This is a genomic window from Dyadobacter sp. 676, assembly GCF_040448675.1.
Taxonomy (GTDB): domain Bacteria; phylum Bacteroidota; class Bacteroidia; order Cytophagales; family Spirosomataceae; genus Dyadobacter.
In genome coordinates this window covers 804704-920046 of sequence record NZ_CP159289.1, presented here as the reverse complement: position 1 = coordinate 920046, position 115343 = coordinate 804704, and the positions used below count along the sequence as shown (strand labels likewise).

Here is a 115343-nt window from a genome sequence, read left to right as displayed (position 1 = left end):
CCGAGTGCCCAGGACAGGGAAGTCATTTCGGCAATGACGCCGATTAACGCCGGCCCCGCAAGCTGGCCTGAATAGCCGAGAATGGTTACGGCCGATAGCGCAATGGAAGGGGGGATGTTCGGAATGCGCCCGGCGGCGGTGAAAAATATGGGCACAACATTGGCGGCGCCCAGTCCGACCATCACAAAGCCTGCCAGCGCGGCAATGGCCGAGGGAATCAGCACCGCTATGAGGAAGCCGGCCCCGGCGAGCAATGTGCCGTAAAAAACCACTTTGGCAGGACCCAGCCGGTGAATGATATTATCGCCGGTTAATCGCATCACAGCCATTGCCACCGAGAACGCCGCATAGCCGAGTCCCGAAAACGATGGATCAAAACCGCGGGAAAATTGGAGGAAAACCGCACTCCAGTCCAGCAAGGAGCCTTCCGCGAGGAAAAGGATAAAACACATAATGCCCAGAAGCGCTACGGGGCCCTTGGGTAAAACAAAGCTGGTGCCGTCCATTTTCGTTTCCTCCGAATGCGGCAGCAGGTAGCGTGACTGGGTTACGGTTATCAAAACCAATAATGCTGAAATAGCGACCGCCGCATAAGTCGGGGAAAGTCCGGTTTTGATCAGAAAGCCAAGCCCGATGGAGCCTATCAGGCCTCCGAGACTGAACATTCCATGAAAGGACGACATGATATGGCTCCCGTGCCGCTCCTGCACTACCACCGCCTGCGCATTCATCGAAACATCTATCGAACCAATGCCCGCGCCGAAAACAAACAATGCCGCTGCCAGCTGGTAGGGCGAGCCCGCCAGCAATAAAAGGGGAAGAAGCGACGCAATCACAAGCGCCGAAACGATCGCTACCGTGCGGCTGCCATATTTGTTGATCAGCAAACCGGTTACAGGCATTGTGAGAATAGCGCCCGCTCCCAGCGCCAGTAATACCACTCCCAGGTCGGCTTCGTTCAACCCCAGTCTGATTTTAGCAAACGGTACCATCGGAGCCCAGCTCGACAAGCCGATCCCACATACGAGAAATATTAACAGAGTGGCTTTCCGTGCGGCGCTGATCCTTAGTTTTTCTTCCATAACGATAAATGTTGTGCTTGCAAATTAATGCAATAATTCTCATGATATTGCAAAATATCGCAAAATATTGCAGCGAAACACATGTGTTTTGTTCTGTCGGCTGCATCAAAAAAGAAGGCCAGGTTACGACCTGGCCCCTTTTACTGATCCATCAGATGTTTTTCTTTTTCGATTCCTTGACCGCAAAGTCCACGGCCCGCGCGGTGAGCGCCATGTAGGTGAGCGACGGGTTCACGCACGATGCGGACGTCATACAAGCGCCATCCGTCACAAACACGTTTTTAACGGCGTGGATCTGGTTGTTTCCATTCAACACCGATGTTTTAGGGTCGCGACCCATGCGGGCGGTACCCATTTCGTGGATCGCCATACCCAGGTAAGAGCCATTGTCGTAAGTGCGGACGTTTTTGACGCCGGATTTTTCGAGCATTTCGGCCGCGTCGTTCATCATGTCCTTGCGCATTTTCTTCTCGTTTTCGCGGAGGTCGGCGTCGAATACAACCGCCGGAATTCCGAATTTGTCTTTTTTATCCTTATTCAGGTACATGCGGTTTTCGTGGTAGGGCAATGTTTCGCCGAAACCTCCGAAACCCATGGTCCAGTTGCCAGGGGTGGTCAGTTCTTCCTTGAAATCGGCACCGAACGCAAGTTCGGCGACGTTACGCTGCCATCCCTGACGACCGCCACCACCCTGGTAGCCGAAGCCGCGCAGGTAGTCGCGTTTGTCGGATCCTATATTGCGGTAGCGGGGGATATAAATACCGTTTGCGCGGCGACCGAAGTAATATTTATCGAGATCACCTTCCCAGGTACCGCTTGCGCCGGTGCGGAAGTGGTGGTCCATCAAATTGTGGCCCAGCTCGCCGGAGTCGTTACCCATTCCGTTCGGGAAGCGGTCGGAGGTGGAGTTGAGCAGCAATGCGGTGGACGCGATTGCGCTCGCACACACGAAGATGATATTGGCAAAAAACTCGCGCTCCTGCAATGTAACCGTGTCTACTACGCGCACGCCCGTCGCGCGGCCGCCCTGTTTTTTACCGTCGTAAATAATCTCGCGCACCACCGAGTCGGGGCGGAGCGTCAGCCGCCCGGTTTTCATCGCCGGCGGCAAGGTCGATGACTGGGTGCTGAAATACGCGCCGTAAGGACAGCCATACGAGCAGCGGTTGCGGTATTGGCAGGGCCCGCGACCACCGTCCAGCTGGATTTTCGTGGGCTGCGAAAGGTTGGCCACACGTCCGATGGTCATCACCCGGCCCGGAAATTCTTTTTCGAGACGTTTGCGTACTTCCTTTTCAACATGGTACATATCCATCGGCGCAATGAAGTCGCTGTCCGGCAACTGCGGCAAGCCAAGCTTTTCGCCCGAGATACCCACGTGTTTTTCAACATAGGAATACCACGGGGCAATGTCTTTGTAGCGGATCGGCCAGTCGACCGCAATGCCGTCTTTCAGGTTTGCTTCAAAATCCAGGTCGCTCCAGCGGTACGACTGCCGGCCCCACATAATGGATTTCCCGCCGACAATGTTCGGGCGGAACCAGTCAAAACGTTTCTTTTCCTCATAAGGCTGGTCCATATCGTTCATCCAGTACTTTTCGGTCATTTCGTTGTACGGATAATCGCGCGAGAGGAACGGGTGTGTTTCCTTTTGTTTGACCGTCAGGCGGCCATTATATTGGGTCTCCCACGGAGCTTTCAATGCATTTTCGTAACCCGTAACGTGTTCGAGGTTCTTGCCCTTTTCGAGCATGAGTACTTTCAGGCCTTTTTCGGTCAGTTCTTTCGCCGCCCAGCCGCCGGAAACTCCGGAGCCAATTACGATGGCGTCGTAGGTGATGTCTTTTTTTGCGTCGATATTAAGATTCGCCATTTTTCTTACAAGAGTTTGGGATTGTCAGGGAATAGCCAGGAGGTCATGCATTACCAGCCGCTACTGCCCCGATTGAATGTTTTCCAGTTAAAGTGCCCAGCTTTTTTTGTCCTTTCGGCATGGGCCAGCTGCCTTCGAACCGGCCGGGGATCGGCAGGTAATCAAGCGCTTGCGTGGCGCCGATTTCGGAAGTGAAATAGCCGGTTACGGTCAGTCCCTTCATTTGCAGGAAAAAAGGCTTGTCGGAAACGGTGGTCTTTTTGATGATGTCGTTCTTTTGCGCGGAGTCCAGCGCGGTAAACTCTTTCGAATAGGTTTCTTTGGCCAACGCATTCACCTTGGCCAGGCCATCGTAAAACTTTTTCTGCTCATCCATGGGATAGCAATCGCGCATGACGCGTACAATAAACTTCTCGGCACCGGCGGCTTTGGCGCCCGGCGTGCCGGTGGTAGGGATGATCACATCGGCGACTTCCGCAAGCAGCGCTTCCTGCTGATCGGATATTTCGAGGGAGGGGCCGAAATTCAGGCGTTCGCCATTGATGCCGGCCAAAAGCGGGGCGGAAATCGCACCGCCGAGCAGGAAGGTTATTCTTTGAACAGCTTCTCTACGGTTCATGGTCAGGTTATTAAGTCAGGAAATCCAAATAGGTAAAAAATATCTTTTAAAGATAATAAGAATGCAGATTCGGGCATCATTTAGGGGCGTTTTTCCCGATTGTTAACCGAAAAATACCAGTTGCTCATCAGATTTCCGGTGGACCGGTTCCATCCATGATATTTGAAACATATTATTGAACTCGGCTGGGAAAACAGATTAAGTGCTGTTGAACGGTTTAAAGGTTAAGTAATAGAGGAACGTTGAGTAAATAATGCGGATATCTTCCCTGAGGTTCAGGGAAGATATTTTTTGGACATAGCTGAAACCCCATTTGTCGAAGCATAATAACCTGACTAAACGAATCGCCGAGATTGCCTGCAATGCGAGAGCCTGGCGGATTCCTTGTTGGTGATCGAAGCGAGAGAGGCCGGAGACTTCCGGCCTTTTTTCATTGGGTATTTGGAGATTTTATCCTATAATTCGGGCCGGTGGCGGCCGCTCCGGGGGGCGGTTTCGCGGTTTTATTCATTTAAAAGTAATATCAATGGAATACAGACAACTGGGAGGATCGGGCCTGAAAGTCCCTGTACTGAGTTTTGGTACCGGCACATTTGGTGGTACCGGCGATTTCTTTAAAGCGTGGGGCAATACGCAGGTCGATGAAGCCAAAAAGCTCGTAAAGCTTTGTATGGATGCTGACCTCAATTTTTTCGATACGGCCAATGTGTACTCGCAGGGATTGTCCGAAGAAATTCTCGGCAAGGCGATCATGGGGCTGCGCGACAGGATCATTCTCTCTACAAAGGCCACTTTCAGAATGGGCGACAAACCCAACCAGTGGGGTTCGGGCCGTTTTCACCTGATCAGGGCCTGTGAGGACAGTTTGCGCAGGTTGCAGACAGACTATATCGATATTTACCACATGCATGGTTTCGACGGCACCACACCCGTGGAAGAAACCCTCAGTGCGCTGAACGACCTCATTCGAGAAGGAAAAGTACGCTACATCGCATGTTCCAACTTTTCCGGCTGGCATCTGATGAAATCGCTTTCGGTTTCGGAGCGCTATGGCTGGGCCAAATACATCGCGCATCAGGCACATTACTCGTTGCTGAGCAGGGAATTTGAATGGGAGCTTATGCCGCTGGGGCTCGATCAGAAGGTGGGGACGATCGTGTGGAGCCCGCTGTCGGCGGGGCGATTGAGTGGGAAATACCGAAGGGGGCAGCCCATTCCGGCCGACGGCCGCATTGCCCAGGGCGGGGGCGAAGGTCCGGAAATTCCCGAAGCGTTTTTCTTTAACCTGATTGACGTGCTCGATGCCGTTGCGGCGGAAACCGGTAAAACCGTTGCGCAGGTAGCCCTGAACTGGCTTTTGCAGCGCCCTACGGTGAGCAACGTCGTTATCGGGGCCCGGAACGAAGAGCAACTGAAGCAAAATCTCGGCGCGGTGGGCTGGAATCTCACACTCGACCAGGTGAAGCGGCTCGACGAAGCGAGTGAAAAACCGCCGATCTATCCTTATTGGCACCAGCGGAAAAATACGAAACTGAACCCGCTGCCTGATTTTTATGGTCCGCTTGCCTGCCGGGAATAAAGCGCTCCGGAGGCCACGTGTTTTACCTGGCCTCCGGAATGTACAGGCCATGCTGCATGGCATATACGATGAGGTCGGTCGTGCGGCGGACTTTCAGTTTGTCCATCACGCTCCGGTGGTAATATTGCACGGTATGCGCGCTGAGTTTCAGTTCGTAGGCGATTTCTTTGATCGTGTGGCCACCGCAAACTTTTTGAAGTACTTCTTTTTCGCGGGGAGAAAGGTGCATGATCACTTCTTCCTCTGTAAAAACACTGTTGATCAGGCTGTCGCGAATTGCCTTGCCGATATATTGCTTGCCCGAACTGACCTGGAAAATCGATTCCTTGAATTCTTCGAATGGCGTTGATTTGGAAAGGAAGCTGTTGGCACCGCGGCGGATGGTGTGCTTGATCGTCTGCACGTCGGTAATCGTCGAAAGAACAATGACCTTCATTTCTTTTGGAAGCGTGGAACGGCAAATGTCCAGCAGTTCCAGGCCGTTCGACCCATTCAGGCCCAGGTCCATTACAAGGATATCGGGAGGAGCTGCGCTTCTTTCGGAAAGAAATTCTTTGCCATCGGTATAGGCATCCACCTTGGTTACTTCGGGTTGCAACCTTAAAAGGTTCTGCAGGGCATCGGCTAAAAGGAGGTGTTCGTCTACTAAAACTATATTCATAGAATAACTTTAATTTGAGCGATATATTTTGACTCGCCTGCTTTGTACGATCACGTCATTTCGCTATGAAAGATGATGAGGTTTGGAATAAAAGGCATGCCAGGGCAATCCGGTAACAGCCGGATCGGACACTCTAAGTACTCGAAAAACACGTAAACTAGCCATCCGACAGTAGGAGATACTTATTTAGCGAATTTTGCCGCTGGAATTTACAATAATTGTGTGGATAAAATTAATTCTATCCCCCTAAATTTTGGGGGGGTGATACCATACTGAAAATATGTGGGTTTATTTTGATCCATTTATAGATACATTTGCAAATAAGTACTATTTAGTTTAGTGCATATAGTATAACTAAGTTTACTTATTTGCTTTGAGCCCACTACATGAGAAATCATCAACATATAAACCAGTTCGAAATAATGCTGATGCGAAAGATATCGACTCATCTCTCTTGACCGGCCGTCCGGTTATTCGTTAGGCGACACCTTCACGTAAAAAGAATCTGGCCGTGCCCGCGTATATAGTGAGGCGCGCATGTTTTGCCAGGTGCCCAGGAAATTTCAACCGAAGTGGAAACGCTGCCGGATGTGCTGGTTTTTGCTTAACAATTTGATTTACATGCATTTATTTATGTTCCTTTTTATCACATAACGGTTTATCTCTATTCTAAAATTTCTATCACTATGAAAAGTTCTATCGGCCATTTAATCAGGAAATTGGTTGGCAAAAAAATCAGCGGGGTCATGTCTGCCGTAATCCTGGCTGGCGTATCGCCTGATCTTGCCAATGCACAGCAATATGTTGCTTCCACCAGTACTACAGTCCATTCCGAGACACTGGCAACTTCCGACGTTTTGAATCCGAATAATGCAGTGGGTGCACCCGACGGTCAATCGGCCACGATTACCGCTTCTGGTCTGGTCGTAAACATCGCCATCGGTTCGATCACCTATTCCAGCGATGCGGCACTGCATCTGAATTTCAGTCCGGCCCTTCCTGCGGGCAAAACAACCTATGTTCGTATCAGCGAATTGACTCAAACCGGTTTGAACCTGGATCTGAGCTCGTTGCTGAACGTTCTGGGACTTTTGCAGAACAACACGATCCGTGCTACTTCCAATGGCGGTGCCACCACTCAGGAACTGGTTCGCGACCCTGCCGGCAACCTGTACATCGCCGTAACGCCCACCAACACTTACTCGCAGGTTACGGTGACTTTGAACTTCGACAATGCGACCGCTTCACTGATCGGTCTCGCATTGGGTCGCATTACGCTGAGCGTGGAGCATGCGACCAATTACGAGAACACGGTATTTACACCTTGCGAACAGGCGGCGTTTGCATTTACGGCCATAGACCCTCATGCAACGGGTATTTCGCTGACTTTGACGGACGCACTGCAAAATCCTCAAAATGCCATCGACGGCGTTGTGGATGCAAACAACTTCTCGCTTTTGCAAAACGGCGCGATTACTGCGGCATCGAACGTTTCCCAAACCGTCTATCTCGGCAAAACCATTCCGGGCACCAACCAGATTTTTGCGGTCGTTTCAAAACCCGCTGCCCTGGCAAATCTAGCCGTGTTGGATAACGTAACCATCCAGGCATACCTGGGTGCAACACCGGTCGGCTCGGCACAGTCGGTAAGAAACCTGCTTTTGGATCTCGACCTGCTTACATTGTTCGGTAACGACGGCCTTGCCAAGATCGTTTTCACTCCTGGCGGAGGCGAATTCGACAGAATTGTGATCAGGTCGGCTACCATTTTGAACGCGAACCTTTTTACCGGTATCCGCATTCATGAAATCGGCGCACGTCCTGCGGTATCTTTCACGGGTGGGGCGCTGGCCCCGGGGCGCGTAGGCCAGGCGATGACTTCCAGCCTGTTTGGGGCGCAAAATTTCAGCATCCAGTGCGGTCAGCCGGGCGATTACACTTATGAATTGTATCAGGTAACGGCACCGGGCGGACGTACCATGGCAGGAACTTTGCCAAGCTCGGTTACCCTGAACCCGGACGGCACTTTCTCGGGAACGCCTGTAACCGGCGAAGACGGTATTTTCACGTTCGACGTGCGGGCTACAAACCAGTTCGGTCAGACAGGAATTACTTCATTTACAATGGAGATAGAAAGAGCATTGCCGGTGACCCTGGTTAGCTTCAAAGCGATGGCAGAAGGACAAACCGCCTCTTTGGCCTGGACGACTTCGGAAGAGACAAACAGCGACCGTTTCGAAATCGAGCGTAGCCAGAATGGCAAGAACTGGACTAAAATCGGTTCGGTAGCTTCACACAAGGAGAGCAGCGTCACCAGACACTATTCGTTCGTCGACCCGACTCCGCTGAACGGAGACAATCTGTACCGCCTGAAAATGGTGGATCTCGACGAGACTTTCTCTTACAGCCGCATCGAAAACCTGCGTTTCAAGGGGATCGCGCTGGTTTATCCTAACCCTGTCGGCGGTTCCGAAAACCTGACTGTCAATGTAGGCGATTGGAGCAAAGTAAAAGCCGTAAAAGTTGTAAACGCAGCCGGCAAGGTCGTTTTCGAAGCTTCAAATGCGTTACTTTCCGGTATCCAGGCACGAAACCTGGTTGCGGGGGCGTACGTCATCCAGGTTACCAATATCGACGGAAGCGTAAGCTCACAAAGATTTGTGAGGCAGTAGCCCTGTCCCACACGATACACGTGCAAACCGCTGGTCATAAGTCAGCGGTTTGTTTTTATGTACGTGTTATTCAAAAAGGGCGCTCAACTACTTTTTTTAAATGGGCAGAACGGTATATTTGAAACAGAAAGTACCCCGATTTTACCAACGTATCTGATATGCCAAGGAGAAGTAAAAAGAGCAGGTTTAAAAAGGTCCTTATCCCGGTACTGAAATGGGCCGCTGCCATTGTTCCGGTTTGTGTCTTCATTTACATTCTTTATTACTACAAGCAACTCGATTTCCTGCATGCCCGGAAAGACCTGAGGTCGCAAACCGAAGTCCTGACGACGGCCGACTCTTTACCGGGGCGGCCGGCGGATGAACTGGCGGCGAAAATCCATGTCGTAAAAAATGAATGGCATCCCGTAGGTGGGATAGCGGTCCACAATATGGTGATCGAGAATACTTCGGCCAACCCGGTTAAGACCACGGAAGTAGAATTCAAATACCTCAATGATGTGCAGGCCGTGGTGGCTTCCAAGATCGTTACGATCAAAACATCGCTGCCGGCGGGAAAATCAACGAAAATTTCCGGATTGAGCGTCGGGTATGTCAATAACTCCGTGGTGGGCTGTGATGTAAAAGTGTTGAGTGTGAGAATGTAGGGAAGGGGAAGGAAAGCTGCTGGTATGATTATTTGGTTGGATTAATCAAACCTGACTAACACGGATATCATGGCACAGTTACTTCAAAATCTCTACAATATCGCACCGATCCTCGTAATGATTGCGCTCGTCGGTGCGGCAATCGGTGGGTTCTGGCTTGTTATCCAGCTGAAAAAGGACCATTCTTACCGCCGCTATTCCGTGAGCGATCGTTTGTTTCTCAAACGAAACGCTGACAGGCTTCGCAAAGTGCAGCTACGCTAACGCAGTTGGTATAAAAAAACATCCCAGTTACAAGGTAACCGGGATGTTTGATTTTACTCAACGTTATTGAAAACCCTTTTAGGGGTTCTCGCTACAAACTTAATGATTTCTTTATTCAAAACATTCATTTTTGTTTAGGAAATAATATTTTTTGTAGCTGCTGGGTAGCGGGAATTTACTATCCGGTGATAGCTGCCGAATTACTGCTGATTGTCAGCGGCTAACGATTTGACTTCGTCGATAAATTTTTGCAAATCCGGAGAAGAATATTGCAGCTTTTTAGCCTTTTCGTACTCAAAATACACGGAAAGCATGCGGTTGTATTTGATAAGCGAATTGTTTTTGTGGGACTTTAATTCGCGTCCCTTATATTCCGCATGTTCGTCCATCCGGTCCACCAGATACGACATCATATAATAGTGCATCCCATTATCCTGATCGAATCCTTCAAATTCCAGAGATGCGAGGTCGAGTAACTCCCTGTCCGCGTCGGGCAGCAACCTTATGGACTCGTTGATGCGGCTATACATTTTCATAATATCGGAAATCTCGCTGTAAACGCTCATGGGCACTTCTTCATAGAGGTTGCTGAATACCTTGGGGTAGAGACCGGTGTAGCCTTTTTCCAGGATTTCAATCCGTTTTTCACAGAGGTCTCGTTCTTTTTCGTCGGCGATAACCGACAGGATTCTGCATTGGTTGATCAGCAGTTGTCTTTCGACAAGGGAAATACTTTGAGGGATCATATGAGGCTGGTTCGACATTTTTAGCAATTTAGTGGTATTCGATACATTTTATGCGGGCTTTGCTTGCAATGTTCGGGAAAGTTTGCTCCTTTACAACCGCATTGCCTGTCAGGCCTCGGTCATACAGGCATCCGAGACCCACTCACGACTCAACTTATGGAACAATTACACACGGACCCGACAGATCCCGAACGGGATAGCCAGTCAGAGGAGGAGCCGCTTTCCGATTATGTGAAGCGGATGGAAACCGAAGAAAACCTGCGAAGGCTTGCTGACAGGCTGGAACAGGAATGGAAAAAAGCGACTCCGGCTGCAAAACCGGAAGTGCCCGATTTGTCCTTCGAAAAGTTTGAAGAAAAGAGAAAAGGCGACGGGGGTCAGTAGCCGTACCAGTCGCTCCACCAGTTTTGCAGCTTTTTCCTGATTTCTTCTTCGCGCGCATTTCTCCCCGGCTCGAAGAATTTGGTACCTTTTAATTCTTCCGGCAGAAAATCCTGTTTTGCGAAATTTCCCTCGAAGTCGTGCGCATATTTGTAATCCTTGCCATAGCCGATCTGTTTCATCAGTTTGGTGGGCGCATTGCGCAAGTGCAAGGGTACAGGCAGGTGAGCGGTACGGGTGGCGGCCTCGATAGCGGCCCCGATAGCCATATAGCTTGCGTTGCTTTTGGGCGATGTGGCGAGGTAAATGGCCGTTTGGGATAGTATGATACGGCATTCGGGATAGCCGATCACATTCACGGCCTGCATGCACGCGTTGGCCATGATCATCGCTGTCGGGTTCGCATTGCCGATGTCCTCCGATGCCATGATCAGCATTCGCCGGGCGATGAACGACGGATCTTCACCGGCTACGATCATCCGTGCCATCCAGTAAACAGCCCCGTTGGGATCGCTGCCGCGGAGCGATTTGATAAATGCCGAAATAATGTCATAATGCTGCTCGCCCGACTTGTCGTACCGGGCTATGTTTTGTTGTGCCACTTCGGTTACCCATTCGTCGGTAATTTCGATCTTTTTGGCCTCGCCCTTACCCAAAACCACGAGTTCGAGCAGATTGAGCAGCTTCCGTCCGTCCCCGCCGGAGAGGCGCATCAGGGCATCGTAGGACGCGAACTTGATATTTTTCCCTTTCAGCCAGGGATCTTTTTCAAGCGCGCGTGCGATGAGCGCTTTCAGTTCCTTTTCGCCGAATGCCTCCAGGATATAAACCTGGCAGCGCGACAATAATGCCGAATTGATCTCGAAAGAGGGGTTTTCAGTGGTCGCTCCGATGAGCGTCACCTGTCCCTTTTCCACCGCTCCGAGCAATGCGTCCTGCTGGCTTTTGTTGTAGCGGTGAATCTCGTCTATAAACAGAATGGGCGGGAACAGCCCCGAAGGCCGCGCGAGCACTTCGCGCAATTCCTTCACCCCTGAACTAATTGCGCTGAGATTATAGAATTGCCGCTTGGTGGCTTCCGAGATGAGCAGCGCGAGCGTCGTCTTACCGACGCCCGGCGGGCCCCAGAAAATCATCGATGGAATGGCATTTTGCATAATGGCCCGCCGTAAAGGTCCTTTCGGGCCGAGCAACTTTTCCTGCCCCACAAAATCGTCGAGCGTACGCGGGCGGAGACGTTCGGCCAGGGGCGTGGTAATCATGGTCATGGGTGAAGTGTCGGAATTAGCTTGTTAATGTAAGGTAAATTTAACACAAAAAAAGCGCGGCATAGTTCGCCGCGCTTTCGTGGAATGTATTTAAACGTTTAAACAGGCCGCTATCAAAAAGTCAGCCTGTCGAGCGTCATCTGCTTTTTCAGGTTACCCAACGCACCGAAAACCAGGTTATACACCGATTGTATATTGATTTTCATCAAATCCGCGATCTCGTGGTTGTTGAGGTTCATGTAAAATTTGAGGAAGATTGCCTCGCGCTGGCGGCGGGGCAGGCCGTTGATGGCTACATTCAGGTGCTGATTGGTGGATTCGAACTCTTCTTCCGATATCAGCTGGTTCTCATGCGAAGGGGTGTTGATATGCCAGTATTCAACCGGGATATCTTCGTTGCTGGTATGCTTTTGTTGTGCATTCAAGTGGCGGACCAATTTGCGTTTGATGGAGGCCATCAGGTAAAAGCGGACCGAAGTGGTGTCGCCGAGAGTCATGCGGTTTCTCCATAATTCTACAAACAAATCGTGGATACAATCCTTAATCAAAGGCTTGTCGATCGTGAATTGCGAACAGTACTGGTAAAGAATGTGAACGTAAGAGCGGTAGAGGCACGCGTAGGCATTTTCATCGCCTTTTCTGAACTGATCCCAAAAACAGAGTTCTTCTTCTTGCTTGTAGCGTAGGTGAGCCATTGTTTGGACAGGATTTGGAATTGGGGTTAGGAATGATTGTGAATAATGTCATTATTACACTTGTAAATATATTTATAAAAAAACATAATTTAAAAATATTTTCATCATAAAATTATACTTCAAAGGTTAATGATACTATTTCCTGAAAATCACTGCCTTCTATAAACTTGCCGCGGTAAACTTGAAGTTTTCCCCGTCGAAAAGGCCCTTATCGCTCAGTTTCAATGAGGGAATCACCAGTAACGCCATGAACGACAAGGACATAAACGGCGATTTGAGTGTCGATCCGAGTGCTTCCTTCACAAAACGATCGACCTTGGTATAGCTTTCGGCTACTTCGTAACCGTCCCGATCGGTCATTAACCCGGCAATCGGGAGGCCGATCACGTGCTCCATACCGGCGCCCACTGCCGACAAGCCACCCCGCGCACCGATCACCAGGTTCACCGCCCGGGCAATACTCTCGTCATCGCATCCTATACATATAATATTATGTGAATCGTGCGCGACCGACGACGCCAGCGCGCCCCGTTTCAGTCCAAAATTGCGGATAAATGCGACGGCGGGCCGGGCCGGCGAATAGCGGTTCACGACGGTCACTTTCAATACGTCTTTTTCGGGGTCGGGTACTATTGAGCCTTCCACAATTTTCGCCTCCGTTATACACTCATTTGTAACCAATTGACCGTCCAGCGCCTCGATTACCCTGATGCGGGTTTCGGGATTTTTTGCAGAAAAAATAAAATCGGAAGCAGATTTGAGCGTGCATTCGAAATGGTTGGGATGTTCGCTACGCAGGTCGGGGATCAGTGACTGGCCATTTTTGGCGACCAAAGCACCGTCGATCCAGGTTTCCAGGATGTTGAATGCATTCAAATTATCAACTAATATAAAATCAGCCGCGTCACCTTCGCGGAGCAGGCCCACATTCAAACTGTAATGCATTACCGGGTTAATGCAAGCCGCTTGCAGCACATTCCAAAAGTCGTAACCTAATGCCAGAGCACGCTTTACCAACAGATTAATATGCCCCTCCACGAGATTATCGGGGTGTTTGTCGTCGGAGCAGAACATAATGTGGTCGGGAAACTCGTCGATCAGAGGGATCAGTGCGTTGAAGTTCCGGGCTGCGCTGCCTTCGCGAATCAGGATTTTTACGCCATAACCAATCTTCTCGCGGGCTTCCTCGTACGTAAAGCATTCATGGTCGGTAGTAATGCCGTAGCCGGCATATTGCCTGGCTTCCTCGCCACGCAGACCCGGCGCGTGGCCGTCTATCGCCTTGTTGTAATGCCTTGCCCAATGGATTTTTGCCATCATATCCGGGTCTTCGTTCAAAACCCCCGGGACATTCATTACCTCCGCCAGATAGCCGATATCGTCGCTGGCCAGCAGTTCGCCGACTTGCTCGGCGTCTACGATAGCGCCGGTGGTTTCAAAAACGGTCGCGGGCACGCACGACGGTGCTCCGAAGCAGAATTTGAATGGAACGCGTTTACCATCCGCAATCATGAAATGCACGCCTTCCACGCCCAGCACGTTCGCGATTTCGTGCGGGTCGGATACCGTCGCGATCGTCCCATGTACGACCGCCAGGCGTGCGAACTGCGCGGGCGTGAGCATGGAGCTTTCCACATGCACGTGGGCGTCGGTGAAGCCGGGCAATATGTAAGGTAATGCCGGGTTCTCCGGACCTATAATTTGGATTTTTGAAATGTGCTTGCCGGCGACATGGATTTCGGTTTCGCGAATGGTCTTTTCGAAGATGTTGATCAGGTTGGCTTTCATATGGCGGTGTTAAATGCGGGCAAATGTCCTGAAATAGGGATTTTTCGGAACTCCTTCTGGTACTGCATCGGGCTTTTGCCCGTGTGGAGCTTGAAGTACTTGTTGAAGTTGGCAAAATTGTTGAAACCGCTTTCGAAGCACACCTGTGCGACCGGAATGCGGCTTTCGGAAAGCAGCTTGCAGGCGTGGCCGATGCGGAGTTCCAGTAAAAATTGCGAGTAGGTTTTGCGGCTGCGGCTTTTGAAATACCGGCAAAACGAATGCGGACTGATATTGGCTACTTCCGCGATTTCCCCGATCGAGATCTTTTTCTGGAAGTTGGAGATCGAGTATTGGTAAATGTGGTTGATCCGGTCGGTGTCGTACTGGTCGTACTCGTTCTGGTACTGCGTGTTCGACAGTACATTGATTTCCCCGCAATGGGCCAGCGTTTCGAGGATTTGCAGTAATGCGATGATGGAATTGCCGTTGGTCTGGTTGAGCAGTTCGTGCAGGAGCGTTTTTACTTTATCGGTGCCTTCTCCGAGTATCTTCAACCCGAGCCGGGCTTTCAGCAGCAAATCGTGGATCGACTTGTTTTCGGGCAATACCAGGAAGTTTTTGCCAAAAATATCCTCCGAAAAATGGACCACAGTAGCCTGTGCATAAAGCTGGCTGCCGCGTTGGAAGTACTTTTCGTCGCAACGCCAGTAATGCGGTAGGTTAGGGCCTATCAGCAGGAGATCGCCGCTCCGGAAGCTGCGGATATTGTCGCCCACGAACTGCGTGCCGGAGCCCTGCTCGATGTGAATAAGCTCTAACTCAGGATGGTAATGCCAGCGGTTGTAAAAATAGAGTACCACATCGCGGCGGATGCTGAAAGACTTTTGTAAGCCTTTCGGGACTTTGAGTAGCTGCGGTTTCACAAATAATTACATGATTAAAACCGTAAAAGAGAAATATATGCCAATATAGTTGAAAAATTTGCTAATGTCTGAGTTCATTGTATTCAAATAATTCTGTTGTTTTGCTGATATATTCTATTTGGCGGATTGAAAACCAGTAGGATATACCAGATTACCATTCACCAGAACATTAATATGGCGTCCCAATTTCTGAAAGTTCACCCTTCCGATAATGTTATAGTGGCCTTGCGCGACCAGCCCGCCGGCGCGGACGTGACATACGAAGGAAATCATTATCATCTTCAATACGGCGTTTCGGCCAAGCACAAATTCGTTACGGAGGATATCGATACCGGCGGCGCCATCATTATGTACGGCGTGCTCGTCGGGCGGGCCACCCAGCCGATCAAAAAAGGCGAGCCGATCACCACATTTAACCTGAAACACGACGCCCACGATTACAGCACAGCGAACCGCCAACCCTATACTTACGTGCAGCCCGACGTTACGAAGTGGCAGAACCGCACATTCAGGGGCTACCACCGTGAAGACGGCCGCGTAGGGACGTATAACTACTGGCTCGTGGTGCCGCTCGTATTCTGCGAGAACCGCAATGTGCTGATTATGAAGGACGCATTCGAGCGCGAGCTCGGTTATGCGCAAACCGATATTTACCGCGACCAGGTGCGGGAATTCCTGCATTTGTACCAACAGGGCGATCTGCGTACGATCAGAAATCTTGAAACTTTCGTGGACGCGCCTGTACAGGCGAAGAAGAAACCGGAACGACCGTTCAAAAATGTGGATGGTGTTAAATTTCTCACGCACGAGGGCGGCTGCGGTGGCACGCGCCTGGATGCCAATACTTTATGTTCGTTGTTTGCGGCGTATGCGGTGCATCCGAATGTGGCCGGTATCACGGTGCTCAGTCTGGGTTGTCAGAATTCGGAGCTGAAAACGCTGGAAGACGAAATCCGCAAGCGCGATCCGCATTTCAACAAGCCATTCTTTGCATTCGAGCATCAGAAAGGCACCGAATACTCGCTGATGTCGGGCGCGATCAAGGAAACTTTCATGGGGCTGACCAAAATCAACGAATTCGAACGCTCGGAGGCACCTCTGTCGAAGCTGTCGGTGGGCCTCAAATGCGGCGGTTCCGATGGTTTTTCGGGGATTTCGGCGAACCCGGTTCTCGGACACCTTTCCGACCTCGTTGTAGGCCTGGGCGGCCAAACGCTTCTCGCCGAATTCCCGGAACTGAACGGGGTGGAGCAGGAGCTGCTCAACCGCTGTGTGACCGAAGAAAAGGCCGCGAAATTCGAAAAACTCATGCGCGACTACGCCGGCAAAGCCGAAGCCGTAGGATCGGCATTCGCATTCAACCCGTCGCCGGGCAATATCAAGGACGGCCTGATTACCGACGCGATCAAATCCGCCGGAGCGGCGAAAAAAGGGGGAAATGCCTATGTTTCCGACGTTTTGAACTATACCGAACGTGCGACTGAATCGGGTTTGCACCTCGTATGCACACCGGGCAACGACGTGGAAGCCACCACCGGCCAAACCGCTGCGGGTGCCAATATCATCCTTTTCACCACCGGCCTCGGCACTCCTACGGGTAACCCGATCTGTCCGGTAGCGAAAGTTGCGACCAACTCGGCTCTTGCCCAACGCATGCCCGACGTAATCGATTTCGATTGCGGCCCCGTTGTGGACGGCACGCAAACCATCGAGCAGAATGCCGAAGCATTGCTGGAATATGTGATCAAGGTAGCCAGCGGCGAGCTCACCAAAGCGCAACAATTGGGACAAGACGACTTTATTCCATGGAAACGCGGCGTTTCTCTATAAATTTCGGATTCATTTCCGTCAGTTAAAACTGATGGGACTAGATTAAGAATTTTCAGAAGCAGCAAAATCCATTGCCGGGGTTTCAATCCTCGGATCCAAAGTAAAAGGAGATTGTAGGCAAGTTGCGAAGCAAAAAAACAGTCCCAAGTTGCTGAAAAGCAAAATGCCAAATCTATTGCCGGGGGCTTTATCCCCCGGATCCAGAGTAAAAGGAGATTGTAGGCAATTTGCGAAGCAAAAAAGCAGTCCCAAGTTGCTGAAAAGCAAGATGCCAAATCTATTGCCGGGGGCTTTATCCCCCGGATCCAGAGTAAAAGGAGATTGTAGACAATTTGCGAAGCAAAAAAGCAGTCCCAAGTTGCTGAAAAGCAAGATGCCAAATCTATTGCCGGGGGCTTTATCCCCCGGATCCAGAGTAAAAGAATAGCAATGCAATAATAACAAAGCAAGAGCAACAGCTTTTGTTGAACATTAAAAGCACAGCTATTATCAAAAGAAGCTAATTTTAAGAAGCAACTATCTATGTTTGATCTAACAGGAAAAACAGCACTGGTAACCGGCGGGGCGAGCGGGATCGGTTTGGCGATCTCCAAAACTTTCGCGAAGCAGGGTGCCTATGTGCACATTTTGGAACTCAATATCGACCTGGCCAACCAGGTGGTAAGCGAAATCGCGGCGGAGGGAGGACAGGCCGAGGCACACGCACTGGATATCTCCAAACAGGCCGATGTGGTTAACATCATCAATGCCATCGCGGCGAACCACCAGATCGATATCCTGGTCAACAATGCCGGTATTGCGCACATCGGCAAAGCGGATACTACTTCCGAAATCGATTTCGACCGTGTAATTAATATCAACGTCAAAGGTGTTTATAACTGCCTGATGGCCACCATCCCGCATTTGAAAGCCAATGGCGGAGGCGTGATTTTGAACATGGCATCCATCGCGGCAACAGTAGGAATACCCGACCGCTTTGCTTATTCTACTGCGAAAGGCGCGGTTTACTCGATGACATTATCGGTTGCCCGCGATTACCTGGCCGACGGTATCCGCTGCAACAGCATCTCGCCGGCGCGCGTACATACCCCGTTTGTAGATGGTTTCATCGCCAAAAACTACCCGGGCAAGGAGCAGGAAATGTTCGAAAAGCTGTCCAAAACGCAGCCCATCGGCCGCATGGCGAAGCCAGAGGAAATCGGCGCACTGGCATTATACCTCTGCTCCGACGAGGCCGGTTTTATCACAGGATGTGATTATCTGATTGACGGCGGGTTTGAGAAGTTGAATAATTGAACGGCTGTCAGCTTTGGGCCATAAGCCGTAAGCAATAAGCTTTAAGCTCAAAGTTATTTGGTACTGAGTTTTGGTAAAATTAAATACATTAACCATACGACGGTAGAACATTTAGTCGCGTAAAGCTAATGGCTTAAAGCTAATAGCTTACAGCTTTCCCCCGTCGCAAATATCCGCATTCATGAAACTCTTTCGATTTGGTGCATTTGAAAATGAAAAACCGGGCGTAGAATTGGCCGACGGTACGAAGCTGGATGTTTCGGCATTCGGTGAAGATTACAATGAGAAATTTTTTGCGACCGACGGTGTTGCCCGTTTGGCGAGTTGGCTGGAAACCAACACGGCTTCCGCGCCGAAAGTGGAAGACGGCTTCCGTTATGGTTCCTGCATCGCCCGGCCTTCGAAAATCGTCTGCATCGGTATGAACTATGCGAAGCATGCCTATGAGTCGGGTGCGACGGAGCTGCCGAAGGAACCGATTATTTTCTTTAAGTCAACTTCTGCATTGTGCGGGCCGTTCGATCAGGTAATTATCCCGCGAAATTCCGAGAAAACCGACTGGGAAGTGGAACTGGCTGTGATCATCGGCAAGAAAGCAAGCTACGTGGAAGAAGCGAATGCATTGGATTACGTGGCCGGTTACGCGGTCCACAACGACTATTCGGAACGGGCGTTCCAAATGGAGCGTGGCGGACAATGGGTAAAGGGTAAAAGCAACGACACCTTCGCGCCGCTGGGGCCTTACCTGGTTACTTCCGACGAAGTAGGCAATGCGAACGACCTCGATCTGTGGCTAAGCCTTAACGGCAAGAAAATCCAGGATAGCAACACATCCGACATGATTTTCCAGATCCCTTTCCTGGTAAGCTACCTGAGCCAGTTTATGACATTGCTTCCGGGCGACGTGATTACCACAGGTACACCGGCCGGGGTAGGGTTGGGCATGAAACCACCGGTTTATCTGAAACCGGGCGACGTGGTAGAACTGGGTATTGAAAAGTTAGGTTCACAAAAACAGGAGGCAATTGCCTGGAAGGCGGCGGTGTAAGGGGGGGCTGCGACGTTCCTGGTCGTTGATGGTCAGGTGTAGTCGGGTATTGTCAGGTGTAGTCAATTATAGTCAGGTGTGGTCAGGTAATGTGATATTGGAAAATCAAATGTATTGGACAAAGATTACAAACCTGACAACGAATGACCACGAATGACAACACCTGGCAACGCATGACCACACCTGACCACATCTGACAAACCGAACCAAGTTATCAGCACAGTAAAAAAGTATATGACAATAGACAGCCATCAGCATTTCTGGATTTACAACGAAGAACGCGATTCGTGGATTACGCCCGAAATGCAGGTTATCAGGCGGAATTTCCTGCCGGAGGACCTGTGGCCCGTCCTGAAGGCGAACAAGGTCGACGGCTGTGTGGCGGTGCAGGCGGATCAATCGGATTCGGAGACGGAATTTTTGCTGCAACTCGCGGAGGCGAACGATTTTGTGATGGGCGTTGTGGGATGGGTAGACCTGCGGGCTGGCGACCTGTACCAGAAGCTGGAAAGGTATTCGCAATTCGAGAAACTGAAAGGCTTCCGGCACGTGGCGCAAGGGCAGCCCGAAGGATTTTTGCTGCAACCGGAGTTTATAAGAGGGGTGGGGCAGCTCGTTGCATTCGATTTTACCTACGATATCCTGATTTACCAGAACCAGCTGAAAGAAGCATTCAATTTTGCGGTGAAATTGCCGAATGTACATTTTGTGCTCGACCACATTGCCAAGCCGCTCATCAAAGCGCAAGAATTGCAACCGTGGGCCGATGATATTCGCCGGCTCGCCGAGCTGCCGAATGTGCATTGCAAAGTATCCGGTATGGTGACCGAAGCCAACTGGCAGCATTGGGAAAAAGCCGATTTCCGACCTTATCTGGATGTGGTTTTCGAAGCGTTCGGTACGGAAAGAATCATGTTCGGTTCCGATTGGCCGGTGTGCCTGGTGGCAGGCGAGTACGAAGGCGCCAGGGGTATCCTTACAGATTACCTGGGCATGTTCTCCGACGACGAAGTGCGCGATGTGATGGGGAACAATGCAAAAAGGTTTTACAAGCTCGATATTTAAACAGAAAATGAAAAGATATTGTCTTGCGGTGGATCTGGTCGACGACCCGCAAATGATCGCGGAATACGAGGCCTATCATAAGAAGATCCAACCGGAAATCCACAAGAGCATCACCGATGCCGGCATTACAGTTATGGACATTTACCGTGTCGGCAACCGCTTGTTCATGATCATGGAAACGGAAGACGATTTTAGTTTTGAAACCAAAGCCCAAATGGACGCCGCCAACCCGAAAGTGCAGGAATGGGAAGCGCTCATGTGGAAATACCAACAAGCATTACCCACCGCCAAACCCGGTGAAAAATGGGTATTGATGGAAAAGATATTTGCCCTCTGAGAAGAAAGGTTGTAGTATGAACTAGCATTCGAACAGGTTGAGCAGACTATTTTACGCATTATCCATCCTTTTTTTATCATTTGCATTGCTTTCGTCGCAGCCCCGCCAGGCTGTGGAAGTGAAGTTGATGAGTTTCAACATCCGGCATGGGCTGAATAACCAGGAGGAGTCGAATCTCAGGGATATTTTGAGGATAATTAAGGAAAATGACCCGGATCTTGTGGCTTTGCAGGCGGTCGACAGCCTCATAGACAAGGGAAAGGTCCAGTTCCAGCTCAGGCAGATCGCCGCGCAAACGGGCATGTACTACGCGTACGCCGTAGCCGACACCAATGAAAACGGGACGCAGGGCGTGGGCATTCTTTCAAACTGGCCGTTTGAGAAAACGCAGGTGATCAATTTGCCCAGAACGCCCGGCTCGGACCCGAAAGTGCTGCAATGCGGATTGATCAGACTGTCGCGGTCGGTTACCTTCCGGTTCTGCAACTCGCGGCTCGAATATGCGTCCGTCATGGACCGTGCCTTGCAGGCCGCTTATATCAATCAAATGCTGGTCAACAGCGTCCAACCCGTGCTTTTGGGGATGGATATGGGCGCGAGACCGAACGAACAGCCTTATTTTTCGTTCCGTAAAAACTGGCAGGACGCTGCCCGCGGGTCGCAGTTGCAGACCTGGAACGAGGGTTTACCGGGCGACCGGCTCGATTACATTTTTGCCTTGCTCAACAACAAGGTCCGCGTCAAAAACTACAAGGTCATCAGGAATTATCCGGACGTTTCTGATCACTACCCCATTCAGGCCACCATTGAATTTTGGTAGAAAATGAATTACTCAAATTGGAAGATCGGATTATTTATCCCCTGTTATGTCGATCAGTTTTACCCGCAGGTAGGGATCGCAACGCTCGAATTGCTTGAAAAGCTCGGCTGCACCGTCACATTCCCGTTGAACCAGACCTGCTGCGGCCAGCCGATGGCGAACTCCGGGTTCGAGCATTTGTCACGCTCTTGCGACAATCTTTTTTTTGATCTGTTCGAAGACTGCGATTACGTGGTCTCGCCGTCGGGGAGCTGTGTGCTGCACATTAAGGACCATTTGAAGGCCGACGGAAAGGCCGACGAATCGAAAGTACTCAGAAAGAAGGTGTACGAGCTGGTCGAATTCCTGACCGACGTTTTGAAAATAGAATCGATCGAAGCCGAGTTCCCGCATCGCGTGGGCCTGCACCAGGGTTGCCATGGGCAACGCGGGCTGCATTTGTCGCAGATGTCGGAGCTGAACGCGGCGCCGTTCTCGAAACCGGTTTCTTTATTGAAGCAGGTAAAAGGATTGGAACTGATCGACCTCGACCGTACCGACGAATGCTGCGGCTTTGGCGGGACTTTCTGCGTGAGCGAAGAGGCGGTATCGGTAAAAATGGGTAAGGACCGCGTGGCCGACCACATCCGCCATAATGCGGAATACATTACGGGCTCGGATATGAGCTGTCTGATGCATTTGGGAGGCATTCTGAAACGTAACAACTCCAATGTGCAGGTGAAGCACATCGCCGAAATCCTGAACGCCGGAATGCCTGAACGCCGGGATGCGGAATTCAAAAACAAAAAGCCGGAACCCTTACATTGAGCCCCGGCGTATACAAAGTTTGCCGCCGTCTGGAATCTGGGAAGCGCCCCGTTATTAGTTGATGGAAGAAACAACGCGGCTGGTTGTAGTCAAAATATCAAACGATTGTGAAGCCTTCTCTTTACCATCCGTGATTTCGAACGTGTAAGTACCGTCCATCAGGGTCGATAAGTCGAAGTATTTCAGATAATTGTTTTCAACTTTACGATTTTCTGAGAAAAGCACATTCTTGTCATTGTCCAGAATACGTACGATTACATTTTTAGAAATTGGATTATTATAAGAAACGCGGAATTGCAATGGTTTAACCTGCAGAACGGTCAGCTTGGTGGAAGCGTTTTCAGTTTTGTCTGCGGTAGCGAATTTGTCCTGGGCATTTGCTGCAAATGCCGGTCCTGATAGCAGCAGGCCTGTCAAGGCTGCGATAATAAGAGTGTTTTTGGTTTTCATAGGAGTTAATATTTAATGTCTAAAAAAAGTTAAACTGAACTTAGTTCAGACTCCGATGCCCCGATCGAAAAACTTTGTTGATTCAAAAGTATAAGATATTGCAATACAAGAAAATAGCATTTTTTCGATTTGTAAAAAGTTGTTTATTAAACAAACAGCAAACTTGAAATAGTGCAATGAATGTGAAAAGTACAAATCTTATTCTTCTTTAAATACCATTATCAAATTGTTAAGGCAGCTATGTCCAAAACAGTAATGGAGCACGCGGAAGCTTCCGAGGTGTTCAACAGAGACGAACCTTACGTAAACTGGCACGACGAAACGCTATGGTTCGTGCGCCAGAAACGTGACAAATCATCCAGGCAACTCCCCGAATGGGAGCAGCTCCGCGAGGCCGCGTCGGGTATCAAGCATTATGTGCTCTCGCACCTCGACGAGCTTCTGATTTCTTTTGAACAAAAAGCGAAGGAAAATGGCGTGCAGGTGCATTGGGCAGCCAATGCGGCCGAGCATAACGAAATTGTACTGGGCCTTTTGAAGAAGCACCGGATCGATAAAATGGTCAAAAGCAAGTCGATGCTGACGGAGGAATGCCATATGAACGAATTCCTGCACAAAAACGGCATCGAGGTGATCGATACCGACCTCGGCGAACGCATTGTGCAGCTCCGCAACGAGCCGCCGAGCCACATTGTGCTTCCCGCTATCCATTTGAAAAAGAAGGATATCGGCGATCTTTTTCACGAGCACCTCGGCACCGAGGCCGGCGCCACGGACCCGCAATACCTCACCGAAGCCGCCCGCCAGCATTTGCGAGATAAATTCCTGACCCGCAGGGCCGCATTGACGGGCGTCAATTTCGCCGTTGCGGAAACAGGCGGCTTTGTAGTGTCGACCAACGAAGGGAATGCCGATATGGGCGCACATCTGGCCGACATCCACATTGCCTGTATGGGTTTCGAAAAGATTATTCCAAAACAGGAGCATTTGGGCGTATTCCTCCGCCTGCTTGCGAGAAGTGCCACCGGCCAGCCGATCACCACTTACAGCAGCCATTTCAAAAAGCCCCGCGAAGGGCAGGAAATGCATATTATTATAGTGGACAACGGGCGGAGTACCCAGCTCGGACGGAAGGATTTCAGAAACTCGTTGAAATGCATTCGTTGCGGGGCTTGTATGAATACGTGCCCGGTTTACCGAAGAAGCGGCGGGCATAGCTACCATAATGCGGTCGCCGGGCCGATCGGCTCGATACTTGCGCCGAATCTGGATATGACCAAAAATGCCGATTTGCCGTTTGCGAGCACATTATGCGGCAGTTGCTCCAATGTATGCCCGGTGAAAATCGATATTCACGACCAGCTTTATAAATGGCGGCAGGTGTTGGCGAAGGAAGGACATGTACATAAAAGTAAGGAAATAGGTATCCGTGCGATGTCGGCCGTTCTCGCGCAACCGCGGTTTTACCAATGGTCGGGCAGACTGGGGCGGACGGTAATGCGGGCTATGCCGTTTGTCGTAAACAACGCATTGAACCCGTGGTACAAGCAGCGCGATATGCCCGAGCCACCGAAGGAAAGCTTCCGCGACTGGTATGTTCGTAACCGAAAAAATTAGACGATGAGCTCACGAGACAGAATATTAGCGCAGATCCGGCAGAATAAACCCGAAGCGGTGCCTTTGCCTGCGGTGACAACTTTCAAAAGCGATTTTGCCGATACCGAAGAGAAATTCCGGGAAACGCTGGCGGCGATTTATACGGAAGTAATTGCAGTTAAAAATCTCGAAGAGCTCACTCAGAAGGCGGAGGAGCTTTATAAAGGTGTTGTTAACCGCGCAACCACTATTCCTGCATTAAGCGCCTGGGCGGATTTCAGCCTCAACGTTTCCGACCCGCATGAACTGGAAACCGTGGAAATCGCGATTGTGCAGGCTGAATTTGGTGTAGCGGAAAATGGGGCGGTGTGGATTTCGGATCGGTATTTACCGCATCGGGTATTGCCTTTTATTACGCAAAATCTCGCGATTGTGATCCCGCGTAACGCACTCGTAGACAATATGCATGAGGCGTACGCGCGCTTACAGGACACGCTCGGATGGGGCTGTTTTATTGCAGGTCCGTCAAAAACTGCTGATATTGAGCAATCGCTGGTCATCGGCGCGCACGGGGCGCGCAGTATGGTAATCTTCCTGCTCGAAGACGATTAGTAATGTATTATGGCCCACCACGTAACACTCAGACCGTTCACCAGAAATATTGCCGGAAGGCTGGCGCAACTGGCCAACAATAGGAATGTGGTGGCGCAGGTGAGGGACAATTTTCCTTCACCTTACACACTGTCGGACGCGCATTACTGGATCGATTTCTGCAACGGCCGCCACAATGGAGAGAGTTTTCACCGCGCCATTTATTATAACGAAGAGTTTGTCGGCGGCATAGGCGTGCTACGGCAGGAGGACATTCACCGCAACAATGCCGAAATAGGTTACTGGCTCGGCGAACCTTACTGGGGGCTCAATATCACCACCGCGGCGGTTATGCAAATGACCGACTGGATTTTTGCAAATACCACTATTACCCGCCTGTATGCCGGCGTATTCGAAACCAATCCCGCCTCGATGCGCGTCCTGGAAAAAGCCGGTTACAAGCTCGAAGCCATTCACCGAAAGGCCATTATCAAAAACAACCAGGTTTTAGACGAACATTTGTTTGTGAAGCTGGCCGGGGAATGAGGTTTAAAGATGTATTTTTACGCTTTGTAAAATTACAAATTCCGATATGCCCAAGATTATCGTTGCGATCGACGGTTATTCGAGTTGCGGTAAATCCACGACTGCGAAACTGGTTGCCAAGCAATTGAATTACCCTTACATCGACACCGGTGCGATGTACAGGGCTGTTACGCTGTATTTTATTCAAAATCATATAAGTCTTACCAACCCGAAGGAGATAGAAAGCGCGTTGTCCAAAGTGCATATATCCTTTCGCCGCCATCCCGAACTCGGGCGCAACGATACTTACCTGAACGGTTTGAATGTAGAGGACGAGATCCGGAAAATGTATGTTTCCGAAAAGGTGAGCGAAGTGAGTGCCATCGCCGAAGTGCGGCATGCATTGGTGGCGCAGCAACAGCGGATGGGCAAAACGAAAGGCATTGTAATGGACGGTCGCGACATTGGTACCGTCGTTTTTCCGCAGGCCGAGCTCAAAATTTTCATGACTGCCGATCCGCTGATCCGGGCGCACCGCCGCCAGCTCGAACTGATGGAAAAGGGCGAAATCGTGGACCTGGCCGACATTCTTGAAAACCTCAAAATGCGCGACCATATCGATACGCATCGCGCTGAAAGCCCTCTGGTACAGGCGGAGGATGCTATTTATATCGACAATTCTTTCATGACTCTCGACGAGCAAGTCGAGCTGGTGGTGCGCCTCGCCGACGAGCAGATCGGGTTATCACTCAGACGTCGTGCTGCCGACAAAGCCTGATATGCAGCAGTTAGACTACGATTATCTCATTATCGGGCAGGGAATAGCCGGTACCTCCGTGGCCTGGCATTTGCACGACTCCGGAAAAAGTTTCCGGATCGTCGGCGACTCTTCCATGCCTTCGTCATCGCATGTGGCGGCCGGCATCTTCAACCCGCTGACGGGCAAAAAACTCGTGAAAACGTGGATGGCCGATGATCTCTTTCCCTATGCCCGGACATTCTATGGAAATCTGGAAGAAAAGCTGGGTCGTAAATTAATGCATCTCCTGCCGATTTACCGGCCCTTCCGTTCTATCGAGGAGCAAAATACCTATCTTGCCCAAACGGCCGATCCCGGAATAAGTCGTTATATCGCGACTACGCCCGACCCGGGGACGGAAATGCCTTACCTTAATGCGGATTTCGGGGGGCTGGAAGTGGTACAGTCGGGATGGATCGATTTGCCGGCATTGCTGGACGCAAGTCGGGCATATTTTCAGGAACGGAATTTATACGTTGAGGCCACCTTCCGCGCGGCCGACCTTTTGCGGACGGAGGAGGAAGTAGTGTGGCAGGGCAAACGGTTCGGAGCCGTCATTTTTTGCCAGGGTTTTTTCGCACTGGAAAACAGTTGGTTCAACTGGCTGCCGTTTACCCCGGTAAAAGGACAAATTCTCGAAATTGCTACGGACGCGCGACTGAAACCGTATATCATTAACCAGGGGATATTCGCATTGCCGGTGGCTGAAAACAGGATGAAAGTAGGAGCAACCTACTCGTGGGACCCGCTGGATTGGGAGGTCGCCGGAGGGGCGACGCAGGAGCTGGAATCGAAATTGCAGGGATTGCTGAGTACCGGTTACACATTAACAGGCGCCCGGGCGGGCATACGTCCGTCGGTGCGCGACCGTCGTCCGCTGATCGGCATTCATCCCGAATTTTCTAACGTGTCTATTTTCAACGGGTTAGGTACCAAGGGCGTAACGCTCGCGCCTTTTTTTGCGAAAGAGTTTTGTAACCACCTGATTTACGGGAAAGAATTGAACCCGCTAGTGAATATAAAAAGGTATTTTTCGTTATATTTCCGTTGACGTCAGCCTAAGCAATATGAGCAGAAGATATATTTACACATTAACCTTTTCGATCGGTCTTTTAGCGGTTTTAGGATTATTCACAGAATCAATAGCACAGCGCTATCCCTCACAGGAGACGTTCGGGAAAAACCGGGTCCAGTACAAGAAATTCAACTGGAAGATATTCCGGACCACCAACTTCGAGATATACCACTATCAGGGCGGGACTTCACTCGCCAGGCTGACGGCGCAATATGCGGAAAGCGAATTCGATAAAATCACCGATATTCTCGGCTGGACGCCCTATAACCGGGTCAAAATATTCCTGTACAATTCGCCTTCGGAGCTCGAACAAAGCAATATGGGGCTTTCGGTGCTGGATAACCTCAGCGACCAGAAACTGAACCTCTCGCAATCACGCGTGGAGGTGGCGTACACGGGCGATCAGATCGGTTTTCGTAAAAAACTCGTCAGGGACATCAGCCTTCTGTTTGTGTATGACATGCTTTACGGCGGTAACATGAAAGAGGCATTGCAAAGCTCGTTGCTCCTTACACTGCCCGAGTGGTTCATGACCGGAACGGCCGCTTACATTGCCGAAGGCTGGTCGCCGGAACTGAACGATTATATGCGGGATTTCTTCAAAAACCGCAACGTACGCAAACCGACGCTTATGACGGGCGACGACGCTACGTTGATCGGCCATTCGATCTGGAACTATATCGCAGAGCGTTACGGAAAGGACAAAATTTCCGACATTCTCAACCTCACCCGCATTATCCGCACCGAGCAAACCAGCATTACCAGCACGCTGGGGGTACAATCCTACAACCGCTTCCTGCGCGACTGGCGGGCCTATTACCTGAACCAGACCAAGAACGCGGAGCAATTCTATACCGACCCGAACCCGACCTGGAAATACAAGCTCAACGAGTTCAATGTCACCGACGCCAGCGCGGTGATCAAAATTTCGCCGGACAAAAAATATGTTGCCGTCAGCGAGATTAAAAACGGTCGTTACAGGGTGTATTTGTTTGACAGTGAAAGCGGTTCAAAAAAGGTGATCCGCCAGGGTAAGCTCGATATCATCGGGGGGGCGGATGAAAACGCAGCCACCGCTTTTGGGCTGGTCGAGAAACAATGAGCTGACGATTCTGGCCAACGAAAACGATAAGAAGAACCTGTACCGGTACGAAAATGTAGGTACGAAGAAGATGAAGGTCAAAACGAAGCGGAATATCCGTGGGCTTGACCAGATAGTGGATATGGACGTGTCGCATGACGGTTCGATGCTCGCCGTAAGTGCGGATAAGGCGGGGCAGAACGACCTGTTCCTGATCAGCGTTGCCCGGGCCTCGGCATTGCCATTGACCAACGACCTTTATGACGACCTTTCGCCGAGATTCGTTCAAGGCTCTTCGCGACGCGTGGTATTCTCTTCCAACCGACCCGTGGATTCGCTCGGCCGGGGAGATAAGGGCAACTTCAAGTCGATTGCGCCTTCTTACACGCTGTTTGAACACGACGGCGCCCCGAGATCGGAGAATATCGTGACACTGGTTGAAACAGAAGGCAAAACGAAAGTAACGCCGGTTTACGCGGACGAGAACGATATTATCTACCTGTCGAACGACAAAGGTGTCAACAACCTCTATAAATACAACCGGGCGTCGAAAACCAATGCGCAACTGACCAACTACATTCAGAATATCCGCAATGCGGACGTAAACCTGAAAGCGGCGGGCGGGGCATTGGCCTATACCTACCTGAATGACGGCTATTATACCGCGGCTTTCAAAAATGGTTTCGACCTGAACGCAACCGTTAATCCGCCGGCGCTGAACGTAGCGAGTGCCGGCAATACCGGTGCGGCCAATCCCGCGGTGAAAGTGGATTCCGTGGCCAAGGCGGCTCAAACTGAACAGACTTCGAAGCTGGCCCTTAAAGAAGGTGAGGTGGATACCGATAACTACGAGTTCGACGAGGATGTCCTGAAGTCGTTCGAATCGAGACGTAATCGTGGCACGTTCCCGACGACTCCGGGGATTGCCTCCCGCACAAAGGCGGTTCGTGAAAACATCGCGATCAAAGGGCCTTACAATTACAAAGGCCTATTCATTACCAACGACGCGAGCTCCGACTGGCGGATCGATCCTATCCGGGGATTTGGTTATGCCCAATCCATTTCAATGAACGACCTGCTCGAAAACCACGTCATCAAGGCCGGACTTTTTATCTCTTCCAATTTCAGAAACAGCGATTTGTTCGCGGAATACAACAACAATACCTATCGCGTCGACTTCGGGCTGCGCGTAGACAGAAAGACGCTTTACAACGACTCCGAAGGGCTGATCCAGAAATATCGTTTCAACCAGCTCATGTTTACAGCTTCATATCCCTTCTCGACGACCAGCCGTTTCTCGGTATCACCGATGTTTACGTCGACCAGGATGATCGATGTATTGCTTTCGAACCCCGATCTCGCATCCAACTACGGCGGCGTCCGGACGGAATTCGTATTCGACAATACCCGCGTGAACGGCATGAATATGATGGAAGGAACGCGTTTCAAGCTGCGGTACGATGCTTATCAGGGATTGAGTAATGGAAATGAAAGCTTCAACCGCGTAAGCCTCGATTTCCGTCATTACCAGAAAATCCACCGCGACCTGATCCTCGCCGTACGTGCGGCGGCCAGCCACTCCGGCGGGAAGGCCCCGAAGCAAAATATTCTGGGTGGTATGGAAAACTGGCTCGGTAACCGCAAAGAAACCCGTACCGGTGACAATCCGCTGAACTTCCAGCGCGATAACCGCGACATTTTCTTCGCGGATTTTGCCACTAATCTCCGCGGTTTCAAACTCAACCGGCTGTCGGGAACAAGTTATATGTTGCTGAATGCGGAATTGCGGATTCCGCTGGTAAAATACCTTTACCGCGGCGCAATCACATCGAGCTTCCTCCGGAATTTCCAGATCGTCGGATTTGGCGATATAGGTACGGCATGGACGGGCAAAGGGCCTTTCAGCGAAAACAATAGCCTCAATACCCAGATCATCGGGGACGAAAACGAGCCATTCCGCGCCACGGTTACCAACTATAAAAACCCTTACCTGATAGGCTACGGGGCCGGCGTGCGGACGACTGTATTCGGGTTCTACGCCAAATTTGATTATGCCTGGGGCGTCGACAACGGCTATACCAACAAGCCAATCCCTTACGTAACACTGGGTTACGATTTTTGATCAAACCGGGCAGTATAAAAGCATCATCCGAGAGTTATAAAGATGGCAAGAGATTGAACTCTCCTGCCATTTTTGTTTACAATAACCCAATTTCAGTGACCTATGTTTTTAAGAAACACACATTACCTTTTTAAGAGAATTTCGCTTGGAGGCGCATTGCTCATGGGCTGCCTCGGCAATGCAACGGCGCAGCGGGAAGTGCTGTACGAACAATACGTCCAGAACCCGATGGCGATTAACCCGGGATTCACTGGCGTACGCGAGGACTTCAATATGACCGCCATTTTTCGCAGGAAGTGGTTCAATATCCCCAATTCGCCCACGAGCCAGAGCTTTGCCGCCGACGGGACCGTCGCAAACGGCAAGTTTGGAATCGGTTTCCAGGCATTGAACGATCAGACGAGCTATTTCACGACGACCGGGTTCATAGGTTCTTTCGCGTTTCACCTCGGCTTGTCCGATACCTGGAAACTGGGTCTCGGTGCGCAGGGAGGCATTAATGTCCTGCCGGTTTCGGACGGGACTTTTGTGAGCAACAATCGTGCGCTGGGCAGCTTTGGCCTCGGTGCGTGGCTGCGCTCGGAGCAATGGTACGTTGGGGTTTCGAAGCCGGAGTTGCTGTCGCAGAAGTTCGGCGATCAGCTGGTTGGGACGCTTTACCGCCGGCCATTGTACATAACTGCGGGCGGCAGCCACGATCTGAGCGACGGCGTCATGATGTTGCCGCATATTTTGTTCATCCAGGAAAAAGACCATAAGCTCAGGTTCGATTTTGGTTCGCGGTTCTGGTTCAGGGAGAAAGTGGGCCTGGGGGGCGTCTTACCGTGTAGGCGGTGGTTACAGTTCCGTATCGGCTAATGTGGATTATTTACAGCTCACCGCCGAAGTTCAGGTGGGAAGGAACGTCCGTCTGGGGTATTTTTACAGCACGCGACAAGCGGAGCAGATTTATGCAAGTTACTCAGGTCCAAAGGGGATTCACGAGCTCATGCTCAAATTTATTCCGAATCCCAAAGGCTTTCAGAAATTCTGATGCCGGGAACCGCTCCAAATCGTGTTTTTGGTTAAGTTAAAAGGATATTTTTATTCGTAATCTTTACATAAGTCTCGTACCTTTGTGCCGTAAATGAAATACTCACTTTTGTGATGGATAAATACACTTATATAGCAAATTCCGACGCCGCTTATATCGAAGAATTGTACAATTCCTATAAGCAAGATGCAGCTTCCGTGGACGAAGGCTGGCAAAAGTTTTTTGAAGGTTATGATTTTTATCAAAAATACCCTGTTGCCGGCAACGGACACGCCAATGGCTCGGCTAACGGCAAGGAAGCTGCGGTAGCGGGAAAAACGGACGCTACGCGTATCCGCAAGGAGATGGAGGTAGTGCATTTGATCCGTGGATACAGGTCGAGGGGGGCACCTTCTGGCGACTACGAACCCGATCCAGAAAAGGAAAGACCGTCGCCCGCAATTGGACATTGCTGATTTTAATCTGGGACCCGAAGACCTCGATACCGTTTTTGAAGCCGGTGTTGAGGTCTTTGACCGTCCGGCCACCCTGCGCGAGATCGTGGACGCTTTGAAGACGATCTATGCCAGAAATATCGGTTTCGAATATCTTTACATACGCGACCGTGAGCAGAAAAGCTGGTTGCGCAAAAAAATCGAGAAAGAAGCATTGACGATGTCTTTCTCGATCGACGAGAAAAAACATATTCTTTCCAAACTGAACGAGGCGGTTGTTTTCGAGAACTTCCTGCACACCAAATACCTCGGCCAGAAGCGCTTCTCGCTCGAAGGCGGCGAAACGACCATCCCCGCGCTCGACGCGATGATCAACAAAGCCGCCGAAATGGGCGTGGTGGAAGTGATGATCGGTATGGCCCACCGCGGCCGCCTGAACGTACTGGCGAACATCATGCAGAAAACCTACGGACAAATTTTCAATGAGTTCGAAGGTAACCTGCCCGACCAGGTGTGGGGTGACGGCGACGTGAAATACCACATGGGCTTTGCGAGCCAGATCACCACCAAAGACGGTAACAAAGTGCATCTGAAACTCGCCCCTAACCCATCGCACCTCGAAGCGGTGAACCCGGTGGTGGAAGGTTATGTCCGCGCCCGCGCCGATGGCATGTACGACAGCGACTACGATCGCGTACTGCCGGTATTGATCCACGGTGACGCCGCGGTGGCAGGCCAGGGGATCGTTTATGAGGTAACACAGATGTCGGCACTGAATGGCTATTACACCGGTGGCACCATCCATTTCGTGATCAATAACCAGGTAGGCTTTACAACCGACTTTACCGACGCGCGCTCCGCTATTTATTGTACCGATATTGCCAAGATCGTAGACGCCCCTGTGCTGCACGTGAATGGCGACGATCCGGAAGCGGTTGTATTCTGTATGCGCCTCGCGGTGGAATACCGTCAGAAATTCAACAAGGATATTTTCATCGATATGGTTTGCTACCGCCGTCACGGACATAACGAGGCGGACGAACCGAAGTTTACCCAGCCGGTACTTTACAAATCGATCGAAAACCATCAGAATCCCCGTGAAATCTACCAGAAAACATTGGCGGACCGGGGCGATGTGGACGCGCAGCTTGCCGCAAGCATGGACAAGGAGTTCAAACAGTTGCTGCAAGAGCGCCTCGACATGGTGAAACAGAAGGCATTGCCTTACACGATGCCGAAGCTCGAACAGGAATGGCACAGTCTGCGTAAATCGAAACCGGAGGATTTCGATAAATCGCCGGAAACCGGCGTACCGCTGGAAGTCCTCGAAAAAATCGGCAAGGCGCTGATCAAGACCCCGGAGAATTTTAACCGGTTAAAACAGATCGACAAACTGCTCAAAGATCGTGAGCAGATGATATTCGATAAGAAAGAGGTAAACTGGGCTACTGCCGAGTTGCTCGCCTACGGATCGATCCTCGTGGAGGGTAATATCGTCCGTCTTAGCGGGCAGGACGTACAACGCGGTACATTCTCGCACCGCCACGCGGTATTGCGGGATGTTGAAACCAATGCGCCTTACAACAGCTTGCAGCACATTCAGGAAGGGCAGGGCCAATTCATGATCTATAACTCGCTGCTTTCCGAGTACGGGGTACTGGGTTTTGAATTCGGTTACTCGATGGCCAACCCGAATGCACTGGTGATCTGGGAAGCACAGTTCGGTGATTTTGCCAACGGTGCGCAGGTAACTATCGACCAGTTTGTGACTTCCAGCGAAACCAAATGGGACCGTTGGACAGGTTTGGTAATGCTGTTGCCGCACGGCTACGAGGGACAGGGCCCCGAGCATTCGAATGCGCGTCCGGAGCGCTATTTGCAGCTTTCGGCCAACTATAACATTATCGTCGCGAATGTGACAACGCCTGCGAACTTCTTCCATTTGCTGCGTCGGCAGTTGAAGTTCCCGTTCCGGAAGCCGTTGATCGTCATGTCGCCCAAATCGATGCTGCGTCACCCGCTTTGCGTTTCGTCGTTGGATAGCCTTGTGAGCGGCTCGTTCCAGGAGACGATCGGCGATACTTACGCGGATCCGAAGAAAGTGAAGAAAGTGTTGCTTTGTACCGGCAAGTTGTATTACGAACTATATGAAAAACAGCAAGCCGACAAACGCGACGACGTGGCGATTATCCGTCTGGAACAAATGCACCCGTTCCCGCAGGCGCAGATCGACGCGCACCTGAGCCAGTACGAAAACGCAAGTGTTTATTGGGTACAGGAAGAACCTTTCAATATGGGTGGGTGGACCTTCATGCTGCGCATGTACAAGGGAGCGAAGCCATTGCAGGTAATCGCCCGCGAACCAAGTGCGTCGCCTTCGACCGGCTTCTCGAAAATCCATACCAATGAGCAGGCCGAGATCATCAACAGAGCTTTTGAATGATTGTTCCTATAATTTTTGACTTAATTCGATAACAAGATTGCACATAAAATGGCTGAAATTGAAATAAAAGTACCGCCCGTTGGCGAGTCGATTACCGAGGTTACGATAGGAAACTGGTTCAAAAATGATGGGGATTTCGTGAAGATGGACGAGGTGATCTGCGGGCTGGATTCGGACAAGGCGACATTTGAACTCACGGCGGAAGCAGAAGGTATATTGCATATTAAAGCACAGGAAGGCGATACGTTGAATATCGGCGATCTGATAGCGACCATCGAAGCGGCTAACGGCGCTGCTCCGAAAGAAACGGCTCCGGCGGCTGCGGCCCCTGCCGCTTCGCCAGCTCCGGCAGCCGAACCTGCGAAAGCGGAAGCCCCTGCTCCGGCAGCGGCCCCTGCTGCAACCGGCCAGGTTTATGAAATGAAAGTTCCTGCGGTGGGAGAATCTATCAGCGAGGTAACCATCGCTTCTTGGAGCAAAAAGGACGGTGATTATGTAGCTGTGGACGAAATCCTGTGTGAACTGGAATCCGATAAAGCAACATTCGAGCTTCCGGCGGAAGCTGCGGGGATATTGAAAATTGTAGGAAAAGAAGGAGACACGCTGCCGATCGGTGCGGTGATCTGCACCATTGCGCAAACTGCCGGAGCTCCTGCCGCTGCACCTGCTGCTCCGCAAGCCGGCGTCCCTGCGGCAGCCGCCCCCGCCGAGAAAGCTTACAGCGAGAAGCATGCTTCGCCCGTTGCTGCAAAAATACTCGCCGAAAAGGGAATCGATCCGAAGGATGTGAATGGCTCCGGCTCAGGTGGCAAAATAATGAAAGACGACGCGTTGAAAGCGGAAAAACCGGCTGCACAACCTGCTGCTGCTCCGGCGAAATCTGCGGCTCCGGCCGCCGCACCGGTGGGCGGGCGCGCATCCCGTCGCGAGAAAATGTCGTCGCTGCGTAAAACCATCGCACGTCGTCTGGTCGCGGTTAAAAATGAAACGGCTATGCTCACCACTTTCAACGAAGTGGATATGAAGCCGATCATGGATCTTCGCGCAAAATTCAAGGATAAATTCAAAGAAAAACACGAAGTAGGGCTGGGTTTCATGTCGTTCTTCGTGAAAGCGGTAACCGTTGCGTTGAAAGACTTCCCGGTTATCAATGCCTATATCGATGGCGAAGAGCTGGTTTACAACGATTTTGCCGATATTTCGGTGGCAGTTTCTACACCTCGCGGATTAGTAGTGCCCGTGATCCGCAATGCGGAGAACCTCTCGTTTGCGGGAATCGAGAAGGAAATCGTTCGTCTGGCCGTTCGTGCGCGTGACGGCAAACTGGGACTCGACGAAATGTCTGGCGGTACCTTCACGATCACCAACGGCGGTATTTTCGGCTCGATGCTTTCGACCCCGATCATTAATGCACCGCAATCGGCGATCCTCGGTATGCATAATATCGTGGAGCGTGCGGTAGTGGTTGACGGCCAGATCGTCGTGCGCCCGATTATGTATGTGGCGCTGTCGTATGATCACCGTATCATCGACGGAAAGGACTCGGTAAGCTTCCTTGTTCGCGTGAAGCAATTGCTCGAAGATCCGACCCGTTTGCTATTGGATATCTAATATTATCATTTCGGAAATAAGTAACAGAACAGGCCCGGATTTCCGGGCCTGTTCTGTTGTTGCAGGCTATTGCAGTTTCCTATTCTGCTTGTGACGGTCCTTATCGCGTTCCGTTTTCTTGGCCAGGTTCTTTTCGAATGCTTCGGTAAGGTTAATGCCGGTTTGATTGGCGAGGCAGATCAGTACCCAAAGTACGTCGGCCATTTCATCGCCGAGATCCTTGCCCAAATCCGATTTCTTGAACGACTGGTCTCCGTACGTGCGGGCCATGATGCGGGCGAGCTCACCAACTTCCTCAGTAAGGATTGCCATGTTGGTCAGTTCGGAGAAATATCTGACACCATAAGTTTTGATCCATTGATCGACCTGTTCCTGTGCTTCCTGGATGGACATTTTAATTTTGAATGATTGAATGATTGAATGATTGAATGGGACTCATATTCTGTTTTTTGAATCGATTACGATCGTAACGGGGCCGTCGTTGAGAAGGGAAACCTTCATATCTGCGCCAAATTCGCCTGTTTGAACGGGTTTGCCTAGTTCGTCGGCCAGGAAACTGATCATTTTTTCATAGAGCGGGATGGCAATATCCGGCTTTGCAGCTTCGATGAACGATGGGCGGTTACCTTTTTTTGTACTCGCATGTAGTGTAAATTGGCTGATTAGCAGGATGTCGCCATCGACTGCTCCGAGGTCCAGGTTCATTTTGCCTTCCTCGTCATTGAATACCCGTAGCCCGACGATCTTCTTTCCCAGCCATTCAATATCGTCTTGTGTATCCGAATGGGTAATGCCGAGCAACACCATAAATCCCGTCTTGATTTCTCCCTTTACTTTTCCCTCAATGGTTACCGAAGCGCTGCTCACGCGCTGGATTACTGCGATCATATATTCATGTATTGGTTATTCGAATCGGGCAAAAATACTGCGCAATCTGCTAAGATGCCTTGAATAGCGAGTGAAAGCCGTTAGTTCAACGAATGTGACCGGTCGTATTTTTGTGGAGTCGGCACCATTATTAAGGACTTACATAACTTAATATGAGTTTTGGCACTCCCGCCGCGTGCACCCATTCGGAAAAAATGTGAATTACGAAGCATTTCTCATATCGAAATTGTTATAGTTTTATGAAAATCTTGAAGATTATGAAAAGCATACTCACAGAAACAGAGACTTCCAATAAATCACTGGGTACCTACAATCCGGAACTCGATAAATACGAGAATACCGTTATATTCCCCGAAAGGTGGCCAAAGCAAGAGAGATGCTAAAAAATATGCCCCTTCCCCCCGAGCTTCAAAATCGACAGGTCAAGAAGTAGTTCCTTTTCGATTAAATCCATTCATGACATCCGAACGCATTTCTGTTTTTGACATTTTCAAGATAGGCATTGGCCCATCGAGTTCCCACACGCTTGGCCCCTGGCGAGCTGCCCAGCAATTTCTCGGCGCTGTGAAACAGAGAGGCTTGCTGAATATCGTCGAAAAAGTGACGGTACATCTCTATGGCTCGCTGGCAAAAACCGGCAAGGGGCATGGGACCGATATTGCCGTAATCCTGGGTTTGAGTGGTTATGATCCTGTAACGATCGAGACGAGTTCGATCGACCGTATCCTGGCCGATATAGCGGCACGTGAGACGATCCGCCTGCATGGCGAAATGCAAATTCATTTCAATCCAAAAGCAGATGTGGTATTTCACAAAACGGAGTCGCTTCCGTTTCATCCGAACGGAGTGGCTTTCACGGCTGTTTGTTCGGACGGGCAGCTGGTGGAAGAAACTTACTATTCCATAGGCGGCGGGTTTGTGATCCAGGAGGGCAGGGAGGCAACCGCTAGTTCCGGGCCTTCGGTAATTCCGTATCCTGTGGATCGCGCCTCCGATTTGCTGAAGTGGCATCGTATTACCGGCAAGGCGATCTGGGAACTGGTATTGGAGAACGAGCGTGTGTGGCGTGATGATGTGACTATCCGCAAGGATTTGCTCAATATCTGGCATGTTATGCAGGAAAGTATTTTCCTCGGCTGCCAGCATAAAGGCGTGCTGCCGGGAGGGCTGAATGTGCAGCGAAGAGCCGCCGAGCTGAACCGGAAACTGTTGAAAGGGCAGGCTTGCACGGGTAGTGACGAATGGGTGCAACTCATCCGAAGTGGTGGTGCAGGTTTTAATTATACGCTCGATTGGGTCAGTTGCTTCGCATTAGCCGTAAATGAACAGAATGCTTCTTACAGCCGCGTGGTTACTGCGCCTACCAACGGTGCCGCTGGCGTAATACCGGCAGTATTGCAATTTCATGTAACATTCTGCGGCGGTACCGAAGAAGACATTTTCCGGTTCCTGCTCACGGCGGGCGAAATCGGAAGCATTTTCAAGAAGGGTGCGACGATTTCAGCCGCGATGGGAGGCTGTCAGGCCGAAATCGGCGTTTCTTCTGCGATGGCGGCTGCAGGGCTCGCGCAGGTTTCGGGCGGGTCGGTCGAGCAATGCCTGATGGCGGCGGAAATCGCGATGGAGCACCACCTAGGGCTGACTTGCGATCCGGTGGCCGGGCTGGTCCAAATTCCTTGCATCGAACGTAACACAATGGGGGCGATCAAGGCAATCACCGCTTCCCAGCTCGCATTGCAAAGTAACCCGGAGAATGCGAAAGTTTCACTCGATAATGTGGTCAAAACCATGTGGCAGACCGCCCTGGATATGAACAATCGCTACAAGGAAACCTCCGAGGGCGGGCTGGCCGTCAATATCCCGATCAGTTTGAGTGAATGCTGACGCTGCCCCGCGTCATAGTTTGAGCAGCAAATGAGCGAGCCCGAAGTACACGCCGTAGCCAATCAGGTCGTTGGCGGTCGTAATAAAAGGCCCCGAGGCCACGGCGGGGTTAATACCGATCTTTTCCAGTAAAATGGGGGTAAGCGTACCCATAAAGGACGCCAAGAAAACAACGGACATCAATGCGGTCGAAACGACGAGTGCGAGCTGCATTTCATTGCCGATCAGCATGTTGAACCCGAATACAATGGCGCTGATGATCAAGCCATTGATAAATGCTACCGCAAACATTCTGATCAGCCTTTGTCCCAATGTCGTGTCGAGACCGGTTTTGTCGGCCAGGCCCTGCAAAATGATGGACGACGTCTGAATGCCCACGTTCCCGCCTGTGGAGCCGATAATCGGGATAAATGCGGCCATTGCAGGGATGATTTTCAGATCGCCCTCAAAAAAGCTGATAAACTTCGCTGCCAGAATCCCTCCCATCATGCCCACCAACAGCCACGGCAAGCGGGCGCGGGTTTGTTGCCAGATACTATCGTCTTCCTCCACATCCCCCGTGATACCGGCCATAGCGAGTGTATCGGAACTGGCCTGATCGGTGATTACGTCCACAATATCGTCGATCGTAATGCGGCCCAGCAGTTTGCCCTGGACATTTACGACAGGCAGGGCATCGAGGTCGTAGCGGCGCATCAGCTCGGCAACTTCTTCGGCCGGGCGGTAGGTTTCCACAAAAATGACGTCCTTGTCGTACAGGCTTTCGATTTTGGAGTTTTTATGGGCCAGAACGATCTTTTTCAGCGAAAGTATGCCCAGCAGCTTGCCAAAGTCGTCGACCACGTACACAGCATACACTTTTTCGACGTCTTCCGCCTGCTGGCGTAGCTCCTCGATACACTGGTTTACATTCCAGTTCACGTTAGCTTTTACCAACTCTTTCTGCATCAGACCGCCGGCGACATCCTCGTCGTAATGCAGCAAATCGAGGATAAAGCGGGCCTGTTCGCGGTCTTCCAGCAATGCGATCACCTCCTCCCGTACGCGAATGGGCTGCTCGTTGAGCAAGTCAACCGCGTCGTCGGAATCGAAAAGGTTTACGAACTTCGAAATTTCCTCCGAGGTGAAAGCCTTCAAAAATTCCCGGCGCTCCCCACGGTCCATATCGGCCAGGATAGCCGCACCGGTTTCCAGGTTCAACTGACTGATGAGGAACTTGGCACTTTCCGTTTCCAGTTCGTAAAGCAAGCTGGTAATGTCTGCCGGAAAGAGGTTCTCCATTTCCGATCGGATAGCCGCGGAGTCCTCTTTTTCAATCAGTTCCTGGATATGGTCTACGTATAGCTGGGTTAATTCGAACGTCATCGTAAATGAGCTTTTAGCGATTGGCGAAATGCTTTTAGCTTACTTAATATACTGTTTCGGGGAGGGATTAGTTTGATCCGTGCGAATTTTGCGCCAATAACGTCAACGTAACGAAGTCCTGAACGCCCAATTGTTCAGCTCGCTTGTCGAGGAGCGGGTGGTCCGGCATTTCGCCCATCGGTTTCAAGGCATTCCGCAGAGTTTTGCGCCGCTGGTTGAATGCCGTTTTAACCACCCTGAAAAACAGTTTTTCATCGCATTCCAGCGCGGTTACCGCATTCCGGCGTAACCTGATCACCCCCGATTGCACTTTCGGGGGAGGGTCAAACGCGCCCGGAGGCACCGATACGAGGTAATCGATGTCGTAAAACGCCTGCAAAAGTACGCTCAGGATGCCGTAATCCTTATTGCCTGGCGGCGATGCAATGCGCTGCGCCACTTCTTTTTGCAGCATACAAACGATTTCGGGAATGCGGTCGCGTATTTCGAGTGCGCGAAAAAATATCTGCGAAGAAATGTTGTAAGGAAAATTCCCGATGATTGCGAATGCCCCCGGAAACCAGTTGTCGGCATCGAATTTCAGGAAGTCGCCGGCGATAATGCGTGGTGCGAGTTCCGGATAATGCTTTTGCAGGTAGGCCACCGATTCCGTGTCGATTTCGATGACATACGTGCTGAAATTGTTTTTGGGTAAAAGAAACTGCGTAAGCACGCCCATTCCCGGCCCTATTTCAAGGACGCGGTCGTAACCGCCGTGGCCCGAAAGGCCGTCGACGATGCGTTGGGCAATGTTCAAATCTTTCAAAAAATGCTGGCCCAGGTGCTTTTTGGCCCGCACCCTGGAATTATCCGGTTTTTTATAATTCATTTTCACAAGCCAAAATTACGTCTTAATTCGTAGATTTATCGAATAAAGAATTGGAAGGAAACTTAAAAGTGCGATTGTACCGGGACCCATGGAACTGATTTTATCCCAAACCGACTGGCAGACTATTCACCACACACTTCGGCATCTAAATCTGATCGGAATAACCTTTTCTCCTGATTTCATCATACGCAGCGTAAGCCCGCATGCGCTCCTGAAAACGGGCTGGCACGAGTCGGAACTGCTGGGGTTCAGTATATTCGACAAGCTGATACCGAAGGAGGAGGAGCACGAGGTGCGGCAAATGCTGGAAGAAGGTATCCAGGGAAAGCGGAAGCTCGAACAACGGGAAGTGCCGTTTTTGGCCCAGAAAGGTACAATACGCACGTTCTCGATCAACTCCGTGCTCGTCCATCGGGAAAATGACGAGGTCGAGTGCATCACGCTCGTGGGCGACGATATTACGCGTCGCCGGCGGATGGAATCGGCCATCGCGAAATCGAATTCGCAATTGCAGGACCTTGTGGACAATACGAGCGATTTGATACAGCTCGTCGCGATCGACGGGAAATTCATTTTTGTCAACAAAGCCTGGCGTGAAGTACTGGGCTATGGTCTGGATGAAATCGCTTCCATGCGGATGGAGGACATTTTGCATCCGCAGCACAAGGAAGAGGCGCTCGCGCAGCTCAAACTGATCGAGCAAGGCGCGGCCAATCCCGGTTTCGAAGCGGTTTTTTTGAGCAGGGAAGGCAAAAAGATATTCGTCTCAGGGAGCGTCAACTGTCGGTACGACAATGGCAAGCCGACGGCCTTCCGGTGCATTCTGAACGATTTTACGGAAAAAATCAGGGCTGAAAAGGCACAGAACCTCTATTACAGCATTGCCAACTGGACGGTCAACACACAGAACCTTGACGAATTTTACCACGGAATCCACGAGGAGTTGGGCAAGATCATCGATGTGCGAAACTTTTTCATCGCGCTTTACGACCCCAGCAAGAGCTACATCTATTTTCCATATTACGTGGACCAGTATTTCAAAGGCAATGTGCGGTTCACGAAACGGAAATTGGGCAACGGCTTGACGGAATATGCGATCGCGTCGAATAAGCCACTTTTCCTTTCCGGCGAGGACATCGAAAAGCTTGCCAAAACGAACAGCCTGTACCTCTACGGCGTAACGCCGAAGCTGCTTTTGTGCGTCCCCTTGCGTATAGGTGACCGCGTGACGGGCATTATCGGTGTGAAATCTTACGACGATCCCAATATGTTCGATACCCGTGACCTTGAATTGCTGGAATTTATTTCCGGCCAGGTAGCGATGGCGATCGCCCGCAAGCAGAGCGAGGAAGAACTGAACAAATACCTGGCCCGCCTGAATGCGATCTTTGACAGCAGCTCCCATTTGATATGGTCGGTAAATAAATCGCTGCAATTGACGTCGTTTAACCGAAACTATGCGGATCTGATCCATAACCAGCTCGGAGTACGGCCATCGCTGCAATCCAGCGCGGAGAAGTTCGGCTGGCGCATGGTGGGTAACAGCAACCGCCGAACGCTCGAAACCAAATACCGCCAGGCGCTGCGCGGCGAACCACAGTATTTCGAATTCAGGATCGACCGCAAGGACGGCGGTGAAATGTGGCTGGAATTTTACCTGAACCCTATTCACTATGCCGACGGCGTGATCGAGGAAGTGTCGGGTATCGCACGCGACATTACGCGCCGGAAGGAGGCCGAGCTTTCCCTGAGGCATAGCGAAGAGCTTTTCAGGGGGATTTTTGAAAACTTGCAGGATATTTATTGCCGTATCAACCGTCTCGGAGAGATCACGATGATCAGTCAGTCGGTGCTGAAACGGCTCGGCTATCTGCCGGAAGAAGTGATCGGGCACAAAATAACCGAGTTTTTTCCGGACAAAAAACGCATTCATTCTGCGTTGATAAGGCTTCGCAAGACGAAAAGTCTGCGCAACTTCGAAATTACCATGTACCGGAAGGATGGTACGGAGCGCCAGTTCATGATCAATATGCTGATGTTTACCAACGACAAGGGCAAGCCGACCGAAGTGGCCGTTCTGGCAAGGGATATTACCGAGTTGAAACGCAACGAACAGGAATTGCTGAAAGCCAAGGAACACGCCGAACGCTCGTTGAAGGTGAAAGAAGGATTTCTGGCTAATATGAGCCATGAAATCCGGACGCCCATGAACGGGGTAATCGGGATGATCGACCTGCTGGGGGAAACGCCGCTGAATGCCGAGCAGAAAGATTATGTGTTGACGATCAAGCGGTCGTCGGAGACGCTCCTGAATATCCTGAACGACATTCTCGATCTCTCGAAAATCGAGGCGGGGAAAATGGAGCTGCACGAAGCGCCGATAGCCGTGGAGGATCTGCTGCTCAAACTGGTCTCTCTTTTCGGCCAGACTGCGAAAAGCAAGGGCAATACGCTCACCTACCACATCGCGCCCGACATTCCGAAATTCATTATCGCCGATCAGACGCGTTTGCTGCAAATTATGTCCAACCTGACATCCAACGCATTGAAATTCACAGAGAACGGTTCGGTGAAGGTGTTCCTGACTTTGGTCAAAAAGGACGGTTTGTTCCATAAAATCAAAGTGGAGGTGCAGGACTCGGGTATCGGTATCAGCGCTACCGACAAGCAGATTCTGTTTACCTCGTTTACCCAGCTGGACAATTCTTCGCGGAAGTCGTTTGGCGGTACAGGCCTTGGTTTGGCCATTTCCAAACAGCTTTGCGAACTGATGAACGGCGAAATCGGGGTCGAATCGACGTTGGGCGAAGGCAGTACATTCTGGTTTACATTTGAAACGAAGGAGACTTCCATTGCGCAGGTCAGCACGATTATCCAGCAGGAAGATACACCTATCGAGGATGTATTCACCGATTATCATCCGTCGATCCTGCTCGTGGACGACAATGCGGTGAACCGGAAAGTAGCGAACGAAATCCTTAAAAAATCGGGTTGCGAAACAGACCTGGCTGAAAGTGGTTTTAAAGCCATTGAAATGGTCGAGAAAAGGTACCATTCCGATGTGAAGGGTTACGACATCATTTTTATGGATATTCAGATGCCCGACATGGACGGTGTCGAAACGACCCAGGAACTTAAAAAGCGTTTCGCGAAGGGCCTCCCGCCGATCGTTGCCATGACCGCCTACTCGATGAAAGAAGACCGCGACCGCTTTATGAGCCAGGGAATGGACGATTACATCGCCAAGCCTATTCGTGCGCAGACGCTCGTCCAGAAGGTAAAGGAACTGATGGGCAACATCGAAAACCGGAAACTTGAACAAAAGCAGAAGGAAATCGCGCAGGAAGCGATGGCACCTGTGCTCGACAAGGAAATTATCGACCAGCTCAATGGCATCGGCGGGGCAGACCTGGTGTGGTCGGTCTTCGACGATTTTGTGACCGAATCCAATGAGCTGGTTGCCGGCGCATTGGAGGCTTATAAAAATGGGGATATCAAAACCGTGAAAAGTAATTTGCACACGCTGAAAGGAAGCGGGGGCACGGTAGGGGTGCATCAGGTAGCGGAAATAGCCAGGGATGCCGAATGGCGGCTCAAATCGGACGATACCAGCACGCTGGCGGAAGCTTTACCGCAGCTGGAAAAAGCCTACGAACGTTTCCTGGCGAGCTACAAGGGCTTGCTGGGGGAATGGCTTAAATAAAAGCGGTGTTTTTTCGTCGGGGAATTCCGGCTTTTCATCTATAAATATCTCCGGAACTGTCGATTGTAAAGGTTTGCTGCCGGCGGGCATTAAACTTTGAATGGAAAGGCTGCTCTAACCAGCAATAAACCTTTACAAGTCATGAACAGATTTACATTCTTCGTCCTCCTGCTCGCCGGCTTCGCCGTTCCGGCTTTCACCTTCGCGCAAAACGCGCAGATTACCGGCGCCGTTATCGATAGTGTAAGCCGGGAGGCGGTGGTAGGAGCGTACGTGTCGGTTACCCGCAACGTACCCGACGCCAAGCCCGAGTATGTGACGACGGATGTGAACGGGAAATTCACTTTCACTGGCCTGACCAGGCAGGTTTCCTATCTTGTTAAGGTTTCCTACCTCAGCTACAAGGATTTCAGCCGGACAATTACGATCACAAGGGATGTCGAGAATCTCGGAACTATCACACTTACCGAGGCTGTCTCCAATTTGAAGGAGGTAAAAGTAGTGGGCCAGGTTACTGCGATGGAGCAGAAAGGCGATACCACGCAATTCAACGCGGCCGCATTCAAGACCAACCCCGATGCGACTACCGAGGACCTGATCCAGAAAATGCCGGGCATTACCGTCACAAACGGCACGGTAACCGCTCACGGTGAAACCGTTAATAAAGTGTTGGTCGATGGCAAGCCGTTTTTCGGCGACGATGCGGCATTGACGTTGAAATCGCTTCCTGCGGAAGTGGTGGACAAAATCGAAGTGTTCGATAAACTGAGCGATCAGGCACAATTTACCGGTTTCGACGACGGCAACGCGCAGAAAACCATCAATATCGTTACCAAAGCCGATAAACGAATGGGGCAATTCGGCAAGGTATTCGCCGGCTACGGCCTCGACGACCGCTATCAGGCCGGGGGCAATGTAAGTTTTTTCAAAGGCAACCAGCGCATTTCGGTTATCGGTTTGAGCAACAATATCAATAACCAGAATTTTTCCAGTCAGGATTTGCTGGGAGTTTCGGGTGGCGGGGGAGGAGGTAACCGCGGCGGTTCGGCAGGGAATTTCCTGGTAGGCAACCAGAGCGGCATTACCGGTACCAATTCATTCGGTTTGAATTATTCCAATAAAATCGGCAAGAAAGTCGATGTTACGGGGAGCTATTTCTTTAACAGGACCAGCAATACCAACGTGCAAAGTACTTCACAGGAGTATTTTCTGCAAAGTACAGCCGGAAATCAGTTCTATAATGAAAACAGCCGTACTAATACAACCAATTCCAATCACAGGCTGAACTTTCGCATCGAATACAATATCGACCCTAAAAACTCGCTCATCATTACACCGCGGTTGAGTTTTCAGGACAATCATTCGGGTAGTGTAAAAGCCGGGCTGACCACATTGGGTGCCGACGGCAGTAAGGTCAACAGCTCGGATAATAGCCAGGGGAATGCGAACAAGGGTTATAACTTCTCGAACGATATCCTTTTCCGTCACGCCTTCGAGAAGAAAGGCCGCACGATTTCGTTTAACTTCAATACACAAGTGAACGATAAAAACGGCCGCCGCGATCTTTATTCGAGAAATACCTATTTCGACAACATTGCATTAGGTGACACCGCCATGCGGGGCGACACGATCGACCAGCGAAGCTTTACCCACGCCGACGGGATCACACTGGGAGGTAATCTGGTGTACACCGAGCCGATCAGCACCACCGGTCAGTTGCAGTTCAACTACGGGCTGACGGTCCAGAACAGCAATTCGAATAAGGATACTTATAATATGAGCTACGACGACGGGACCTATTCCGACCTGGATTCGCTTTTGACCAATAATTTCGATAACCGTTACATTACCAACCGCGCAGGTTTGGGCTATCGTTACCGGAAAAACAGCTGGTCGGCCAATATCGGGCTCGATTTCCAGAATACCGGTCTGTACAGCCAGCAGCTAGTCCCGATCAACAACAAAGTGGATCAGTCGTTTACCAATATCCTGCCTAATGCGATGATCAACTACCGGTCGAAAACCGGTGCCCAGTTCCGGGCGTTTTTCCGCAGTTCCACCAACCAGCCGTCGATTTCCCAATTGCAGAATGTGGTGGACAACAGTAATCCATTATCGCTGACCGCCGGTAACCCGGATTTGAAGCAGGAATACCGCAATATGTTCAACGTCCGCTACTCGCTGGCCGGCGCCAAAAGGCCTTACAGCCTGAATGCCATGATTTTTCTGACGCAAACCAACAATGCGATCGTAAACTCGACTTACATTGCGCAGGAGCCGACGACTTTGCCTAACGGCCTGTTTCTGGAAAGAGGCGCCAAGTTTACAGCGCCGATCAACGTGGATGGCAGCTGGAACGCGCGTTCGTTTTTTGCTTTCGGGAAACCCATCGCCCCTTTGAGATTGAATTTGAACCTCACAGCCGGCTTCAATTATGTAAGATCGCCGGGTATGATCAACTACGTGCCGAATTATTCGAATACCTACGCGATTTCGCAGGGGCTGGTGATAAGCAGCAACATCAGCGATAAGCTGGATTTCACAGTTTCCTATTCGGGTAATTACAATGTGGTCCGCAACAGCATCCAGCCCAATCTGAACAACAATTATTACACACAAGGCATTACGGGCCGTGTGAACTGGATATTCGGTAAAGGGTTTGTGCTGCAAAGCGATATCAACAACCAGTCATACCGCGGCCTGGGCGAAGGTTATAACCGGAATTTTACCCTCTGGAATGCCAGTATCGGCAAGAAATTCCTGAAAAACAATGCGGGGGAACTGAAACTGACCGTTTTTGATATCCTGAAACAAAACAACAGCATTTCCCGCAACGTGACCGAAACCTATGTGCAGGACGTTACCAACCGCGTGCTGACGCAATATGCCATGCTCACATTTACTTACACGCTGAGAAACTTCGGAAAAATGCCGACCAACAACGGCAACAATTACAGAAGACGCGATTTCGACGGCGGAATGGGGTTCCCCGGCGGTGGTGAGCGCGGACCGGGCGGTGGAGGCCGGGGTTTCAATAATTAAGCTATTCTCATTAAACCCTTCATCAGTGCAAAAAGAAAATCCCGGGGCTTTCGGCTCCGGGATTCTTCATGTGAAACGACACAAAATGCTATTTCTTGTCGGGGAACGGGATGATCAGCTTTTCGCCTCTTTCGGAAAAGTCGCGGGTTTTGCCGTTCGCTTTCATCAATGCTTCTTTGGTAATACCGTATTTCCCGGCAACCACCCGAAGCACATCGCCCGGACCTACCGTGTGGACAGCCTTAACCTGTACTTTCAGTTTCGTAACCCCCGCTTTGATGTCCGACACCGAAGGGTTCAGACTCTTTAAAGTTTCCGTTTTAAGGTTGTAGCGCGAGGCAATGCTCGAAAACGTTTCACCGCTCTGAACGGTATGGGTTATTTGCTCACCACCGATCGACGAAGCCGAAACAACGGGCTTTTCCGCCTCTTTCGGTTCCTCTGTCTTTTCTTTTGCCGGTTCCGGCCCGGTTTCTTCAACTGGCTCGCCTGAAGGGGCCGGTTCATCGGTAATTGGCTCGGTCGCGGTTTCTTCGACTGTCGAATCGACGACCACCGAGGTTAATTCCTCCGAGCTGGACGAGCTGTCGGAAATATATTCGTAACCGACATAAAGCATCGCCAGCACGAGTAATACCAGCACCAGCAATGTGACGATCGGCAGATTCGACTTTTCAGTGGGACGGATATTTCTTTTCTTCGGGAATTCGTCTTCCATAACCTGGCCGGATTCTATTTTTTTAGTGGAGTTAATTTTCTACGAAAATAATAAAGACAACCTAGTTTCCAAGTTGATTTTTCAATTCCTCATTCATCGCCGCCACTTTCTCTTTCAGGCTTTCTTTGAACGCATCGAGCCTTTTTGCCACGTCTGCATTGCTGGCCCCGATGATCTGGGCGGCCAGAATCCCCGCATTTCTCGCGCCATCGAGTGCGACGGTCGCAACCGGAACGCCCGCGGGCATTTGCAGGATCGAGAGTACTGAGTCCCAGCCGTCGATCGAGTTGCTCGACAGGACAGGCACCCCGATTACCGGCAGGGAGGTTAGCGACGCTACCATGCCCGGCAAATGAGCCGCTCCGCCCGCGCCCGCTATGATCACCTGCAGTCCGCGGCTACGCGCGGACGCCGCGTATTCGAGCATGCGCTCGGGTGTGCGGTGTGCGGATACGATCTCCATTTCATATGAAACGCCGAGCTCCGTCAATGCGTCTGCGGCCAGCTGCATTACCTTCCTGTCGGAAAGGCTGCCCATGATAATCCCTACCATCGGTATGTGTTACTTTGTTTTGTGACTGATTACTTTAATGTTTTTCCTGACAAAATCGGCCTTGGCTTTCAGCGAGGCGATATCCGAGTCCATGATTGTGATATGGCCCATTTTGCGGAAAGGTTTGGTAACTGCTTTCCAGTAAAGGAATGGGAACACTTCCGGCGTCGCGAGTAATTTTTCCATGCCTTCGTAAACCGCGGGACCTTCATAGCCGTCCTCGCCGAGCAGATTCACCATCGCCGAGGGCCCGTAAGCTTGCGTGCTGCCGAGCGGGAGGTTCAAAATTGCTCTCCAATGCTGTTCGTATTGCGAAGTCGCATTGGCGCGAATCGTATGGTGGCCGCTATTGTGCGGTCTTGGCGCCACTTCGTTGATCAGCACTTCTCCATCGGGAGTAAGGAACAATTCCACCGCCAGCAAACCGACGATCTGGAACGCTTCGGCCGTTTTTCGCGCAATTTCCTGCGCTTTCGCATTCACTTCTTCGCTGATTTCCGCTGGTGAAAACAGGTACTCGACCAGATTATGTTCGGGATGGAACACCATTTCCACAGTTGGAAAAGTCTCCGTTTCGCCATTCGTGTTCCGTGCCACGATCACCGCGAGTTCTTTTTCGAATGGTACCGCCTTTTCGAGCAGTCCCGGTTTATCGAATGCCTTGCCGAGATCGTCCGCGGAGCTCAGGCGCTGCACGCCGCGACCGTCATAACCATCTTTGCCGAGCTTATGGAATGCCGGCAGGAACGAAATGTAGTTTGAGACATCCTGCCGGTTTTCGGTCAATATAAATTCCGCGGTAGGAAGCTGCTTGTCAGCGTAAAATTGCTTTTGAATGCGCTTGTCCTGTATCTGCCGGATCACCGAAGGTTGCGGGTAAACCTTTTTTCCCTCTTTTTCAAGCGCTTCGAGCGCCTCTACGTTTACCTTTTCGATTTCGATGGTAATGACGTCGAGATTTTTACCAAAATTGTAGACGGTGTCGAAGTCTTGCAGCGAGCCCTGGGTAAAGTGGGGCGCTATTTTCCGACACGGCGCTTCGGCGTCGGGATCGAGTACGTGGATATCTAGGTTCCAGTCGACGGCCGCTTGCAGGAGCATCAGCCCCAGTTGCCCGCCGCCCAGAATTCCAATTCGGGATGAAAGCATTTATTGAATGATATTTTCCCGCAAAATTGGTTTAAAAACAGGTTAGAAAAAAGGAATGTTTGGCAAATGTCGGTTATGGGGTTCGGATGTCAGGTGTGGTCATGAGTTGTCAGGTATGGCAAGTGTTAAACGGAGTTGTGAGGGCTAGTCACAGAAAAGGGGAATCTCCAATAGTCTAATAAATAAATAGCCATCCTGACAATTCCCAACTATTCCTGACTACACCTGACAGCACTTGACTACACCTGACAACCCTTGACTACACTTGACTACGCCTGCCCCCTGACTAAACTTGACAATTAACCACCTCGCCTGACAGCCGCTATTTCATAAATCTGATCAACCCGATCTCGGCCAGTAGGAAGAACAGCGCCCCGTACAAAAAGAATTTCCAGAGGTTAGTCCCCATATTTTGCTGCTGGAACGCGGTGGAGAAGGCGTCGTCGTCGATGCGGTCGAAAACCTGCACGTTCTTTTTGCCGGAAAATGCCGCGCGCAGTTCATCGGGGGAGTAGTATTGAAGTCTGGATTCGGCGTGATTGTGATTGAGGGCCACGATTTGCTCGGTTTTATTATCGAGCACAAGTTCGAAATAGCCTGCTGTGAGGTTGTCGCCAGCCTGGTCGCCCTGCGGGATTTCCAGCAGGAGCTGGTTACCGGCGATCCGCTGCACGGGAATGATCTCCGTTTTGTTGCGCCGAAGTTTGTAAACTGAATTCGGTTTCGGCTTATCGACCGTGAGACTGATCGGGTTTTCGTCGAAAGTATAGGAAGTGCGTTGCTGGCGGACACTCGATGCCGCGATTTTGTACATCACCGGCACAAAAATGGCGTGTTGCGCCACATTGCCATGTTCCTGATCCAATGGGGCGGCGAATAAATATGTTTTGCCCGAACCCGACAATGCCTGGTTCAGGTAGGTTTGTCCGTTACGAAGCGCCAGCAGCGACTGCCCCGCATTGGCCCAGCTCCATACCGGTGATGCGCCCGGCAGGTTCAGGTTCATTTCCTGCCGCATCGATTCTTCGAAAACATCGCTGAAAAAGGGGTTGTTACGGTCGGGGACAGCCAGCGGTAATGGCGACTGGGCTTTTTCGGACGTCAAGCCGTTGATCCCCAACCCGCTCAAAAAGCGGGCATAGCTGTCGACAGGCGGTACGCCGGGTGGTATCACGGCCAGGCTGCCGCCCTGCCGGACAAAATCCTGCAAATCCTGGGGTAATGTGCCCGAAAGCTGCGTAACGCCTTCCAGGACGACCAGGTCCGAATTTTTGATCAGGCCGGGGTCCACATTCTGGGCGCTGTAACTCTGGAGTGTAAAAAGACTGTCGTTGGCATAAACATTCCCGATATAATTGCCTTCCGGCTTTTGCCCGTACACGTGCAGCACACGTATGAGCGGCGAGGCATTGAGCACGAAGTAGTAATCGTTATCGAATGTGACCGGAAAGTCGTCGAAGGTGATCTGGCCTTTTTTGTAGCCCTTTCCTTTCAGGTTGAAGTTGAATTTCGCGGTTGCGCTGCCATTCGCTGGAACTGTGACGGACGCCGTCGAGGCCTGCGTATTGTCGAGACTCAGCCGCAGCACTACATTCCGTGCTTCACGGTTGCCGGAGTTGCTGACTTTTACAAAGAGGATATTGTTCTGGAAGCTCGCGGATAAATGGCGTATTAAGCCAGGCGGAATCCACAAATACATTCTTCTCGGCTTCGGCCTGCACCGGTACCAGAAAGATCTGGTTGGTGGAATCGGGTTGAATCGCGGAAAGGTCGCCGGCGGTGCTTTTCTGGAAGTCGGAAAACCAGAAAAGTTGATTTTTCCCCGATTGCGAATGCCGGGCTATGAGGTTCTCCTGGCGTTTATAAACCTGTTCGAGTGTGCGGGGCGTGCCGGAGAGCCCGATGGTGGTCAGCCGGTCACGGAGCTTTTCGGCGGGGTAGAGGCCCTGTTCCTGAGCGGAAAAATCGTTGGTGACGAGTTGAAGCGACGTCGCATTTTTGAACAGCCCTAGCAAATCGCCGAGCCGGCCCGTGGCGATATCGAGGTAACGTTTATTATTCAGCTCGCTCTCCATGCTCAGCGAATTGTCGAGATAAAGGCTGGTAATGCCCCGCCTGTCGACGGCTACGTTGCTTTCTGCGGGAATGAACGGTTGCGAGAAGGCGAATGCCAGGCAGGCAATCGCGAGGATCCTGGCGGCCATCACGAGCCAATGCTTGATTTGCCGGATGGATTTCGTTTGCGTTTCGACGGCCTTCAAGAAGGCGACATTGGTAAAGTAGACCCTTTTCGTCCGCCTGAAATTGAAAATGTGTACGGCAATAGGAACCGATATTGCCAGCAAACCCCACAGGAAGGACGGAAAAAGAAAACTCATGTAGCTCTGGTAAGTCTTGTGTCAGTGATCAGTTGCCGAATATGGCCTCAAAAAGGCACTTTTCAAATGATCAACGCAGTTAGTAAAGACAAATTACACCAATTTCTCCTAACTGTTTTTTATTTACAGACCTTTCTCATATCTCGGATGCTTTTTTCTAACTTTGCACTTCGTTTTGCGACGGCCCTGTTCAGGCAGGGCGTGGCGGGACGGAAAGATCGTTAATTTAAAGAGAGTTATGGCCAAAGTTTCGGTAAACAAGCACCAGCCCGTCTATCAAATGCCTACGAACCCGGCTGCGGTTCGCACCAAGAAGTACGCCTTACCTACCCAAAAATACATTTCGTTGGCCATGCGTTATTTTTTCAAAACGCAGCTCAAATGGGGGCTTATCCCACTGGCCATTATCCTGATTAACGCGGTGATCAACCTCACCGGCGTTTATCCCAACCTCTGGATTTACATTACTGTTTTAGTGGGCGTTGTCCTGTACATTTTGTTCTGGCTGATCCAGTTTACAGGCATCACGCAACTTGCCCAGTACAAGCCGATGTTCGAGAAGTTCTCTTACGAGATCGACAACCGCCAGATCATCATGAAGCTTAACCAGAAGGAAGGAAGCGTAATGAAGTGGGAGCAGATCCTGGAAGGTTACAAGGACAAGGACGCTTATGTGCTCGTTATTTCGAAAGGGCAATTTCTGCATTTGCCGTTCTCCATCTTTACGTCCGAGCACGATATTAAGGTTTTCGAACGGATTTTGAAGCAAAAGGAAATATTGAAAGGTTAATTTCAAATGCATTTGCAGAAACGCCCGGCTGTGCAACACGGCCGGGCGTTTCTGTTGGCAGGTACTCTCGTTATTTAATGCTGGCCTCGTGCTGGTGTTTGGTAAAATTCTTTTCCCCGGCGGCTATCGCAATAGCCAGGTGGTTGTCAATCGGCGGGATCGGACAGTTGTAGCCGGTGCTGTATGCGCAATAAGGATTATAGGCCTTGTTGAAGTCGAGCAGGCAGGTACCATCTTTCAGGTCGGTCGTTTTAAGATCGAGATAACGGCCGCCACCGTAGGTTTCCGAGCCGTTGGTTTTATCTTTAAAAGGGACAAACAGATAGTCCTTGTACTTGGCCAGTTGTTGCAGGCTAAGGCTCCGGTAAACCGTCAGTTTCTGCCTGCGCCCGTTGACCTTGAATTTCAAAACCCCGTATTTGACGTAAGTTTTATTCATTCCGCTGTAAGTGGGCATTTCAAAAGATTTCCCTTTCACCTTCTCAAAACGTGCTTCGACGCGGTAGCTGGAATCGGGTTCGTAGAACTGCAGGTAGGGTAGATCGGCCGCTTTGAGAGGGGAATTCTCGGAATGCAGGAATTCTTCCTTGTATTTGTTTCGGTACTGATTCGTCTCTTCGGTAAAAGTTTGTGCTTGTGATCCAAACGCCGCGACCAGAAGGGTAAAGAGTGTGCTGCAAACAATTTTCATACGTCAGGGAAAAAAAGAAATCCGGTAATTTTTACCGGATTTTATAAAAAATATTCCAGAAACCCAAGCTGTCGGGAACTTTTTGATTACCTGGCCGAAATTTTCTTCACTTTCGACTCGTCGATATTGAATGCCTTCACAACGGATTCGTAGCTGTTCAGGTCCACTTCTGCGTTGGTGCGCTGCAGGAAATCGGACGGAATGACCACCACGCGGAATTCGAAGCCGTGGGTCCAGTCGGTAGCTACATTGGCCAGGTTCACATTGCCGTCCATGAAAATCATCATATCATCGTCGGTTCTGTCGAAATTGTAGGTGACTATACCGTTGGGATTGGTGAGAAATGCAGTCTGAGGCAACGGGCGGTATGCTTTCAAGCCTCCCGCGTCGTTCCAGTACACGTAAACGAGCACGGCGTCGGACGGCAGGACTTCGATCTTTTGCTGGTCGAAATTGAGTGTATAGGAATATTTGTTGCCGGCGGTGAAATCCACGTTGATGATATCGAAGGTTTGTCCCACATATGAATCTCCCGGATCTCCTTTGGGGCCCGGGTCCCCTTTCGGGCCTTCGCAACCTTGAAATATTGCGGCAATAGCGAGTAACAGCAGGGGCAAGAGTTTTCTGTTCATGACTTGCGAGTAATTAAAATGAGAAATCTGTTAAAAATTTGTGATTAGATAATGATGCAATTATAAAGTTTAAATCCGGATCGGGCGTTAACCTTTATTAACTAAAAAATGCCGTTCCACGCATTCGGGCGGGCATACACTGGAACTGAGACCGCTAACACATTATTGTACGATTAATCGTAAAATCATTTGCGTAGATAGCAAAGGCATGCTACTTTTCCCGAAACAACGCTTTTAAGAATCAACTAACATTAAAAGGAACAACGATGATTAACCGTAAAGCAACAGCCATCTGGAAAGGTACCGGCAAAGAAGGTACAGGTACGATCAGCACGCAGAGCACAGTTCTGGAAAACACCCAGTACTCTTTCAATACCCGCTTTGCGGAAGGCAAAGGCACCAACCCCGAAGAGTTGATTGCCGCCGCACACGCCGGATGTTTCGCCATGAAACTGAGCTTTGAACTGAATGCGGCCGGGTTCACCGCCGACGAGCTGAATGCCACCGCTACCGTTTCCCTCGATCCGGCCAAAGGCCAGGTTGTAAAAAGCGCGATCGACCTGAAAGCACAGGTGCCCGGTATCAGCGCGGAGCAATTTGCCCAGGTTGCCGACAAAGCGAAGAAGGAATGCCCGATTTCCCAGCTGCTGAACGCGGAAATCACGCTGAACGCCGAGCTGGTGTAATCCGATAAACCGGTTTGCCCGGCGAGAGTCCGGCGAACCGGTTTTAGTCGATAAAGAGATCGCTTGCGATGCGGTCGGCGAAGAGCTTGCCGGCTTCGGTAAGCAGCAATATCCCCGAATCCTCCCTGATCCAGCCTTTCCGGGTCATCCTGGCCAGTTCATCGGCCGCTTGGAGCGCGAATGCACCGGCGGAGAGCCTTTCCAGTTTTTGTAATTCAACTCCCCATTTGGTTCGCAGGCCGGTTAGCAGGTATTCGTTGGTTTGGTCTGCACGGGTAAGTGTTTCTACGGTTGCCGGAACGATGCCCTTTTGGATCGCTTCCAAGTATCTGGCATTGCTGGAAACATTGTATTCGCGGCTCGCGCCGTTGTACGAGTGCGCGCTCGGGCCCGCGCCCAGGTAGGGATGTTGCTTCCAGTAAGAGCTGTTATGGCGGCTGTAACGGCCGTCGCGCGCGAAATTCGAGATTTCGTATTGTTCATAACCATTTGCCGCCAGGGATTTCACGAGTATTTCAAATTGCTGCGCCGCATACTCTTCCTCGATCGGCTGGATTTTCTTCTTTTTCAACCAGCTTCCAAATGCAGTCTGCGGCTCGATCGTGAGGCAATAGGCCGAAATATGGGCAATATTCAGCGTAAAAGCCTTCGCCAGATCATTAAAAAGAATGTCATGGCTTTCCGAGGGAATGGCGTAAATCAGGTCAATGGAAATATTATCGACACCGGCCTGTCGGGCGAGTTTCACACATTGTTCGGCTTCCGATGCGGAATGCGCCCGGTTCATGAAGCGCAAATGCGGCTCGTGGAACGATTGGATGCCGATGCTCAGCCTGTTGATACCCGCCTCGGCAAACATCCGGAGAGAAGCCGCATTCAGGTCGTCGGGGTTGGCTTCCAGGGTGATTTCAGCATCGGGCGCTACGTCGAAATGCGCATGGATGGTGTCGAGCAGCAAATGCAGTTCCTGCTCGTCGAGCATCGAGGGCGTGCCGCCGCCGAAGTAGATGGTTTCCAAGTCCCCCGTTGGCAAATAGGCCTTCCGTAGCACGATTTCCCGCGCAATTGCCTCTACGATAGCGCGTTTTTGAGCTGTATTGGTGCTGAAATGGAAATCGCAATAATGGCAAGCCTGTTTGCAAAAGGGGATATGGATGTATAAATGCATTATTTCGAGTTTTTCTGCCACTCCCAGCCGATCTTCACGCCGGCCCAGAGGTTGTTTTTCGGAGCGCCGTTGTAATAGCGGTTGCCGAATGCATTCAGGTCATAACCCAGGCTATAAATCCCGGCGTTGACCTTCTCGGCCGATGCCGACACTTCGCTGTAAAAATGTTGCCCCCAGCTTTTCTTCCAGCTTACACGCGCCGTCCATTGGTTGTAGGCAGTGTTTTTGGCGGTATTTACATCGTTAAGATAAAATGAATCGCCATGCTGATAAGTCAGGAATGCGGAAATGCCGTATTTGAGCAGCACATCGAGGCCCGTCGATTGAGAGAAACGCGGAATGCCGGGTATGAGTTTCCCGCTCAGGTCCGCATCGGCCTGCCGGAATTCTTCGTAGCTATATTTGGTATAGGTGCCGGTATTCCAGAGTTTCAGCATCACCGGCAGCTGCGGATTCGAAAGAATGTCCCAGGCGATGTTCCATTCGACGCCACGTTGTCTGGTCTTGCCGGCATTCACAAAATATTCCGCGCCCGCTTCGTCGAGCCTGCGCACAATGGCGTCGCGAAGGCCGAAATGATACAGGCTGATTTCCCCGGAAATAACCTTCCCGGCTTTGCGGATTCCGATTTCGGTATTATTACCTTTTTCCGCTTCCAGGTCTTTCCGGAAGCCGCCCGCCGACGGCCGCACTTCCTGCAAGGTAGGCGGCGAAAAACCGCCGCTGAACGAGGCCGTAACCGACCAGTTGCCGGCGATCACCTTATTAGCGGCAAAACGGGGAACGAATATGCCGTCGAAGGTCTTTTGGTCCTCATTGTACGGCAGGGGGAAATAGCGTTCGTATTTGTATTTCGAACTGTTGTAGCTTAAACCCGCGCTTAAAGTCAGATCTGTGAGCAAAGTTGCTTCCAGCTGGCTGAAAACGGAGAGATTGGTTGTGCGGATGTCTTCGACGGTTTGCTGCTTGTCGGCCACTCCACCTTTGTTATCGTAATTCCGTTGCGCCGATTTTCCGTATTGCCATTCGAAACCGCTGGTCCAGTTGGTTTTGACGTTGCCCCAATCCGCCTTGTTTTGCCAGATATTCCGGCCTCCGATACCGTTTTCGTCGCGTTTCTCGAAATTGGAAATAAACGGGTTGGCGAAATCAGTGAATGTGAGGTACAATGCGGTGGATTGGGTCCAGCTTTCGGATAATGGCAGCACGTAATTGCCGCCCAGCAATGCCATTTTGGTATAAATAGCCGCTCGTTGCGCCTCGCTGCCGGGAACGGTTGGCGTCGACTGGCGGGCCAATCTGGGATTATTCTGATATTGGGCCAATGTAATCCCGCCCGGTGTCTGATAGTATAAATCCGAATACATCCCCAGCAGGGACAATGCACCTTTTTCGCCTATGCCCGAGGTTGAAGTAAAGCGGATCGCGTCCCGGGCCATGGCGCTGTGGTCGCGGTAGCCGTCCTGCTCGCTATGGCCGTATTGAATGGATATCCCGCCGATCTGCAAGGTTGAATTCCGGCTTTGGAAGCCATATTTGCCAAAACTCACACTCTGTTCGGCCCTGTTCTGGTAAACATTGTCCGGACGGCTCTGCATGAGCACTACACCGCCGGTACCCGCCCCATAAATGCTGCTGCCCGGTCCCTTGATTACTTCCATGCTTTGAATAGCCCCGTAATCGAGCGAGTTCAGCGGCGTATTGCCGCTTGCGTCGGTAAACGGAATGCCGTTCCAGTAGAATTTTACATTTCGTACCCCGAAAGGCGACCTGATCAAACTTCCGCGGACCGAAAACCGGTAGCTTCCCGGGGAACGTTCTTCCATCCGCACGCCCGGAATGGTATTGACGGCATTGGCCCAGGTGTAATTGGAAAAGCGGCCCAACGAACGCGGACTGAGCATTCCGACGGTGGCGGTCGTGGTAAGCGGGTCTTTTTCGGATTCGAATGCGTGCACGGTGACTTCATGCAACTCACGCGTGCCAAGCGAGTCGTTTTGGGCAAACGCGGGCTTCGTATGATTGAGAATAACGAAAGCGGCAAAAAGACCGGTGATAGAGATTTTGAGCATAAGGTTCAGGAAGTATAGCAATAAAATACAAAGCTGGTCATAAAAGCGAAGAGTTTCAACACGCCCCACCCGGTTAAACCGGGTAGTCTGATGCGAAGTTCAACGACTTCGGCCGTCGTGAGAAGAATTTTCTACAAAAAACAGGCCCGGACGCCCCTGGAACACTGGTAAGATTTTTGCTCTGTAACAGACAATAACTGAAACAAACCTTAATACCCGGAAACATGAAAAAGATCACCTGGATTGTTGCTTCGATATTGCTGGCCGGCACACTTTCGCTGACCAGCTGTTCAGACAAAACCAAAGACTCCGCAAAGGAGACGGTAGAGGAAGCCAAAAACGATATGGACGAAAATGTGGCCGATGCCAAAGCCGATATCAAGGAAGCAGGGGAGGATTTTCAAGCCAAAGTGAAGGCCGATAAGGACGAATTGAAGAAAGATATCGACGACGCGATCGGAAAGCTCGACCGCAAAATCGAGGAAGTCGACGCCAAAATGGAAAAGGCTACCGAAAAGGAGAAAGCCAAATGGCGCGAACGTAAAAAAAGAGCTGAACGCCGAAAAAGAAGAACTGCAGGCTTCCTGGAAGAGAGCCCAGAATGAAACCGCAGATAAGTGGGACGAGTTTAAGGCCAATACCAAAGAAAAAATCGCCAAAGCAAAAGCCGATCTCAACGACTAATAATTTAATGAGGGTTATGGAATAAGAAAAATGCTCCGGGTTTCGGAGCATTTTTTTGTTACCTGACGGGTAAATGAAGTTCCGTCATCATGCATCGGGCCGAACCGCCACCGTTGCCTTCGATCACCGAAAGGTCGGTATGGAGCAGACGGGCGTAGTCGTCGAGCCGGTCTTTTTGCCGGGGAGTCAGCGATTCGTAGGCCTGGGTGGACATCACGAGGAATTTGTCGGCTTTCTTGTTTCTTACCATCAGCATATTGCCTGCGAAATGCCGCATTTGTTCGAGCGATATTTCGATTACGTCTTTGTGGGTCTCTTCCAGGACCGACCTCACCATGAGGCGCTCGTCGGGATCTTTGATGGCTTCCAGGCAAACCACCGCGAAGATATCGCCGACGCACATCAGCACATTGGTATGGTAAATAGGCTTTCCGTGCTCGTCGGAGGCCGAAAATGCGATTATTTCGTAGCCCAATGCATCCGCAAACGCATCGAGGACCTCCCGGTGCGTACGCGGGGAGAGGCAGGCATAGGCGATCTTGTAGCGCCGGTCGAAAACCATGCTGCCGGTGCCTTCCAGGAATTTGCCTTGTTGTTCGAAATGGGTCAGGTCAATGATTTCCTCCACCTTGAAATCCCTGGCCAGCGCATCGATAATGTCACGACGGCGTTCGAGCCTGCGGTTTTCGGCCATCATCGGATACAAAACCACTTTCCCGCTCTGATGGAAAGAAACCCAGTTGTTGGAAAAGACGGCGTCGGGACGGTCCACTTCGTCGGTATCGTCGAAAATATGCAATTCCACACCGGCTTTTTGGAGCTGGTCGATCATCAGGTCGAACTCTTCCCGGGCTGCCTGCTGGGCGGTGTCGCGGGTTTGCTGCGCGAACGACTCCTGCTGAAACTCGTTGCTTCCGGCGGTTTCCTCATTGAAACCGAACCGAACCGGCCTGATCATCATGATCCGTGAGGTGGATTGCGGCTGGATTTGAGCGGATGAAGTGATGACGCGCATAGGAGTAATGGTAAAAGGTATTATCGGATCTTTTCAAAAACTGAGGATGGTTGTCCCTAGTGCAATTTACGATTCAAACGGATCGATTACAATATTAAAATTAACCTGGCCGCTCGCGAGCCAAGGCCCGGAAAACGGCTATCCGCGAAGCAGGGGCATGCTCATACAATGCGAGCCGCCGCGTGCGCGGGAAAGCTCGGCGGACGGCAGCGTGATAAAGGTATCGGTGACGTCTTCAGGTGCCAGCATGTTATGTTCGAACTTTTCCAACAGCCTTTTTGCGCTGATTACCCGGAACCCTTCCTTTTTGAACGCTTCGAGCGTTTTGTCGTTACGATCATAGCCGATCACCACACCGTCGCGTAATGCGAGCAGATTGCAGGAGTCGGTCCATTGTTCACGTTCGCCGTACGGAAACTCGTTTCCCCCCGAATAAATGAAGCGGACAGGCCCGGTGACGCCCAGGTCGTTTCTGCTGATTTCGGTCAGGAGATCTTCCAGGTTTTCGATTTCCCTTGGCTGCTGTTCCCTGCCTTTTTCGAACTGCAGAATCCGGAACTCCTTGTTTACGTCTACCGGTGCGAAGAAATGCAGCACATCCTTTTTCCTGGCCTCGTCGCCTACGCGGGCAAGCGCGCCCAGCAGCACCCACACATCTTTTTTAACCTGTGTAAAAATCGTGTCGATATGCATGTAATCCCGCCTTTTAGGGATTTTGATGATCGTGATTTTCCCAACTACATTTTTATCGAACAAAATCTTCATCACCTGCTGCGCCGCGTAAATGGACGTCCGTTCGCTGCACCCGATCAGTAAATGCCCCGGCGCGACCATCATTACATCGCCGCCTTCCAGTGTGCAGCGGTGGTAATCGCTGGCTTTCTCGTCGTCGGGAAGCAGGAAATGGCGTTCGTTTTCGGGTATTTCAATGACGTTTTGCCTGACATGGGCAAACATCGGGTGGTAAAAGAAAACAAACTGAGCCAGTATCGATTCGCGTGTGCGGGCCGTTTTGGCCGGTTTGTTGAGCAGGATATGGTCGTTGATCACAATGCCGATGTCCCGGGTGAAAATCAGATTGGGCAGGGGAGCGAAGAGCATCCGTTTGTCGGAGCAGGAGCCTGAAATGAATATGCGGGCCAGTTCGTGCGGGTCGAAAGTGCCCAATTCCTCCTGGATCTGGTAGGAGCACCGTTCGATACCGCAAATGGCCGAGGTTAGCTTAATGCGTGTGCTTTCGTCTTCCAGTATTTCGCCCAGCAATCTTTGGATATCCACCACGCAGTCGGAAGCGAAGTAGTTTTCGGTGCCCGGAATAAAGAACGAGCGGGTAGGGTCGTCGTCGATCTCGGAGAGCCTGCCCTTGATCTTGTGGGGGTCGAGAAAGTATAAAAGGAGTTTTACATAAAAATCATATTCCTTCCTGCGCATCGTGTCCAGGTGCACGATATCCTCGAAAAGCCAGTCCTGCGCTTTGCTGGGAACAACTTTGCCCAGGCCGCGGTCGGGACTATGGATGAGTAGCCGTTTGAGGGTGCCGGTTTCAGACGATACATGGATCGAATGCCCGTGGGCTTGATTGATAGCCATAAATGAAGTGTTTGGAACGTAGGGCGCAAAGTAAATGTTTCCCGGCGAATTAAAAACCGGGTCTTCTTCAACCCGTTTATTCTCTGACCGTTTAAGGTATAAATATCTGCGTTGCGGGAACATCCTGCCACGTAAAAAGGTTGTACAAAATGGATGGCCCGCTATTTAAGACTCTGACGCTCATTTTCATTTACGCCGTTTGCGTATTACTTTTGCGGGAAATTACCACGAACTATCTTTTAAGTATAAATCAGTTATGCTCTCTATTAATGACTTGCGTGCCTCCATTGAAGGTAAGGAAATATTAAAAGGCATCAATCTGGAAGTCAAGCCGGGTGAAGTGCATGCGATTATGGGGCCCAATGGTTCCGGTAAAAGTACTTTGGCATCGGTATTGGCGGGAAGGGAAGAGTACGAGGTTACTGGTGGAAATGTAATTTTTGAAGGAAAGGAAATTCTGGAACTGGCCCCGGAAGAGCGGGCTGCGGAAGGTATTTTCCTCGCATTCCAATATCCGGTCGAAATTCCGGGTGTTACGACTATCAACTTTCTGAAAACAGCGGTTAACGAAATCCGTAAATATAAAGGTGAAAGCCCGCTGGACGCCGCGCAGTTCCTGAAAATGGTACGCGAGAAAGCCAAGCTCGTGAGCATGAACGATTCCCTGCTCAAACGTGCATTGAACGAAGGATTCTCGGGTGGAGAGAAAAAACGCAACGAGGTGTTCCAGATGGCCGTGCTCGAACCGAAGCTGGCAATCCTGGACGAAACCGATTCGGGACTGGATATCGATGCGTTGCGCATTGTGGCTGAGGGGGTTAACTCGCTACGGTCGCCGGAACGTTCGACGATCGTCGTGACGCACTATCAGCGCCTTCTGGATTACATCGTGCCGGATTACGTACACGTTTTGTACAAAGGCCGCATCGTCAAGTCAGGCCCGAAAGAACTTGCCCTGGAACTGGAAGAAAAAGGTTACGACTGGATCAAGGCGGAAGTAGAAGCGGTAGGTTAAGCGAAAATCCATTTCAAACTTAACCCAACACCATACCCAAATATCGATGAGTACCGAGACAATAGATTTAAAAACCAGGCTGATCACGGATTTTCACGCCCGCGAAGCTGTCCTGAATGGCGAGGCTTCTTCGGAGTTTCACCAGAAAAAACGCGCAGGGCTGGCCCGTTTCGAGCGGTTAGGTTTCCCGACGATCAAGCACGAGGAGTGGAAATATAGCAACGTAAGGGATCTGATCAGCGTTTCCTACGATTTTAACGCGGAGAGTTCCATCGGCCTGGCCGAACTCGAAGACCTGAAAGTGCCCAAGCAGGAGGCGAATATCCTGTACTTTGTCAACGGCCGTTACGACGCCGGTTTATCGACAATCATTTCCCCGGTTGGAAAAATTACAATCAGCTCGCTTGCAGACGCTTATAAGAACGACCCTGCCAAAGTTTCATCCTATTTCAACGAGCTGACAAAAGATGCCGAGGATGCGTTCACCGCGCTGAATACCGCATTTACACAGGATGGTGTGTTTATCCATATTCCTGATAACCAATCCGTGGAGCATCCTGTTATCCTTCGCTTTGTGAGCGATGCGCGCCGGCAGAATGTTGGTAGCCAGCCCCGGAATATCATTTCGGTCGGTAAGAATTCGCATGTAAAACTGGCCGAGGCATTCAGGACATTGGGCGATCAGCGTTCGTTTACCAACACGGTGACCGAGATACACGTGGCCGAAGAGGCTAATGTGCAATACTATAAAGTGCAGAACGAGAGCGACAACGCTTATCACATCGGCACCACCCAGGTACGTATGCTCGACCGCTCGCATTTCTACGCGGGTACCGTTACACTGAACGGTAAATTTACGCGCAACAACCTGAATATTGTGTTGGACGGCGAGTATTGCGACGCGCATATGTACGGCTTGTACTTTCCGCACGGCTCACAGCATGTTGACAACCATACTGTTGCGGACCACCAGAAGCCGAATTCGGAAAGCAACGAGCTATATAAAGGTATTTTGCGGGATAAATCGAAGGGGGTTTTCAATGGGAAGATCTTCGTTCGTCCGGATGCGCAGAAAACCAATGCATTCCAGTCGTGTAAAAACATCGTACTGTCGCCCGATGCGACGATGAACACCAAACCGCAGCTGGAAATTTTCGCCGACGACGTGAAGTGCTCCCACGGCACCACCACCGGGCAAATCGACGAAGAAGCGTTGTTTTATATGCGCTCACGCGGAATTTCAGAGCCGGAAGCGATGTCGCTTTTGATGTTCGCGTTCTGTGCCGATGTGGTTTCACAGATCAAGATCGACTCTGTTCGCGAATATCTGGAAAACGTGATTACCCGGAAACTGGCATCGAAATAGCTTTTGTGGGCCTGATGGCCCCGATTAATACATTTCCTGGTACCCAGCCGCCATTTTTGGGGTTGGGTATTTTTCTTAAATGACGAATTACTATGAGCCACAATCTCAATATCTCATCCATCCGGAACGACTTCCCGATTTTGAATGAAGTCGTGAATGGCAAACAACTCGTCTATTTCGATAACGCGGCAACGACCCAGAAGCCACGGCTGGTACTGGACGCGCTGTCGGGTTACTATGAGCATTATAATGCCAATATCCACCGCGGGATCCACTATTTAGCGGAAAAAGCTACATCTGCGTTCGAGCAGTCGAGGAAACGTTTGCAGGCCTTTCTGAATGCGGGGCATTCGGAGGAGATCATTTTTACATATGGAACTACCGACGGTATCAACCTGGTGGCATCCACCTACGGCCGGAAATTTCTGAAAGAAGGCGACGAGATAATCATTTCGACCATGGAGCACCATTCCAATATCGTGCCCTGGCAAATGCTTTGCGAGGAAAAAGGCTGTATCCTGAAAGTGATCCCGATCAACGACGACGGCGAGCTGCTGATGGACGAGTACGAAAAATTGCTCACCGAAAGGACCAAATTCGTCTCCGTAGTACACGTTTCCAACTCGCTGGGCACCATCAACCCCGTCAAGGAAATCATCGCGAAAGCCCACGCGGTAGGCGCGAAGGTGCTCATCGACGGCGCGCAGGCCAGCTCGCACATTGAAATCGATGTGCAGGACCTGGATTGTGACTTCTATTCGCTTTCGCTGCATAAAATCTACGGTCCTACCGGAATGGGCATTCTCTACGGCAAGCGCGATTTGCTCAATGCGATGCCTCCTTACCGCGGTGGCGGCGAGATGATCAAGGAAGTTACTTTTGCCAAAACGACCTATAACGAGCTGCCTTACAAGTTCGAGGCCGGTACGCCTAACATCGCCGATGTGGTAGCGGCCAGATTTGCGCTGGATTATGTCGATAGCCTCGGTAAGCTTAATATCGCGGCATACGAGCACGAATTGCTTGAATACGCAACCGAAGCTGTGAAAGAGGTAGAAGGATTGAGAATCATCGGCCGGGCGAAGAATAAAGTCAGCGTGCTGTCCTTTGTAATCGACGGCATTCATCACCAGGATATCGGCGTCCTGCTCGATCAGCAGGGTATCGCCGTCCGCACGGGGCACCACTGCACCCAGCCGTTGATGAACCGCTTCAACATCACCGGAACCTCGCGTGCGTCGTTTGCTGTTTACAATACAACCGAGGAGATCGACCGGCTCGTTCAGGGGCTTCATAAGGTGAAGCGGATGTTGGGATAATTTTTTAAATTACTGGCATTGATTCATTTTAAACTATATACGCATTATGGAGAATTCAGTACAGGAAGCAAGGAGATACCTTGACAATGCAAAAGAATTACTGAGGGACAAGGCCAGGAAGGAAGGGAAGTATTACCAGGACAAGAAGTATGTCAAGCTGGCCGGACATGCCGCATATTCTGGTGTTTTGATTGCACTGGATGTTCTTATTGGAGCAAAAAAGGGAAGAAAAAGTGCGGAATGGTATCAGGAGAATCTCCGCAAAATAGATCGGAAGGCCCTGGACGTGTTTAATTCTATCTATAACATTCTCCACCTGTCGATGGCTTACGATGGTGAACGAAATGTAATTATTTCAAAAGAGGGTTTAGAGGAAGCGGAAGAGCTTATCAACTGGGTCGAAAGCCGCACCGCGGTAGCTTAAATCGAATTTACGATGACCATAAACGAAATACAGGACGAACTAATTTCGGATTTCGAATTGTTTGATGACTGGGAGAGCAAATACGAGTTCATTATCGACCTCGGAAAGCAGTTCCCCCCCATTGGAAGAGCAATACAAGACCGAAGAAAATATTATCAAAGGTTGCCAATCCCGGGTGTGGCTGAATGCCTATATGGACGGCGACCTTCTGAAATTTGAGGCGGACAGCGACGCGATTATCGTGCGCGGGCTGGTGAGCATGCTGGTGAAGGTACTTTCGGGCCATACACCCGAAGAGATTGCGAAAGCAGACGTGTATTTCATGGAAAAAATCGGCCTGCACCAGCATCTGGCACAAACGCGGTCGAATGGATTGGCGGCGATGCTCAAACAAATGAAAGCGTATGGTTTCGCCTTCCAGGCCAAATCGGTGAATGCATAACTATTAACAAGACTTGCGATGTCAGAGTCAGAACTGAAAGAAGAAGTTATCAAGGCCATTAAGACGGTTTACGACCCGGAAATACCAGTGGATGTGTATGAACTGGGATTGATTTATGATCTGAAAGTATTTCCGATCAATAACGTGTTCGTGTCGATGACGCTGACTTCGCCTTCATGCCCGTCCGCTGGAACGCTGCCGGGAGAAGTGGAGCAAAAAAATCCGCGAGGTGGAAGGTGTGAATGATGTGAGCGTCGAATTGACTTTTGATCCGCCTTATTCAACAGAAATGATGTCCGAGGAAGCCAAACTGGAACTCGGGTTCATGTAGGGAGAACTTCGGCCGTCGGCTTTCGGCTGTCAGCTTTTTTAACAATTTCGATAGCCGAAGTACAAATAAGTAACAACAACTTTTAAACATTAACATATTATGTATCCACCACAATTAGTGGCTCCGATGAAGGCCGAGCTGGTAGACGCCGGTTTTCAGGATCTGACAACCGCAGAGGAAGTCGACAACTTCATGAAAAATGCCAAAGGAACCGCTTTGGTTGTGATTAATTCGGTATGTGGCTGTGCGGCTGGTGCTGCGCGTCCGGGCGTGAGAGCGGCATTGGCTGGCAGCGAAGTGAAGCCCGACCATCTTGCGACGGTATTCGCCGGTGCGGACCTGGAAGCTACGGCCAGAATGCGCGAATACACATTGCCATATCCTCCGTCGTCACCGGCGGTAGCGCTGTTCAAAGACGGAGAGCTGATCCATTTCGTGGAGCGCCATCACATCGAAGGCCGTTCGGCACAGATGATCGCAGAGCATTTGAAAATGGCTTTCGAAGAATTCTGCACCGAAGAGGCATAATTCGAAATTTTTTTAACCCCGGACGGCTACTTTCGATTACATTTGAAAGTAGCCGTCTGTTTTCAATACCTGCCAATATGCGAGGACATCGTTTCACCAAATACATTCCGCCCGAGCAAGGGCCGAACAGCAAATTCGAGCAGCTTTTTGATATTTTTCAGCAATTGCTGTTGATGACGTCCGGTGACGTCTCCGAGGCGATGTCGTGGTTGAGCCAGCTCGACCGCCAGTATAACCTTACCAACGATTCCTACGGGATCGGCGATTTTTTCGAAGACCTTAAAAAGAAAGGCTACGTTACCGAGGAAAAGCAGGAAGGTGAAAGCAGGCTCATTATGACGCCCAAAGCCGAGAAAAGCATCCGTAAAAGTGCTTTGGACGAGATTTTCGGAAAACTGAAAAGGTCAAAATCCGGCGGTAACCATCATACGCCGCACCTGGGCGTGGGCGACGAACTCACCAGCGACATCCGCGATTTCCAGTTTGGCGATACGCTCGACCAGATTTCGATGACCGAATCCATCAGGAATGCGCAGGTCAACCACGGGATCGGGGATTTTATGTTGATGGAAAACGACCTGGAAGTAGTGGAACGGGAGCAAAAGACTACCACCGCGACCGTGGTAATGATCGATATCAGCCACTCGATGATTCTGTATGGCGAGGACCGTATTACGCCGGCCAAGAAAGTAGCGCTAGCGCTGGCGGAGCTCATCAGAACCAAGTACCCGAAGGATTCGCTGGACATTATCGTTTTCGGGAATGACGCCTGGCAGATTCAGTTGAAAGACTTGCCGTACCTGGAAGTAGGCCCTTATCATACCAATACCGTCGCCGGACTGGAATTGGCGATGGACATCCTGCGCCGCAAAAAGACGCGGAATAAGCAGATCTTCATGATCACCGACGGCAAGCCGACTTGCCTGAAAGAAGGTATCAGATATTATAAAAACAGCTTCGGCCTCGATCGCAAGATTATCAACAAGACGCTGACCCTGGCTGCGCAGTGCCGCAGGCTGGATATTCCGGTCACGACTTTTATGATCGCCACCGACCCTTATCTGAAACAATTTGTTCAGAACTTTACGCAGGTCAATAACGGCCGGGCCTATTACAGCAATTTGCAGGGACTAGGCGGCTTTGTACTGGAAGATTTTCAACGGAACAGACGAAAGAACGTGAAGTAAAGCTTGGCCTCATGGTAAAATAGTCAGGTTTTGTTAGGTGGTCAAGAATAGTCAGGTGTGGTCATGTATAGTCAAGAATAGTCAGGTGTGGTCATGTATAGTCAAGAATAGTCAAGTGTCGTCAGGCGTAGTCGTATATTCTCAATATACTTGACCACACTAAACAATACCTGACGAAACCTGACCACATCCAACCCGCCGGGCATCCATATTCGCTATTTCGTGCCGACCGAGATCATATTCGCAAACAAGCGGTAAGCGCCGGTTACGCCTGCAGGCAGCTCGCGGAAAAACGACAGGCCGGTGTATATATAATGTCCCTTGCCATATTGCGCGTAAAGCGTGCTGCCTTCCTTGGCGCTTTCCCCTTTATCATTCGCCGAGAACAGCGCTACGTAGTTCTTTTTGTCCCAATCCTGGGCGAAATACAAACCGCGTTCCTGTATCCAGCCTTCGAAATCCTTTCGGGTAATTTTATTAGGGAAATTTAAAATGGGGTTCTCTGGTTGTAAAAATCGCATTTCCGCATCTTCTTCCGTAACTCTCTCGCGTCCCAGCTCGATAGGATAGGGGCCGATTTCCTTTACTTTCTGGCCGCCCGGAATCGTGTATTGAACGACCATCGTGCCGCCGTTCTTGACATAATCCATCAATTTGGCCTGGTAATTGTTCAGGTATGCCTCCGTGTTGTACGCACGTACGCCGACTACGATCGCGTCGTAAACATTCAAGTCCTTGGAAAGTCCTGCTTCGCTCAACATAGTTACCTGGCAATCCATCTGGCGCAACGCGGCAGGCACGTCGTCGCCTGCACCCGCAATGTAACCGATATTTTTGGCAGTGGTCGTGACGTCGATTTTAGCGAGTTTAGAGGTTGATTCCGGGAAGATAGTCTGGCTTGGAATATGCTGGTAGGCGATGGTCCTGACCGATTTGTCGTAGCTTTTTCCATCCACCATCGCTACCGCTTTGATCACCGCCTCCTGATTCCCGGCGGGAGGTGTAATGATGAACGAGAAATATTGCTGCTGGTATTTATTAGCCAGATTGAACTCCGCAGATTCCGGAACCGACTTCCATCCAACGGGAATTTCGGGTTTTAAAACGCCTTTTACATTGTTGCGCTGCGCTTCCACAACGATGTTGACCGTTTTGGCCTCCATGGAAGGAAATATGAAGACCGGCTCGCTGATAGTCGTCGTTACAAGCGGGCGGATCTCGAACGGCCGGTAAATCTCGCCTTCCGCCGGGTCTACGAATTTGTATACCCACGGCTTTTCGAATACGAATTCCTGACCGCCGATTTCAAACTTGTAGCTGGTTTTCGTTTCCGGCCGGTTTTCTGGATAACCGATATCCTGTTGGTTGTCGATTTGAAAAATACCGCGCTCGATCGGTTTTTCCAGCCAGTACGGCTGGCTGATTTTCAGGTTTTCAGGCAGTAATACGCTTTTCGAAAAAGCATTCATCTCATTGGAATTCAATGCAAGGTTCAAAACGCTGTCCGCCGATTTGCCTGTCCAGTGCAACGAAACAAGTTTTACGGGGTATTCGGAGCGCTTAACGACACTGATATTAATCCGGGCCCCGTCACCGGCCACGCCGGAAAAGTCATTCGGATTGGTTTCGAACCAAAGTCCGGCACATTGCTGGATGAGGTCTTTTACTTCTTCCTTTTTGGTTTTAACATAAATATTGCCCGAATCCAGCCTGGCCAGCTCCGTATTGATCTTCAGCAGTTCCGGAATGGAAGCCGACGGCTTGTTTACCGAATAATTTTTAATGGCCGCTGCAATCAGCGCCTGTACTTTTTCGCTGCCTTTAACCCGTTTCCAGGTCACATCGACACCGTCGAACAGACTTTTTTCCGCTGGAGTACCCACTTTATGAAGGAAGAAGTCGACCCGTTCGCCACGCTGCGGGGCACTTCCAAAGCCCTGGCTACGGTGCTGGCTGCGGCTCAATGCAGCAATTTCGGTGTAGGATTTGCCCAATACCGGATTGTACCCGCCGATTTCAATGGAAATGAACGGCTTTTTCTCGTCGGTTGGCGCTTTGTTGGTGAAACCCGGCGTGAATGTATTCCAAACGAGCCGCCTGGCTTGCCAGGGTTTTACAAATTTCAGCTGATCGGGATACGCTTTGGGATCCGCGGCCAGGCCAAAGCCCTGCTCGGCGAGATAAGCGGAGGTCTGGTGGTGCCCGTGGCCCGCGCGGGGATCGGGCGGGAAGCGGGTGATGATCACGTCGGGCTGGAATTTGCGGATCATCCACACCACGTCGCCCAGCACTTTGTCGCGGTCCCAGAAATTCAGCGTCTCGTCGCGGGTTTTGGAAAAACCGAAATCATAGGCCCGCGAAAAGAATTGTTGCGCGCCATCGATGCGCCGGGCTGCGAGCAACTCCTGTGTGCGGATAACCCCGATGTTGTAACCCTGCTCGGAGCCGATGAGATTCTGCCCGCCGTCGCCGCGGGTGAGCGAGAGATAGCCCGTGCGCACGAGCTGGTCTTTGGATAGATACGAGAGCATCAGCGTGTTCTCGTCGTCGGGATGGGCGGCGATGTAGAGTACCGAACCCAACACATTGAGTTTTTTGATGTTCTGAAAGATCTCGCTCGAAGAGAGTGCGGGAGTTTGTGCGAAGAGCCGGGTAGCGAGCAGTACGAATACGAGCGTAAAGAAACGGTACATAACGGGTTAAGGTAATTGAACAGGGCCGGTTAAAGGGTCCAGGTCAGTACATAATCTTCAAATGTATCAAATTGAAGCCGTACAACTTCCTGGTTGTCGCCTTTTTGCAGGTTAACCTCAAAAAAGCCGTTTTGGTTGCCTGAAAAATGATTTATCGTGATATGTTTTTTCAGGTCGATCGAAGCGTCGCCGGCGTATTTGAAAACCGATTCCTTGGCCGACCATATCAGATGCAGCCTAACGTTGTTTTCAAGATCGGCCCATTGCATTTCGGCTTCGTTCAAAAAGTAGAACGCACCTTTTGAGATGGAAGGTTTCAGTTGCTGAATATCCACGCCCACAGGCGCATGTTCATGCAGGTACACGCACACGTACTCGCCCGAATGCGACATCGATATCTGGATTTTCAGGCCCGCGAGGTGCGGCTTGCGCTCTGCGTCGTAGGCGATTACCGCATTTCGCCCCAGCATTTCTTTCAGTAATATCCTGCAAGCCAGCCATTCGCGCTTCCGCTTATTCTTGATAACGGATTCGAATGCTTTTGCCTCCCCGGCCGGTATTTCGATCATCTCCCGGAGCTCTTCCCACGGTTCGGTCATACGCCACCGTCCCAGTTGCGAAACCGGTGAAACGGTTTTTATAGAAACGATCCCCATTTATTGCTAATTTTGGTATCCGAAGGCCGCATGATCTGCGTGGCCGATTGCTGATTTTTATGTGGCCTAAAAACAAAGTACTACGTTCCGCGCTCAAAGCTTTTTCCATTTTCCTGCTGGTTCTCGGGATACTTTTCGGGCTGTTCCTGTGGCGTATCCGCGTACCGAAGCCGGAGCTTGAAAGTACTAAAACTGTCGAAAGTTACAAACGTGAGAAAGTGGGGGAGGACCATTACCGCGTAGGCAACAACTGGCTGCGGAAGAATAAGCACGGCATTTGGGAAATGTACCTCGAAGGTGCGCCATACGAACGGGGACTGATCTACGGTATTCTGGCCAGGGAGCTGATGGAGAAACAGGAGGTGCATTTTGTCGGGCAGATCAGGGAAATGATCCCTAGTGCGATGTTCCTGCAAGTGCTGAAAGGCTTTGTGGGCTGGTTCAACAGGGATATTTACAAATACATCCCGCTTGAAAACCAGCAGGAAATTTACGGCGTTTCGCAGTCGTTTTCCGATCAGTTCAATTATATCGGCCCCAAATATTACCGCATTCTCAACTACCACGCGGCGCACGACATCGGCCACGCGCTCACGGACCTGAATATGGTAGGTTGTACTTCTTTTGCGGTTAATCATTCGCTCACAAGGGATTCCACATTGCTCATTGCGCGTAATTTCGATTTCTACATGGGCGACGCGTTCGCCGAGGACAAGCTGATCGTTTTCATGAATCCCGATAAAGGCTACAAATTCGCCTCTTACGCCTGGGCAGGGCTCACGGGCGTGGTGTCGGGTATTAATGAAAAGGGTATTACCGTCACTTTGAACGCTTCCAAGTCTGATATTCCCTTCGCCGCAAAAGAACCCATCTCGATTCTGGCAAGGGAGATCCTGCAATATGCCGGCACTATCGAAGAAGCCCGTAAAATCGCCTCGAAAAGCGAAACCTTCGTTTCAGAATCGCTTCTGATCGGTTCTGCGGCCGATGACAAGGCGGTGATCATCGAGAAGTCGCCCCAGAAAATGGATGTCTACGATCCGGGCAGGGATTACCTGGTTTGTGCCAACCATTACCAGAGCAATGCATTTGTGAAGGATTCGGTAAATATCGATAATATCCGTGACACCGATTCCAAAGCGCGGTTCGACCGTATGACGCAGCTGATGGGCCGTTCCTACCCGATGGATGTGGACCAGGCCGCCGCCATTTTACGCGACCAGAAGGGTGTGGACGATAAATTCATCGGTTACGGCAATTCCAAGCTGCTCAACCAGCTGATCGCCCATCACGGTATTGTTTTCAAACCTGCCAGAAAGGAGTTCTGGATTTCGGCGCCGCCCTACCAGCTGGGGGAGTTCGTGGGGTATGATTTAACCCGCATTTTTGCACAAAAAGGAAACTTCGACTCATTCGACTCGCTCAATATCGACCGCGACCCGTTCCTGGAATCGGCGGATTACAAAAAGTTCGGGGCGTTTAAGTCAATGAAGCAGAAAATCACTAAATATGTGATGCTGGATACACCGCTTTCGCTGACGCCGCTGGATGAGAAAAACTTTATCGCGAACAATCCCGCGAGTTATCTCCCGTATTTTTTTCTCGGCGAGTATCATCAAAAGAAAGGTAACTTCAGCAAAGCGATCGGCTATTATGAGGAGGCATTGAAACACGAAGTTTCTTCATTGAACGAGGAAAATTCGATCCGTGCACGCATTACCGAAAGCAAAAAAGGCAAACATTAATGCATTTTCCGCTTTTTCATACCAACCTTTGATTGCCATGAATCCCGAAACACAGCAGCCGGCCTTGCAGCAGCTTTTATTGCACGTTTCCAACTATTCCAATTACTATAAGCGGGTTTTCCGCGACCATCAGATCAATGTCGACGCGATCAGGTCGGTGGCCGACCTGGCCCGACTGCCGTTTACGACCAAGGACGATCTGGCGCAATACAACGACGATTTCCTCTGCGTTCCCAAAAGCCGCATTACCGATTTTGTGACGACCTCGGGCACCCTCAGCGACCCCGTGGCGTTTTACCTGACCGATTCGGATGTCGAAAGGCTGGCCACGAACGAAGCGCAGTCGTTCCGTTGCGCGGGGGGGACGGAAAACGATATTTACCAACTGATGACGACTATCGACCGCCGTTTTATGGCCGGGCTCGCATACTGGATGGGCGCGCGCAAAATGGGCGCAGGCATGATCCGCGTCGGCCCGGGAGCGCCGTTTTTGCAATGGGAATCCATCCAGCGGTTTTCGCCGACGGTGATCATCGCTATTCCGTCGTTTATTCCGCGACTGATCGACTATGCGGTTGCTAATGACATCGATTTCAGGGCTTCGAGTATTAAATCGATCATCTGCATCGGCGAGCCGATCCGTAACCCGGATTTTACCTTGAACGAACTGGGCAAGCGCATTACCTCGCAGTGGGATGTGAAGCTGTATTCAACCTACGCATCCACGGAAATGGGGGCCGCATTTACCGAATGCGGCGAAGGTAAAGGCGGGCATCTGAACCCCGACCTGCTCATTCTGGAAGTGGTCGACGACGACGGTGATGCCGTAAAAGACGGCGAGCTCGGCGAAGTGGTGGTGACTACGCTCGGTGTGGAAGGGATGCCACTGCTGCGTTACAAAACGGGCGACCTGTGTAACGTATATTATGAACCTTGCGCGTGCGGACGTACGAGCCCGCGCCTCGGGCCGGTGGTGGGCCGGAAGCAACAGATGATCAAATTCAAGGGTACGACCATTTTTCCGCCTGCGTTGTTCGACGTGCTCGACGCCGTGAAAGAAATCGATTTGTACCAGGTGGTCGTATCCAAAAACGAGTTTGGAAACGACGAGATCACCGTGGTGCTGCCGATGCAATTGCAGACCTCCGCTTTCAAGGAAACCATGCATTCCCTATTCAAATCAAGGCTCCGGGTATCGCCCGCACTGACTTTCGTTACCGCTGAAGAACTAACTTTCCGTATCTACAAACAGGAAAAGCGCAAACCTGAAAAATTGATCTATATTTGACCCCTCTATTACCATAAAAATAAAATTTACGCTCATGAAAAAGTTTATTTACGCGTCGGCAATGGCCATTTCGTTCCTCGCCGCTGACGCGGCCCTCGCCCAGCGTGTCGACCTCCGTTCAGGTGATCTAGGCGTGTTGACCGGGCAGAAAACAGTCAATGTCGAATACGATTATTCGGATTTCGGAGTAGGTAAATTCGCCACCGAACAGGAGTATGTCGACAAGAAATCGGCGGAGTATAATGCCAAGGAGGCCGGTAAAGGCGATACCTGGAAAAAAGCGTGGGTCGAAGACCGCAAGAACCGCTACGAGCCGAAGTTTGAAGAGTTGTTCAACAAGGGAATGGCGGACAAAGGCCTCACGGCCGTAACAGCACGTCCGGACGCACAATACACCTTCATTGTGAAAACGAAATTCGTAGAACCTGGTTTCAATGTGGGGGTCATGCGTAAGAATGCCTATGTGGACTTTGAGGTCGACCTCGTGGAATCGGCCAACAAATCGAACAAAGTGGCCGAAATTGCGATGAGAAATGTGCCGGGCGGCCAGTTCGGTGGATTCGATTTCGACACCGGCGTACGCATTGCCGAATCTTACGCGAAAGCGGGCAAGTCGCTGGCGGCGTTCCTGGATAAAAAATTGAAATAAATCAAACGTTCCAAATTACTCTCGTTATGAAAAAGTTACTACTCCTCGCATTTGTATTGTTTAATGCCGCGCTCGCTAAGGCAGACAATACCATGGCCGACCTCGTTGCAGGTAAAACCAGGCTGGTTTTCCTGGGTCTCGACTTCACGCAGGCCAAATACATCGGGAAAGCAGGTTTTACCGACGCACAGGCGATCCAGAACCAGCACATCGTGAGCTGGAACAACCTGATCGAGCTTGAACCCAAGAAATTTTCGCTGCAAAAGGCTTTTAACCTCAAAGACGATCAGTACAAGTCGAAAGTAGAGGATATGGTGGCGCACAATAAATCGGTGAACGTCGAGAAAAATATTACCGACGACGAGTACAGCATTACCGAAGACCAGGTGAAAAAATCCGTCGCTAAATATTCATTGAGCGAAAAGGACGGCATCGGTGTGGTGTACGTGGTTGAAAGCCTCAATAAGAATGCCGAGAAGATGGTCGCTTGGGTAACGTTCATCGACCTGGCTACGAAAAAGGTGATCCATACCGAAAAAGTCGAGGGTAAAGCGGGCGGTTTCGGTTTCCGTAATTACTGGGCCGGCGGCGTTTACAAGATCAACCAGGAGATCGACAAAAACCTTTACAAGAAGTGGAGCAAATCCTTCAAAGCATAAGAAAGTAAATAGAATTGTTTATTTTTAAAGCTCAGATTGATTACCGATACCATATCATTCTTTTGTAAGCTGTGATCTGTTTGCCTGGGTTTGGTGAACGTTTCACAGCTTACTGTTTAAAACCCGTCGTCGTGCGTATAGCCAATTCGTTTTTCCTGCTACTGATCTGCCTGCTTTTTACGGGCTGTGGTAAAATGCTCTACCGTTCGGCTGCGAAGGCTTTCACAAAAGGTGCCAGGGAAGCGCCGTATGATGCGATCATCGTGCCGGGCTTCCCTTACAACGGCGAGAAATGGGACATGGTGCTGCAATTACGCATTCACTGGGCGTACTATCTGTATTCCAAAGGTTATACCAGAAACGTTATCTTTTCCGGGGGCGCGGTAGCTACCCCGTATATCGAAAGCCGGGTAATGGCCAATTATGCCGAGGCGCTCGGAATCCCCCGCGAGCATCTGTTTACCGAGGAAAAGGCCCAGCACAGCACCGAAAACGTATACTATTCCTACCGTGTAGCAAAAGAACATGGCTTTTCAAAGATTGCGCTTTCCACCGATCCCGTTCAGACGAGCTACATGAAAAAGTTCATCAAAAAGTACGAGTTACCGATCGGCTTGCTGCCGACGGTGATCGATACGGTTAAAACGCTGAACGTCTACGAGCCGAAAGCCGACCACAGCAATGCGGTCGTCAGGGAAGGTTTTGTGAAGCTGTCGGATCGGGAAGGTTTTTTCAAGCGTTTCCGCGGCACGATCGGCAAGTATATTGTCTGGCATGAAGAAGATTTGAAAAAAGCCAAATACAGAAGGAGATACAAGGACAGGATGATACCCTCTTCCGAACAATCAGGGAACAATAAAAGCGTACAATGAAAAAAGAATTGTCGGCTATTGAAGCCAAGTATGAAGCACAAAAGATAGCGTTTGGCCCGATGTACTTTCAGGCGGTGGTAGCGTTGAGGGATCTGGGCATTTTGCAGTACATCGGCGAAAACCGCAAGGGCGTGAGCATCGAAAACATTATCCGGAATGTGAACGTCTCGGAATACGGTGTCACTCTCCTGCTCGAAGCGGCGGAAGTTCTGGGCGTGGTGGAGACGGAAAACGATGTCGTCAGGATCAGCAAGATCGGCTTTTTCCTTTTGAAGGACGAAATGACCCGGGTAAATATGAATTTCATGAGGGACGTGTGCTACCTGGGTGCGAGCCACATGACCGAAAGCATCGTCAACGGCAAGCCCGAAGGCCTCAAAGAGCTGGGTAGCTGGCCGACGATCTACGAAGGTCTGTCGATCCTGCCGGAACCTGCCAAGACGTCCTGGTTCGAATTTGACCATTACTACTCCGACAATGCATTCCCCGATGCGTTAAAAATCGTATTTTCCAAACAGCCGAAACTGATTTTCGACGTGGGCGGCAATACCGGCAAATGGTCGTTCGCGTGCTGCGCCCATGATGCCGATGTTAGGATTAAAATACTCGATTTGCCGGTTCAGCTCAATGTCGCCCGCGCGAATGCGGCCGAAAGAGGCTTGCTCGACCGTATCGACTTTCACGCGATCGACCTGCTCGATACAACCCAAAAGATCCCGCAAGGCGCCGATGTGATCTGGATGAGCCAGTTCCTGGATTGCTTTTCCAAAGAGCAGATCGTCGCGATACTTGAAAATGCCTGTCAGGCGGCTTCCGAAAATACCACCCTTTTCATTCTGGAACCATTTTTTGATAACCAGAATTATCCTGCTGCACATTACAGCCTGGTGGCGACCTCTTTATATTTTACAATTATGGCCAACGGCAATAGCAAGATGTACAGGATCGGCGTGATGAAAGAGCTGGTTTGCCAGGCGGGTTTTGAAGTGGTTGAAACTTATCCATTGATCGGCGACAGTTATCACACGATTCTGGAATGCAGGAAGAGGGCCTGACATTCCTTGGTTACAATCCGGAATAAGTAAAAATTGATAGCTATGAAGCGTTTAATGGCGGTTTGCCTTGCGTTTCTGCTCGGGGCGACCGTTTCCGTCCGGGCGCAGATCGACAAGGAAACCTATTACAAAGCATTGTCGAGCGGGCAGGAGGAATCAATCGATAAAATGCTCGCCAGGCTCGAAACCGAGAAAGCGACGCCTAAATTGAATGCCTATAAGGGTGCATTGACAATGAAAAAGGCGGGATTTGTGAAAGGGGTGGGGGAAAAAGTAAAAACCTTCAAAAAGGGCGTACACTTGCTCGAAGACGAGATCAAAAATAATCCGGGCAACACGGAGTTCCGTTTCCTGCGCCTGACCGTACAGGAGCACGCGCCGGGGATTTTGAAATACAATAAGGAAATAGATGCCGATAAGCAGGCGGTGGTTTCGGGCTATGACAAGCTGGACGCCGACCTTAAAAACGTCATCGCCGATTACGCGAAGGATTCGAAGGTGTTGAAAGAGTCGGATCTCAAATAGAAGCATTAACAGGATTTTCATCGCTCAATGAAAAATATACTCGTTGTAAACTACTCGCAGTCAGGTCAGCTAAATGAAATCATCGGACAGTTTCTCAAACCGTTCGCACCTGAAACAGTAGAGCGACTGGAAATTTTCCCGGAAAAGCCTTTTGCTTTTCCCTGGACTACCGACGAGTTTTTCGACAAGATGCCCGAATGCGTGCAGGAAGAGCCAATTGCGCTTCAACCGTTGCATTTCGGCGCCGAGCGCTACGACCTCATTGTGATCGGTTACCAGCCCTGGTTTCTGTCGCCATCGCTTCCGGTTACCTCCCTGCTGAAATCGCCCGGGTTTCAGGCCCGGCTGCGCGGCACGCCGGTTGTGACCGTGATCGCTGGGAGGAATATGTGGCTCAATTCGCAGGAGAGCGTCAAAAAGCTGATCGCCGATGCCGGCGGCAGGCTTGTGGGCAATATCCCGCTGATGGACCGCGTTTCAAACCTCGTCAGCGCGGTGACCATTCTGCATTGGATGCTCACCGGCCGGAAGGACCGCAAATGGGGCATTTTCCCGAAGCCGGGGGTGAGTGACGAGGACATTCAGAGCGCGGCGCGTTTCGGTGCCATCGTCAAAAAATGCTACGAAAGCCGGGAATACGCAGGTTTACAGAAAGAGATTATGGCCACGGGCCTCATCGGGATACCTACCGACATCCTTTTCATCGAAGGGCGGGCGAAAAAACTTTTCAGGATCTGGGCGAACCTGATCAAGACAAAAGGCACTACCCCCGAAAAGCGGAAACGACTGGTCGGTTTTTTCAAATATTACCTGCTGGTAGCTCTTTTTATGGTCGCGCCGGTGTTGGTCACGTTGTACCGGTTACTGGTCGCGCCGTTTACCGCGAATGCGATTAAGAAGAAAAAAGAATACTTTTGTGGTGTAGAAACCAAATTATAATGTCAGAAGCATATATTACCAGAATTGCCAAGTTTTTACCGAATGAGTCCGTTTCCAATGAGGAAATGGAAGAATATTTAGGATACATCAACGGAAAACCCTCTAAGTCGAAAGCGATTGTTCTGCGCAATAACGGGATCAAAAACAGGTACTACGCATTGCGGAAAGACGGAACCCCCACGCACACCAATGCGGAAATGGCGTCGCTTGCCATTAAGGGCCTTTTTAAAAATAATCCCGCGGAGATCGGCGAAATGGATCTGCTGAGCTGCGCCACATCGAGCCCCGATCAGCTGATGCCTTCGCATGGCTCGATGGTGCACGGTAACCTGCCCGAAGCGGCGTCGATAGAAGTGGTATCGCCCTCGGGTGTTTGCTGCGCCGGGATGCATGCGTTCAAGTATGCCTATATGGCGGTGAAGCTCGGCGAGAAACAGAAAGCGGTGTCCTGCGCTTCGGAACGGCTGTCGACCATATTGCGGGCCGATCAGTTCGAAGACGAGGTGCAGCAGCTTGCCCGGCTGGAAAAGAACCCTTATCTGGCATTTGAGAAAGACTTCCTTCGCTGGATGCTCTCCGACGGTGCGGGGGCATTCCTGGTGGAACCGGCCCCGAACAAGGATGGAATCTCCCTGAGAATAGACTGGATCGAAGGCTGCTCGTACGCCAACGAGGTGGAGCCGTGTATGTACATGGGCGCCGACAAGCTGGAAGACGGTACACTGAAGAGCTACAAGGATTACACAGCCGAGGAAATCAAGGAGCAATCGATATTGAGTATCAAGCAGGATGTGAAGCTGTTAGGCGAAAAAATTGTTAAATTAGGTTTCGCGAAGCTGAAAGATATTCTGATAAAAAAGGGAATGGCTATGGACGATGTGAGCTACTTCCTGCCGCATTTGTCCAGCTATTTCTTCGAAGGTAAAATCGACGAGTTTTTCAAAGAAAACGGCATGCCCGTTCCCAAAGAAAAATGGTATACCAACCTCGTGACGAAAGGTAACGTCGGTGCGGCTTCCATTTATATGATGCTGGAAGAAGTATTCAATAGCGGGGCTTTGAAAAAGGGCGAGAAAATATTGCTGGCAGTGCCCGAGAGCTCGCGTTTCTCGTACATGTTTTGCCTGCTCACCGTATGCTGACCGGGCCGGAAGCCCGGCGTGCGTTATTGTAACCATCATAGCTGCCCATAACCATGAAAAAGGAAGAACTTCCGCAGGATCCCGGCGCGCTCGATAAATTCACCCGGGAAGTATGCTACGTCAAAAACGACGACGGCAAATACGAAACCGCATTGAGCAAGGGCTGGGAAATCAAAAAGCAGGCGCTCGACAGCGCCTGGGAGGAGGTCAACGAAAGAGTGGAAGCGGCGCGGCGGGCGGTAGCAAACGGGGAAAAAAGCCCGGTATACTATTTTATGGAACTTCGCCTGATGGATTTGTCGGTCCTTTCGGGCTACACGGGGATTTTCCCGTTTTTTATCAAACGACACTTCAAACCATCCGTTTTTAAAAACCTGAGCGAAAGAAAGCTGGAAAAATACGCCAGGGCTTTCGACATTACCGTGAGCGAATTGAAAAATTTTAAAGGTTGATCCAGTGAACATTGATAGCCAAACGGATGAATTCCGCCACGTGCAGACCGCCCATTGCGAGAACGGGGTAACAACCGCATTGCTACGCTACCACGGCCTCGATTTCATGACCGAGCCGCTGGCGTTTGGAATGGGCTCTGGCCTGTTTTATATACAAATACCATTTCTGACTGTCAACAACGGCCCGGCGATTTCTTTCCGTACCATGCCCGGCGCAATCTTTAAGAGAACCTGCAAGTCGCTTGGAGTAGAGGTTACCCGCAGGAAATTCTCGAACCCGGCGGCAGCGGAGGCATTCCTGGACCAAAAAGTGAGGGAAGGTGCGCCGGTAGGCTGCCAGGTGGGGGTTTTTCACCTCAGCTATTTCCCTAAAGAATACCGCTTTCATTTTAACGCCCATAACCTTATCGTTTTTGGCGAAGAGAACGGTCGTTACCTGATCAGCGATCCGGTGATGGAGGACGTTACGTCGCTTTCCAGAGAAGAACTTTCCCGCGTGCGTTTCGCGCAGGGCCCGCTGGCACCCAGGGGCCATATTTATTTCCCCGAAAAAATAAAACCCGTTTCCGCGGACATGATACGCAAGGGAATCGCGAGGGGTATTCGCCGCAATGTGCGCGATATGCTGAACATTCCGGGTAATTTCGCGGGGGTGAACGGCATCCGGCACACTTCGAACCACGTCCGCAAATGGCGCGAGAAGCTGGGTTTACGCAAGGCAGGCCTGTACCTGGGTCAGATTGTAAGGATGCAGGAGGAGATCGGCACCGGCGGCGGCGGCTTCCGCTTCCTGTACGGCGCGTTCCTGGAAGAAGCCGCGGCCTATTTGCAGGACGACCGTGTAGCCAATATTTCCGAAGATTTCACCAAAGCCGGAGACATGTGGCGTGCCAGCGCCATTAAAATGGCGGGTGTGTACAAAGGCCGCCTCACCGAACAAAAAGATTTTGAGGAAATCGCCGATATGATGCTGGAAATCCGTCTGGTCGAGAAAGAGGCATTTCAGAAACTGTCCCGCTTGAAGCTTGTAAAGTAAGCGTGTGGCTATGGCTGGTACAGTGTGCATTGAGATCAGGGATGTTTACAAGCGTTATAAATCCGCCGGCGAGGATAGCCTGTCCGCCGTTTCGCTCGACATTGCGCAATCGGATGTTTTCGGGCTGCTCGGGCCGAATGGTGCGGGTAAAACGACGCTGATCTCCATTCTTTGCGGCATTATTCCCGTTTCGGCGGGCAGTGTGCGGTTCTACTACAATGGCAGGCAGTATTCCGATGCGGAGCGAAAGAGCCGGATCGGTTTTGTGCCCCAGGAATATGCCTTTTACCAGGAACTGACGCCCCGCCAGAACCTCGACTACTTCGGGGCGATGTATAACCTGTCGAAAGGCAGGCTGGAAGAACGCCGCGAGCATTTGCTCGAAGTGCTGGGGCTTGGAAAAGCAGCCGACAAGAAAGTAGGAACATTTTCGGGCGGAATGAAGCGGCGTGTGAATCTCGCCATCGGCATAATCCACGAGCCGGATATCCTTTTCCTCGACGAGCCGACAGTCGGTGTGGACGTGCAGAGCCGGAATGCCATCATCCGCTATTTACAGCAGCTTAACCAGGCGGGGACAACCATCGTTTACACTTCGCACCATATGTCGGAAGCGGAGGAGTTTTGCAAAAATATCGCGCTGATCGATCACGGAAAGGTTATAGCAACAGGCGGGTTGCAGCATTTGAAAGCGGTGCATTCGGTTGCCAGTCTGCAAACATTGTTTATCAACCTCACCGGCGAAGCGTACCGCGATTAAGCTTATGTTTAAATTATACTCGTCACTTCGCAAAGAACTGCTGCTGCTTATCAACGATAAAGTGGGGCTGGCTTTGATGTTTCTGATGCCTTTGCTGCTGGTGTTCATCATCACGATCATCCAGGACAGCGCCTATAAAATGGTGAATGAAAACCAGATCCCCCTGCTGGTAGTCAATCACGATAAAGGAAAAGAAGGGAGTAAACTGGTGGATTTGCTGAAAGACTCGGGCCTTTTTAAGATAGATTCGCAAAACGGCATTCCGCAGGAATCTTTGCGCTCGGAACTATTATCGAGAGGGAAAATGATCGCATTGTATATTCCGGCGACATTCTCCGCCGGGCTTGAAAGCAATGCGGAGGACGTAAGCGGTATTCTGATGGACGATCTCGGTCTCGGGCACGATACTACTACCCGCGAGGAGACTTCCATGCCACGGCTTTCCTTTTATAATGATCCCGTTTTACAGGAAAATTACAGCTACTCGGTCATGAGCATAATCCAGTCGTACATGAGCGTGATCGAAAATTCGCTGATGATCGACAGGATGTACGCCAATATGGATATTGCCGAAAAATCTGCGAAGCTTAAACAAAAAATGATTTCGAACCGTGTACGCATCGATCAAATCGTTGCCCGGAACAATAATTCCACCGCCATCCCGAATTCGACGCAGCATAATGTACCTGCCTGGACGATTTTCGCGATGTTTTTCATGGTCGTTTCGCTGGGCAGCAACATCGTCAAGGAACGGATCAGCGGCAGCTTCCTCCGTTTGAAGACCATGCCGACCACATTCATGATGGTGATGTTCAGTAAAATGGCGGTTTACGTGGTCGTTGCGGCTTTGCAAGTGGTGCTTACTTTCTCGATGGGCGTCTGGATATTGCCGGAACTCGGTTTGCCGAAGCTAAGCGTTCCCGGCAATATAATCGCTACCATTGCCGTGATTTTCATCAGTAGTATGGCGGCTGTGAGTTATGCTTTAATGATCGGCGCATTTGCCCGTACCGAGCAGCAGGCCAATGGTTTCGGCGCGATTTCCATTATTATCTTCGGGGCGATCGGCGGCATTCTGGTACCCACTTTCGTAATGCCGGGTTTCATGCAGTTTTTTAGCAATTTTTCCCCGCTGCATTGGTGCCTCGAAGGATTTTACGTACTGTTCCTCAAAGGCGGTAGCTGGCATGATTTGCGAACGGTATTCGTTTTTCTGGGCATTTTCATCGTGTTTTGCCAACTTGGTACATATTTTAAGCTACGGTTGGAAAGAATTATTTAAGTTTGAAATTCTATCCCGTGCACCCTCTGCCGGTCAGCGCAGCTCACCGGTGATTTTAGAAGCGACTAACAAATCAATATGGACATAGAAAGCTTGAAGCCCATTCTGAAAGGGCAAATTGTACAATACCTGAACCTGCTCGATATTAACCCTCAGGACATCAAGGACGACGAGCCGCTTTTTGGCGGCGATCTGGGGCTGGATTCCATCGATTCGCTCGAACTGGTGGTGCTGCTCGAAAGGGAATATGGTATTAAAATCAATAATCCGGCGGAGGGCCGCAAGATCCTCGTCGATGTGAATCACATGGCGGAATATATTCTCGCCAATATAAAAGCCGCGTAACGTTCGATGGAAAGGGTGCTGGTGACTGGTATGGGCGCGATTTCCGCGATCGGCAACAATGTTCGGGAAAACCACGAGAGCCTGCGCAACGGTCGGTCGGGGGTAGGGAAGGCCGCCTTTTTCGAATCGCTATACGCGTCGCAGTTGCCCTTCGGCGAGGTTAAAATGAGCAATAAGGAGCTGAAAGCGGCGCAAGGGCTCGAATCCGCAGCGGGGTACACGCGTACATGCCTGCTCGCGGATATGGCGTTCACCGAAGCCGTCGCCGATGCAGGACTCACTCCGGGCCAGCTTTCATCGCTTGACACCGCCCTGATCTCCGCCAGCACGGTGGGAGGCATGTGTCTCACCGACCAGCTCTATGAGGATGCCAACCACAAATCGGGAGGCTCCGAGTACCTGGAAGCGTACGGCTGCGCGGCACACACATTGAAACTCATTAAACGGCACCACATCAGGGGCTTTACGGATACGATCAATACGGCCTGCTCGTCTTCCGCCAATGCGATTATGCTCGGGGCGAGATTGATCCGGTCAGGAAGGGTAAAAAGGGCAATTGTAGGCGGTGTCGACAGCCTGGCGAAGTATACGGTAAATGGGTTCAATGCATTGAAAATCCTCTCCGGGGCGCCATGCAGGCCTTTCGATACCGATCGCGACGGCCTTAACCTGGGCGAAGGCGCTGCTTACCTTGTGCTGGAAGCCGGGGAACTGGCGGCCGGCAGGAAAGTGTACGCGGAAGTGGCGGGGTTCGGCAATGCCAACGACGCCCACCACCCTTCGGCCATGTCTGACGAAGCCACCGGCGCGATCCGCTGTATGCGCGAGGCGATCGGTTCGGCGGGAATAAATGCTTCGCAGATCGGCTATATCAATGCCCATGGCACCGGTACGCAGAACAACGACCAGGTCGAATTTTACGGAATGGGAGAGTTGTTCGGGCGGATACCGCCGTACAGTTCTACCAAGGCGTTTACCGGGCATACGCTCGGTGCCGCCGGGGCTGTGGAGGCGATTTACAGCATTCTGAGTATCGTGCATTCGGAGCTCTTCCCGAACCTGAATGTGGATAAGCCGATTGGCGGCCCCGGTTCTGCGCCGGTCACCGAACGGCAGGATGGCCGGGATTTGCGCTATGCACTTTCCAATTCGTTCGGTTTTGGCGGAAATTGCACTTCGCTGGTTTTCGCCGGAGTGAATTAGCTTTCCTGCATCAGTTTGGCGAGAATCTCCTGCGCAGCCACTGAAATCACCGTTCCAGGGCCGAAAATGCCTTTTACCCCCGCATCGTAAAGGAATTGATAATCCTGCGCGGGGATTACCCCGCCGGCAATCACCATAATATCGGCCCGGCCGAGTTTATTCAGTTCCGCGATCAGTTCCGGGATGAGGGTCTTGTGCCCCGCTGCCAGGCTCGATGCGCCGATAAGATGCACGTCGTTCTCCACAGCCTGCAATGCAACTTCCTGTGGCGTCTGGAACAGCGGTGCAATGTCCACGTCGAAGCCCAGGTCAGCGAAGCTCGTCGCGATTACTTTCGCGCCCCGGTCGTGGCCGTCCTGGCCCATTTTGGCCACCATAATACGCGGCCTGCGCCCTTCTGCCCGGGCAAATGCATCGGACATTTCCCTCGCACGCCGGAAGTTTTCATCCTCCGAAGCTTCGGCCCGGTACACGCCGGAAACCGACAGGGTCTTAGCCTGGTAACGTCCGAATTCCTTTTCCATCGCGTCTGAAATTTCTCCTAATGTAGCTCTTTTGCGGGCTGCGTCGATGGCTAATGCGAGCAGATTTGACCGCATATCTTTTCCGCCCGACTCGCTGCAAGCCCGGGTAATGCGGTCGAGTGCGCTTTGCACGTCCGCTTCGTTCCTGCGGGCACGAATCGCTTGCAGTCCGGCTACCTGCGCCTTTCTGACCGCCTCGTTGTCGATTTGCAGGATTTCAAAAGAGGCTTTTTCCTCACTTTTATATCGATTCACACCCACAAGAACCTCCTTGCCGGCGTCGATCCGCGCCTGCTTTCTCGCGGCGGCTTCCTCGATACGCATTTTTGGCAAACCGGTTTCGATGGCTTTCGTCATGCCGCCGAGAGCTTCCACCTCGGTAACGAGTTGCCACGCCTTCTGCGCGAGCTGCATAGTAAGGTATTCGACGTAATAGGAGCCTCCCCAGGGATCGACCGCCTTGCAAAGGTCGGTTTCGTTCTGAATAAAAAGCTGCGTATCCCGTGCAATGCGTGCGGAAAAATCGGTAGGCAGCGCAATGGCTTCGTCAAAAGAATTGGTATGTAACGATTGGGTGTGACCCATCACCGCCGCCATAGCTTCGATCGTGGTGCGCGCGATGTTATTGAAAGGCTCTTGTTCCGTGAGGCTATAACCGCTGGTCTGGCAATGCGTGCGCAGCATCAGCGACTTTTCGTTTCGCGGGTTAAACTGCTTCACGATTTTAGCCCAAAGCATGCGCCCGGCCCGCATTTTGGCGATTTCCATGAAATGATTCATCCCCGTTCCCCAGAAAAATGAGAGCCGTGGCGCGAAATCGTCGATGGGTATGCCGGCTGCCAGGCCGGTGCGAATGTACTCCAGACCGTCCGCCAGCGTGTATGCGAGCTCCATGTGTGCGGGCGCCCCTGCCTCGTGCATGTGATAGCCGCTGATGCTGATCGAATTGAAGCGTGGCATATGTTGCGACGCGTAGGCGAAAATATCTCCTACAATGCGCATGGATGGTCCGGGCGGATAGATGTAGGTATTCCGCACCATAAATTCTTTCAGGATGTCGTTCTGGATCGTCCCTGTGAGCTGCCCCGGTGCAACGCCCTGCTCTTCGGCAGCGACGATAAAAAAAGCCATTACGGGAATTACCGCACCATTCATCGTCATCGACACCGACATTTGGTCCAGCGGAATCTGGTCGAACAACACTTTCATATCCTCAACCGAGTCGATCGCTACGCCCGCCTTGCCCACGTCCCCCGTCACGCGCGGGTGATCCGAATCATACCCCCCTGTGCGTAGCGAGGTCGAATGCGACGGACAAGCCTTTTTGCCCGGCAGCCAGGTTCCGGCGGTAAAAAGCGTTGGATTCGGACGCCGTCGAAAAGCCGGCATACTGCCGGATTGTCCAGGGGCGTTCGAGGTACATACTGGCGTATGGCCCCCGAAGAAAGGGAGGCATTCCAGCACCGAACGCGAGGTGTTCGGCACCGGCGAGGTCTTCCGCGGTGAATGTAGTTTTAAGCGCTATGCCTTCTGCGGTCAGGAAGGGTTCGTTTTGCGTAACCGGTTCCGGTAAAATTCCGTCAGGAACATGAGTGAAAATGGCCTGATTCTTATTTTCCAAAAATCGCTCCCAGGCCGCGGCGACCAGTTGACGAGTCATATTTTCCAGCAAATACGAGCCCGCCGCCGGGTCGGTGACTTTGCCAAAAAAACTCTCATGTTCGAGGATAGGGGAAATATGGCATGCCAGCCGTGCAGCCAACGCATTGTCCTTTCGATTTTCGAACGGCAATATCGTGATAGCGTCGCATCCGCCGATAATGGCGCTCATCGCCTGGGCGGTGGCCCGTACCAGATTTGTGTAGTCGGAGTGTCCGGCTTTATATTCGAGCGAAGAAATACCGCGGATGAAGGGTGCCCTGTCGCGAATGTCGTAGGTCATCGATATTTTACGCAAAAGATACCGCAATGCCCTCAGCTTGGCGACTTCTGTGAGATATCGGGAGCCGATGGGCACGGTAATGCATACGCGGCTGAAAGCCTCTGTCCGCGACATGCCCTCGCGTGCTGCTTTCCCGATTGTTTCAGCGAATGTGGAAAGGACTGTAACAAGTTCCGTCACGGGGTCACTCGACGGCGCGCTGATTTGATCCGGCGGAAGCTGGTAATCGGGTAACAGGTTCAGGTTCAGCCAGCCGGGAGTTCGCTTCTGTGCCTTCGAAATTTCCGCAGCCGCCTTCCAATCGACTTCCTCTCTGGTAAGGTAAGGCTGTAAATGTATTCCCGACGCTGTTTCCCAGGCATCGAGCAGTTCCGTACGCCCCTTTACTTCCTTGGCAGCGAGTTTCTCCCACGACGATTTGTCCGATGGGCTGAATTCCGAAAACAGGTTTGCTGACATGGGTAATAGGATTAATGGCCGGTTCAGGGACGGGTGCGATTAGCAAAACTACAAATTTTGAGGCTTAAAAACGGGAGTTGAAATTTCAAAACGGCTTCTGTAACCTTCTGGACACGATTAGGCTCGCGATTTTATTTTCAGGCTTGCAGATACACCCGGTAGCTGTTAAATTGAATGTCCGATTCATCTTGGGAGATCAGGTATTTTTATATCTTTGCCGTCCTTTTGAATTATGATACTCAGAGTTTGGTAAATTATACATTGGAAAGAGTCAGCACAAATAGAGAGGTAGACCAGGTTTGGGATGCTTGCCTGAGAATTATTCAGCAGCATATTCCCGAACAGAGTTTTAAGACGTGGTTTGAACCCATTCGTCCCTTAAAACTCTACGGTAAAGTACTTACGGTGCAGGTTCCCAGCCAGTTTTTCTATGAATGGCTGGAAGATAATTACGTCAATCTGCTGAGGAAGGCGCTGGACTATGCGATCGGGCGCGATGGATTATTGGAATATTCCATTATCGTCGACACCGGTAACGAGAAGCACCAGCCGCTGACGATGAATGTCTCGACCCAGAAATCTCCAAATTATTCCAGGCCGGACAATTTCTCGACAGACCCGCGCACAAGCGCGAGCGTGAAGGAAAAAGACCAGGACTCGCTCACGCTCGACACCTATCTGAATCCCAATTATTCCTTTGACAATTTCATCGAGGGGGACTGTAACAGGCTTGCGCGCTCGGCTGGTTTCGCGGTGGCGCAGCGCCCGGGGCTTACCTCGTTCAATCCGCTGATGATGTATGGAGGCGTGGGGCTGGGCAAAACGCACCTCGTGCAGGCCATCGGGAATTACATCACCAACCATTTCGAAAACAAGCTGGTACTGTACGTATCCTCCGAGAAATTCACCAACCAGTTTATCAACTCGATCCGCAACAACACCTTGCAGGAATTCACCGATTTTTATATGAAGGTGGACGTGCTGGCGATCGACGACGTACAGTTCCTGTCAGGCAAGGAAAAGACGCAGGATACGTTCTTCCATATTTTCAACCACCTGCACCAGCTAGGCAAGCAGATCATCATGACAAGCGACCGCCCACCGCGGGAGCTGCAAGGTTTGCAGGACCGTCTGCTGTCCCGCTTTAAATGGGGGCTCACCGCCGATTTGCAGGCCCCGGATTTCGAGACGCGTATCGCGATTATCCAGAAAAAGATACAGTCCGAAGGCATTTCGATCGACTACGACGTGATCGAATACATTGCGCACAGCGTGAATTCGAACGTCAGGGAGCTGGAAGGCGTAATCGTTTCCCTGATGGCCCAGGCGTCGCTCACACGCCGCAATATCGATGTCGAACTGGCCAAAAACACGCTTCGCAACATCGTGATGAACGAGGATAAGGAGGTGACGATCGACACCATTCAGGAGATCATCGCCGATTATTTCCAGGTTTCCATCGCCGACCTGAAAAGCAAGAGCCGCAAAAAAGAGGTCGTTTACCCACGCCAGCTTGCGATGTACCTCGCGAAGGAATACACCGACCTGCCGCTCAAATCCATCGGCTACCATTTTGGGGGCCGCGACCATAGTACGGTTATCCATTCCATTCAGAGCATTAACCTTTTGATGGACGAAACGCCGGACGTGGAAGAAACTTTACAAAAGCTTCGCAGTTACTTTAAGTAGAAACCGGCGTATCAATGTTCGGGAACCAATTTCTTGAACATATGTCGTCAAAGCCTATCCTTCTTTCCCGGGAGCAAATTTCGGCTCAGGCCTGGGACGATCACATCAGTCGGAGCAGGCAATGCGTGATTTACGCGCTCAGCTGGTATCTCGACATCGTTTGCGAACAATGGAAGGCGCTCGTGTGGCCTTCCGCGAATGACTTCTCGATCGTCATGCCGCTGCCTGTCAGGCGTAAATTCGGCAGGCCGGTTCTGTACCAGCCATTATTTTGCCAATACCTGGGCATTTTTTCCCGCGACGAGCCCGCCACCTCCGAATACGAGCCGTTTCTCCGGGCCGTAGCGCAGTATTTCCCCTACATTTCCAACTATGCATTTAATCCGGACAATTTACCGGCGATCCATGACGCCGATCTTTCGGAGTACTTTGGTTATGAGGTATTTCAAACACACTGGCTGGATCTGCGGCAACCCTACGCGGAACTTTACGCAGGCTATTCCGCAGACCGGAAACTCAATTTGAAAAGAGGGTTGAATGCAAATTGGGAGATCATCGAATCGGACGATTTTGAAACATTAATTAAACTCTTTAATGAAAATCACGCCGGGCGCATCGGGAAAATCAAATCGGATGCATACCGGATATTGGAGAAACTTGGGAAATGCTGTGTGAGCCGTGGATTCGGGAAGATTTTTTATGCGCGTGAGGGCCTGGATACACACGCGGGTGTATTGTTGGTTCATTGCCACGGGCGAACGATTTACCTGTTTAACGCCGCCAACCATGCCGGCCGGAAAGGTAATGCGAGGCTCGCGATACTGGACGCCTGGTTTCGAAGTTTTGCGGGAATAGGGACCGTTTTTGATTTTGAGAGCCCGCAAAACGAAGCTGTCGCAAGGTATTATGGCGGTTTCGGGACGGTCGCGATGCCGTTCTGTTGCATAAAAAGGAACGCATTGCCCTTCCCGTTTCGCCAAATCCAGAACCTGCGCAAGTGGTTGCTGGTCAGAACCAGTTGATGTCTTTGCGCAGGCCCTTGTAGGACTTCAAATCCATTTCCAGCGAGCCGATTTTAAGGTCCACTTCGGCTTTCAGCGGAATTTTGTTCGAATCGTCGGAAACCCAAAGCGCCATCGGCTCTTCGCCTTTGAAGAACTTATTGGAGGGAATCTGCGGCGACAGCCTTAGCACTTTGCTCTTACCAAACTTGGTTTTGATCACATCTTTGCCCACATACCGCACGCGCAGCTTATAGACCTCGCCGTCAAAGAAAGTGGGCACTTCAATGATCTCGCCTTCGCGCACCTTATCGAAATTGATCGTACGGAGGAAAAAATAGCCGCTGATGATATCGTGAATGTTGTTGGGGACGTTGTAGGTTTTGCTCTCGTCCTTCACGTTCGATACCGCCTGGTCTTTAGCGTGGTTGAAATACACCGTCTCTTCCTTGCGGTATTTGTTCTCCTGGATCTGCCGCTCGAACATGTGGGGAAGAATAGCCGTTGTATCGATGTACGAGCGCCACGTGTCGCGCACGCGTGAAATAAGGTCGAATGCACCTACCGTACGGCCAACGACATTCACGCGGTAACAGGGCCGGTTGTTGATCATCGAAACGGCTTTACTCACTTCCACTTTCGCCTCGGCGGCATTGATAAAGCCGTAGTGTACCCGGTATTCCACCCGTTCGCCGGTGCCAAAGCTTTTATTGGGGATGTGCCGGTCCATTTCCGCAGTATCGTCGAACTGGCGGAAAGAGAGCAGCAATGCTAATGTCGAAATGGCTAATAGTAATGTGTAAGATCGTTTCATGCTAATAAAAACGTTACAGGGAAGGGTATTTGCCCTTTAAATAGTTCAGGTATTTTTTTAAATCCCCTCCAAACTTTTCTTCAAATTCCTGCCTGAAAGTATCCTGTTTCGACTTATAGGTCAGGTAGCTGATAAAGTAAGCATTATTGGGGAGTTTCCCGTCGGGCCAGCGGTTTTTGTTTGTTAACGTACGCTTGCCTGAAAGCAGTGTGTCCGTGTCGCTTACGATATCGGTTATCAATCTGGTTTTCAACGAATCCCTCAGCCTGCTGGGCGCCGGGTCAGGACCAAATGTTTTGTATAGGCTGTCGAGGCGGCCCGCGCCCCTGAGCATATGCTGCGAATAAGCGTCGTTATACCGTTTGGAATACTCGTAAATACGCATTTGCTCCGAATCCTGACCATACTTGTATTTCAAAAACCGTATAGCCCCCTGGTCGCCGACAAAACTGGCCAGGTTTTCGTTGAGTTCCAGATTGTTTTTTACAAAAAGCGTACCATGTGTAAGTTCGTGCAATATGAGGTTGGCAAGGCTGCCGTCGCGTCGGCGGAGCATGCTGGAAAGGATCGGATCTTTGAGGTAACCGAGCGTCGACCAGGCCGAAACTTCGCCGATGTCGGTGTCTAACCCCCTTCCGATCAGCGCCTTTTCTTCCGCCGCCGCCCGGGTCGAATCGAAATAACCCTTGTAGGGAAAGGTTCCGACGATTGGGAAATGCCACTGATACGGTTCCACTTTGTAACGCTCCGAGGCGGTAATGAGCCAGATAAGCGGCCTGCCATGCTGATCGTAGAACGTCGTGTAGTTATCAGACGGCGTCAGGCCCAGCGAATCGACGCCGAATTTCTTGATTTCCCGGATCAGGCGAATGCGTGCTTTGAGGGAATCGGGGAAAGTCGGGTCGGCGAGCACATCGTCCACATCTTCCACTTGCATGAGTATGCCAATTTGTCCTTTGGCCTGTAAAAATGCATAAGTCAGAACATCCCTCTGCCAAATACCGAGCAGGAGCACGACGGCCAACAGGGCAAGCAATATTTTCCGGATCACAATTTCGGCTTTTAAGTGTGGATTGGTCTTTGCGGAGCAATTTGACGACCGCTGCAAAATTAGGGAAATGACGGATAATCATGCGCTGGTAATCACGCCTTCCGTACCTTTTGATAACTGCGCAGGACCGCTTGGGCATTGCCATTTTCCGGCATCTTTCGCGAATGTTCCAAAATGCGAAAATTTCGTGAAAAATTAAGTTTCCGGGCAAAATACGGGTTGTTGTTTAAGATGGAATTAGCTATTTTTACAAAACAATAAAGACCCGTTTCAAGCGGTTTTTGTCCAGCAAAAGCCGCTTTTTTATGTACCAAACACATTCTTGTTACCATTTTTATGGCACAACCAACAACCGATAAAGACAACAAACTAAAAGCGTTGCAGACCACGCTCGAAAAGCTCGACAAGACTTACGGCAAAGGTACTGTGATGCGTCTGAGCGACACCAAAGTATTGGACATTCCGGTAATTTCGACCGGTTCACTGGGTCTTGACCTCGCGCTGGGCGTAGGCGGTGTTCCCCGGGGCCGGATCGTGGAGATTTACGGACCCGAATCGTCGGGTAAAACCACGTTATCGATGCACTGCATCGCCGAGGCGCAAAAGAAGGGCGGTCTCGCGGCGTTCATCGATGCAGAACATGCTTTTGACAGAACTTACGCGGAGAAGCTCGGAATCGACACCAGCAACCTCCTTATTTCACAGCCCGACAGCGGCGAGCAGGCACTCGAAATCGCCGAGCACCTGATCAGCTCCGGCGCGGTTGACATCATCGTGATCGACTCCGTGGCGGCATTGGTACCACGCGCAGAACTGGAGGGCGAAATGGGCGACAGCAAAATGGGTTTACAGGCACGTTTGATGTCGCAGGCATTGCGTAAACTGACGGGTGTGATCAATAAAACAGGCTGCTGCTGCATCTTCATCAACCAGCTCCGCGAAAAGATCGGGGTGATGTTCGGTAACCCCGAGACTACGACGGGCGGTAATGCATTGAAATACTATGCATCGGTACGCCTGGATATTCGCCGCGTAGGCCAGATCAAGGAAAGCGCCGACGCTATCCTGGGTAACCGCACCCGTGTAAAAGTGGTTAAAAATAAAGTGGCCCCGCCGTTCAAAGTGGTGGAATTCGATATCATGTATGGGGAAGGGGTTTCCAAAGTAGGAGAGGTGATCGACCTGGCAGTGGAGCTGGATATCGTGAAGAAATCGGGTTCCTGGTTCAGTTATGAAGGGAACCGCCTCGGGCAAGGCCGTGACGCTGTGAAAGCGCTTTTGAAAGATAATCCGGAATTGCTGGAAGAACTCGAAGGCAAAATCCGTGGAAAAGTGAATAACGACCCCGATTCGCTGATCGATACCAGCGAGCCAAACGTTGCAGACGACGGTTCTCCGGAGTAAGATTTTGAATATACCAAATAAAAATGCCCTGCACACAGGGCATTTTTATTTGGTAGTCGATTTTGAAAAGTGGCATCCGAATGGCGCTTGCTGCTAAAATGGCTTACGATCATCGTCGTCCTCGTCGAAATCATAGTCTTCGTCGCCAGGGCCGGAAAACATGCTGCTGACGAGATCCTGAAATTTCATCCCCTGATCGAGCGCCTGCTTGCCTACAAGTGAGAATTCGGCCATGCCGTGCAACGCGAATTCCATCATGAAGAGCTTTTCCTCGGCATCGCCGTAAGCAGAAAGCATGTCTACGAAATCGTCCAGGCCGTCTATGGTCCTCAGGCGTGCGGTGTATTCACGGTCGGTCATGTCGGCAGGCATCTCCATTTCATTGCCTGCACCAAACCATTCCACCACTTTCGCGTAAGGATTGATCTTGCTTTTTTTGCTTTTTTCAGGATCCGGGAAGAAGTTCAGGAATTGCGTGCGGATCGCTTTGCCGATCAGGTTCTGCGCCACGATTACCGGGCCCTCCACTTCGCCTTCGTAAACCAACTCCACTTTCCCGCAAATCGCCGAAACGACGCCATACAGGTCCGAAATCCGTACGTAAGTCGAACTTTCTCCATTGATCAGCGCTCTTCTTTCGGCGGTACTTAAAAGGCTTTCATAGGCCGAAATCGTCAAACGTGCCGAAACGCCACTTTTGGCGTCTACATACTCGCTTTCCCGCGCCTCGAATGCAATCTGCTCGATCAATGTTTTTACCAGCTCATTTACGCGGACCAGGCTCTGCTGTTCCGGTTTCACAATCGCTTCCTGTTCGGTAATGCGCTTGCCGGTTTCGATCGTTTTGGGGTAATGCGTTACGATCTGGCTTTCGATCCGGTCTTTCAGCGGCGTTACGATGCTTCCCCGGTTGGTATAATCCTCGGGATTAGCCGTAAACACGAATTGGATATCAAGTGGTAAGCGCAGTTTGAACCCGCGGATCTGAATATCGCCTTCCTGCAAGATATTGAACAACGCTACCTGGATGCGCGCCTGTAAATCGGGCAGTTCGTTGATCACGAAAACGCCGCGGTGCGAGCGCGGAATGAGCCCGAAATGGATCACACGCTCGTCGGAATAGGGCAGTTTTAAGGTTGCCGCTTTGATCGGATCTACGTCGCCGATCAAATCCGCTACCGAAACATCAGGCGTCGCCAGCTTTTCGGTATAACGCTCATCGCGGTGCAGCCATGCTATCTCCGCATTGTCGCCCAGCTCGGCCAGCACGTCCTTGGCATAGCGCGAAAGCGGCGCCAGGGGATCGTCGTGCAATTCCGAATTTTTAATGTAAGGAATGTATTCGTCGAGCAGACCGACCATCATGCGTGCGATACGCGTCTTCGCCTGCCCGCGAAGGCCCAGGAAGTTAATGTTATGCATGGAAAGAATAGCCCTTTCCACGTCGGGAATAACCGTTTCCTCGTAACCCCAGATTCCCGGGAAGACATTCTCTTTATTCCTGATCTTTTCAATCAGGTTATCTCTCAGCTCTTGCTTGATCGAACGCGACTGATAACCTGCTTTTTTTAGTTCTCCGAGCGTTCGGATTCCCAGTAGTTCTGTGCTTGTAAGCTTTGAGTAAGTCATGTATGAAATGGTGGATTAACGCGCGTACGCCACAGATCGCATTTCGCGGATCACCGTGATCTTGATCTGACCAGGGTACTGCATTTCTTTTTCAATTTTTTGCGAGATATCAAACGACAGCAGTCCGGCCTTTTCGTCGGACACATTATCGGCGTCGATGATCACGCGGAGCTCGCGACCGGCCTGGATCGCGTAGCATTTCTCTACGCCGTCAAACGACAGGGCGAGATTTTCAAGGTCGCGGAGGCGTTGGATGTACGATTCCATCATTTCGCGGCGGGCACCCGGGCGGGAGCCTGAAATGGCATCGCAAACCTGGATAATCGGCGAGAGAATGCTCGTCATCTCGATCTCGTCGTGGTGTGCGCCGATTGCGTTGCAAACCTCGGGGTTTTCCTTGTATTTCTTGGCAAGCTCCATACCCAGGATCGCGTGCGGGAGATCCGATTCTTCGGGCCATACCTTGCCTATATCGTGGAGCAAACCGGCACGTTTGGCCAATTTGGTATTCAAACCAAGCTCCGCGGCCATTGTGGCGCATAATTTGGCCACCTCGCGGGAGTGTTGCAGCAGGTTTTGTCCGTAAGACGAACGGAAACGCATCCGGCCGATCATTTTCACCAGCTCGGGGTGCAGGCCGTGGATACCCATGTCGATCACGGTCCTTTCGCCGATTTCGACGATTTCGTCTTCGATGTTTTTGCGCGTTTTGGCTACTACCTCTTCAATGCGGGCCGGGTGGATACGTCCGTCCTGCACGAGGCGGTGCAGCGAAAGCCGTGCGATTTCCCTCCTTACAGGGTCGAAACCGGAGATAACAATCGCTTCCGGCGTGTCGTCGACGATGATTTCGACACCCGTTGCCGCTTCCAGCGCACGGATGTTACGTCCTTCACGACCGATGATTTTCCCTTTGATATCGTCGTTTTCGATGTTGAATACGGAAACGCAGTTTTCGATGGCGTGCTCCGCGGCGGTACGCTGGATGGTTTCGATGACGATCTTTTTGGCTTCTTTCGTGGCGGTAAGCCGCGCCTCTTCCATGGCACTTTTAATATAGGACCCGGCGCGGGTTTCGGCTTCGGCCCTCAGAGCGTCCACGAGTTGCTCGCGGGCCTGCTCCGCGGTAAGATTGGCGATTTTTTCAAGCTGTGCAACTTGTTGCTGTAATGATTTCTCCGCTTCCTCGCGACGTTTGGTAGCCGCTTCCAGCTGTTGGTTGAGGCTGTTTCTGAGGTTTTCGAGCTCGTTTTCCTTGCGCTTGGTCTGTTCCATGCTCTGGTTCAGGCTCTGCTCGCGCTGTTTGAGTTTCTGCTCGTTGCTTTGCAGGATGCTGCGCTTTTTATTGGCGTCTTCTTCGAATTCCGATTTTAAACGGAGGTACTTTTCTTTTGCTTCGAGAATGCGGTCTTTCTTGATGTTTTCGGCTGCTACCTCTGCATTCCTGAGAATTTCAGCGGCACGCTCCTGGGCCTCTTTTTCCTTGGCGTCGAATGATCGCTGAAAAATGTACTTACCTGCAAAAATACCCACCCCTACGGCGATGATATCGGACAGGATGACGATGAAGAACAAAGAATTTGACATTTCAATAATGGTTATATATAGTTGGTTTTACCGACTACACCCGCGTTGAAATGCCGAAAATGGAAGAAATTGAAAGTATATTTTTGCAGATACTGTAAAAATCAAGGGGTTAGGTATGGGTTCAGCTCTCAATAGCGCTGGCGAGCGTTTCGTCCAGTTTTTCCACTCTGCTTTTAAAAGCCGCTACCAGGTCGTTCATTTCTTCCTGGTTTCGTTGTAATGCCACCAGGCATTCGATAGAAGTCAATGCAATGGCCTCTATATCACCGTATACTTTCCCTTTTTCTTTATGCTGTTGCACACGCTGCATGAACACCTCATACCCATCCCTGTAAAATTTCTCCTGATCCGCCGGAACGCTCAGTTTGAAACCTCTGTCCAGCAGTTTTATAAAGACAGAAACGTCTGGATTAGGTATGCTATTTTTTTTCATAAGGTATCTTCAAGCAATTCGATGCACTTATCGATCTCCTGGATATATCTTTCAACTGATTCTTTCAGTTCGGCAATTGCGCCTGTTGGTGTCAGTTTACTAGTGACAAGTTTAGCGAAACTTTTAGACTTATTAAAGTCTTTTTCCAAAGAGGTGTATTTTTTCCTTATTTCTTTCGCTTCTTCCGTGAGCTTCGCATTGGCCGCCCGGAGCTCCGCGTTTTCGCGCTGGAGCTCTGAGATCGACCAGCTTAACTTCTCTTTATGATTGATCAGGATTTCGAGTTTTTTCTCGACGTCGGACAGTTTGTGTTCGATAATACGTTCAGTGGTTCTCTCCATTTTCCTCAACTGAAAAATCCGACAATGAAAACTGTGGTTTACTTTCTGATCACCGCCTCAAATTCCCTTTCGTAAGTTGCAATCAGCCGTTGCATCGTTTTGTCGATCACTTTGTCGGTGAGCGTTTGCTGTTCATCCTGCAAAATGAAGCTGATCGAATACGACTTTTTACCTTCCAGGTTCGCCCCTTCGTACACGTCGAACACGTTCACGGCCCGAAGCAGGTTACGCTCGGTCTTGTAGGCGGCCTGGCGCAGTTCTTCAAAAGTGACTTTCTTGTTCAATACCACAGAAAGGTCGCGGCGGACTTCCGGAAACTTGGGTACTTCCACATATTCAACGGCAGCATTGTACTGGCGCAGCAGGTATTCCCAGTCGAAATCGGCGTAGTACACAGGCGCTTTGATATCCAGCTTTTTGGCAATGGACGCATTCAGCAACCCGAAGGACACTACCGGTTTTTTATTGGCGAGCAATGTCAATCCACTTTTGAAAATGGCGCTATCCGCTTCCTGTTTCTGCACGTCCCGGATCTTCATCGAAGTCAAAACCTGGTTGACGAATGCAGCCAAATCATGGAAAACCACCTCGCGCGATTTCTCGAACCAGCTTTCCTGACGGATATTGCCGGTAAGGAACACCGAAAGCCGCTCTTTTTCGATGTATTTGCCGTCGGTTTCATGGTAGGTTTTGCCAAATTCAAACAGTTTCAAATCCTTCTGGCGGCGGTTGCTGTTGTAGGCGATCACTTCCAGGCCGGAGAAAAGCAACGTCTGCCGCATGACCGACAGGTCTTCGCTCAGGTAATTGAGGATTTTTACCGGCTGGCCTAATCCATCACCCAATGCTGCGCCATACTCCGGTTTGGTTAATGAATTGTTGATCATTTCATTGAAACCATTGCTCACCAGCAGCTCGGCAACGCGTAGTTTGAGCTTTTCAGGGTCGTTTACCGGGAAATCCGAAAGGTAATCCGAGCTTAAAGCCTCCGACAGCTCCACCTGACCGAAACCGTAAACGCGCAGGATTTCCTCGATCACGTCCGCTTCGCGCTGCACGTCAACCCGGTAAGGCGGTACGATGGCGGTGAAACCGGTTTCGGTCTGCTCGGTTACCCGGATATCCAGACTTTCCAGAATGCCTTTGATCAGGTCTTTTTCCAGCGACTTGCCGATTAGCCGGTCGATGTTCCTATATTTCATACCGACCCTGAAATCCTGTACAGGCTCGGGGTAAATGTCGATAATGTCCGAGGAAATACTTCCACCCGCGATTTCCTGAATGAGCAATGCGGCGCGTTTCAATGCGAAAAGCGGCATATTCGGATCGGTACCGCGCTCGAAACGGAACGAAGAATCGGTCTTGAGCGAGAAACGCTGTGCCGTTCTGCGCACCCACACGGGCGAGAAGTAGGCCGATTCGAGGAAAATAGACGTGGTACCGTCGGTCACGCCGGAAGTAAGCCCGCCGAAAACACCGGCAATGCACATCGGTTCGGGATTTCCGTCGACGCCTTCGCAGCAAATCATCAGGTCATTTGCTGAAATTTTGCGCTCGACGCCGTCCAATGTCACGAACGGCGTGTTTTCGGTAACCGTGGTAACAATCACTTTTTTACCCAAAACCTTATCCGCATCGAATGCGTGCATCGGCTGGCCGAGATCGTGGCAGATGTAATTGGTGATGTCGACAATATTATTGATCGCGCGGATGCCGATCGTTTGCAGGCGCTGTTTCAGCCATTCGGGCGATTCGGCGACTTTAATGCCGGAAATCGTAAGGCCCGTATAGCGGGGGCACGCCTCGGTATTGCGCACCTCCACCGGAATCGGCAGGTTCTGGTTATCCACTTTAAATGCCTCCACCGAAGGCAATGTGATCTCACGTTTTAAAACCGCTTTCAAATCGCGCGCGACGCCATAGTGCGAAGCCGCATCCGCGCGGTTCGGCGTAAGGCCTATTTCGATCAGGTAATCGGAAGAAATGCCGAAATATTCGGCAGCTGGAGTGCCATTGGGCAGCTGGGTATCGAGTACGAGAATGCCGTCATGCGAAGTTCCCACGCCGAGCTCGTCTTCGGCGCAGATCATTCCTTCGGAAACCGCCCCGCGGATTTTGGATTTTTTCAGAACCAGCGGCTGGTCGCTGCCGGCCGGATATAATATAGCGCCTACGGTGGCGACGATCACTTTTTGCCCGGCCGCTACATTCGGCGCGCCGCAAACGATAGAGAGTGGCGTTTCACCGCCCACGTCCACGGTCGTCAGGCTCAGGCGGTCGGCCTCCGGGTGCTTTTCACACGTCAGTACTTCACCGATCACCACGCCCTGCAAACCGCCTCTTATCGATTCGATCTCTTCAATACCTTCGACTTCCAGCCCCGTGCCGGTTAACAACTTACCGATTTCCTCGGGTGTTTCAGTAATTTCAATTAAATCTTTAAGCCACTTATAAGAGATCTTCATCTAGAATGCTTTAATAACAATAAAACTCAGGCGCGGCAAATACAGCCTGTTTGCAAAATTAATGATTTAGTTTGAACGGCATTCGGGCTTTGCGCGCCGGGCTCGTTTTTTATGGTGGTTAACACGGTTCGTGCGGCCCTATTCATGTGTAGCCTCTTCGGTTACCTCGCCGGCATGAATGGCCACGGTCAAAGTGTTTTCGGCGGGAGGTACCGGACAGGCGTAGCTTTCCTGGTAGGCGCAATAGGGGTTATAGGCCTTGTTGAAATCCAGCACGATGGTGTTATTCTTGATCTGGTCCACCGGATAATCCAGGTAGCGGCCGCCGCCGTAGGTTTCCTTGCCGCTGGTCGCATCGCGGAAAAGTACGGAAATCGTGCCCTCGTTTTTCAAAAGGAGCAGTTTTTGGGCCTGGCCTTCGATGGAAAAATTGGCATACCCATATTTTTCATATTTCTCGGTAGTGCCGTCGGTATATTTGACCGTTACTTCCTTATCGTCTTGCATGTAAGGGGAAATGCTGGCTTTCACGCGAAACGCAAGGTTGGGTTCAAAGTAATGCAGCCCGTGAAAGCTTTCCTTGTCCTTGATCGGGGAGTCTTCGCCGGACTTGAACTGTTCGTCTTTGGCGGCGCGCTCTTCGAGTATTTTGGCTTTGTAAGCCGCAGGGTTGGCGGCAATGGCGTCGTCGGCGCTGCTTGTGCCACCCATGTTTTCGATAATGAAGTAAGCAAGGATCGCGATGAACATGGCGACCGTGCTGTAACGGATCACTTTATTTTTGAACATAACAGGGATTATTGGGTAACCGGACTGCAAACTTACACCCGATCGCGTGCTTTGAAAAAGTATGGAGGGTTTATTTACTTTTTTGGAATAATTTTGAAACTTCGCGCCCATCGGGTTTGCGATGTTGGTTGAAATATATCTAAATTGACCTGGGAAAAAACTTTAAACACAATACCTGCCCCATTGTATGTCATACACAAAACGAGTACTCATTGCCGAAGACAGTTCAGTTATTCAAAACCTGGCGAGGAAGATTCTGGAATTTCAGCATTATGAAATCACTTCCGTGAAAAACGGCGAGCAAGTGCTGCAATTGCTTGAAAAAGAGGATTTTGATATTATCCTTTTAGATATCAATATGCCTGTGATGGATGGAATGGAATGTGCAAGGAGCATCCGCAAGTTGCCCGACGAGAAAAAAGCCAAAACGCCGATCGTGGCGATCACGGGCAATGCCAAAAATTATTCAGACGAAGATTTCAAAGAAGCAGGATTTGACGATGCGCTGATGAAGCCGCTGAATTTCGACCGCCTGGTTGAAGTGGTGGCGCATCTGACCGAATAGATACCTGATGAGGATTACATTTCTTGGGACCGGCACATCGCAGGGAATACCGGTTATTGCCTGCGACTGTGTCGTTTGCCGTTCCAACGACCCGCATGACAAGCGTTTACGCACTTCCGTGTGGATTCAGGCCCACGGAAAATCGTTTGTAATCGACACCGGCCCCGATTTCCGCCAGCAAATGCTCCGGGCCAATGTGCGCAACCTCGACGCCGCCGTTTTTACCCACCAGCATAAAGACCACACCGCCGGCCTGGACGATATTCGGGCATTCAATCATCGCCAGCAAATGGATATTCCCCTTTACGGCCGCCTGGAAGTGCTCAACCAGATCAAGATCGAGTTCGCCTACGCATTTTCAGAAACCCGCTACCCCGGTGTTCCGCATTTTGAATTGCATCCTATTGAGAACGAGCCTTTTGAAGTGGATGGTGTGAAAGTGACGCCCATTGAGGTGATGCACCATAAGCTGCCGGTTTATGGCTACCGCATTGGGGATTTTACCTACATTACCGACGCCAATTTCATTTCCGAAGAAGAGCAGGAAAAAATTAAAGGCTCGCGGGTGCTGGTACTCGATACTTTGCAGAAAGAGCCGCATCTTTCACATTTCACACTGTCGCAAGCGCTCGATCTGATCGACAAACTGAATGTACCCGAAGCGTATTTAACGCATATCAGCCACAAACTGGGCTTACACGCTGTGATAGAAAGCGAATTGCCGCCGCACGTGCATCTGGCGTACGACGGACTGGTTCTGGACCTTTAAAAGTCGCCAGATTTAGCTGTACCGGTCGTTTCGCCATGGATAAGCCGTATTGGAATATCCACGCAATTCCCAGAAGCCAAGCCGGTTTTCAGGCAAAAACTGAATGCGGCTGATCCATTTGCTTCCTTTCCAGGCGTAAAGTTGCGGCGTGATCATACGCACCGGGCCTCCGTGATCGCGTTCGAGCGGCTTGCCGTCGGCGGTATGGACCAGCAATACATCTTCTTTCAACGCTTCTTCGAGCGAAAGGTTGGTGGTATATTGGTCGTAACCGTGGCAAAGTATGTGGGTAGCGGCCGGTTTGGGCATGACTAATGCGGCAATATCAGCCATGCGCACGCCTACCCACGGCACATCCATGCGCGACCACGTGGTCACGCAGTGAAAGTCGCTCACGTCTTCAGTTTGAGGCAGGGCCATAAAGTCGTCCCAGGTAAGGGTAACCGGCGATTCCACCTCGCCGTCGACGATCAGCTTCCATTTACTGAGCGGCACCTCGGGCTTGAAACCCAGGTCGAGAACCGGCCATTTGACGGTTGGTGTCTGGCCGATGGGCAGTTTGGGCATCCCGTGACGGTTGGGCGCGCCGCTGCCCAGGGGCCGGGTGTCGGAAACGGAAGGCGTTCCGGCCATTTGCTGTTCGAAACGGGCTTTTAGTTTCATCCGCGCTTCGACGATTTTATCCAGTTTATTGCTTTCTTCCATGTCAACCGATGTTTAGGTACTGATCCATTGCATCATTAAAGCAGTCAAATACCCGCCATAAGTTCCGATTGCATAACCTAAAATTGCCAGCAGCACGCCCACCGGCGCCAGCGACGGGTGAAATGCCGCTGCGACCACCGAAGCCGATGCGGAGCCCCCGACATTCGCCTGACTGCCCACAGCCAGGAAGAAGAACGGTATTTTAAGCCACCTGCACGCCAAAACAAGGATGATACCATGCAGGAAAATCCATATTAACCCAATGGCAAATAATCCCGGATTACCGGCTACCGCGCCCAGGTCCATTTGCATGCCGATCGTCGCGACGAGCACATAAAGGAACACCGAGCCTAACCGCGACGCACCGTAATATTCCAGCTTGCGCACGGGCGTGAGCGAGAGCAGGATACCTATCAGTGTCGCTATGCTGATAACCCAGAAAAAGTTGGACGTAAGACTGTATTTTTCAAGGGCAGGATAGTTTTTGGCCAGGTAAGGGGTGATCATTTCAGCCAAACCGTGCGCCAGGCCGGTAGCCCCGAAACCTGCCGCGGCCAGGAAAATATAGTCGCGCAGCATGGGATTTTGCTCGTTGGCCTTCTGGTCCGAATCCAAATGCTCCTTCACCTCCTGCACCGCACGGCTATCCGCACCCAAGAGCACGTCTACCCGCGAGGCAATGCCTGCGCCGTAAATCAATGCGGCCATCCAGAGTTCGGCGACCAGCACGTCGACGGCCACCATCTGGGAAAAAAGCGTGTCGCTGGGATGGAACACCTCCCGTAATGCGGTTTGGTTGGCCCCGCCGCCGATCCAACTGCCGGCTATCGTAGCTAATCCCCTCCAAACAGCATCCGCGCCTTCGCCGGCTACGGTGGCCGGGCTGACGCTGCCGACAATCCATAATGCAACCGGGCCGCCGATCATAATGCCCGCGGTGCCTATCAGCATGGCCGTCAGTGCCTTCGGGCCTAGGCGGGCCAGCGATTTCCAGTCCATGCCGACTGTGAAAAGTACGAGACAGGCCGGTAGGAAGTACTTGGAAACGACCGGGTAAAGCTGCGATGTGGCGCCATTGACCACCCCGAACGAATTGAGCAGTCCCGGTATGAAATAGCAAAGCAGGAGCGGGGGAATGATGGTATAGAACCGCTTCCAGCCGGGCTGCGCGGCCGTGTAGAAAATACCGGCCAGTATCAGCATTAACAGGCCGAGAACGACGGCGTCGTTGGTAATCATGCGTTGGAATTACAGATTAGGGAAAAGTGAATGGCTAAAAATAGGTGAAAAGTGCCGGAAATGCATTCTTTTAAAGCTTTTACACAAGGTTGCTTGTGTCTGAAACAGCGGGTTTGTAACTTACTGGCAATATATCATTTACTTATACTATGGCAGCTCAGGCAGGTTATTCCAATACAAGTCTTGTCAAAAAGCTGGGTATCAAACCCGGCTTTAAAGTCAGGTTCGTGGATCCGCCCGGGCACTATTTCGATTTGCTGGAAGGGCTACCTGCTGATATTGTGGTCGTTGAAGAACCCACGCCAGGGGTAGATTTCATCCATTATTTTACCGGACAGGCGTCCAGCCTGGAAAAGGACTTAGCCGCATTGAAAACCGAGATAGTCCCGAACGGTATTATCTGGATTTCCTGGCCCAAAAAAGCTTCGAAGGTCCCCACCGATGTCACGGAGGACGTCATCCGGAATCTTGCATTGCCGATCGGCCTTGTAGATGTAAAAGTGTGCGCTGTCGATGCGGTTTGGTCGGGTTTGAAATTGGTGATCAGGGTTAAAGACAGGTAAAGATGTTTGGAACACTAAAAAGATACTTGCTGCTGATAGTAGCGGGAAATCTGGTTTCCGCAGCCATTGCGCAGCAAAATGAGCCGGCGCATGCTGATACAAACGGCAGGGCAAGCATTACCGCAATATTAGATACGACCGATGGCACCCAATACCGTCATTACTACAAACTGGCTAATGGTCGGGTGGTTGGGGAAGACAGCGTTTACGCATTCGACGCAATCGACGATTGTGAAAGCGATGGAAAAATTCGTTTTAGAGATCGCATTACCGATAAGGCCGGTTTTTTCGATAACAATGGAAAGATAGTAATACCGGCTGTTTATGATGATGTTAGCAGGTTTCAAAATGGCATGGCCATGGTGATCAAGGATGCCAGACGGGTAGGGTGGGATGGCGAAGATTGCGAGAAGGGTGACTGTGAGCATTGGTTGTGGAAAGGCGGTAGTATGATGCTGATCAATGCACAGAACGAAGTGCTGGTCGACAGTTTTGAAATAAATGGGCAGATTAATTGGTATTCGGCCCGAATTCAAAACACGCCCGGAGACACAAGCTTGTATTACTCGGTCAGGGGCGTCAACGGCAAATGGTATGTATTTATGGATTATCAGAAGGAATTCGACAAGTGGTTCCGCGAAGAGTACCTGGCTGCGCTGCCGGACCTTGCTAAGCTGCGGGAATTCGCACACGATTCGTTGGTTAGTTCACTGCCTGAATATGAGGGCTGGAAGCGGATGTCGGGTGATGAATTCATACAAAAGTGCGGTAGCCGGTTGGCGGCCCGATTGCAGCCGGTCCGCGACCACAGGATCAGTGTCTTTACCGGACTGACTATATTTGGCCTGAACCCTTATATTCACACCGGAGGATCGTTCGAACCGTTTTTTGACGGATGCATTCCGGGTGACGCCGGGCGTTATCCTGCATTCGATGTTACATCCAACTTCACCGATAAAGACGGCCGCCTTGATTATCAGGAGAATTACTCGTTTTTAAGGACAGATAAGGGCTATAAATTGATAGGTGTGTCCTGGCGTAATCCCTAGCGGAATGCGTCCTATTTGAGCTTCATAAAAAATAAATACTTCCGATTGCGATCGTTGAAGGGGAAGATGTTGTTGTCGGAGACGGAGCCAATCCGTTTTTTTAACCACCAAACATCCAGAAACCTTTACCATGGACACGCAGGACGAAACCACAGCCCTGAAAGAGGCAAGAGCATTGTTTATCAAAATGGTAGTCTCCAACTGGGAGCTGCAAAACCAACGTCTGAACGGCTGGCTGGCCAAATTGCCGGAGGAACGTTTATCGGAGCCCGTCGCCGAAGGCAAAAACCGGGCGGTTTACCTGCTGGGGCATTTAATCGCGGTCAACGACGGTATGATCTCGCTGCTCGGCCTGGGCGAACGCCTTTACCCGGAGCTCGACGAGCTTTTTGTGAAAAATCCCGACCGTACGTTTGCTGAAATTCCATCGGTAACCGATCTGAAAGCCAAATGGGCAAATCTGAATGCGGCACTGACCCGCTACTTCGCCGAACTCGACCCGGAGGAGTGGTTCAGCAAACACAATGCGGTATCCGATGAGGATTTCGCGCGCGAACCGCACCGCAATAAGCTTAATATATTGATTAACAGGACTAACCACGAGGCCTATCACCTGGGGCAACTTATTTTTTTAAAAGCCTGAGATAGTTTTGCAATAGTTGTAAAAGTTAGAGATTTTGCAATATTTTACAGGATTATTCACCACTCTCATAAAATCTTCATCACCACCACCATGGCTGTATACAATCTATCATTGAATGGTAAAAAGGTGAAAGTCGATGTGGAACCCGATATGCCATTGCTTTGGGTGATACGCGACTTTGCCGATTTGAAAGGGACCAAATTCGGGTGCGGTATGGCGCTTTGCGGTGCCTGCACGATCCACCTGAACGGCCAACCGACGCGGGCTTGCCAGACGCCGGTTTCGAGCATCGGGAAAAACGATAAGATTACGACGATCGAAGGCATCGGCGAGGGCAAAATGAGCATTATCCAGAAGGCCTGGATCGAGGAGCAAGTACCGCAATGCGGTTACTGCCAATCGGGACAGATTATGTCGGCGGCCGCATTGCTGAAATCGAACCCGTCACCGACGGACGCGGATATCGACGCGGCCATGAGCGGCAACCTGTGCCGTTGCGGTACTTACGACAGGATCCGCAAGGCGATCCACCGCGCTTCGGCAGAAATGAAAGTGGCCGAAAAAGGGATCGGTCAGCGCTAATTCAAGTTCATCAACCTAGCCACAGAAAACATTGGAAAATATACAAACATCACGGCGCGACTTCCTGAAAGCCGCCGGTTTTACGTCGCTCGGACTGGCCATTGGCATTACAGGCTTTACGAAAGATGCGTCCCTGAAAAAGGTCGCCCCGGCGGTATTGAAGCTGGAAATCAATCCATTCATTATTATCGACACCACAGGCAATATCACGCTGGTTAACCCACGCCCGGATATGGGGCAGGGGTCGACGCAGGCGGTACCTTCGCTGCTTGCCGAGGAGCTCGAAGTGAGCCTGGAAAAAGTACTTATCGTACAAAGCGACGGTAAAGGCAAATATGGCAGCCAGACCTCGGGCGGCAGCAGCTCGGTACGGGAGCTGTGGATGCCGATCCGTAAGGCAGGAGCGGCGGCGCGTGAAATGCTGGCGGCTACCGCGGCCAAACGGTGGAATGTGCCGGTGTCGGAATGCACTGCGGAAGACGGTAAAATATGGCACAAAGCAAGTAGAAGGAGCCTTTCTTACGGAGAACTGGCGGATGAGGCGTCGAAACTCGAAATTCCGAAAGAGCCGAAACTGAAAGAACCGAAGGATTTCAAGATTATCGGGAAGTACAACAAGCGCCTGGATGTCCCTGAGCGGGTGACCGGAAAAGCTGTTTACGGGCTCGACGTGGACGTACCGGGTATGGTATATGCCGCTATCGTGCATTCACCGATGATCCACGGCAAGGTAGCGTCCATCGACGATTCGGAAACCAAAAAGGTAAAGGGCGTTTTGAAGGTATTGAAAACGGAGCGCACCATGCCGCACCGGACTTCGGAGGCCGTGGCGGTGGTTGCTACCAACTGGTGGGCCGCATTGAAAGGCAAACGGGCGCTGAAAGTCAATTGGGATAATGGCAATTATGCCAAGACGGTCGATACTGCGGGCTATTTCGCCGCCACCTACGAGGCCGCGAAGAAAGACGGAGTGAATTTTGAGGAGAAGGGCGATTTCACCGCGAAATACGCTACCGCCAAGGAAAAGTTGGAATCGCATTATGAAACGCCGTTCCTGGCGCACGCGCCTATCGAGCCCGAAAACGCGGTTGCGCACGTGAAGGACGATGGCTCGGTGGAGATATGGGCGCCCATTCAGGGACCCGACTGGGCACTACGGGACGTCTGCGGGTATTTGAAGGTAAAGCCCGAGCAGGTGAAAATCAATGTAACGTTGCTGGGCGGCGCATTCGGCCGCAAGGCGTACCACGACTTTTTGCTGGAAGCCTGCCATATTTCAAAGGAATTGAAAAAACCTGTAAAGGTGATCTGGACACGCGAAGACGATATTACCCAGGGCCCTTACCGTCCGGGAATGCTGAGTCACATGCAGGGATTTGTGGAAAACGGAAAAATTACCGGTTTTCATCATCATGCGATCGGCGAGTCGATTGTAGGGCAGGTTTTTAAAGGCCTCAAAGACGACGAAGCAGATCCATGGCTGAGCGAGGAAATCAGCACGGGAAATAACAAGTATCAATTCGCGGCGGCCTCCAAAGTCAGCTGGACGAATGTGAAAACCGATATTCCCGTGGTTTGGTGGCGTTCCGTATATGCTTCCAATTTTGGCTGGGGGCAGGAATGCTTCATCGACGAGCTGGCGCATCTGGCTAAAAAAGACCCGTTGCAGGCGCGTCTTGAAATTCTTCCCGACGAACGCTTCAAAAAAGTGCTGGAAACGCTCGCCGAAAAGGCCAACTGGAACGAGAAGCTTCCGGAAGGCAGCGGTAAAGGAATAGCGGTCTTCAAATCTTTTGGAAGTATTTCGGCTTGCTGCATCACCGTGTCCAGAAAAGATGCCGGCGTGAAGATCGACAAAGTGGTTTCGGTAATCGATTGCGGCTATTATGTGAACCCCGACAACGTAAAGGCACAAACCGAAGGTAACATCGTAATGGGTATCACCGCAGCCATCAAAGACGGTATTACGTTCACCAATGGCATTTGTGACCAGACCAACTACCATCAGTTCAACGTCATGCGTATCAACGAGGCACCGCCGATGGAAATCCACATCGTCGACAGCGGGGCTGTTCCGGGCGGAGTGGGAGAACCCGGCCTGCCGCCGGTTGCGCCTGCGTTGGGCAATGCGATATTCGCGGCAACCGGTAAGCGGCTCCGAAAGTTGCCTTTTGATATCAACAACATCGCATAAACAATGGCCTACGACGAGCGAGTAACCAACCGGGTCCGCGAGGCCCTGGCCGGTCATCCCCTGGGCGCTCAACTCCTGGTAGAGGAAAAAAGCCTCTTCCAGGGCTTGGCTTTTATGGTCGAAGACAAAATGTGCATCTGCGTCCGTAACGACGTACTGCTATGCCGGATCGGCCCGGATGAGTACGAGGCGGCCCTGGAAATGAATGGTGTCAAGCCGATGGTCATGAACGGGCGGGTGGCAATAGGATACGTGTACGTAAGTCCGGAAGGATATGCTTCGCGGGAAGCTTTCGATTCGTGGATCAACAAATGTCTGGCTTTCAATAAATTTGCCAAGTCGTCGAAAAAGAAGAAATAGTGGAGGAATTGTTGGTCGATAAGAAATATCAGCTGGAAAAATTTCCCGGGAAAGGTGGTTGGACGTACGTAGTCATCCCGGACGTCCGGCAGGACATCAAGCGTAAGTTCGGCATGGTGAAGGTCAAAGGCCGTATCGACGATTATGAATTGCTCGGCTACAACCTGATGCCCATGGGCGGCGGACAGCTTTTTCTTCCGGTAAAAGCCGAGATCAGAAAAAAGATCGGGAAAAAAGAAGGCGACTGGGTGACAGTCGTGTTGTATGCCGACGGTTCGGGGCTATCTATTCCGAAAGAGCTGATCGATTGCCTCAAAGACGAGCCTCGCGCCTATGCCAACTTTCAGAAGCTTACCGAAAGCGCCCAAAAAGAATACCGAGATTGGGTTTACGCTGCCAAAAAGGACGAAACCAAAGTAGCCCGCATCGCGAAGATGATCGATATGCTCGTGGATGGGAGACGGCTGACGGGGGATAAGTAAAATCCGTTTAGGCGTAATAAATTGAATATTATAGTACAAAAACGGGAAGCGGAGTTCGAAACAGTTCCGCTTCCCGTTTTTGTATCACAAACGCAGATTATTCCGCGCCATCAGTTTTTGCCCTCGCGACGGCATACCCGCCGATTTTGTGTCCGGCAGAAAGGCCGGCTTCGCAGTCGAAACGGTAGTGGATCATACCATAAATGCGGGATACGGATGCTTCCGCGGCCATATCGTCGACTTCCTTCTTTTTATCGGGAAAGATGTGGGCCAATACCTCGGCAGCCGCGCCGGAGAACGTCGAGTGGCCCGACGTGTAAGAGGGGAAGTTGGGCAACCCGACCGACGTTTTGATTTTGCTGCTCATCTGGTTGGGGCGTGGGTAATAGTAGTAATATTTCACATCCCAGCAGCAGATCCCGGCATCCTGCATGGTGGTGCCCAGCAATGCCAGCGTGCGAGCGGTACGCACCTCACTGAACTTATTTTCATGGCATAACGCGGCGCCTTTCCTGTGCCAATGGCCCGGAGGGGTATAACTGCCGACGCCATCGGACCAGAAGCTGGCAATGCGAGCCTGTTCGCGGGTCTGGTTTTTAGCGATATCGAGCAATTCGTTCAGGTCTTTCTGATAGGCGGGGCTGCCGATAACCGGCGGTGCTTCGGGGCGAAGGGTAGCGACGGTCGCAGAGTCGAAATTCCAGGGTTTGACGAAGCCATACGTGGGGAGCATAGGCGGGCGAGGCGGAAATTCCTGGCTCACCCAAGGCTCGGTTACACCTAATTTGCGCGCATTCTCAATCATGGCGGCGGTTTGTGCCTGGTTGTTGGCGGCGCTCATTTTATCGGTCTTGGCACGCGCCATAATTTTTGCGCCAACAGCCTTACCCAGCTCCGAGCCGGCCAGAATATCGCTTTCGACATTCATTCCTGCCGAAATCCTGCTTTGTTTATGCTCGGCCAGTTTAGCATCCAGGAACGGCACTTCGCTCGGGAACATCGCTTTCAGAATGGCAACTGAAACTTCGGCTACCACCGCATCCTCAGAAGGATATGACGGAAGATCGCTTACGGGCAGTAGCGTTTTGACCGAAGCGTCGTTTTTGGAAGGGGCTTTGCGGTTGTATTTAAATTTGTAGTTCCACGCGGCTATCAGCGCGTCGTACTGCGCTACGCTCAGGTACGCCAGGGCGCGGGCCGCGTAGGGCGGGTTGGCGAACGGGAATTTGGGGTCTTTCAATGGGTTGGCAGCGTCCGGTAGGGGATATTTGCCTTCTGCGTTGGAGGCGGGAGGGCTGTTATAGCGGGCACACAATTCGCGTGCTATTTCATTCCACCGGTACACAGCACCTGCGCCCCAGTAGTTGATTTGATCGCGCTGCTGCGGTGTAACGGCATCGGTCGCTTGTTTTAACTTTTCCAGTTCGGCCTTGTATTCCGCCGACGTTGCCGCTTTGGGTTCGGCAACTGCGATTTCACCGGATGACGCCAGGACGTACGGTTTCCAGGTACCGGCCCTTTCGTCCAGGCTGGACGGCGTATTGATACCCGCGGTTGGCTCGTCGACGGTTTTGGAGCACGACCAAAGCATTGTCACCGTCAGGACGGGCATTATCAGCCGTGCGACGGACTGCCGGAAGGAGATATTTTTGATTTTCATTGTCTCTGTCTCAAATATTAGTTGTTAGCTTCTTTGGCGTAACGGAATTGGTATAGCACGCCAACCGAAAAGGCAGTGCTCTGGCCGACATTCCGGCCATCGACCACATGTGAAGCGCGCGCGTTGACACCGATATTTTTAGGCTGGAATTTGGCATACACTCCCACGACGGTCGATTTCATGTTGTTTGTCGGGAACGGCATGTCGTTGCGGCGAATATTGTCGCCACCGTCGCAGGCCCCGTATTCGATGAAACCTTCGGCCTGAATGGCTTTTTTGAGGTAACCCAGTCTCGCGGAAGCGTCGTAGGCATTAGGGACCGATACTTTGTTGGTATTATACAACTTGCCATCGGCCAGGTACGAGTCGCGATCGATGGTGATTTTGCTTCGGAAGATGTAGGAACCCGAAGCGGTCAGGTAAATGCCGCTCTTATGACGGTAGTTGGCAAGGAGCCTGACTGTGGCTGTTTTGCATTGTAAACCGATCGACATCGGAAGAAAGTCGGGAATGTAATCCGAAACGGGTATCGATCCGCCTGCGATCGCATGCAGCGAGAAGCCGGATTTGTTCAGGAACCGGTATTTCAACCAGCCGGAAGCATCCTGAAAGCCTTTTTGCCAGCGCAGGTTACCCGCGCTGGCCTGCGTCCACACGTAGGGGACGGCCACAATCGCATTCAGGTTTTTGGTGATACCCACAGCAAGCATCGGCATGACGCTTTGCGTGGTATGCGTACCGATGTTGAGGTTTTCACGTTTCAGCGAATTCTCCCAATACTGGTCCCACGAGCTGTGAGTATAAGAAACTGCCAGACAGGCTGTTTTTTTACCCATATAAATGGCGTCGTTCGGCATCTGGGCGTGAGCGGAGGGGATCGAGCCGGCGATTGCAAGCAATATGCCAAGCACTCGCAGCCCTTTTTGGTGTAAAGAGTGCATCATAGGATTTTCAATTTAGTAGGATAACTGCATCCGTTCCGGCGGATGCAGGATTTGACCAGGCATTGCAGGCCGGCCAACGGCGTGGTAGCAGGTTGCCTTGTGCCTAAATAATTGCCTGGCGGCATTCGGGCGGCGGCGAAGCCAGAGGGGTTTTGAAGGAGCTGTAACGGACTGTCACGAAACGGTTGCCGAATGGCTGTCCTTCCCGGATAATATCATCGGAACGGGCCGGGAATTTGAAATTATTCGGAATATAGATTTTCAAAAGATTGCCCAGCAGCTCGACTGCCTTGCCGTAGGGACTTTGCGGAATGTCCGTATGCGGGTCGTTCAGCACCTGCATTGCATTGGCGAGCTCAAAAAAACGATCCCGGGCCGCTTCATTGGACCGGAGCGTTACGTAAAGTGTATCGTTTTCGTGCAAAACATGGGTAGGGTTATAAAACTGCCCGTCCCGTTTCACCAGTCCTTCCAGATTTTCCGTGATTTCGAGGTTACCCGAGTAAGGGAGGGACGGCAGGTAGATTTTCATAACCTTCGCTTCCGACGAGTCCCCGGAAGACGCGATCTGATAGTCTTTTTCGAAAAAAAGAACGGCAAGGCTGAGCCCGAACATATTGTAGAGCAGCAATGCCAATAACCCTATCGACGCGATTTTTCTCAATTCTGAAAGAGGATTTATAATCAAATGTAGTCATTTCAGATACATATAAACAAGTACTCGGTATAAATCCTTAACTAACTGGTTTTCTGCGACATAGTAACCGATGGTTTATTATAATAGGACCGAACGATTATTCATTTGGATTTCAGCGATATGTGCAGATTGGAACAGCGAGGTAAGCGACGAAATGCTTATCTTGACAAACCGAATAGCTAATCGAGGAACACTATGAAACCTTATACTTCTCTTGATGAATGCCATAGAGGCGTTCTGGTTGGTTTGTTTGTTATTCTTTGCGCTTTCTCGCAGGAAGGCTCCTTCTCGCGAAAGGACTTCGAAAAGCTGGAACCGATCATCGGAACCTGGGTTAGTAAACGTACCCGTGGTGACATTTACGAGACCTGGAACCGAAAAAACGCACAGGAGCTCACGGGTATGAGTTATGCATTGGCCGGCAAGGATACGACCCCGCTGGAAACGGTGCGGCTTTACTTTCAGGGAAAGGACATTGTTTACGCACCCGTAGCAGCAGGGCAAAACGACGACAAGGAAGTGCTGTTCAGGCTGCAAGCTATTCAGGGTAACCGTTTCGTGTTCGAGAATGCCCGGCATGACTTTCCGAAACGTATCGTCTATGATTTCAAATCAGCCGACTCGCTTTTGGCCTACATCGAAGGCGAGGTGAACGGCCAGCCCCGCAGAGTGAATTATCCGTACAAAAGAATACATTAATCAATCACCAACACCATGAAAAGATCGGAAGTGGTACCTATGCCCCGGTTTTTTGACCGCTATATCAACCTCGTAGACGACATCGAACTCCTCGACGGCTTCCAAAAATATGCCCCTGAACGCATATTTGCC

The 115343-nt window shown here is 51.0% G+C and carries 103 protein-coding genes and 4 pseudogenes (2 of these 107 running past the window's edge); 66 read left to right on the top strand and 41 right to left on the bottom strand.

Features of this window, described 5'->3' with window-relative positions:
• The 3 genes from ABV298_RS04255 to ABV298_RS04245 all read right to left on the bottom strand — a co-directional run.
• Positions 1-1082, bottom strand: partial view of an MFS transporter gene (locus ABV298_RS04255; protein ID WP_353720947.1) — the 5' portion only. It extends 55 nt beyond the left edge of the window; only the first 1082 of its 1137 coding nucleotides appear in the window; its start codon is at positions 1080-1082; the stop codon falls past the left edge of the window.
• A 151-nt stretch (positions 1083-1233) separates the two neighbouring features.
• The gene (locus tag ABV298_RS04250; RefSeq protein WP_353720946.1) at positions 1234-2955 is read right to left on the bottom strand and encodes a GMC family oxidoreductase; all 1722 of its coding nucleotides are present in this window, start codon (positions 2953-2955) and stop codon (positions 1234-1236) included.
• A 43-nt stretch (positions 2956-2998) separates the two neighbouring features.
• A complete protein-coding gene (locus ABV298_RS04245; RefSeq protein WP_353720945.1) occupies positions 2999-3574 on the bottom strand; it encodes a gluconate 2-dehydrogenase subunit 3 family protein in 576 nt (191 codons plus the stop codon).
• Between the two features lie 526 nt (positions 3575-4100).
• On the opposite strand from ABV298_RS04245, the gene ABV298_RS04240 reads away from it, so the two are divergent.
• Complete coding sequence (locus tag ABV298_RS04240; protein WP_353720944.1) at positions 4101-5153, top strand: aldo/keto reductase; 1053 nt, start codon at positions 4101-4103, stop codon at positions 5151-5153.
• A gap of 22 nt (positions 5154-5175) precedes the next feature.
• On the opposite strand, the gene ABV298_RS04235 is transcribed toward ABV298_RS04240, so the two are convergent.
• On the bottom strand, positions 5176-5814 hold the full coding sequence (locus ABV298_RS04235) for a response regulator transcription factor (protein WP_353720943.1): 639 nt from the start codon (positions 5812-5814) through the stop codon (positions 5176-5178).
• Positions 5815-6500: 686 nt separating this feature from the next.
• Between ABV298_RS04235 and ABV298_RS04230 the strand changes: the two genes are divergently transcribed.
• The 3 genes from ABV298_RS04230 (at position 6501) to ABV298_RS04220 (ending at position 9397) form a co-directional block, all read left to right on the top strand.
• The gene (locus ABV298_RS04230; protein WP_353720942.1) at positions 6501-8486 is read left to right on the top strand and encodes a T9SS type A sorting domain-containing protein; all 1986 of its coding nucleotides are present in this window, start codon (positions 6501-6503) and stop codon (positions 8484-8486) included.
• Positions 8487-8644: 158 nt separating this feature from the next.
• Positions 8645-9133: a hypothetical protein gene (locus ABV298_RS04225; protein WP_353720941.1), complete on the top strand. Its 489-nt coding sequence runs from the start codon at positions 8645-8647 to the stop codon at positions 9131-9133.
• Positions 9134-9202: 69 nt separating this feature from the next.
• A complete protein-coding gene (locus ABV298_RS04220) occupies positions 9203-9397 on the top strand; it encodes a hypothetical protein (protein WP_353720940.1) in 195 nt (64 codons plus the stop codon).
• Between the two features lie 200 nt (positions 9398-9597).
• On the opposite strand, the gene ABV298_RS04215 is transcribed toward ABV298_RS04220, so the two are convergent.
• Complete coding sequence (locus tag ABV298_RS04215; RefSeq protein WP_353720939.1) at positions 9598-10143, bottom strand: YfbU family protein; 546 nt, start codon at positions 10141-10143, stop codon at positions 9598-9600.
• Between the two features lie 156 nt (positions 10144-10299).
• On the opposite strand from ABV298_RS04215, the gene ABV298_RS04210 reads away from it, so the two are divergent.
• Positions 10300-10527 (top strand): hypothetical protein, encoded by a 228-nt coding sequence (locus ABV298_RS04210; protein ID WP_353720938.1) that lies wholly within the window; start codon positions 10300-10302, stop codon positions 10525-10527.
• Here the strand turns inward: ABV298_RS04210 and ABV298_RS04205 are convergent.
• From ABV298_RS04205 to ABV298_RS04190, 4 genes are all read right to left on the bottom strand, one after another.
• Positions 10521-11792, bottom strand: coding sequence for a replication-associated recombination protein A (locus ABV298_RS04205; RefSeq protein ID WP_353720937.1), 1272 nt, complete (start codon positions 11790-11792; stop codon positions 10521-10523). The genes ABV298_RS04210 and ABV298_RS04205 overlap by 7 nt on opposite strands.
• A gap of 113 nt (positions 11793-11905) precedes the next feature.
• A complete protein-coding gene (locus ABV298_RS04200; RefSeq protein ID WP_138364844.1) occupies positions 11906-12487 on the bottom strand; it encodes a sigma-70 family RNA polymerase sigma factor in 582 nt (193 codons plus the stop codon).
• A gap of 159 nt (positions 12488-12646) precedes the next feature.
• Entirely contained in the window at positions 12647-14275 is a 1629-nt protein-coding gene (ade, locus tag ABV298_RS04195; RefSeq protein ID WP_353720936.1) for an adenine deaminase, read from the bottom strand.
• The gene (locus ABV298_RS04190; RefSeq protein ID WP_353720935.1) at positions 14272-15180 is read right to left on the bottom strand and encodes a helix-turn-helix domain-containing protein; all 909 of its coding nucleotides are present in this window, start codon (positions 15178-15180) and stop codon (positions 14272-14274) included. The genes ade and ABV298_RS04190 overlap by 4 nt, the downstream gene beginning before the upstream one ends.
• Before the next feature lie 174 nt (positions 15181-15354).
• On the opposite strand from ABV298_RS04190, the gene ABV298_RS04185 reads away from it, so the two are divergent.
• The 7 genes from ABV298_RS04185 (at position 15355) to ABV298_RS04155 (ending at position 22383) form a co-directional block, all read left to right on the top strand.
• Positions 15355-17010, top strand: coding sequence for an altronate dehydratase family protein (locus ABV298_RS04185; protein ID WP_353720934.1), 1656 nt, complete (start codon positions 15355-15357; stop codon positions 17008-17010).
• A 522-nt stretch (positions 17011-17532) separates the two neighbouring features.
• Positions 17533-18306, top strand: a complete 774-nt coding sequence (locus ABV298_RS04180) for an SDR family oxidoreductase (protein ID WP_353720933.1) — start codon at positions 17533-17535, stop codon at positions 18304-18306.
• 181 nt (positions 18307-18487) lie between these two features.
• Entirely contained in the window at positions 18488-19354 is an 867-nt protein-coding gene (locus ABV298_RS04175; RefSeq protein WP_353720932.1) for a fumarylacetoacetate hydrolase family protein, read from the top strand.
• Between the two features lie 234 nt (positions 19355-19588).
• Entirely contained in the window at positions 19589-20419 is an 831-nt protein-coding gene (locus tag ABV298_RS04170) for an amidohydrolase family protein (RefSeq protein WP_353720931.1), read from the top strand.
• Positions 20420-20426: 7 nt separating this feature from the next.
• Entirely contained in the window at positions 20427-20756 is a 330-nt protein-coding gene (locus ABV298_RS04165) for an L-rhamnose mutarotase (protein WP_353720930.1), read from the top strand.
• A gap of 37 nt (positions 20757-20793) precedes the next feature.
• Positions 20794-21576, top strand: a complete 783-nt coding sequence (locus tag ABV298_RS04160) for an endonuclease/exonuclease/phosphatase family protein (protein ID WP_353720929.1) — start codon at positions 20794-20796, stop codon at positions 21574-21576.
• A gap of 3 nt (positions 21577-21579) precedes the next feature.
• Entirely contained in the window at positions 21580-22383 is an 804-nt protein-coding gene (locus ABV298_RS04155) for a (Fe-S)-binding protein (protein ID WP_353720928.1), read from the top strand.
• Positions 22384-22437: 54 nt separating this feature from the next.
• Here the strand turns inward: ABV298_RS04155 and ABV298_RS04150 are convergent, their stop codons facing one another.
• Positions 22438-22833 (bottom strand): hypothetical protein, encoded by a 396-nt coding sequence (locus tag ABV298_RS04150; protein ID WP_353720927.1) that lies wholly within the window; start codon positions 22831-22833, stop codon positions 22438-22440.
• Positions 22834-23073: 240 nt separating this feature from the next.
• On the opposite strand from ABV298_RS04150, the gene ABV298_RS04145 reads away from it, so the two are divergent.
• The 11 genes and pseudogenes from ABV298_RS04145 (at position 23074) to odhB (ending at position 36143) form a co-directional block, all read left to right on the top strand.
• Positions 23074-24450: a lactate utilization protein B gene (locus ABV298_RS04145; protein ID WP_353720926.1), complete on the top strand. Its 1377-nt coding sequence runs from the start codon at positions 23074-23076 to the stop codon at positions 24448-24450.
• Between the two features lie 3 nt (positions 24451-24453).
• Positions 24454-25041: an LUD domain-containing protein gene (locus ABV298_RS04140; RefSeq protein WP_353720925.1), complete on the top strand. Its 588-nt coding sequence runs from the start codon at positions 24454-24456 to the stop codon at positions 25039-25041.
• A gap of 9 nt (positions 25042-25050) precedes the next feature.
• Entirely contained in the window at positions 25051-25566 is a 516-nt protein-coding gene (locus ABV298_RS04135; protein WP_353720924.1) for a GNAT family protein, read from the top strand.
• Between the two features lie 46 nt (positions 25567-25612).
• Complete coding sequence (gene cmk / locus ABV298_RS04130; RefSeq protein ID WP_353720923.1) at positions 25613-26323, top strand: (d)CMP kinase; 711 nt, start codon at positions 25613-25615, stop codon at positions 26321-26323.
• A gap of 1 nt (position 26324) precedes the next feature.
• Entirely contained in the window at positions 26325-27395 is a 1071-nt protein-coding gene (locus ABV298_RS04125) for an FAD-binding oxidoreductase (RefSeq protein WP_353720922.1), read from the top strand.
• Positions 27396-27411: 16 nt separating this feature from the next.
• On the top strand, positions 27412-28521 hold the full coding sequence (locus ABV298_RS04120; RefSeq protein WP_353720921.1) for a hypothetical protein: 1110 nt from the start codon (positions 27412-27414) through the stop codon (positions 28519-28521).
• Positions 28478-30622 (top strand): hypothetical protein, encoded by a 2145-nt coding sequence (locus tag ABV298_RS04115; RefSeq protein WP_353720920.1) that lies wholly within the window; start codon positions 28478-28480, stop codon positions 30620-30622. The genes ABV298_RS04120 and ABV298_RS04115 overlap by 44 nt, the downstream gene beginning before the upstream one ends.
• Positions 30623-30724: 102 nt before the next feature.
• The gene (locus ABV298_RS04110) at positions 30725-31480 is read left to right on the top strand and encodes a PorP/SprF family type IX secretion system membrane protein (RefSeq protein ID WP_353720919.1); all 756 of its coding nucleotides are present in this window, start codon (positions 30725-30727) and stop codon (positions 31478-31480) included.
• Between the two features lies 1 nt (position 31481).
• Positions 31482-31655: a hypothetical protein gene (locus ABV298_RS04105; RefSeq protein WP_353720918.1), complete on the top strand. Its 174-nt coding sequence runs from the start codon at positions 31482-31484 to the stop codon at positions 31653-31655.
• Between the two features lie 113 nt (positions 31656-31768).
• A pseudogene (locus tag ABV298_RS04100) lies at positions 31769-34532 on the top strand (2-oxoglutarate dehydrogenase E1 component).
• A gap of 48 nt (positions 34533-34580) precedes the next feature.
• Positions 34581-36143 carry a 2-oxoglutarate dehydrogenase complex dihydrolipoyllysine-residue succinyltransferase gene (odhB, locus tag ABV298_RS04095; RefSeq protein WP_353720917.1) on the top strand — a complete coding sequence of 521 codons (1563 nt, stop codon included), beginning with the start codon at positions 34581-34583 and terminating at the stop codon, positions 36141-36143.
• A gap of 66 nt (positions 36144-36209) precedes the next feature.
• Here the strand turns inward: odhB and ABV298_RS04090 are convergent, their stop codons facing one another.
• Complete coding sequence (locus ABV298_RS04090; protein ID WP_353720916.1) at positions 36210-36536, bottom strand: nucleotide pyrophosphohydrolase; 327 nt, start codon at positions 36534-36536, stop codon at positions 36210-36212.
• A gap of 42 nt (positions 36537-36578) precedes the next feature.
• A complete protein-coding gene (gene dtd / locus ABV298_RS04085) occupies positions 36579-37031 on the bottom strand; it encodes a D-aminoacyl-tRNA deacylase (protein WP_353720915.1) in 453 nt (150 codons plus the stop codon).
• Positions 37032-37487: 456 nt separating this feature from the next.
• Between dtd and ABV298_RS04080 the strand changes: the two genes are divergently transcribed.
• Positions 37488-38915, top strand: a complete 1428-nt coding sequence (locus ABV298_RS04080; protein ID WP_353720914.1) for an L-serine ammonia-lyase — start codon at positions 37488-37490, stop codon at positions 38913-38915.
• Positions 38916-38927: 12 nt separating this feature from the next.
• Here ABV298_RS04080 and mgtE read toward each other — a convergent pair whose 3' ends face one another.
• Positions 38928-40280, bottom strand: a complete 1353-nt coding sequence (gene mgtE / locus ABV298_RS04075; RefSeq protein WP_353720913.1) for a magnesium transporter — start codon at positions 40278-40280, stop codon at positions 38928-38930.
• Positions 40281-40347: 67 nt separating this feature from the next.
• Positions 40348-41148 (bottom strand): 16S rRNA (adenine(1518)-N(6)/adenine(1519)-N(6))-dimethyltransferase RsmA, encoded by an 801-nt coding sequence (gene rsmA, locus ABV298_RS04070; RefSeq protein WP_353720912.1) that lies wholly within the window; start codon positions 41146-41148, stop codon positions 40348-40350.
• An 88-nt stretch (positions 41149-41236) separates the two neighbouring features.
• Between rsmA and ABV298_RS04065 the strand changes: the two genes are divergently transcribed.
• Positions 41237-44851 (top strand): PAS domain S-box protein, encoded by a 3615-nt coding sequence (locus ABV298_RS04065; protein ID WP_353720911.1) that lies wholly within the window; start codon positions 41237-41239, stop codon positions 44849-44851.
• 141 nt (positions 44852-44992) lie between these two features.
• Positions 44993-47893, top strand: a complete 2901-nt coding sequence (locus tag ABV298_RS04060; RefSeq protein ID WP_353720910.1) for an outer membrane beta-barrel protein — start codon at positions 44993-44995, stop codon at positions 47891-47893.
• A gap of 88 nt (positions 47894-47981) precedes the next feature.
• Here the strand turns inward: ABV298_RS04060 and ABV298_RS04055 are convergent, their stop codons facing one another.
• From ABV298_RS04055 to ABV298_RS04035, 5 genes are all read right to left on the bottom strand, one after another.
• Entirely contained in the window at positions 47982-48611 is a 630-nt protein-coding gene (locus tag ABV298_RS04055) for a LysM peptidoglycan-binding domain-containing protein (RefSeq protein WP_353720909.1), read from the bottom strand.
• 61 nt (positions 48612-48672) lie between these two features.
• Positions 48673-49164, bottom strand: a complete 492-nt coding sequence (purE, locus tag ABV298_RS04050; RefSeq protein WP_353720908.1) for a 5-(carboxyamino)imidazole ribonucleotide mutase — start codon at positions 49162-49164, stop codon at positions 48673-48675.
• A 9-nt stretch (positions 49165-49173) separates the two neighbouring features.
• On the bottom strand, positions 49174-50313 hold the full coding sequence (locus ABV298_RS04045) for a 5-(carboxyamino)imidazole ribonucleotide synthase (RefSeq protein ID WP_353720907.1): 1140 nt from the start codon (positions 50311-50313) through the stop codon (positions 49174-49176).
• Between the two features lie 322 nt (positions 50314-50635).
• The gene (locus ABV298_RS04040) at positions 50636-52012 is read right to left on the bottom strand and encodes a hypothetical protein (RefSeq protein WP_353720906.1); all 1377 of its coding nucleotides are present in this window, start codon (positions 52010-52012) and stop codon (positions 50636-50638) included.
• Entirely contained in the window at positions 51915-52691 is a 777-nt protein-coding gene (locus ABV298_RS04035) for a BatA domain-containing protein (RefSeq protein ID WP_353720905.1), read from the bottom strand. The genes ABV298_RS04040 and ABV298_RS04035 overlap by 98 nt, the downstream gene beginning before the upstream one ends.
• Before the next feature lie 238 nt (positions 52692-52929).
• Here ABV298_RS04035 and ABV298_RS04030 point away from each other — a divergent pair, with 238 nt between their 5' ends.
• Positions 52930-53481 carry a YcxB family protein gene (locus ABV298_RS04030; RefSeq protein ID WP_353720904.1) on the top strand — a complete coding sequence of 184 codons (552 nt, stop codon included), beginning with the start codon at positions 52930-52932 and terminating at the stop codon, positions 53479-53481.
• Positions 53482-53551: 70 nt separating this feature from the next.
• On the opposite strand, the gene ABV298_RS04025 is transcribed toward ABV298_RS04030, so the two are convergent.
• Together ABV298_RS04025 and ABV298_RS04020 are read right to left on the bottom strand one after the other, a co-directional pair.
• A complete protein-coding gene (locus tag ABV298_RS04025) occupies positions 53552-54172 on the bottom strand; it encodes a DUF1684 domain-containing protein (protein ID WP_353720903.1) in 621 nt (206 codons plus the stop codon).
• Positions 54173-54258: 86 nt separating this feature from the next.
• Positions 54259-54804, bottom strand: a complete 546-nt coding sequence (locus ABV298_RS04020) for a hypothetical protein (RefSeq protein WP_353720902.1) — start codon at positions 54802-54804, stop codon at positions 54259-54261.
• A 266-nt stretch (positions 54805-55070) separates the two neighbouring features.
• Here ABV298_RS04020 and ABV298_RS04015 point away from each other — a divergent pair, with 266 nt between their 5' ends.
• Entirely contained in the window at positions 55071-55490 is a 420-nt protein-coding gene (locus tag ABV298_RS04015; RefSeq protein WP_353720901.1) for an OsmC family protein, read from the top strand.
• A 43-nt stretch (positions 55491-55533) separates the two neighbouring features.
• Here ABV298_RS04015 and hemW read toward each other — a convergent pair whose 3' ends face one another.
• Together hemW and ABV298_RS04005 are read right to left on the bottom strand one after the other, a co-directional pair.
• Positions 55534-56658: a radical SAM family heme chaperone HemW gene (gene hemW / locus ABV298_RS04010; RefSeq protein ID WP_353720900.1), complete on the bottom strand. Its 1125-nt coding sequence runs from the start codon at positions 56656-56658 to the stop codon at positions 55534-55536.
• Positions 56658-58730 (bottom strand): TonB-dependent receptor, encoded by a 2073-nt coding sequence (locus ABV298_RS04005; protein ID WP_353720899.1) that lies wholly within the window; start codon positions 58728-58730, stop codon positions 56658-56660. The genes hemW and ABV298_RS04005 overlap by 1 nt, the downstream gene beginning before the upstream one ends.
• A gap of 224 nt (positions 58731-58954) precedes the next feature.
• Between ABV298_RS04005 and ABV298_RS04000 the strand changes: the two genes are divergently transcribed.
• Positions 58955-59335: a hypothetical protein gene (locus tag ABV298_RS04000; protein ID WP_353720898.1), complete on the top strand. Its 381-nt coding sequence runs from the start codon at positions 58955-58957 to the stop codon at positions 59333-59335.
• A gap of 137 nt (positions 59336-59472) precedes the next feature.
• Here ABV298_RS04000 and ctlX read toward each other — a convergent pair whose 3' ends face one another.
• The gene (gene ctlX, locus ABV298_RS03995) at positions 59473-60429 is read right to left on the bottom strand and encodes a citrulline utilization hydrolase CtlX (RefSeq protein WP_353720897.1); all 957 of its coding nucleotides are present in this window, start codon (positions 60427-60429) and stop codon (positions 59473-59475) included.
• Positions 60430-60567: 138 nt separating this feature from the next.
• Positions 60568-62019: an arginine deiminase family protein gene (locus tag ABV298_RS03990; protein WP_353720896.1), complete on the bottom strand. Its 1452-nt coding sequence runs from the start codon at positions 62017-62019 to the stop codon at positions 60568-60570.
• A 256-nt stretch (positions 62020-62275) separates the two neighbouring features.
• Between ABV298_RS03990 and sufC the strand changes: the two genes are divergently transcribed.
• From sufC to ABV298_RS03950, 8 genes and pseudogenes are all read left to right on the top strand, one after another.
• Positions 62276-63034, top strand: a complete 759-nt coding sequence (gene sufC / locus ABV298_RS03985; protein WP_353720895.1) for a Fe-S cluster assembly ATPase SufC — start codon at positions 62276-62278, stop codon at positions 63032-63034.
• A 46-nt stretch (positions 63035-63080) separates the two neighbouring features.
• Positions 63081-64400 carry a Fe-S cluster assembly protein SufD gene (gene sufD / locus ABV298_RS03980; RefSeq protein WP_353720894.1) on the top strand — a complete coding sequence of 440 codons (1320 nt, stop codon included), beginning with the start codon at positions 63081-63083 and terminating at the stop codon, positions 64398-64400.
• Between the two features lie 92 nt (positions 64401-64492).
• The gene (locus ABV298_RS03975) at positions 64493-65719 is read left to right on the top strand and encodes a cysteine desulfurase (RefSeq protein WP_353720893.1); all 1227 of its coding nucleotides are present in this window, start codon (positions 64493-64495) and stop codon (positions 65717-65719) included.
• Positions 65720-65765: 46 nt separating this feature from the next.
• A complete protein-coding gene (locus tag ABV298_RS03970) occupies positions 65766-66143 on the top strand; it encodes a DUF5618 family protein (protein WP_353720892.1) in 378 nt (125 codons plus the stop codon).
• A gap of 12 nt (positions 66144-66155) precedes the next feature.
• Positions 66156-66585, top strand: a pseudogene (locus ABV298_RS03965) (SufE family protein).
• 18 nt (positions 66586-66603) lie between these two features.
• Positions 66604-66916: pseudogene (locus ABV298_RS03960) on the top strand (SUF system Fe-S cluster assembly protein).
• Positions 66917-67015: 99 nt separating this feature from the next.
• Complete coding sequence (locus tag ABV298_RS03955; protein ID WP_353720891.1) at positions 67016-67444, top strand: BrxA/BrxB family bacilliredoxin; 429 nt, start codon at positions 67016-67018, stop codon at positions 67442-67444.
• A 77-nt stretch (positions 67445-67521) separates the two neighbouring features.
• Positions 67522-68631 (top strand): VWA domain-containing protein, encoded by a 1110-nt coding sequence (locus ABV298_RS03950; protein WP_353720890.1) that lies wholly within the window; start codon positions 67522-67524, stop codon positions 68629-68631.
• A 215-nt stretch (positions 68632-68846) separates the two neighbouring features.
• On the opposite strand, the gene ABV298_RS03945 is transcribed toward ABV298_RS03950, so the two are convergent.
• The gene (locus tag ABV298_RS03945) at positions 68847-71324 is read right to left on the bottom strand and encodes a PIG-L family deacetylase (RefSeq protein WP_353720889.1); all 2478 of its coding nucleotides are present in this window, start codon (positions 71322-71324) and stop codon (positions 68847-68849) included.
• 29 nt (positions 71325-71353) lie between these two features.
• Positions 71354-71980: a 4'-phosphopantetheinyl transferase superfamily protein gene (locus tag ABV298_RS03940; protein ID WP_353720888.1), complete on the bottom strand. Its 627-nt coding sequence runs from the start codon at positions 71978-71980 to the stop codon at positions 71354-71356.
• Positions 71981-72039: 59 nt separating this feature from the next.
• On the opposite strand from ABV298_RS03940, the gene ABV298_RS03935 reads away from it, so the two are divergent.
• From ABV298_RS03935 to ABV298_RS03865, 15 genes are all read left to right on the top strand, one after another.
• Entirely contained in the window at positions 72040-73725 is a 1686-nt protein-coding gene (locus ABV298_RS03935) for a C45 family autoproteolytic acyltransferase/hydolase (protein ID WP_353720887.1), read from the top strand.
• A 37-nt stretch (positions 73726-73762) separates the two neighbouring features.
• A complete protein-coding gene (locus tag ABV298_RS03930; protein ID WP_353720886.1) occupies positions 73763-75013 on the top strand; it encodes an AMP-binding protein in 1251 nt (416 codons plus the stop codon).
• Between the two features lie 34 nt (positions 75014-75047).
• Positions 75048-75662 (top strand): hypothetical protein, encoded by a 615-nt coding sequence (locus ABV298_RS03925; protein WP_353720885.1) that lies wholly within the window; start codon positions 75048-75050, stop codon positions 75660-75662.
• A gap of 26 nt (positions 75663-75688) precedes the next feature.
• The gene (locus ABV298_RS03920) at positions 75689-76321 is read left to right on the top strand and encodes a hypothetical protein (RefSeq protein ID WP_353720884.1); all 633 of its coding nucleotides are present in this window, start codon (positions 75689-75691) and stop codon (positions 76319-76321) included.
• A 131-nt stretch (positions 76322-76452) separates the two neighbouring features.
• Positions 76453-77193 (top strand): YdcF family protein, encoded by a 741-nt coding sequence (locus ABV298_RS03915; protein WP_353720883.1) that lies wholly within the window; start codon positions 76453-76455, stop codon positions 77191-77193.
• Entirely contained in the window at positions 77190-78248 is a 1059-nt protein-coding gene (locus ABV298_RS03910; protein WP_353720882.1) for a methyltransferase, read from the top strand. The genes ABV298_RS03915 and ABV298_RS03910 overlap by 4 nt, the downstream gene beginning before the upstream one ends.
• Before the next feature lie 42 nt (positions 78249-78290).
• Positions 78291-78773: a hypothetical protein gene (locus ABV298_RS03905; RefSeq protein WP_353720881.1), complete on the top strand. Its 483-nt coding sequence runs from the start codon at positions 78291-78293 to the stop codon at positions 78771-78773.
• Positions 78774-78800: 27 nt separating this feature from the next.
• Positions 78801-79712, top strand: a complete 912-nt coding sequence (locus ABV298_RS03900) for a hypothetical protein (protein WP_353720880.1) — start codon at positions 78801-78803, stop codon at positions 79710-79712.
• On the top strand, positions 79712-80854 hold the full coding sequence (locus ABV298_RS03895) for a beta-ketoacyl-ACP synthase III (RefSeq protein ID WP_353720879.1): 1143 nt from the start codon (positions 79712-79714) through the stop codon (positions 80852-80854). The genes ABV298_RS03900 and ABV298_RS03895 overlap by 1 nt, the downstream gene beginning before the upstream one ends.
• Before the next feature lie 53 nt (positions 80855-80907).
• Complete coding sequence (locus ABV298_RS03890; protein ID WP_353720878.1) at positions 80908-81306, top strand: hypothetical protein; 399 nt, start codon at positions 80908-80910, stop codon at positions 81304-81306.
• Between the two features lie 4 nt (positions 81307-81310).
• Complete coding sequence (locus ABV298_RS03885) at positions 81311-82342, top strand: BtrH N-terminal domain-containing protein (protein WP_353720877.1); 1032 nt, start codon at positions 81311-81313, stop codon at positions 82340-82342.
• Positions 82343-82352: 10 nt separating this feature from the next.
• Positions 82353-83102, top strand: a complete 750-nt coding sequence (locus ABV298_RS03880; protein WP_353720876.1) for an ABC transporter ATP-binding protein — start codon at positions 82353-82355, stop codon at positions 83100-83102.
• A gap of 4 nt (positions 83103-83106) precedes the next feature.
• Entirely contained in the window at positions 83107-84384 is a 1278-nt protein-coding gene (locus ABV298_RS03875; protein ID WP_353720875.1) for an ABC transporter permease, read from the top strand.
• Positions 84385-84462: 78 nt separating this feature from the next.
• Positions 84463-84729, top strand: coding sequence for a phosphopantetheine-binding protein (locus tag ABV298_RS03870; protein ID WP_353720874.1), 267 nt, complete (start codon positions 84463-84465; stop codon positions 84727-84729).
• A 6-nt stretch (positions 84730-84735) separates the two neighbouring features.
• Positions 84736-85932, top strand: coding sequence for a beta-ketoacyl-[acyl-carrier-protein] synthase family protein (locus ABV298_RS03865; RefSeq protein ID WP_353720873.1), 1197 nt, complete (start codon positions 84736-84738; stop codon positions 85930-85932).
• On the opposite strand, the pseudogene scpA reads toward ABV298_RS03865, so the two are convergent.
• Positions 85929-88857, bottom strand: a pseudogene (scpA, locus tag ABV298_RS03860) (methylmalonyl-CoA mutase). The gene ABV298_RS03865 and the pseudogene scpA overlap by 4 nt on opposite strands.
• A 174-nt stretch (positions 88858-89031) precedes the next feature.
• On the opposite strand from scpA, the gene dnaA reads away from it, so the two are divergent.
• Positions 89032-90546 carry a chromosomal replication initiator protein DnaA gene (gene dnaA / locus ABV298_RS03855; protein WP_353720872.1) on the top strand — a complete coding sequence of 505 codons (1515 nt, stop codon included), beginning with the start codon at positions 89032-89034 and terminating at the stop codon, positions 90544-90546.
• 41 nt (positions 90547-90587) lie between these two features.
• Complete coding sequence (locus tag ABV298_RS03850; RefSeq protein WP_353720871.1) at positions 90588-91568, top strand: hypothetical protein; 981 nt, start codon at positions 90588-90590, stop codon at positions 91566-91568.
• Here ABV298_RS03850 and ABV298_RS03845 read toward each other — a convergent pair.
• Together ABV298_RS03845 and ABV298_RS03840 are read right to left on the bottom strand one after the other, a co-directional pair.
• On the bottom strand, positions 91555-92361 hold the full coding sequence (locus ABV298_RS03845) for a DUF3108 domain-containing protein (protein ID WP_353720870.1): 807 nt from the start codon (positions 92359-92361) through the stop codon (positions 91555-91557). The two genes, ABV298_RS03850 and ABV298_RS03845, sit on opposite strands and share 14 nt — an antisense overlap.
• Positions 92362-92374: 13 nt before the next feature.
• On the bottom strand, positions 92375-93412 hold the full coding sequence (locus ABV298_RS03840) for an aminopeptidase (protein WP_353720869.1): 1038 nt from the start codon (positions 93410-93412) through the stop codon (positions 92375-92377).
• A 336-nt stretch (positions 93413-93748) separates the two neighbouring features.
• Here ABV298_RS03840 and recA point away from each other — a divergent pair, with 336 nt between their 5' ends.
• Positions 93749-94816, top strand: a complete 1068-nt coding sequence (recA, locus tag ABV298_RS03835) for a recombinase RecA (RefSeq protein ID WP_353720868.1) — start codon at positions 93749-93751, stop codon at positions 94814-94816.
• Positions 94817-94909: 93 nt separating this feature from the next.
• On the opposite strand, the gene ABV298_RS03830 is transcribed toward recA, so the two are convergent.
• The 6 genes from ABV298_RS03830 to ABV298_RS03805 form a co-directional block, all read right to left on the bottom strand.
• On the bottom strand, positions 94910-96445 hold the full coding sequence (locus tag ABV298_RS03830) for a magnesium chelatase (protein ID WP_353720867.1): 1536 nt from the start codon (positions 96443-96445) through the stop codon (positions 94910-94912).
• Positions 96446-96460: 15 nt separating this feature from the next.
• Entirely contained in the window at positions 96461-98032 is a 1572-nt protein-coding gene (gene rny, locus ABV298_RS03825; RefSeq protein ID WP_353720866.1) for a ribonuclease Y, read from the bottom strand.
• Between the two features lie 121 nt (positions 98033-98153).
• A complete protein-coding gene (zapA, locus tag ABV298_RS03820) occupies positions 98154-98465 on the bottom strand; it encodes a cell division protein ZapA (RefSeq protein WP_353720865.1) in 312 nt (103 codons plus the stop codon).
• A complete protein-coding gene (locus ABV298_RS03815; RefSeq protein WP_353720864.1) occupies positions 98462-98806 on the bottom strand; it encodes a hypothetical protein in 345 nt (114 codons plus the stop codon). Before ABV298_RS03815 ends, zapA begins: the two co-directional genes overlap by 4 nt.
• Positions 98807-98844: 38 nt before the next feature.
• Positions 98845-101271, bottom strand: a complete 2427-nt coding sequence (gene pheT, locus ABV298_RS03810; protein ID WP_353720863.1) for a phenylalanine--tRNA ligase subunit beta — start codon at positions 101269-101271, stop codon at positions 98845-98847.
• 138 nt (positions 101272-101409) lie between these two features.
• Positions 101410-102060, bottom strand: a complete 651-nt coding sequence (locus ABV298_RS03805; protein WP_353720862.1) for a DUF1684 domain-containing protein — start codon at positions 102058-102060, stop codon at positions 101410-101412.
• Positions 102061-102247: 187 nt separating this feature from the next.
• On the opposite strand from ABV298_RS03805, the gene ABV298_RS03800 reads away from it, so the two are divergent.
• Complete coding sequence (locus tag ABV298_RS03800) at positions 102248-102625, top strand: response regulator (RefSeq protein WP_019944287.1); 378 nt, start codon at positions 102248-102250, stop codon at positions 102623-102625.
• Between the two features lie 7 nt (positions 102626-102632).
• A complete protein-coding gene (locus tag ABV298_RS03795; RefSeq protein ID WP_353720861.1) occupies positions 102633-103394 on the top strand; it encodes an MBL fold metallo-hydrolase in 762 nt (253 codons plus the stop codon).
• A gap of 12 nt (positions 103395-103406) precedes the next feature.
• Here ABV298_RS03795 and ABV298_RS03790 read toward each other — a convergent pair whose 3' ends face one another.
• Both ABV298_RS03790 and ABV298_RS03785 read right to left on the bottom strand, forming a co-directional pair.
• Positions 103407-104099: a molybdopterin-dependent oxidoreductase gene (locus tag ABV298_RS03790; protein ID WP_353720860.1), complete on the bottom strand. Its 693-nt coding sequence runs from the start codon at positions 104097-104099 to the stop codon at positions 103407-103409.
• Between the two features lie 12 nt (positions 104100-104111).
• Positions 104112-105338, bottom strand: a complete 1227-nt coding sequence (locus ABV298_RS03785) for a DUF819 family protein (protein ID WP_353720859.1) — start codon at positions 105336-105338, stop codon at positions 104112-104114.
• A 149-nt stretch (positions 105339-105487) separates the two neighbouring features.
• On the opposite strand from ABV298_RS03785, the gene ABV298_RS03780 reads away from it, so the two are divergent.
• The 7 genes from ABV298_RS03780 (at position 105488) to ABV298_RS03750 (ending at position 111211) form a co-directional block, all read left to right on the top strand.
• Positions 105488-105901, top strand: a complete 414-nt coding sequence (locus tag ABV298_RS03780) for a DUF3052 domain-containing protein (RefSeq protein WP_353720858.1) — start codon at positions 105488-105490, stop codon at positions 105899-105901.
• Positions 105902-105903: 2 nt separating this feature from the next.
• Entirely contained in the window at positions 105904-106950 is a 1047-nt protein-coding gene (locus ABV298_RS03775; RefSeq protein ID WP_353720857.1) for a WG repeat-containing protein, read from the top strand.
• A 130-nt stretch (positions 106951-107080) separates the two neighbouring features.
• On the top strand, positions 107081-107593 hold the full coding sequence (locus ABV298_RS03770; protein ID WP_353720856.1) for a DinB family protein: 513 nt from the start codon (positions 107081-107083) through the stop codon (positions 107591-107593).
• A 90-nt stretch (positions 107594-107683) separates the two neighbouring features.
• Complete coding sequence (locus ABV298_RS03765; protein WP_353720855.1) at positions 107684-108175, top strand: (2Fe-2S)-binding protein; 492 nt, start codon at positions 107684-107686, stop codon at positions 108173-108175.
• A gap of 31 nt (positions 108176-108206) precedes the next feature.
• The gene (locus ABV298_RS03760; protein ID WP_353720854.1) at positions 108207-110369 is read left to right on the top strand and encodes a molybdopterin cofactor-binding domain-containing protein; all 2163 of its coding nucleotides are present in this window, start codon (positions 108207-108209) and stop codon (positions 110367-110369) included.
• Positions 110370-110372: 3 nt separating this feature from the next.
• On the top strand, positions 110373-110729 hold the full coding sequence (locus ABV298_RS03755; protein ID WP_353720853.1) for a TfoX/Sxy family protein: 357 nt from the start codon (positions 110373-110375) through the stop codon (positions 110727-110729).
• Complete coding sequence (locus ABV298_RS03750; protein ID WP_353720852.1) at positions 110729-111211, top strand: YdeI/OmpD-associated family protein; 483 nt, start codon at positions 110729-110731, stop codon at positions 111209-111211. The genes ABV298_RS03755 and ABV298_RS03750 overlap by 1 nt, the downstream gene beginning before the upstream one ends.
• A gap of 97 nt (positions 111212-111308) precedes the next feature.
• On the opposite strand, the gene ABV298_RS03745 is transcribed toward ABV298_RS03750, so the two are convergent.
• From ABV298_RS03745 to ABV298_RS03735, 3 genes are all read right to left on the bottom strand, one after another.
• On the bottom strand, positions 111309-112871 hold the full coding sequence (locus ABV298_RS03745) for a phosphatase PAP2 family protein (protein ID WP_353720851.1): 1563 nt from the start codon (positions 112869-112871) through the stop codon (positions 111309-111311).
• 17 nt (positions 112872-112888) lie between these two features.
• Positions 112889-113815, bottom strand: a complete 927-nt coding sequence (locus ABV298_RS03740) for a hypothetical protein (protein WP_353720850.1) — start codon at positions 113813-113815, stop codon at positions 112889-112891.
• 103 nt (positions 113816-113918) lie between these two features.
• Positions 113919-114479: a hypothetical protein gene (locus ABV298_RS03735; RefSeq protein ID WP_353720849.1), complete on the bottom strand. Its 561-nt coding sequence runs from the start codon at positions 114477-114479 to the stop codon at positions 113919-113921.
• Between the two features lie 228 nt (positions 114480-114707).
• Between ABV298_RS03735 and ABV298_RS03730 the strand changes: the two genes are divergently transcribed.
• Together ABV298_RS03730 and ABV298_RS03725 are read left to right on the top strand one after the other, a co-directional pair.
• Positions 114708-115211, top strand: coding sequence for a DUF6265 family protein (locus ABV298_RS03730; RefSeq protein WP_353720848.1), 504 nt, complete (start codon positions 114708-114710; stop codon positions 115209-115211).
• 15 nt (positions 115212-115226) lie between these two features.
• Positions 115227-115343, top strand: partial view of a DinB family protein gene (locus ABV298_RS03725; RefSeq protein ID WP_353720847.1) — the 5' end (the start) only. 402 nt of this gene lie beyond the right edge of the window; the window shows 117 of its 519 coding nt (coding positions 1-117); the start codon lies at positions 115227-115229; its stop codon lies off the right edge, out of view.

What these genes read in the sequence shown, in the direction of transcription:
- ABV298_RS04185 (WP_353720934.1), top strand. Translation starts at nt 15,355, where the DNA reads ATGGCGTCCCAATTTCTGAAAGTTCACCCTTCCGATAATGTTATAGTG.
- ABV298_RS04000 (WP_353720898.1), top strand. Translation starts at nt 58,955, where the DNA reads ATGAAAAAGATCACCTGGATTGTTGCTTCGATATTGCTGGCCGGCACA.
- ABV298_RS03800 (WP_019944287.1), top strand. Translation starts at nt 102,248, where the DNA reads ATGTCATACACAAAACGAGTACTCATTGCCGAAGACAGTTCAGTTATT.
- ABV298_RS04005 (WP_353720899.1), bottom strand. Translation starts at nt 58,730, where the DNA reads ATGCTCAAAATCTCTATCACCGGTCTTTTTGCCGCTTTCGTTATTCTC.
- ABV298_RS03880 (WP_353720876.1), top strand. Translation starts at nt 82,353, where the DNA reads ATGGCTGGTACAGTGTGCATTGAGATCAGGGATGTTTACAAGCGTTAT.
- ABV298_RS03895 (WP_353720879.1), top strand. Translation starts at nt 79,712, where the DNA reads ATGTCAGAAGCATATATTACCAGAATTGCCAAGTTTTTACCGAATGAG.
- ABV298_RS03910 (WP_353720882.1), top strand. Translation starts at nt 77,190, where the DNA reads ATGAAAAAAGAATTGTCGGCTATTGAAGCCAAGTATGAAGCACAAAAG.
- ABV298_RS04110 (WP_353720919.1), top strand. Translation starts at nt 30,725, where the DNA reads ATGTTTTTAAGAAACACACATTACCTTTTTAAGAGAATTTCGCTTGGA.
- ABV298_RS04170 (WP_353720931.1), top strand. Translation starts at nt 19,589, where the DNA reads ATGACAATAGACAGCCATCAGCATTTCTGGATTTACAACGAAGAACGC.
- ABV298_RS03875 (WP_353720875.1), top strand. Translation starts at nt 83,107, where the DNA reads ATGTTTAAATTATACTCGTCACTTCGCAAAGAACTGCTGCTGCTTATC.
- ABV298_RS04145 (WP_353720926.1), top strand. Translation starts at nt 23,074, where the DNA reads ATGTCCAAAACAGTAATGGAGCACGCGGAAGCTTCCGAGGTGTTCAAC.
- rsmA (WP_353720912.1), bottom strand. Translation starts at nt 41,148, where the DNA reads ATGAATTATAAAAAACCGGATAATTCCAGGGTGCGGGCCAAAAAGCAC.
- pheT (WP_353720863.1), bottom strand. Translation starts at nt 101,271, where the DNA reads ATGAAGATCTCTTATAAGTGGCTTAAAGATTTAATTGAAATTACTGAA.
- ABV298_RS03975 (WP_353720893.1), top strand. Translation starts at nt 64,493, where the DNA reads ATGAGCCACAATCTCAATATCTCATCCATCCGGAACGACTTCCCGATT.
- recA (WP_353720868.1), top strand. Translation starts at nt 93,749, where the DNA reads ATGGCACAACCAACAACCGATAAAGACAACAAACTAAAAGCGTTGCAG.
- ABV298_RS04245 (WP_353720945.1), bottom strand. Translation starts at nt 3,574, where the DNA reads ATGAACCGTAGAGAAGCTGTTCAAAGAATAACCTTCCTGCTCGGCGGT.
- ABV298_RS04120 (WP_353720921.1), top strand. Translation starts at nt 27,412, where the DNA reads ATGAGCAGAAGATATATTTACACATTAACCTTTTCGATCGGTCTTTTA.
- ABV298_RS04045 (WP_353720907.1), bottom strand. Translation starts at nt 50,313, where the DNA reads ATGCTTTCATCCCGAATTGGAATTCTGGGCGGCGGGCAACTGGGGCTG.
- ABV298_RS03955 (WP_353720891.1), top strand. Translation starts at nt 67,016, where the DNA reads ATGTATCCACCACAATTAGTGGCTCCGATGAAGGCCGAGCTGGTAGAC.
- ABV298_RS03925 (WP_353720885.1), top strand. Translation starts at nt 75,048, where the DNA reads ATGAAAAAGTTTATTTACGCGTCGGCAATGGCCATTTCGTTCCTCGCC.
- ABV298_RS04140 (WP_353720925.1), top strand. Translation starts at nt 24,454, where the DNA reads ATGAGCTCACGAGACAGAATATTAGCGCAGATCCGGCAGAATAAACCC.
- ABV298_RS03970 (WP_353720892.1), top strand. Translation starts at nt 65,766, where the DNA reads ATGGAGAATTCAGTACAGGAAGCAAGGAGATACCTTGACAATGCAAAA.
- ABV298_RS03870 (WP_353720874.1), top strand. Translation starts at nt 84,463, where the DNA reads ATGGACATAGAAAGCTTGAAGCCCATTCTGAAAGGGCAAATTGTACAA.
- zapA (WP_353720865.1), bottom strand. Translation starts at nt 98,465, where the DNA reads ATGAAAAAAAATAGCATACCTAATCCAGACGTTTCTGTCTTTATAAAA.
- ABV298_RS03990 (WP_353720896.1), bottom strand. Translation starts at nt 62,019, where the DNA reads ATGGCTATCAATCAAGCCCACGGGCATTCGATCCATGTATCGTCTGAA.
- rny (WP_353720866.1), bottom strand. Translation starts at nt 98,032, where the DNA reads ATGTCAAATTCTTTGTTCTTCATCGTCATCCTGTCCGATATCATCGCC.
- ABV298_RS03935 (WP_353720887.1), top strand. Translation starts at nt 72,040, where the DNA reads ATGTGGCCTAAAAACAAAGTACTACGTTCCGCGCTCAAAGCTTTTTCC.
- dnaA (WP_353720872.1), top strand. Translation starts at nt 89,032, where the DNA reads ATGTCCGATTCATCTTGGGAGATCAGGTATTTTTATATCTTTGCCGTC.
- ABV298_RS03780 (WP_353720858.1), top strand. Translation starts at nt 105,488, where the DNA reads ATGGCAGCTCAGGCAGGTTATTCCAATACAAGTCTTGTCAAAAAGCTG.
- ABV298_RS04200 (WP_138364844.1), bottom strand. Translation starts at nt 12,487, where the DNA reads ATGGCTCACCTACGCTACAAGCAAGAAGAAGAACTCTGTTTTTGGGAT.
- ABV298_RS03745 (WP_353720851.1), bottom strand. Translation starts at nt 112,871, where the DNA reads ATGAAAATCAAAAATATCTCCTTCCGGCAGTCCGTCGCACGGCTGATA.
- ABV298_RS04165 (WP_353720930.1), top strand. Translation starts at nt 20,427, where the DNA reads ATGAAAAGATATTGTCTTGCGGTGGATCTGGTCGACGACCCGCAAATG.
- ABV298_RS04035 (WP_353720905.1), bottom strand. Translation starts at nt 52,691, where the DNA reads ATGAGTTTTCTTTTTCCGTCCTTCCTGTGGGGTTTGCTGGCAATATCG.
- hemW (WP_353720900.1), bottom strand. Translation starts at nt 56,658, where the DNA reads ATGCATTTATACATCCATATCCCCTTTTGCAAACAGGCTTGCCATTAT.
- odhB (WP_353720917.1), top strand. Translation starts at nt 34,581, where the DNA reads ATGGCTGAAATTGAAATAAAAGTACCGCCCGTTGGCGAGTCGATTACC.
- ctlX (WP_353720897.1), bottom strand. Translation starts at nt 60,429, where the DNA reads ATGCGCGTCATCACTTCATCCGCTCAAATCCAGCCGCAATCCACCTCA.
- ABV298_RS04125 (WP_353720922.1), top strand. Translation starts at nt 26,325, where the DNA reads ATGCAGCAGTTAGACTACGATTATCTCATTATCGGGCAGGGAATAGCC.
- ABV298_RS04225 (WP_353720941.1), top strand. Translation starts at nt 8,645, where the DNA reads ATGCCAAGGAGAAGTAAAAAGAGCAGGTTTAAAAAGGTCCTTATCCCG.
- ABV298_RS03765 (WP_353720855.1), top strand. Translation starts at nt 107,684, where the DNA reads ATGGCTGTATACAATCTATCATTGAATGGTAAAAAGGTGAAAGTCGAT.
- ABV298_RS04230 (WP_353720942.1), top strand. Translation starts at nt 6,501, where the DNA reads ATGAAAAGTTCTATCGGCCATTTAATCAGGAAATTGGTTGGCAAAAAA.
- cmk (WP_353720923.1), top strand. Translation starts at nt 25,613, where the DNA reads ATGCCCAAGATTATCGTTGCGATCGACGGTTATTCGAGTTGCGGTAAA.
- purE (WP_353720908.1), bottom strand. Translation starts at nt 49,164, where the DNA reads ATGGTAGGGATTATCATGGGCAGCCTTTCCGACAGGAAGGTAATGCAG.
- ABV298_RS04205 (WP_353720937.1), bottom strand. Translation starts at nt 11,792, where the DNA reads ATGACCATGATTACCACGCCCCTGGCCGAACGTCTCCGCCCGCGTACG.
- ABV298_RS04235 (WP_353720943.1), bottom strand. Translation starts at nt 5,814, where the DNA reads ATGAATATAGTTTTAGTAGACGAACACCTCCTTTTAGCCGATGCCCTG.
- sufC (WP_353720895.1), top strand. Translation starts at nt 62,276, where the DNA reads ATGCTCTCTATTAATGACTTGCGTGCCTCCATTGAAGGTAAGGAAATA.
- ABV298_RS04040 (WP_353720906.1), bottom strand. Translation starts at nt 52,012, where the DNA reads ATGTATTTGTGGATTCCGCCTGGCTTAATACGCCATTTATCCGCGAGC.
- ABV298_RS03905 (WP_353720881.1), top strand. Translation starts at nt 78,291, where the DNA reads ATGAAGCGTTTAATGGCGGTTTGCCTTGCGTTTCTGCTCGGGGCGACC.
- ABV298_RS03805 (WP_353720862.1), bottom strand. Translation starts at nt 102,060, where the DNA reads ATGTTCAAAAATAAAGTGATCCGTTACAGCACGGTCGCCATGTTCATC.
- ABV298_RS03730 (WP_353720848.1), top strand. Translation starts at nt 114,708, where the DNA reads ATGAAACCTTATACTTCTCTTGATGAATGCCATAGAGGCGTTCTGGTT.
- ABV298_RS04210 (WP_353720938.1), top strand. Translation starts at nt 10,300, where the DNA reads ATGGAACAATTACACACGGACCCGACAGATCCCGAACGGGATAGCCAG.
- ABV298_RS04180 (WP_353720933.1), top strand. Translation starts at nt 17,533, where the DNA reads ATGTTTGATCTAACAGGAAAAACAGCACTGGTAACCGGCGGGGCGAGC.
- ABV298_RS04175 (WP_353720932.1), top strand. Translation starts at nt 18,488, where the DNA reads ATGAAACTCTTTCGATTTGGTGCATTTGAAAATGAAAAACCGGGCGTA.
- ABV298_RS03785 (WP_353720859.1), bottom strand. Translation starts at nt 105,338, where the DNA reads ATGATTACCAACGACGCCGTCGTTCTCGGCCTGTTAATGCTGATACTG.
- ABV298_RS03920 (WP_353720884.1), top strand. Translation starts at nt 75,689, where the DNA reads ATGAAAAAGTTACTACTCCTCGCATTTGTATTGTTTAATGCCGCGCTC.
- ABV298_RS04150 (WP_353720927.1), bottom strand. Translation starts at nt 22,833, where the DNA reads ATGAAAACCAAAAACACTCTTATTATCGCAGCCTTGACAGGCCTGCTG.
- ABV298_RS03845 (WP_353720870.1), bottom strand. Translation starts at nt 92,361, where the DNA reads ATGAAACGATCTTACACATTACTATTAGCCATTTCGACATTAGCATTG.
- ABV298_RS04240 (WP_353720944.1), top strand. Translation starts at nt 4,101, where the DNA reads ATGGAATACAGACAACTGGGAGGATCGGGCCTGAAAGTCCCTGTACTG.
- ABV298_RS03945 (WP_353720889.1), bottom strand. Translation starts at nt 71,324, where the DNA reads ATGTACCGTTTCTTTACGCTCGTATTCGTACTGCTCGCTACCCGGCTC.
- ABV298_RS04250 (WP_353720946.1), bottom strand. Translation starts at nt 2,955, where the DNA reads ATGGCGAATCTTAATATCGACGCAAAAAAAGACATCACCTACGACGCC.
- ABV298_RS03950 (WP_353720890.1), top strand. Translation starts at nt 67,522, where the DNA reads ATGCGAGGACATCGTTTCACCAAATACATTCCGCCCGAGCAAGGGCCG.
- ABV298_RS03890 (WP_353720878.1), top strand. Translation starts at nt 80,908, where the DNA reads ATGAAAAAGGAAGAACTTCCGCAGGATCCCGGCGCGCTCGATAAATTC.
- ABV298_RS03790 (WP_353720860.1), bottom strand. Translation starts at nt 104,099, where the DNA reads ATGGAAGAAAGCAATAAACTGGATAAAATCGTCGAAGCGCGGATGAAA.
- ABV298_RS04090 (WP_353720916.1), bottom strand. Translation starts at nt 36,536, where the DNA reads ATGTCCATCCAGGAAGCACAGGAACAGGTCGATCAATGGATCAAAACT.
- ABV298_RS04135 (WP_353720924.1), top strand. Translation starts at nt 25,051, where the DNA reads ATGGCCCACCACGTAACACTCAGACCGTTCACCAGAAATATTGCCGGA.
- ABV298_RS04220 (WP_353720940.1), top strand. Translation starts at nt 9,203, where the DNA reads ATGGCACAGTTACTTCAAAATCTCTACAATATCGCACCGATCCTCGTA.
- ABV298_RS03850 (WP_353720871.1), top strand. Translation starts at nt 90,588, where the DNA reads ATGTCGTCAAAGCCTATCCTTCTTTCCCGGGAGCAAATTTCGGCTCAG.
- ade (WP_353720936.1), bottom strand. Translation starts at nt 14,275, where the DNA reads ATGAAAGCCAACCTGATCAACATCTTCGAAAAGACCATTCGCGAAACC.
- ABV298_RS03930 (WP_353720886.1), top strand. Translation starts at nt 73,763, where the DNA reads ATGAATCCCGAAACACAGCAGCCGGCCTTGCAGCAGCTTTTATTGCAC.
- ABV298_RS04215 (WP_353720939.1), bottom strand. Translation starts at nt 10,143, where the DNA reads ATGATCCCTCAAAGTATTTCCCTTGTCGAAAGACAACTGCTGATCAAC.
- mgtE (WP_353720913.1), bottom strand. Translation starts at nt 40,280, where the DNA reads ATGACGTTCGAATTAACCCAGCTATACGTAGACCATATCCAGGAACTG.
- ABV298_RS04080 (WP_353720914.1), top strand. Translation starts at nt 37,488, where the DNA reads ATGACATCCGAACGCATTTCTGTTTTTGACATTTTCAAGATAGGCATT.
- ABV298_RS03830 (WP_353720867.1), bottom strand. Translation starts at nt 96,445, where the DNA reads ATGACTTACTCAAAGCTTACAAGCACAGAACTACTGGGAATCCGAACG.
- sufD (WP_353720894.1), top strand. Translation starts at nt 63,081, where the DNA reads ATGAGTACCGAGACAATAGATTTAAAAACCAGGCTGATCACGGATTTT.
- ABV298_RS03755 (WP_353720853.1), top strand. Translation starts at nt 110,373, where the DNA reads ATGGCCTACGACGAGCGAGTAACCAACCGGGTCCGCGAGGCCCTGGCC.
- ABV298_RS03795 (WP_353720861.1), top strand. Translation starts at nt 102,633, where the DNA reads ATGAGGATTACATTTCTTGGGACCGGCACATCGCAGGGAATACCGGTT.
- dtd (WP_353720915.1), bottom strand. Translation starts at nt 37,031, where the DNA reads ATGATCGCAGTAATCCAGCGCGTGAGCAGCGCTTCGGTAACCATTGAG.
- ABV298_RS03770 (WP_353720856.1), top strand. Translation starts at nt 107,081, where the DNA reads ATGGACACGCAGGACGAAACCACAGCCCTGAAAGAGGCAAGAGCATTG.
- ABV298_RS03740 (WP_353720850.1), bottom strand. Translation starts at nt 113,815, where the DNA reads ATGATGCACTCTTTACACCAAAAAGGGCTGCGAGTGCTTGGCATATTG.
- ABV298_RS04055 (WP_353720909.1), bottom strand. Translation starts at nt 48,611, where the DNA reads ATGGAAGACGAATTCCCGAAGAAAAGAAATATCCGTCCCACTGAAAAG.
- ABV298_RS04025 (WP_353720903.1), bottom strand. Translation starts at nt 54,172, where the DNA reads ATGAAAATTGTTTGCAGCACACTCTTTACCCTTCTGGTCGCGGCGTTT.
- ABV298_RS04015 (WP_353720901.1), top strand. Translation starts at nt 55,071, where the DNA reads ATGATTAACCGTAAAGCAACAGCCATCTGGAAAGGTACCGGCAAAGAA.
- ABV298_RS03775 (WP_353720857.1), top strand. Translation starts at nt 105,904, where the DNA reads ATGTTTGGAACACTAAAAAGATACTTGCTGCTGATAGTAGCGGGAAAT.
- ABV298_RS04020 (WP_353720902.1), bottom strand. Translation starts at nt 54,804, where the DNA reads ATGAACAGAAAACTCTTGCCCCTGCTGTTACTCGCTATTGCCGCAATA.
- ABV298_RS04030 (WP_353720904.1), top strand. Translation starts at nt 52,930, where the DNA reads ATGGCCAAAGTTTCGGTAAACAAGCACCAGCCCGTCTATCAAATGCCT.
- ABV298_RS03940 (WP_353720888.1), bottom strand. Translation starts at nt 71,980, where the DNA reads ATGGGGATCGTTTCTATAAAAACCGTTTCACCGGTTTCGCAACTGGGA.
- ABV298_RS04155 (WP_353720928.1), top strand. Translation starts at nt 21,580, where the DNA reads ATGAATTACTCAAATTGGAAGATCGGATTATTTATCCCCTGTTATGTC.
- ABV298_RS04060 (WP_353720910.1), top strand. Translation starts at nt 44,993, where the DNA reads ATGAACAGATTTACATTCTTCGTCCTCCTGCTCGCCGGCTTCGCCGTT.
- ABV298_RS04115 (WP_353720920.1), top strand. Translation starts at nt 28,478, where the DNA reads ATGAAAACGCAGCCACCGCTTTTGGGCTGGTCGAGAAACAATGAGCTG.
- ABV298_RS04065 (WP_353720911.1), top strand. Translation starts at nt 41,237, where the DNA reads ATGGAACTGATTTTATCCCAAACCGACTGGCAGACTATTCACCACACA.
- ABV298_RS03815 (WP_353720864.1), bottom strand. Translation starts at nt 98,806, where the DNA reads ATGGAGAGAACCACTGAACGTATTATCGAACACAAACTGTCCGACGTC.
- ABV298_RS03900 (WP_353720880.1), top strand. Translation starts at nt 78,801, where the DNA reads ATGAAAAATATACTCGTTGTAAACTACTCGCAGTCAGGTCAGCTAAAT.
- ABV298_RS03865 (WP_353720873.1), top strand. Translation starts at nt 84,736, where the DNA reads ATGGAAAGGGTGCTGGTGACTGGTATGGGCGCGATTTCCGCGATCGGC.